Source organism: Oceanirhabdus seepicola (assembly GCF_023684385.1).
GTDB lineage: Bacteria > Bacillota > Clostridia > Clostridiales > Clostridiaceae > Oceanirhabdus > Oceanirhabdus seepicola.
In genome coordinates this window covers 519,043-634,385 of the sequence record NZ_JAGSOJ010000003.1, presented here as the reverse complement: position 1 = coordinate 634,385, position 115,343 = coordinate 519,043, and the positions used below count along the sequence as shown (strand labels likewise).

At 30.1% G+C, this 115,343-nt stretch carries 116 protein-coding genes and 3 pseudogenes (2 of these 119 only partly in view); 16 read left to right on the top strand and 103 right to left on the bottom strand.

Going from position 1 to position 115,343, the window contains the following annotated elements; genetic code table 11:
- The 11 genes and pseudogenes from KDK92_RS16735 to KDK92_RS16685 form a co-directional block, all read right to left on the bottom strand.
- Window positions 1-1,093 carry the 5' portion of a MalY/PatB family protein gene (locus tag KDK92_RS16735; RefSeq protein WP_250860486.1) on the bottom strand. It extends 98 nt beyond the left edge of the window, so only the first 1,093 of its 1,191 coding nucleotides appear in the window; it begins with the start codon at window positions 1,091-1,093; its stop codon lies beyond the left edge, outside the window.
- A 139-nt stretch (window positions 1,094-1,232) separates the two neighbouring features.
- Window positions 1,233-1,691, bottom strand: coding sequence for a MarR family transcriptional regulator (locus tag KDK92_RS16730; protein ID WP_250860485.1), 459 nt, complete (start codon window positions 1,689-1,691; stop codon window positions 1,233-1,235).
- Between the two features lie 170 nt (window positions 1,692-1,861).
- Window positions 1,862-2,800: a TRM11 family SAM-dependent methyltransferase gene (locus tag KDK92_RS16725; RefSeq protein WP_250860484.1), complete on the bottom strand. Its 939-nt coding sequence runs from the start codon at window positions 2,798-2,800 to the stop codon at window positions 1,862-1,864.
- 313 nt (window positions 2,801-3,113) lie between these two features.
- The gene (locus KDK92_RS16720; RefSeq protein ID WP_250860483.1) at window positions 3,114-3,566 is read right to left on the bottom strand and encodes a hypothetical protein; all 453 of its coding nucleotides are present in this window, start codon (window positions 3,564-3,566) and stop codon (window positions 3,114-3,116) included.
- A gap of 245 nt (window positions 3,567-3,811) precedes the next feature.
- Window positions 3,812-3,991: pseudogene (locus tag KDK92_RS16715) on the bottom strand (IS1595 family transposase); the annotation flags it as partial.
- A gap of 374 nt (window positions 3,992-4,365) precedes the next feature.
- Window positions 4,366-4,923, bottom strand: a complete 558-nt coding sequence (locus tag KDK92_RS16710) for a GNAT family N-acetyltransferase (protein WP_250860482.1) — start codon at window positions 4,921-4,923, stop codon at window positions 4,366-4,368.
- 21 nt (window positions 4,924-4,944) lie between these two features.
- A complete protein-coding gene (locus KDK92_RS16705) occupies window positions 4,945-5,091 on the bottom strand; it encodes a hypothetical protein (RefSeq protein ID WP_250860481.1) in 147 nt (48 codons plus the stop codon).
- 1,117 nt (window positions 5,092-6,208) lie between these two features.
- Window positions 6,209-7,123 carry a DMT family transporter gene (locus tag KDK92_RS16700; RefSeq protein WP_250860554.1) on the bottom strand — a complete coding sequence of 305 codons (915 nt, stop codon included), beginning with the start codon at window positions 7,121-7,123 and terminating at the stop codon, window positions 6,209-6,211.
- A gap of 146 nt (window positions 7,124-7,269) precedes the next feature.
- Window positions 7,270-7,509, bottom strand: a pseudogene (locus tag KDK92_RS16695) (phenylalanine--tRNA ligase beta subunit-related protein); the annotation flags it as partial.
- A gap of 107 nt (window positions 7,510-7,616) precedes the next feature.
- A complete protein-coding gene (locus KDK92_RS16690; protein WP_250860480.1) occupies window positions 7,617-8,228 on the bottom strand; it encodes a LysE/ArgO family amino acid transporter in 612 nt (203 codons plus the stop codon).
- A 99-nt stretch (window positions 8,229-8,327) separates the two neighbouring features.
- Complete coding sequence (locus tag KDK92_RS16685) at window positions 8,328-9,812, bottom strand: aminotransferase-like domain-containing protein (RefSeq protein ID WP_250860479.1); 1,485 nt, start codon at window positions 9,810-9,812, stop codon at window positions 8,328-8,330.
- A 234-nt stretch (window positions 9,813-10,046) separates the two neighbouring features.
- On the opposite strand from KDK92_RS16685, the gene KDK92_RS16680 reads away from it, so the two are divergent.
- The gene (locus KDK92_RS16680) at window positions 10,047-10,904 is read left to right on the top strand and encodes an IS110 family transposase (RefSeq protein ID WP_250860478.1); all 858 of its coding nucleotides are present in this window, start codon (window positions 10,047-10,049) and stop codon (window positions 10,902-10,904) included.
- 306 nt (window positions 10,905-11,210) lie between these two features.
- Here KDK92_RS16680 and KDK92_RS16675 read toward each other — a convergent pair whose 3' ends face one another.
- The 5 genes from KDK92_RS16675 to KDK92_RS16655 form a co-directional block, all read right to left on the bottom strand.
- Window positions 11,211-11,450: a hypothetical protein gene (locus KDK92_RS16675; RefSeq protein WP_250860477.1), complete on the bottom strand. Its 240-nt coding sequence runs from the start codon at window positions 11,448-11,450 to the stop codon at window positions 11,211-11,213.
- Window positions 11,451-12,252: 802 nt separating this feature from the next.
- Complete coding sequence (locus KDK92_RS16670; RefSeq protein WP_250860552.1) at window positions 12,253-13,152, bottom strand: ABC transporter substrate-binding protein; 900 nt, start codon at window positions 13,150-13,152, stop codon at window positions 12,253-12,255.
- Between the two features lie 40 nt (window positions 13,153-13,192).
- Window positions 13,193-13,849, bottom strand: coding sequence for an ABC transporter permease (locus tag KDK92_RS16665; RefSeq protein ID WP_276576013.1), 657 nt, complete (start codon window positions 13,847-13,849; stop codon window positions 13,193-13,195).
- Window positions 13,850-13,868: 19 nt separating this feature from the next.
- Window positions 13,869-14,981 carry a betaine/proline/choline family ABC transporter ATP-binding protein gene (locus KDK92_RS16660; protein ID WP_250860476.1) on the bottom strand — a complete coding sequence of 371 codons (1,113 nt, stop codon included), beginning with the start codon at window positions 14,979-14,981 and terminating at the stop codon, window positions 13,869-13,871.
- A 359-nt stretch (window positions 14,982-15,340) separates the two neighbouring features.
- The gene (locus KDK92_RS16655; protein ID WP_250860475.1) at window positions 15,341-15,967 is read right to left on the bottom strand and encodes a GntR family transcriptional regulator; all 627 of its coding nucleotides are present in this window, start codon (window positions 15,965-15,967) and stop codon (window positions 15,341-15,343) included.
- Window positions 15,968-16,252: 285 nt separating this feature from the next.
- On the opposite strand from KDK92_RS16655, the gene KDK92_RS16650 reads away from it, so the two are divergent.
- The 3 genes from KDK92_RS16650 to KDK92_RS16640 all read left to right on the top strand — a co-directional run bounded on the left by KDK92_RS16650 (window position 16,253) and on the right by KDK92_RS16640 (window position 18,372).
- A complete protein-coding gene (locus tag KDK92_RS16650; protein ID WP_250860474.1) occupies window positions 16,253-17,605 on the top strand; it encodes a pyridoxal-phosphate dependent enzyme in 1,353 nt (450 codons plus the stop codon).
- 243 nt (window positions 17,606-17,848) lie between these two features.
- Complete coding sequence (locus KDK92_RS16645) at window positions 17,849-18,097, top strand: hypothetical protein (protein ID WP_250860473.1); 249 nt, start codon at window positions 17,849-17,851, stop codon at window positions 18,095-18,097.
- A gap of 80 nt (window positions 18,098-18,177) precedes the next feature.
- Window positions 18,178-18,372, top strand: a complete 195-nt coding sequence (locus KDK92_RS16640; protein WP_250860472.1) for a hypothetical protein — start codon at window positions 18,178-18,180, stop codon at window positions 18,370-18,372.
- A gap of 1,289 nt (window positions 18,373-19,661) precedes the next feature.
- On the opposite strand, the gene KDK92_RS16635 is transcribed toward KDK92_RS16640, so the two are convergent.
- Entirely contained in the window at window positions 19,662-19,895 is a 234-nt protein-coding gene (locus KDK92_RS16635) for a hypothetical protein (protein ID WP_250860471.1), read from the bottom strand.
- Between the two features lie 199 nt (window positions 19,896-20,094).
- Window positions 20,095-21,276 (bottom strand): MalY/PatB family protein, encoded by a 1,182-nt coding sequence (locus KDK92_RS16630; RefSeq protein WP_250860470.1) that lies wholly within the window; start codon window positions 21,274-21,276, stop codon window positions 20,095-20,097.
- A 331-nt stretch (window positions 21,277-21,607) separates the two neighbouring features.
- Between KDK92_RS16630 and KDK92_RS16625 the strand changes: the two genes are divergently transcribed.
- The 3 genes from KDK92_RS16625 to KDK92_RS16615 all read left to right on the top strand — a co-directional run bounded on the left by KDK92_RS16625 (window position 21,608) and on the right by KDK92_RS16615 (window position 25,303).
- Window positions 21,608-22,372, top strand: a complete 765-nt coding sequence (locus tag KDK92_RS16625; RefSeq protein ID WP_250860469.1) for a gamma-glutamyl-gamma-aminobutyrate hydrolase family protein — start codon at window positions 21,608-21,610, stop codon at window positions 22,370-22,372.
- Between the two features lie 611 nt (window positions 22,373-22,983).
- On the top strand, window positions 22,984-23,928 hold the full coding sequence (locus KDK92_RS16620; RefSeq protein ID WP_250860468.1) for a sulfurtransferase: 945 nt from the start codon (window positions 22,984-22,986) through the stop codon (window positions 23,926-23,928).
- Between the two features lie 190 nt (window positions 23,929-24,118).
- Window positions 24,119-25,303 (top strand): MFS transporter, encoded by a 1,185-nt coding sequence (locus KDK92_RS16615; protein ID WP_250860467.1) that lies wholly within the window; start codon window positions 24,119-24,121, stop codon window positions 25,301-25,303.
- A gap of 121 nt (window positions 25,304-25,424) precedes the next feature.
- On the opposite strand, the gene KDK92_RS16610 is transcribed toward KDK92_RS16615, so the two are convergent.
- The 4 genes from KDK92_RS16610 to KDK92_RS16595 form a co-directional block, all read right to left on the bottom strand.
- On the bottom strand, window positions 25,425-25,580 hold the full coding sequence (locus tag KDK92_RS16610) for a hypothetical protein (RefSeq protein ID WP_250860466.1): 156 nt from the start codon (window positions 25,578-25,580) through the stop codon (window positions 25,425-25,427).
- Between the two features lie 1,039 nt (window positions 25,581-26,619).
- The gene (locus KDK92_RS16605; RefSeq protein WP_250860465.1) at window positions 26,620-26,844 is read right to left on the bottom strand and encodes a DUF2798 domain-containing protein; all 225 of its coding nucleotides are present in this window, start codon (window positions 26,842-26,844) and stop codon (window positions 26,620-26,622) included.
- Window positions 26,845-26,865: 21 nt separating this feature from the next.
- The gene (locus KDK92_RS16600) at window positions 26,866-27,297 is read right to left on the bottom strand and encodes a MarR family winged helix-turn-helix transcriptional regulator (protein ID WP_250860464.1); all 432 of its coding nucleotides are present in this window, start codon (window positions 27,295-27,297) and stop codon (window positions 26,866-26,868) included.
- A 292-nt stretch (window positions 27,298-27,589) separates the two neighbouring features.
- Window positions 27,590-29,551, bottom strand: coding sequence for an oxidoreductase (locus KDK92_RS16595; protein ID WP_250860463.1), 1,962 nt, complete (start codon window positions 29,549-29,551; stop codon window positions 27,590-27,592).
- A gap of 397 nt (window positions 29,552-29,948) precedes the next feature.
- On the opposite strand from KDK92_RS16595, the gene KDK92_RS16590 reads away from it, so the two are divergent.
- Window positions 29,949-30,176 carry a hypothetical protein gene (locus KDK92_RS16590; RefSeq protein WP_250860462.1) on the top strand — a complete coding sequence of 76 codons (228 nt, stop codon included), beginning with the start codon at window positions 29,949-29,951 and terminating at the stop codon, window positions 30,174-30,176.
- 711 nt (window positions 30,177-30,887) lie between these two features.
- Here KDK92_RS16590 and KDK92_RS24630 read toward each other — a convergent pair.
- From KDK92_RS24630 to KDK92_RS16470, 27 genes and pseudogenes are all read right to left on the bottom strand, one after another.
- Complete coding sequence (locus KDK92_RS24630; RefSeq protein ID WP_276576012.1) at window positions 30,888-31,013, bottom strand: hypothetical protein; 126 nt, start codon at window positions 31,011-31,013, stop codon at window positions 30,888-30,890.
- 246 nt (window positions 31,014-31,259) lie between these two features.
- Window positions 31,260-31,676 carry a hypothetical protein gene (locus tag KDK92_RS16585; RefSeq protein WP_250860461.1) on the bottom strand — a complete coding sequence of 139 codons (417 nt, stop codon included), beginning with the start codon at window positions 31,674-31,676 and terminating at the stop codon, window positions 31,260-31,262.
- 24 nt (window positions 31,677-31,700) lie between these two features.
- Window positions 31,701-31,823 carry a hypothetical protein gene (locus KDK92_RS24625; RefSeq protein ID WP_276576011.1) on the bottom strand — a complete coding sequence of 41 codons (123 nt, stop codon included), beginning with the start codon at window positions 31,821-31,823 and terminating at the stop codon, window positions 31,701-31,703.
- Between the two features lie 41 nt (window positions 31,824-31,864).
- Window positions 31,865-32,146: a hypothetical protein gene (locus KDK92_RS16580; RefSeq protein WP_250860460.1), complete on the bottom strand. Its 282-nt coding sequence runs from the start codon at window positions 32,144-32,146 to the stop codon at window positions 31,865-31,867.
- Between the two features lie 157 nt (window positions 32,147-32,303).
- Window positions 32,304-33,425 carry a hypothetical protein gene (locus KDK92_RS16575; RefSeq protein WP_250860459.1) on the bottom strand — a complete coding sequence of 374 codons (1,122 nt, stop codon included), beginning with the start codon at window positions 33,423-33,425 and terminating at the stop codon, window positions 32,304-32,306.
- A gap of 60 nt (window positions 33,426-33,485) precedes the next feature.
- Window positions 33,486-33,962 carry a pyridoxamine 5'-phosphate oxidase family protein gene (locus KDK92_RS16570; protein WP_250860458.1) on the bottom strand — a complete coding sequence of 159 codons (477 nt, stop codon included), beginning with the start codon at window positions 33,960-33,962 and terminating at the stop codon, window positions 33,486-33,488.
- A gap of 79 nt (window positions 33,963-34,041) precedes the next feature.
- Window positions 34,042-35,022, bottom strand: a complete 981-nt coding sequence (locus KDK92_RS16565; protein WP_250860457.1) for a helix-turn-helix domain-containing protein — start codon at window positions 35,020-35,022, stop codon at window positions 34,042-34,044.
- A gap of 772 nt (window positions 35,023-35,794) precedes the next feature.
- Window positions 35,795-37,252 (bottom strand): annotated as a pseudogene (locus KDK92_RS16560) (IS1182 family transposase).
- Between the two features lie 101 nt (window positions 37,253-37,353).
- Window positions 37,354-37,536 (bottom strand): hypothetical protein, encoded by a 183-nt coding sequence (locus KDK92_RS16555; protein ID WP_250860456.1) that lies wholly within the window; start codon window positions 37,534-37,536, stop codon window positions 37,354-37,356.
- A gap of 262 nt (window positions 37,537-37,798) precedes the next feature.
- A complete protein-coding gene (locus KDK92_RS16550) occupies window positions 37,799-38,335 on the bottom strand; it encodes a transcription elongation factor GreAB (RefSeq protein ID WP_250860455.1) in 537 nt (178 codons plus the stop codon).
- Between the two features lie 270 nt (window positions 38,336-38,605).
- The gene (locus KDK92_RS16545) at window positions 38,606-39,154 is read right to left on the bottom strand and encodes a ribonuclease FAU-1 family protein (RefSeq protein ID WP_250860454.1); all 549 of its coding nucleotides are present in this window, start codon (window positions 39,152-39,154) and stop codon (window positions 38,606-38,608) included.
- 249 nt (window positions 39,155-39,403) lie between these two features.
- The gene (locus KDK92_RS16540) at window positions 39,404-39,613 is read right to left on the bottom strand and encodes a mercury transporter (protein WP_250860453.1); all 210 of its coding nucleotides are present in this window, start codon (window positions 39,611-39,613) and stop codon (window positions 39,404-39,406) included.
- The gene (locus KDK92_RS16535) at window positions 39,613-40,449 is read right to left on the bottom strand and encodes a conjugal transfer protein TrbL family protein (protein ID WP_250860452.1); all 837 of its coding nucleotides are present in this window, start codon (window positions 40,447-40,449) and stop codon (window positions 39,613-39,615) included. Before KDK92_RS16535 ends, KDK92_RS16540 begins: the two co-directional genes overlap by 1 nt.
- Window positions 40,450-40,511: 62 nt before the next feature.
- Window positions 40,512-40,742 carry a DUF6133 family protein gene (locus tag KDK92_RS16530; RefSeq protein WP_250860451.1) on the bottom strand — a complete coding sequence of 77 codons (231 nt, stop codon included), beginning with the start codon at window positions 40,740-40,742 and terminating at the stop codon, window positions 40,512-40,514.
- Between the two features lie 162 nt (window positions 40,743-40,904).
- On the bottom strand, window positions 40,905-41,261 hold the full coding sequence (locus tag KDK92_RS16525) for an Mbov_0395 family pilin-like conjugal transfer protein (RefSeq protein WP_250860450.1): 357 nt from the start codon (window positions 41,259-41,261) through the stop codon (window positions 40,905-40,907).
- Window positions 41,245-43,404, bottom strand: coding sequence for a VirD4-like conjugal transfer protein, CD1115 family (locus KDK92_RS16520; protein ID WP_420852345.1), 2,160 nt, complete (start codon window positions 43,402-43,404; stop codon window positions 41,245-41,247). Before KDK92_RS16520 ends, KDK92_RS16525 begins: the two co-directional genes overlap by 17 nt.
- Window positions 43,405-43,509: 105 nt before the next feature.
- A complete protein-coding gene (locus KDK92_RS16515) occupies window positions 43,510-43,959 on the bottom strand; it encodes a GNAT family N-acetyltransferase (RefSeq protein ID WP_250860448.1) in 450 nt (149 codons plus the stop codon).
- Between the two features lie 109 nt (window positions 43,960-44,068).
- A complete protein-coding gene (locus KDK92_RS16510) occupies window positions 44,069-44,971 on the bottom strand; it encodes a relaxase/mobilization nuclease domain-containing protein (protein ID WP_250860447.1) in 903 nt (300 codons plus the stop codon).
- A 308-nt stretch (window positions 44,972-45,279) separates the two neighbouring features.
- A complete protein-coding gene (locus tag KDK92_RS16505) occupies window positions 45,280-45,945 on the bottom strand; it encodes an acyltransferase (protein ID WP_250860446.1) in 666 nt (221 codons plus the stop codon).
- Between the two features lie 101 nt (window positions 45,946-46,046).
- Window positions 46,047-46,349, bottom strand: coding sequence for a plasmid mobilization protein (locus tag KDK92_RS16500; protein ID WP_250860445.1), 303 nt, complete (start codon window positions 46,347-46,349; stop codon window positions 46,047-46,049).
- 999 nt (window positions 46,350-47,348) lie between these two features.
- Complete coding sequence (locus tag KDK92_RS16495; protein ID WP_250860444.1) at window positions 47,349-48,830, bottom strand: recombinase family protein; 1,482 nt, start codon at window positions 48,828-48,830, stop codon at window positions 47,349-47,351.
- A 44-nt stretch (window positions 48,831-48,874) separates the two neighbouring features.
- The gene (locus KDK92_RS16490) at window positions 48,875-49,048 is read right to left on the bottom strand and encodes a hypothetical protein (protein ID WP_250860443.1); all 174 of its coding nucleotides are present in this window, start codon (window positions 49,046-49,048) and stop codon (window positions 48,875-48,877) included.
- Window positions 49,049-49,070: 22 nt separating this feature from the next.
- The gene (locus KDK92_RS16485; protein ID WP_250860442.1) at window positions 49,071-49,583 is read right to left on the bottom strand and encodes a helix-turn-helix domain-containing protein; all 513 of its coding nucleotides are present in this window, start codon (window positions 49,581-49,583) and stop codon (window positions 49,071-49,073) included.
- 137 nt (window positions 49,584-49,720) lie between these two features.
- The gene (locus KDK92_RS16480; protein ID WP_250860441.1) at window positions 49,721-49,873 is read right to left on the bottom strand and encodes a hypothetical protein; all 153 of its coding nucleotides are present in this window, start codon (window positions 49,871-49,873) and stop codon (window positions 49,721-49,723) included.
- Between the two features lie 99 nt (window positions 49,874-49,972).
- Window positions 49,973-52,567, bottom strand: coding sequence for a YfjI family protein (locus KDK92_RS16475; protein WP_250860440.1), 2,595 nt, complete (start codon window positions 52,565-52,567; stop codon window positions 49,973-49,975).
- A complete protein-coding gene (locus tag KDK92_RS24620; protein WP_276576010.1) occupies window positions 52,560-52,682 on the bottom strand; it encodes a hypothetical protein in 123 nt (40 codons plus the stop codon). Before KDK92_RS24620 ends, KDK92_RS16475 begins: the two co-directional genes overlap by 8 nt.
- Before the next feature lie 171 nt (window positions 52,683-52,853).
- Entirely contained in the window at window positions 52,854-53,036 is a 183-nt protein-coding gene (locus KDK92_RS16470; RefSeq protein ID WP_250860439.1) for a hypothetical protein, read from the bottom strand.
- A 129-nt stretch (window positions 53,037-53,165) separates the two neighbouring features.
- Between KDK92_RS16470 and KDK92_RS16465 the strand changes: the two genes are divergently transcribed.
- Window positions 53,166-54,212 (top strand): hypothetical protein, encoded by a 1,047-nt coding sequence (locus KDK92_RS16465; protein WP_250860438.1) that lies wholly within the window; start codon window positions 53,166-53,168, stop codon window positions 54,210-54,212.
- 385 nt (window positions 54,213-54,597) lie between these two features.
- Here the strand turns inward: KDK92_RS16465 and KDK92_RS16460 are convergent, their stop codons facing one another.
- The 6 genes from KDK92_RS16460 to KDK92_RS16440 all read right to left on the bottom strand — a co-directional run bounded on the left by KDK92_RS16460 (window position 54,598) and on the right by KDK92_RS16440 (window position 60,671).
- Window positions 54,598-56,397: an ABC transporter ATP-binding protein/permease gene (locus tag KDK92_RS16460; protein WP_250860437.1), complete on the bottom strand. Its 1,800-nt coding sequence runs from the start codon at window positions 56,395-56,397 to the stop codon at window positions 54,598-54,600.
- Complete coding sequence (locus KDK92_RS16455; protein WP_250860436.1) at window positions 56,397-58,334, bottom strand: ABC transporter ATP-binding protein/permease; 1,938 nt, start codon at window positions 58,332-58,334, stop codon at window positions 56,397-56,399. Before KDK92_RS16455 ends, KDK92_RS16460 begins: the two co-directional genes overlap by 1 nt.
- A 156-nt stretch (window positions 58,335-58,490) precedes the next feature.
- Window positions 58,491-59,027 carry a TlpA family protein disulfide reductase gene (locus KDK92_RS16450; protein ID WP_250860435.1) on the bottom strand — a complete coding sequence of 179 codons (537 nt, stop codon included), beginning with the start codon at window positions 59,025-59,027 and terminating at the stop codon, window positions 58,491-58,493.
- On the bottom strand, window positions 59,008-59,886 hold the full coding sequence (locus KDK92_RS16445; RefSeq protein WP_250860434.1) for a 4Fe-4S binding protein: 879 nt from the start codon (window positions 59,884-59,886) through the stop codon (window positions 59,008-59,010). Before KDK92_RS16445 ends, KDK92_RS16450 begins: the two co-directional genes overlap by 20 nt.
- Window positions 59,879-60,013 carry a CD1871A family CXXC motif-containing protein gene (locus KDK92_RS24615; protein WP_276576009.1) on the bottom strand — a complete coding sequence of 45 codons (135 nt, stop codon included), beginning with the start codon at window positions 60,011-60,013 and terminating at the stop codon, window positions 59,879-59,881. The genes KDK92_RS16445 and KDK92_RS24615 overlap by 8 nt, the downstream gene beginning before the upstream one ends.
- Before the next feature lies 1 nt (window position 60,014).
- Window positions 60,015-60,671 (bottom strand): peroxiredoxin family protein, encoded by a 657-nt coding sequence (locus KDK92_RS16440; protein ID WP_250860433.1) that lies wholly within the window; start codon window positions 60,669-60,671, stop codon window positions 60,015-60,017.
- A gap of 138 nt (window positions 60,672-60,809) precedes the next feature.
- On the opposite strand from KDK92_RS16440, the gene KDK92_RS16435 reads away from it, so the two are divergent.
- Both KDK92_RS16435 and KDK92_RS16430 read left to right on the top strand, forming a co-directional pair.
- On the top strand, window positions 60,810-61,490 hold the full coding sequence (locus tag KDK92_RS16435) for a response regulator transcription factor (RefSeq protein WP_250860432.1): 681 nt from the start codon (window positions 60,810-60,812) through the stop codon (window positions 61,488-61,490).
- Between the two features lie 110 nt (window positions 61,491-61,600).
- A complete protein-coding gene (locus KDK92_RS16430; protein WP_250860431.1) occupies window positions 61,601-62,605 on the top strand; it encodes a HAMP domain-containing sensor histidine kinase in 1,005 nt (334 codons plus the stop codon).
- 1,458 nt (window positions 62,606-64,063) lie between these two features.
- Here the strand turns inward: KDK92_RS16430 and KDK92_RS16425 are convergent.
- From KDK92_RS16425 to KDK92_RS16400, 6 genes are all read right to left on the bottom strand, one after another.
- Entirely contained in the window at window positions 64,064-64,474 is a 411-nt protein-coding gene (locus tag KDK92_RS16425; protein WP_250860430.1) for an SMI1/KNR4 family protein, read from the bottom strand.
- Window positions 64,475-64,488: 14 nt separating this feature from the next.
- Window positions 64,489-65,223, bottom strand: coding sequence for an HNH/ENDO VII family nuclease (locus tag KDK92_RS16420; protein WP_250860429.1), 735 nt, complete (start codon window positions 65,221-65,223; stop codon window positions 64,489-64,491).
- Window positions 65,201-68,542 carry an ATP-binding protein gene (locus KDK92_RS16415; protein WP_250860428.1) on the bottom strand — a complete coding sequence of 1,114 codons (3,342 nt, stop codon included), beginning with the start codon at window positions 68,540-68,542 and terminating at the stop codon, window positions 65,201-65,203. Before KDK92_RS16415 ends, KDK92_RS16420 begins: the two co-directional genes overlap by 23 nt.
- Before the next feature lie 13 nt (window positions 68,543-68,555).
- Complete coding sequence (locus KDK92_RS16410) at window positions 68,556-69,161, bottom strand: hypothetical protein (RefSeq protein ID WP_250860427.1); 606 nt, start codon at window positions 69,159-69,161, stop codon at window positions 68,556-68,558.
- A complete protein-coding gene (locus tag KDK92_RS16405; RefSeq protein WP_250860426.1) occupies window positions 69,151-71,187 on the bottom strand; it encodes a dynamin family protein in 2,037 nt (678 codons plus the stop codon). The genes KDK92_RS16410 and KDK92_RS16405 overlap by 11 nt, the downstream gene beginning before the upstream one ends.
- Window positions 71,188-72,181: 994 nt before the next feature.
- Entirely contained in the window at window positions 72,182-72,364 is a 183-nt protein-coding gene (locus KDK92_RS16400) for a hypothetical protein (protein WP_250860425.1), read from the bottom strand.
- A gap of 1,367 nt (window positions 72,365-73,731) precedes the next feature.
- Between KDK92_RS16400 and KDK92_RS16395 the strand changes: the two genes are divergently transcribed.
- The gene (locus KDK92_RS16395; protein WP_250860424.1) at window positions 73,732-74,697 is read left to right on the top strand and encodes a hypothetical protein; all 966 of its coding nucleotides are present in this window, start codon (window positions 73,732-73,734) and stop codon (window positions 74,695-74,697) included.
- Between the two features lie 219 nt (window positions 74,698-74,916).
- Here KDK92_RS16395 and KDK92_RS16390 read toward each other — a convergent pair whose 3' ends face one another.
- From KDK92_RS16390 to KDK92_RS16285, 22 genes are all read right to left on the bottom strand, one after another.
- Entirely contained in the window at window positions 74,917-75,132 is a 216-nt protein-coding gene (locus KDK92_RS16390; protein WP_250860423.1) for a DUF2922 domain-containing protein, read from the bottom strand.
- An 82-nt stretch (window positions 75,133-75,214) separates the two neighbouring features.
- Complete coding sequence (locus tag KDK92_RS16385; RefSeq protein ID WP_250860422.1) at window positions 75,215-75,439, bottom strand: DUF1659 domain-containing protein; 225 nt, start codon at window positions 75,437-75,439, stop codon at window positions 75,215-75,217.
- Between the two features lie 96 nt (window positions 75,440-75,535).
- The gene (locus KDK92_RS16380; RefSeq protein WP_250860421.1) at window positions 75,536-75,697 is read right to left on the bottom strand and encodes a YvrJ family protein; all 162 of its coding nucleotides are present in this window, start codon (window positions 75,695-75,697) and stop codon (window positions 75,536-75,538) included.
- A gap of 45 nt (window positions 75,698-75,742) precedes the next feature.
- Complete coding sequence (locus KDK92_RS16375; RefSeq protein ID WP_250860420.1) at window positions 75,743-76,330, bottom strand: sigma-70 family RNA polymerase sigma factor; 588 nt, start codon at window positions 76,328-76,330, stop codon at window positions 75,743-75,745.
- Between the two features lie 1,605 nt (window positions 76,331-77,935).
- Window positions 77,936-78,637 (bottom strand): hypothetical protein, encoded by a 702-nt coding sequence (locus KDK92_RS16370; RefSeq protein WP_250860419.1) that lies wholly within the window; start codon window positions 78,635-78,637, stop codon window positions 77,936-77,938.
- Between the two features lie 190 nt (window positions 78,638-78,827).
- Entirely contained in the window at window positions 78,828-79,355 is a 528-nt protein-coding gene (locus KDK92_RS16365) for a hypothetical protein (protein ID WP_250860418.1), read from the bottom strand.
- Between the two features lie 162 nt (window positions 79,356-79,517).
- The gene (locus tag KDK92_RS16360) at window positions 79,518-80,519 is read right to left on the bottom strand and encodes an ATP-binding protein (protein ID WP_250860417.1); all 1,002 of its coding nucleotides are present in this window, start codon (window positions 80,517-80,519) and stop codon (window positions 79,518-79,520) included.
- A gap of 65 nt (window positions 80,520-80,584) precedes the next feature.
- Window positions 80,585-81,517, bottom strand: coding sequence for a DUF5655 domain-containing protein (locus KDK92_RS24835; RefSeq protein ID WP_250860416.1), 933 nt, complete (start codon window positions 81,515-81,517; stop codon window positions 80,585-80,587).
- A 697-nt stretch (window positions 81,518-82,214) separates the two neighbouring features.
- On the bottom strand, window positions 82,215-84,935 hold the full coding sequence (locus KDK92_RS16350) for a class I SAM-dependent DNA methyltransferase (protein ID WP_250860415.1): 2,721 nt from the start codon (window positions 84,933-84,935) through the stop codon (window positions 82,215-82,217).
- Between the two features lie 665 nt (window positions 84,936-85,600).
- Window positions 85,601-86,557 (bottom strand): DUF2971 domain-containing protein, encoded by a 957-nt coding sequence (locus KDK92_RS24830; protein ID WP_250860414.1) that lies wholly within the window; start codon window positions 86,555-86,557, stop codon window positions 85,601-85,603.
- Window positions 86,558-86,943: 386 nt separating this feature from the next.
- Complete coding sequence (locus tag KDK92_RS16340; RefSeq protein WP_250860413.1) at window positions 86,944-87,108, bottom strand: hypothetical protein; 165 nt, start codon at window positions 87,106-87,108, stop codon at window positions 86,944-86,946.
- Between the two features lie 11 nt (window positions 87,109-87,119).
- On the bottom strand, window positions 87,120-88,406 hold the full coding sequence (locus KDK92_RS16335; protein WP_250860412.1) for a hypothetical protein: 1,287 nt from the start codon (window positions 88,404-88,406) through the stop codon (window positions 87,120-87,122).
- Between the two features lie 618 nt (window positions 88,407-89,024).
- Window positions 89,025-90,092, bottom strand: a complete 1,068-nt coding sequence (locus KDK92_RS16330; protein ID WP_250860411.1) for a hypothetical protein — start codon at window positions 90,090-90,092, stop codon at window positions 89,025-89,027.
- Between the two features lie 824 nt (window positions 90,093-90,916).
- Window positions 90,917-94,243 (bottom strand): DEAD/DEAH box helicase family protein, encoded by a 3,327-nt coding sequence (locus tag KDK92_RS16325; RefSeq protein WP_250860410.1) that lies wholly within the window; start codon window positions 94,241-94,243, stop codon window positions 90,917-90,919.
- A gap of 31 nt (window positions 94,244-94,274) precedes the next feature.
- Window positions 94,275-95,423, bottom strand: a complete 1,149-nt coding sequence (locus KDK92_RS16320; RefSeq protein WP_250860409.1) for a restriction endonuclease subunit S — start codon at window positions 95,421-95,423, stop codon at window positions 94,275-94,277.
- On the bottom strand, window positions 95,423-96,874 hold the full coding sequence (locus KDK92_RS16315; protein ID WP_250860408.1) for a type I restriction-modification system subunit M: 1,452 nt from the start codon (window positions 96,872-96,874) through the stop codon (window positions 95,423-95,425). The genes KDK92_RS16320 and KDK92_RS16315 overlap by 1 nt, the downstream gene beginning before the upstream one ends.
- A gap of 37 nt (window positions 96,875-96,911) precedes the next feature.
- Window positions 96,912-97,142: a TIGR04540 family protein gene (locus tag KDK92_RS16310; RefSeq protein ID WP_250860407.1), complete on the bottom strand. Its 231-nt coding sequence runs from the start codon at window positions 97,140-97,142 to the stop codon at window positions 96,912-96,914.
- Window positions 97,143-97,337: 195 nt separating this feature from the next.
- Complete coding sequence (locus tag KDK92_RS16305; RefSeq protein WP_250860550.1) at window positions 97,338-98,018, bottom strand: ATP-binding protein; 681 nt, start codon at window positions 98,016-98,018, stop codon at window positions 97,338-97,340.
- Complete coding sequence (locus tag KDK92_RS16300; protein WP_250860406.1) at window positions 97,999-98,658, bottom strand: helix-turn-helix domain-containing protein; 660 nt, start codon at window positions 98,656-98,658, stop codon at window positions 97,999-98,001. The genes KDK92_RS16305 and KDK92_RS16300 overlap by 20 nt, the downstream gene beginning before the upstream one ends.
- 24 nt (window positions 98,659-98,682) lie before the next feature.
- Window positions 98,683-99,453 carry an antA/AntB antirepressor family protein gene (locus KDK92_RS16295; protein WP_250860405.1) on the bottom strand — a complete coding sequence of 257 codons (771 nt, stop codon included), beginning with the start codon at window positions 99,451-99,453 and terminating at the stop codon, window positions 98,683-98,685.
- A gap of 79 nt (window positions 99,454-99,532) precedes the next feature.
- On the bottom strand, window positions 99,533-99,748 hold the full coding sequence (locus KDK92_RS16290; protein WP_250860404.1) for a helix-turn-helix domain-containing protein: 216 nt from the start codon (window positions 99,746-99,748) through the stop codon (window positions 99,533-99,535).
- 177 nt (window positions 99,749-99,925) lie between these two features.
- The gene (locus tag KDK92_RS16285) at window positions 99,926-100,123 is read right to left on the bottom strand and encodes a helix-turn-helix transcriptional regulator (RefSeq protein WP_250860403.1); all 198 of its coding nucleotides are present in this window, start codon (window positions 100,121-100,123) and stop codon (window positions 99,926-99,928) included.
- A 175-nt stretch (window positions 100,124-100,298) separates the two neighbouring features.
- Here KDK92_RS16285 and KDK92_RS16280 point away from each other — a divergent pair, with 175 nt between their 5' ends.
- The 3 genes from KDK92_RS16280 to KDK92_RS16270 all read left to right on the top strand — a co-directional run bounded on the left by KDK92_RS16280 (window position 100,299) and on the right by KDK92_RS16270 (window position 102,698).
- Complete coding sequence (locus KDK92_RS16280; protein WP_250860402.1) at window positions 100,299-100,781, top strand: helix-turn-helix domain-containing protein; 483 nt, start codon at window positions 100,299-100,301, stop codon at window positions 100,779-100,781.
- A 32-nt stretch (window positions 100,782-100,813) separates the two neighbouring features.
- Window positions 100,814-101,110: an ImmA/IrrE family metallo-endopeptidase gene (locus tag KDK92_RS16275; protein ID WP_250860401.1), complete on the top strand. Its 297-nt coding sequence runs from the start codon at window positions 100,814-100,816 to the stop codon at window positions 101,108-101,110.
- Between the two features lie 448 nt (window positions 101,111-101,558).
- Window positions 101,559-102,698: a tyrosine-type recombinase/integrase gene (locus KDK92_RS16270; protein ID WP_250860400.1), complete on the top strand. Its 1,140-nt coding sequence runs from the start codon at window positions 101,559-101,561 to the stop codon at window positions 102,696-102,698.
- Window positions 102,699-103,051: 353 nt separating this feature from the next.
- On the opposite strand, the gene KDK92_RS16265 is transcribed toward KDK92_RS16270, so the two are convergent.
- The 9 genes from KDK92_RS16265 to KDK92_RS16225 are packed head-to-tail and all read right to left on the bottom strand — an operon-like array spanning window position 103,052 to window position 107,648.
- The gene (locus tag KDK92_RS16265) at window positions 103,052-104,644 is read right to left on the bottom strand and encodes a complex I subunit 5 family protein (RefSeq protein WP_250860399.1); all 1,593 of its coding nucleotides are present in this window, start codon (window positions 104,642-104,644) and stop codon (window positions 103,052-103,054) included.
- 1 nt (window position 104,645) lies between these two features.
- The gene (locus KDK92_RS16260) at window positions 104,646-104,981 is read right to left on the bottom strand and encodes a sodium:proton antiporter (RefSeq protein ID WP_250860398.1); all 336 of its coding nucleotides are present in this window, start codon (window positions 104,979-104,981) and stop codon (window positions 104,646-104,648) included.
- Entirely contained in the window at window positions 104,981-105,385 is a 405-nt protein-coding gene (locus tag KDK92_RS16255) for an MnhB domain-containing protein (protein ID WP_276576008.1), read from the bottom strand. The genes KDK92_RS16260 and KDK92_RS16255 overlap by 1 nt, the downstream gene beginning before the upstream one ends.
- 30 nt (window positions 105,386-105,415) lie before the next feature.
- Window positions 105,416-105,712, bottom strand: coding sequence for a Na(+)/H(+) antiporter subunit B (locus KDK92_RS16250; RefSeq protein WP_250860396.1), 297 nt, complete (start codon window positions 105,710-105,712; stop codon window positions 105,416-105,418).
- Window positions 105,696-106,241, bottom strand: coding sequence for a Na(+)/H(+) antiporter subunit B (locus tag KDK92_RS16245; RefSeq protein WP_250860395.1), 546 nt, complete (start codon window positions 106,239-106,241; stop codon window positions 105,696-105,698). The genes KDK92_RS16250 and KDK92_RS16245 overlap by 17 nt, the downstream gene beginning before the upstream one ends.
- Entirely contained in the window at window positions 106,238-106,531 is a 294-nt protein-coding gene (gene mnhG / locus KDK92_RS16240; RefSeq protein WP_250860394.1) for a monovalent cation/H(+) antiporter subunit G, read from the bottom strand. Before mnhG ends, KDK92_RS16245 begins: the two co-directional genes overlap by 4 nt.
- Window positions 106,528-106,788 carry an MrpF/PhaF family protein gene (locus tag KDK92_RS16235; protein ID WP_250860393.1) on the bottom strand — a complete coding sequence of 87 codons (261 nt, stop codon included), beginning with the start codon at window positions 106,786-106,788 and terminating at the stop codon, window positions 106,528-106,530. Before KDK92_RS16235 ends, mnhG begins: the two co-directional genes overlap by 4 nt.
- Window positions 106,789-106,794: 6 nt before the next feature.
- A complete protein-coding gene (locus tag KDK92_RS16230; RefSeq protein ID WP_250860392.1) occupies window positions 106,795-107,283 on the bottom strand; it encodes a Na+/H+ antiporter subunit E in 489 nt (162 codons plus the stop codon).
- 23 nt (window positions 107,284-107,306) lie between these two features.
- Window positions 107,307-107,648, bottom strand: coding sequence for a hypothetical protein (locus KDK92_RS16225; RefSeq protein WP_250860391.1), 342 nt, complete (start codon window positions 107,646-107,648; stop codon window positions 107,307-107,309).
- Window positions 107,649-107,960: 312 nt separating this feature from the next.
- On the opposite strand from KDK92_RS16225, the gene KDK92_RS16220 reads away from it, so the two are divergent.
- The gene (locus KDK92_RS16220) at window positions 107,961-108,584 is read left to right on the top strand and encodes a hypothetical protein (protein ID WP_250860390.1); all 624 of its coding nucleotides are present in this window, start codon (window positions 107,961-107,963) and stop codon (window positions 108,582-108,584) included.
- Between the two features lie 504 nt (window positions 108,585-109,088).
- On the opposite strand, the gene KDK92_RS16215 is transcribed toward KDK92_RS16220, so the two are convergent.
- From KDK92_RS16215 to KDK92_RS16165, 11 genes are all read right to left on the bottom strand, one after another.
- Window positions 109,089-109,661, bottom strand: a complete 573-nt coding sequence (locus tag KDK92_RS16215) for a 2-phosphoglycerate kinase (protein ID WP_250860389.1) — start codon at window positions 109,659-109,661, stop codon at window positions 109,089-109,091.
- Between the two features lie 29 nt (window positions 109,662-109,690).
- Window positions 109,691-110,353: a 4Fe-4S dicluster domain-containing protein gene (locus tag KDK92_RS16210; RefSeq protein WP_250860388.1), complete on the bottom strand. Its 663-nt coding sequence runs from the start codon at window positions 110,351-110,353 to the stop codon at window positions 109,691-109,693.
- Window positions 110,354-110,385: 32 nt separating this feature from the next.
- Window positions 110,386-110,895, bottom strand: coding sequence for an NUDIX domain-containing protein (locus KDK92_RS16205; RefSeq protein ID WP_250860387.1), 510 nt, complete (start codon window positions 110,893-110,895; stop codon window positions 110,386-110,388).
- A 178-nt stretch (window positions 110,896-111,073) separates the two neighbouring features.
- Window positions 111,074-111,763 (bottom strand): hypothetical protein, encoded by a 690-nt coding sequence (locus KDK92_RS16200; protein ID WP_250860386.1) that lies wholly within the window; start codon window positions 111,761-111,763, stop codon window positions 111,074-111,076.
- Window positions 111,764-111,881: 118 nt separating this feature from the next.
- The gene (locus tag KDK92_RS16195) at window positions 111,882-112,451 is read right to left on the bottom strand and encodes a hypothetical protein (protein WP_250860385.1); all 570 of its coding nucleotides are present in this window, start codon (window positions 112,449-112,451) and stop codon (window positions 111,882-111,884) included.
- Window positions 112,441-112,866 carry a hypothetical protein gene (locus tag KDK92_RS16190; protein WP_250860384.1) on the bottom strand — a complete coding sequence of 142 codons (426 nt, stop codon included), beginning with the start codon at window positions 112,864-112,866 and terminating at the stop codon, window positions 112,441-112,443. The genes KDK92_RS16195 and KDK92_RS16190 overlap by 11 nt, the downstream gene beginning before the upstream one ends.
- 68 nt (window positions 112,867-112,934) lie before the next feature.
- The gene (locus tag KDK92_RS16185) at window positions 112,935-113,630 is read right to left on the bottom strand and encodes a hypothetical protein (protein ID WP_250860383.1); all 696 of its coding nucleotides are present in this window, start codon (window positions 113,628-113,630) and stop codon (window positions 112,935-112,937) included.
- Between the two features lie 115 nt (window positions 113,631-113,745).
- Window positions 113,746-114,276 (bottom strand): GNAT family N-acetyltransferase, encoded by a 531-nt coding sequence (locus tag KDK92_RS16180; protein WP_250860382.1) that lies wholly within the window; start codon window positions 114,274-114,276, stop codon window positions 113,746-113,748.
- A gap of 99 nt (window positions 114,277-114,375) precedes the next feature.
- Window positions 114,376-114,564 carry a hypothetical protein gene (locus KDK92_RS16175; RefSeq protein WP_250860381.1) on the bottom strand — a complete coding sequence of 63 codons (189 nt, stop codon included), beginning with the start codon at window positions 114,562-114,564 and terminating at the stop codon, window positions 114,376-114,378.
- Window positions 114,565-114,678: 114 nt separating this feature from the next.
- Window positions 114,679-114,930 carry a TIGR04076 family protein gene (locus tag KDK92_RS16170; RefSeq protein ID WP_250860380.1) on the bottom strand — a complete coding sequence of 84 codons (252 nt, stop codon included), beginning with the start codon at window positions 114,928-114,930 and terminating at the stop codon, window positions 114,679-114,681.
- A 245-nt stretch (window positions 114,931-115,175) separates the two neighbouring features.
- Window positions 115,176-115,343, bottom strand: partial view of an aminoglycoside phosphotransferase family protein gene (locus KDK92_RS16165; protein WP_250860379.1) — the end only. Its footprint extends 744 nt past the window's final position; the window shows 168 of its 912 coding nt (coding positions 745-912); the start codon falls outside the window, past its right edge; the stop codon is at window positions 115,176-115,178.

Sequence of the window (115,343 nt, the reverse complement as noted above, 5' to 3'; positions counted from 1 at the left end):
GACCTTCTTCACCGAAGATATAACCTTCGTCCAATGCGAGTTTTGCATCATAAACCATTAAGTTTTCTAGTTCTTCTGCAGACAAGTTGTATTCTCTTAAGTCAATCCACGCGAAGTAGGTTCCTTCTGGAACATGGTATGTTGCCTTGGGCATATTTTCTTTGATAAATTCATCTACATATTCAAGATTACTAGTAACATAATCATTCAAATCTTCTATCCAATACTCACATTTATCGTAAGCTGTCTGTGTTGCAACGATTCCAAATATACTTGCACCAAACATACCACATCTTCCAATAAGCTCTTGATCCCATCTTTCTTTTAAATTTGGGTCATTAAATATTATATTTGAATGTTGAAGACCAGCAAGATTAAAGGATTTACTTGCTGCTGTGCATGTTATAATTCTCTTATCATTGCAAAGCTTTGCAAGTGGGGTATGGACTACATTTTTTCTTATAAGATCACAATGAATTTCATCAGATATAACATATACATCATTTACAATACAAATATCTAAAATTCTATTCAATTCATCTTCAGTCCATACACGACCAACTGGATTATGTGGACTGCACAAGATGAATACTTTGTTATTTGGATCTTTTGCCTTTCTCTCAAAATCTTTAAAATCTATTTCATATTTTCCATTATTGTTAATCAACGCATTATTAACTAATACACGCTCATTTTCTTTGATTACTGCTGAAAATGGATAATATACAGGATTTTGAATAATAACACCCTCGCCTTTTTCCGTCAGTATTTTAATTAAAACAGCTAATGCTGGAACAACACCCGGTGCAGTGACAATTTGAGTTGCATCAATCTTCCAATCAAATCGTCTCTGAAACCATGATGTAACTGAATTCAAATATACTTCTGTATTGGAAAGACTATATCCAAATATTTTTCTATCTACACGTTTTTTTAAACCTTCTAAAATTTCAGGTGCACAAGCGAAATCCATGTCTGCGATAGATAAAGGTAACATTTCATCTCTACATTCTGGATCTCCTACTGATATAAATTCCCATTTGACTGAATTTGTTCCCCTACGATCAATTTTTTCGTCAAAATTGTTTGACATTCTAACCACTCCTTTTATCAATTAAGCTGCTTAATCGAACGCTAAAAAAAAAGACGCTCTACTAAATAATTTCTTTTTCAGTTTAGCACCTTAATTGACGTTTTGCAAATAACTATCTAAATAATTAGAATTATCTGTTTTATTTTATATTTTTCTTTATATCATCTATAACAATACTATACAACTGCGCAAATCTATGAAACTCTTCAACAGTAAAATCATCCATCTTATTCATAACATTTAAATAGTTTTTACGATCAAGCTTACTATGATATTCACAGGCATTTTTACCTTTATTTGTAGTATATAGATTAATTTCTTTATGGTATATTTCATTTCTGATTTTCTTTATAAGCTCTTTTTCCTCTAATTTATTAGTTGTCTGGGTAATAGCACTTTTCGTTATATTTGCATACTCAGCAAGTTCAGTCACTGTTAACCCTTCTTTTTCTTTAATTATTGCCAATAAGTGCATTTCTGCCATATATAATTTCATATTTGATCCGTAAGTACGAGGCTTGCTCTGATATTTATTTATAACTCTAGATCCCTCAAATAATACGTCCATTAATTTCGAAAACTCATCATATCTGTCCATATTTCCTCCCATACTTTATGACCTTTTAATTATTATACATATTTTTAATTACAATAGCTACCCTGCTTCAGCCATATCTCTCTTCACAGTCTTTTTCTATTATATTGAATTGTTCTTTCATACAGGCTATACGCCCTGGAGGTCATTATCTGCCTCTTTTGTGCGCCTTGCTATTCACATACCCAGATATGCCTAAAAAAACTCCCATTTTTATTTTTACTTATTTTACAACAATCAGTTATTTTAAGTTTTTCTCTTAAAATATCATAAGTAATGTCCTCAGAAGAAACTAACACTAATTTTTTTGAGATTCTTTTAGCATTTTTAATGATTTTTACCTGATCATCTTCAGTTGTGTGACAGTAAATTCCATATGGAAGATCTATAATTGAAGCATCAAAGCTTTCACTAATATCTTTGATATCACCCGTAGTAACTTTAGGTAGATAGTTAAAGTGAAGTAGATTTAATCGTGCATTTTCTGCAACCTTGCTCACAATCTCCCATCCTTTTATATCATAACCAGCAAAAAATCCTTCTAAGAGAACCGTTCCAACACCACAACAGGGGTCTACTAATCTTTTTGAAAAATTCCCATTCCCTGCGATATTAAGAAGCACTTTCGCTATATTTATTCCAATAGAGCTAGAATAGGAGTAAGGTTTCGTGTTGTGAGCTTTCCATTTAGAATTATTTGCAACTAAAATCCCAAAATACCAGCTCCCTTTATAAAAAGAGATTCCAAAAGTAGTTTTAGGAGAGGTAAAGGAAGGAAATCCTTGAACAATAAGACCTATCTCCTTGCAAAGCTCTCTCCTTTTCTTATTATATGGATCTCCACTGAACAACTCTAAGTATTTAACTACAAAGTCCTGTGCCGTTACTTTGTCTTTTTTTATCAACTCAATTATTTCGGAAAAAGTTGAAGTCTTATAAATAATCTCTAGCCTCGTTTTCAAAAAAGGGCTAATAGAAGGATCAAATTCTTTACTTGAGAAAAAGACTTTGCCTTCCAATTGACAGTTAAAAAGCGATCTTATCTCAAGGGCACAAAGATCTTCTTCATAATCTTGATAATTGACATTATAAATATATTGATTGAGTTTCATTAGTAAACCTCCATCTTTCTTTCATTTTATAACACAATTAACGGTCACTTCACAATATGTTACCATTATATCCTTATTCAATTGTACAGAACATTGGTATAAATTTCAAATATTAGTTTATTGATATAGAAACTTATAAATTATCTTTAACCTATGAACATCGTAAATCCCTTGGAATTCATAAGAGAACTTGCCATTCCTCACGCCATAATAGTGTTGATAATATCACAATTTTTTAAGGGAAGCCGAAAACGACTTCCCTTAATTCGCATTTAAAGAATATTATTACACAAATAAAAGAAATAAACAAAAATCATTGAACATTCTTTAACTCAATTGTTTGTGCCTTTCCATCAATGGTTATATTAACTTTTATTATTTCATCTTTATTCTCTATTGCTCCTGTACCACCTGATTTAAGTGTATATGTTTTTTCATTTGGAGGATTATCATTAAAATCAAGATTTGATTTACCACCTCCAGCACTACTTTCGTAAGATATTTCTAAATGTTTTACTGAAGATAATTCAGATAGGTCTTTCTTATAGTTTACTGTCAATATTTTATTAGAATTACTTTCGCATTCAGTCTTACCATTCTTTTCAGTAAATGTGACTGTACCATTCACTTTATATTCAACAGTCCAAAGTTCATTTTCTCCTTTATAAGTATAATTGTGCTTGATAACTTCTTTGTTTGAGCAACCTGTAACTATTAATAGGATTATCACAATCAGAATACTGGCTGTTTTTCTCAACTTAACCACCCCATAAAATTTGTAACAGTATCATAATAAAATAATTTTGTGTCGTTATTCAATTATATAACATAGCAATAGGATTATTCAAATATTTAACATAATTAAATATAAATTGCTTCCCTAATTTTAAAATCCTTTAACTTTGTATCAGAATGAGAAGTATGTGACTGGACTAATTCTATTCTTACTGCCTTTAACTCCACGTTTATAAGGTTCCCGTGCATTATAAAATTAGTGCTTTTCTTATGATTTCCTTTAAAAGATTCTCTGAAAAACACTTCGTCAACTTCGATAACTCCACCAACATTCCCAATACCCATATACGCTCTGATAGCGTCTAAAAACTTATGTCTCCAATAAAAAGATGTAGGTACACTAATCTCCACTATCTCGGCACATTTTCTTATGGAATAACCATTTATCATACATTTGAATATAATATCCAATTTTTAATCGTAATTGTATGGAAGTCACCCATCTTCTATAAGTGGGTGATGGATAATATTATTTTCAGAAGGGTTAGATATCCTTCTGAAGATACTATAGCTTACAAGTGTAAAATCATCAAAAAATGTATATACTATAAGTATAAATGTTCTTTGATAACTAGATATATAAGGTTGTGATGGGTATCCGAATATAGCGAAAACCAAGCTTAGCCTCCATCACGTAAAATACCTAAGGCAACTTAGAATACCGCAAAACGGTAACTACCCTAGGTCCTAGGGAAAGTCAAGCCTGCGGAGAACGCATAAGCCCTATATGGCGATGTTCTAGGAAACAGGAAAAATTCTAGTACATGATACTAGAAGCCCCCAGTTCTGCGTGAGCAACTGGTGGGAGGGTTCACCAAGCTTTCAAATAATCCAATAAGTACTTCACTTCCATAGCCTTTTTCTCTATAGCTTGGATTTGTAACCACCCCAACAACTATAGCACTTCTGTCATGTTCTGCCACAGTTGCAGCCGAAGATACCATTTTATCGTCCACCAGAAGATAAGCAGTTCTAGATTGAGATTTAATATTAGAGGCTTGCTGAAGTATATAATTTTTTTTTATTGGCAAAACCCCATGGTATTCTTCAGTAGACATAAGCAAATCATATTGCAAACTAAATTCTTCCTCTGTTTCAATGAATTCTAATGGCAATTCATTGTATTGCCTCTTTAAAATTAACTTGCTAACATACCCCATGTAAGATAAAGTATCACTTTTCACATCTACAAATGGAATAAGCTTATCAACCAGGTGACTAGGCCCTGATATCTTATGAAAGTTTAAATCTTTTATAATATTTTCATATACATGAATGCTTCTATCTTCTTTACAATAATAAGTTAGATTATTAAAATTATTTAGCATAATGGACTTTAATTCATTATTTTAATATTCTCCATATAATTTAAAATTATCTTTACAATAATCATTTTTGAGCAAGTCAGATATAATAAAATAATATTTTTCAACGTCTTGTCCAAAAAACTTCAAAACTTCTTCATGATATGTTTTATCCATTTTTACTATTCTCATAAAACTGTTCCCCCAAAAATTTGCTGTTAATTATACAAATTTTAACATGAGTTTTATGACTGTAGCAACCTCAAACATTTTTCGGAATAGAAAAAGCGCAAAAAAAATTTTATGACGACTCATTTTAATTTGATCCAACTGTAACAATCAAATCTATCAAATATTCTATAACTTTAACTTCGTTATTTAATGCTGAAGAAACAATCAAGAATAAAAATTCAGAAAATTTAGAATATTGCATAGATTTTTTAAATCTTTTATGATATAATTAATTTAAGAAAAGATAAATCTTTTCTACAAATTCTAATTCATAATCAATTTTAAAAAAGTTAATCTACAAGTAACAGTGTTGTCAAAGTAATACCTTTTAAAGCTTTAAATAAAGATATATTTAATTAGAAATGTAAAAAGAATTAAGGATTTAAAGATTTATTTAATTCTCAATCTTTAGAGATGATTTGATTTTTAGAAGTAAAAAAGTAAAATTAGTAAGAAGGGAATGTTTTTAATGGAAGAAAATGTATTTATGATTAAATTAGAATTTGGTAAATAATCAATTCCTCGAAATTAAACTTAAAGGAATTGATTATTTATTTTTTTGCTAATATTAGGCACACGAAAAACAACCTCAATTTCAAATCATACAAGTTACAAAATACAAAAATACCACGAAGTGTTACAGCTAATGCTCTCTCCATGGTCTTTATCTAACTAATATTAAATTCTAAAAAACGTATCCCCTTACCCCTAGCAAATACCAACTCTTACCTTAATACCATTAATTTGCTCTTTATTCTTAAAATCATCACCTTTTGTGCTAAAGTTAAAAAAGCTCGTAAAGTGCATGAATTCAAGGATTACAAGGTATCTTTGCGTTGTATTCCTATTACACATTCCACATGGGTAGAGTAGTCTTTAAAGATTCGACTAGAAAAATATCTTATCTCACAATTCTTGCCTTGTACTTTGTTCAATATTAAATCCACAATTCTATCAATGAGGATGATTATCTTGAGTGACTACATCAAAAAAAATAAGCAATAAACACAAGTTAGATTTTCAATCAATCCATTAATACGCGAGTTTATTGTATGTTATACTAAGTCCTTTAAATCTACTAATCAACATCCTTTATAGATGCATCTTCAGATTTTCGAATTCCAAATGGTTTAATATCCAATTCAATAACGAGAACAGCAATGAATATCAAACAGCATCCTATTATTATATTTCTCGTCATAATCTCCCCTAGTAACATTACACCAAGAATTGCAGCAAACACAGATTCCATGGACATGATAATAGACGCATGAGTAGATGATGTGTATTTTTGAGCAACAGTTTGAATTGTAAAACAAACAAAGGTTGAGAATATTCCCAAAAACAATAGCGAATACCAAACTCTACCGCTCATTATAACCGGAATTGGCTCCGTTATAAAAGCAGTAAGCAGCGACCATACCAATGCTACTATAATCTGCACAAAGGCTAATTTGAACACATTCATATGTTTCGTAAAATACTCAATGGATAAAATATGTACACCGAATAAGAAAGCACCGAGAAGTGATAGAGCATCACCCAACTCTAAAGATAATGAGCCTTGCAAAGAGATCAAATAAATTGCAATAATAGTGATTACACTCCCTACAAAAACTTTTAATTGAGGACGTTTCTTATGAACAAACCAGTATAGAAACGGTACCATCACAACATATGTAGCTAATAAAAATCCTTGCTTCGAAGCGGTTGTAAATAACAAACCATATGTTTGTGCAGTAAAAGCAGAAAAAAGTACAGTCCCAACAATCACTCCTTTAACAACATCTTCCTTGGTTAATTTTCCAATCCACTTAAAGAGGAATCCATACAAGAAAAGTGCTGCAATCCCAAATCGATAAGCCAACAGAAACATTGGGGTTATTGAATCCAACGCATCTTTACCTACAACGAAAGCAGCACCTTGTAAAATTGCAAACACAACAAGACTTATGTCTGCTAAATATTGCTTCTTACTATAATTTAAACGCATCCTTATCACCCTTTCACTAGTATATGATTTACAATATCAAAACTACTACAGCTTGTACCCATCCAAAACAACGCTTTTTTATCCAGCCAAACCCTAAGATACCCAAAATTCCATTTAAACAATTCTAATGTGTTATATCTAGGAAGTCAATATTCAAAAGGAAGATTCGCTTTGCTTCTAGTCTCGAAGTGTAAGTATACATCTTCGTTCATTTCGGGTGGTTCATTTACATCTGAACCGATTTGTCTGAATTCTTCATTTCCTTCTGCAAAGGTAAGTATGATATCACCTTTTGTTTCGTCAAGATCCTCACCACCACAAGGGAATACGTGTTTAAGTGATATGGAATTGTATAAATCAACAAGTGGATTGATTGATGGGATTTTGTTCTCAAAGAGTTGTCAAATCCTTTGATGGTAATTATACCTATATGTGTTTCTGGAAAGGTTTCAAATATCTTATCATCAATGATTATTTTTTCATTTTAGTCTCCTTAAAGAAAAGTCCCGATAAATGATAAGCCAAGTTTTAGTCCGAAGAAAACCAGTATCGAACCACATAATACATTTATAGTTTTTAGTATTTTTATATTAAATACATTTTTGAACTTCGAAACAAGAGTGGATATACTTAAAAACCACATTGTTGAAGCTATCGCAACTCCAAATATGAAAAGTGAAGCATTGGCATTTTCAAGTGTTGCTCTGAAACCACCGAGTAAAAGTGTTCCATCTATTATAGCTTGTGGATTCAACCAAGTAACCACAAAACAGGATACTATTATTTGCATAATAGGTTTTTCAAAATCATTGTTTGATTCCATGCTTGGCTTAGCAACAATCAGTGAATAACCAATATACATGACAGCTATACTACCGATTCCCATGACTATGACTCTTAAAATTGCAACATGTTCGAATACTAAACCAATACCCATAAAACAAGCTAATGCTAATGTAATATCAAAAAAAATCATTATAAGTGCTACTTGCAGTGCTCTTGCTCTGCTTTTTTCTATAGCTGTATTTATCAGATACATATTTTGCATCCCTATAGGTGCGACATATGCTATTCCTAGAAGCCATCCTTGTATAAATGTACTCATTTAATCACCTCTTATTTAATATAACAGAATTGATCAATCTAGAAACCATCCAAGCTATAAAATTCTCACCCATCCAAGATTTAACTTCTTAAAGATGGCTCAGTAATATTTTCTTATTATTTCAGATAATTTTCTTATTCCATATTCAAGCTCTGATCCAGTTGCGTATGCTATAGAGAGTCTTATTGAGTTGTTTTCGTTGAAGTCGTAGATATATCCTGGATTTATAAGAAGTTTTGATTTTAGAGCATCTTCAAAAAGTTTAAACATGTTAATATCTTTCTTTAATGTGACCCATATATAAAATCCCCCATTGGGTTTCTGCCATTTGGCGATGTCACTAAAATGAGTTGACAACAGCTCCAAAACTAGTTTACATTTGGATTTCAATGATGATTTCAAACCAATCTGATATCTCTCATGGTATCCTTTGTCAAACCATTCAAATGCAATCAATTGAGATATAGAGCTCGAACCATAATCAGTTTGCATTTTTATATCACCAAGCCTCTCAATGACAGACTCTGAACCAGCTATCCAACCAATTCTAAGACCGGGAGAAAATGATTTTGATAGAGTTCCTGTGTATAAGACACTCCCAGAATCATCCATTGATTTAAGTGGTTTTGGTGGAGCCTTTGAAAACCACAAGTCTGCATATGCATCATCTTCTATAACAGGTAACTGAAATTCTTTAATTATTTCCATCAATTGTTTGCGTTTTGATTCGTTCATAACAATTCCTGTAGGATTGTGAAAAGTAGGGATTGTATATAACATATTGGTCCCGGATTTATTTAGTTTCTTTCTTAAATCATTTAAGTCAATACCATCTTCATCCATCAAGATTTCCTTCAACTTCATGCCTGCAGACTGGAAGATATGGAGTGATTTCAGATAGGAAGGTTTTTCTACAAATACTGTCGATCCTGGTTGCAGTAAACCAATTGAAATAAGACTCAGAGCCTGTAATGAACCGGATACTATCAGTACCTGCTCAGGTTTCAACTCAATATCAAACTTGCTCAAATACTTACATATTGCTTCCCTTAGTGGCTTGTAACCAAGGGGTTCTTCGTAATTAAGCGAGTTTAAGGTTATATTTGACATTATTTCATTTACATATTCAGTAGGAAACAAGTCTGTAGATATTTCTCCTGTACCAAGTCTGATCATACCATCTTCAAACTCGTATTTGTTTATCATTTGTATTGTAGTTTGATTTGGTTTATGAATACCCTGGTCAAGATACTTTTTCCAGTTAGGCTGTGATGTCGAAGCTAAGATTGACCAAGTGTTGTTTGCTACAAAAGTACCCTTGCTTCCTCTAGATATAAGTACTCCTTCAGATTTTAATTCATCCAATACGTTACTTATTGTGCTACGATTTACTTCCATAGCTTCAGCAAGTTTTCTTTCTGAAGGGAGTCTTGAATCAATGTACCAGTCACCATTTGATATCTGATTTATTATGTAGTTGTATATTTGATCGTAAAGAGATTTATCTGAATCTCTATTGGGTTTCCAGTTTATTATCATGTTTACACCTTGTATAATGAAAACATAGGGAAATTCATTATACATTTTCCTTTCTGATTATTTTTCTATATAATCATATCTAGACGCTGTGGATTAGTAATTACACCTATAGCACGCTGCCCTATGCAGCAAGACTATTTATTTGAGAATCTAACCACAGCTCTATGTTTAATTGTTAATTAGTTAGATAACGCATGACGTTTTATATATAGCAAGGATACATTCGACATAGAGTTCGTGGATAATCATAGCGTACTAAAATATAAGGAGCTGATTTATATGCTTTTTATTGGCATTGATGTTGCCAAAACCAAACACGACTGTTATATTGTTGATTCTGATGGTGTAATTCTTTGCCATTCTTTACGTATTACAAATTCTTTGGATGGATTTGAAATGCTTTACTCTAGAATCATTTCTTTTCTTTCTGATAAAAATCTGAATAACGTAAAAATAGGACTCGAATCAACAGGTCATTACAGCACTAATATCACAAACTATCTGCATTCCAAAGGGTTTTGTATTAAAATCCTAAACCCATTAGCTACTAATCTTTTCCGTAAGTCCCATACTCTTAGGAAAACAAAAACAGATAAAACCGATGCTAAGGTTATTGCGACTATGCTCTTTACTGATGAATCAAAATCCTATTCACCAGTATCATACCAGATTCAGGAGCTAAAGTCACTAGCAAGACACCGTTACCGTATGATTGGATATCGCTCTAAACTTAAATTATCTCTTACAAGTCTTATTGACATTACATTTCCTGAGTTGCCTAGCTTAGTTTGGTCTATTCATCAAAATTCTTCTTATATGCTGTTTCTAGAATATCCAACGCCTGAAGAAATTAAAAAATGCCATCTTACAAAGCTGACTAATCTTTTGAAGAAAGCCTCAAAAGGTAAATATGGAAAAGAAAAAGCAATTACCTTAAAAGCGCTAGCTTCCAGTTCTATAGGCTCCAGTAATCGTGCAGTATCTTTTGAACTTCAACAAACTATTCGTTTAATTCAATCAGTTCAAAATGAAATTTCTGAACTTGATAAGCAAATCAAACTAATTATTGATGAATTAGATTCTCCAATCATGGCTAATAACAAGAACTATCTTCCCTGCCTGTTTCATTTCAGGTAAAAGAGTTTGATAAAAGAATTTTCCAAATGCTGGATTTTGATCAGCAGCCAATTCATCAAACAAATAAACCGGTCTATCTTCCATTGTAGTATTCTACAAAATTCCAAATATTCCTTTTAAACCCGCATAAACATTCCAATATACCTATATTTTTTATCAACATCAATATATAATAATCAACATCTACTTTAAAAATACAATTTATAAAACACAAAAAGACCATGAAGTTTTCAAGCTATAATAGCTCTCTTCATAGTCTTTCTCTACTTTATATTAAATTTGATTAACGTATCCCCTTATCCCCTATCAAATACCAATTCTTACCTTAACACCATTAATTTGCTCTTTATTCTTAAAATTATCACCTTTTGTGCTAAAGTTAAAAAAGCTCGTAAAGTGCGTGAATTCAAGGATTACAAGGTATCTTTCCGTTGTATTCCTATTACACATTCTGCATGTGTCGTATTCATTATAGGAACACATTTCTTTGTCTTTTTTACTTGTATTAAATGCCTTCACATCTTTACCTTTTAGTGAATGGCTCATACCTGAATTTAATCGTCAAGAATGGCTCTTTATACCCTCCAAGAAAATCCATATTTATAAGATAACTTTTTCCACACCAGTACCACTAATATAAGAATATTAGGCTTTATTAAGTTACTTGTTTCCTCTTCCCATTCTTATTTTAAGTCTGTTTCAAATTGAACTAATGTTTTGCACCTATATTTCTTTCTCTTTCAACTACTACATTTTTATAATTAAAATCATATTTATTAAGAACTTCATCAATAATTATTCTTTAAAATAACTCTCCTCAGAAATGACATCCTTTAGGATTTAATAATTGGCTACTAATTGCTGAATGTATTCTAACCTCCATTCACAAAATCATACTTTATATTTAACCTATATAATACTTACCTTCCAATAACCTATAATTATTAAACTGTATAATTCAAGAGGAGTACAAAACATCACTCTCCCCATGGCATTTATGTATTACCATTTTTATCTTATTAAACAAATATCAACATTCCATTCTCTATATTAAGGGTTTCATAAATGGGCGTGTGGATTCCCACACTTTACAATCTATTGGCTATACAAATAGGAAGCTTGCCCTATTCAAACCAATAAGCTTTGCTCTTGGTCATTTGGTTATTGATAATTTTCAGATATATTTTTAAAATAACTCTTTAAATCATTTACTATGATTTCAATAAAACATTAGTAACTAAATTTATCTTAAATATGAGAACAAAAAGTATCCCCCGTAGTGTTTTTATTACTACGGGGAATGTACTATGCTTACTATTCAAGTTAAATAAAGTATGTTGTATTCATTTTAATCAATTAACCCGTTAGCTTTAAGCCACTCTTTAGCAACTGTCTTAGGATCTTTATGATCTATATCTACACTTGCATTTAACTTAGCCATTTCACTATCAGTTAACTTACCAGCTAATAAATTAATCACTTCTTCTAATTCAGGATATTTTTCTAAAGTATCCTGTCTAATGATTGGTGCAGCATAATATGGTGGGAAGAAGCTTTTATCATCTTCTAAAATAAATAATTCAAAAGCTGGAATTCTTCCATCTGTAGCAAAAGATACATTAACATCTGCTTTATCATCTTTTACTGCAGCATAGCATAAACCTGGATCCATACCTTTAGCTTCTTTAAATTCAATTCCATAAACTTTCTGCATTGACTTGTATCCATCTTTTCTCTCTAAAAATTCCTGTGTTGAAGCAAAAATAAGATTTGGTGCATGCTCAGCTAGATCAGATAATGTTTTTATTCCTAGTTCTTCAGCTTTTGATTTCTTCATTGTTATTGCAAAAGTATTATTAAATCCTAATGATTTTAACCAATCAATTTGCTTTTCATCTGAATACCTTTTCTTAACTAAATTATATACCTCATCAGGATCATTAATAACTGATTCACCTAATACACTTATTAGAGCTGTTCCTGTATATTCTACGTACATATCTAAATCACCAGTTTCAATAGATTTAGCTACAATACTAGAACCACCTAAGTATGATTTTCTTTCTACCTCTATGTCTGTTTTATTCTCAATTAACTCTGATACCAAGTGTACTAAAATATCCTGTTCCGTAAAATCTTTTCCACCTACTATAACTTTTTTATCTGATACTGATTTTCCACAGCCTATAAAGGCCATTAATACTGTCATTATAATTAATAAAATTGATAACTTTTTCAAACAATTCACCTTCCTAATAAAATTTATTTTCAAATAGCCTAATAAAAACTTACTGTTTTAGTCCTTTTGGAGTCACTATTTTTTCAAACCACTTCAAGATATTCTCGAATAATATTGCTAATAGAGCAGCAGGAACAGCCCCTGCTAATATTAAGCCTGAATTAACAGAAGATATACCTCTGAAAATCAAATCTCCTAATCCTCCAGCTCCAACTAAGGAAGCTAAAGTTGTTACTCCAATAATTAATACTGTAGCAGTTCTTATACCTGCCATTATTATGTTTAATGCTGATGGTATTTCAACCATAAATAATATTTGAAGAGAAGTCATTCCCATCCCCTTACCTGCTTCTATTTGAGCACTATCAACCCCTACTATTCCAGTATAGGTATTACGCAATATTGGTAATAAACCATATATAGTTAATGCAACAATGGCTGGAGTAGTTCCAATTCCTAAGAAAGGAATTAAAAATCCTAACAATGCTAAACTTGGAATAGTTTGAAAAACTGCAGTTATACCTATTACCGTATCTGCAAACCTTTTATGTCTAGTTAAAAATATTCCAAGAGGTACTGAGATTAATATTGCTAACCCCAATGAAATTAATGTCAACTGCAAGTGTTGACTTAAAGCCTTTAAAATATCTGGCCATCTTCCTTTTACTGTTTCTATAAACATATTAAATAAATTATTTGAATCCATAAAAAACTCCTTTCTCAAATTATGATATTTTATCTGCTAAGCTTCCAATTAAAACCTCATTAGTTATAACCCCTCTTAACTCGTTTGAGGAATCAGTTACAGGTAAAAAACCAAAATCTGCTTTACTAATAGTATTCAACACTTCTTCAAAACTTTGATTAATGTCTATTTTTACTGAATCATCACTCATAATTTCCTGTATTTCACAATCATTATTTTTATGACTTTTATAGATATCCCACGATGCAACTGCACCTAAATATTTATTATCTTCATCTACAACTACCAGGTTATTGATTTTATTTTTATGCAGTAATCGTATACACTCACTTAATTTATCAGTAGGGTTAACTGTAATCCCTTTGACTATAACATCTTCAAGTTCTGGATATTCTTTTGCTTGGCTTAACCTATCTTCTCCAATAAAACTTTTAACAAACTCATCCGCTGGATTACTTAATATTCTATTTGGAACATCTAATTGAACTATTTCTCCATCCCTCATTATACAAATTCTATCAGCTATTTTAAGAGCCTCGTCCATATCGTGTGTAACAAAAACGATAGTCTTATTTATTTCCTTTTGTAGTTTTACAAGTTCTTCTTGTAATTGTTCACGACTTATTGGATCTAATGCACTAAACGGCTCGTCCATAAGTATTATTGATGGTTCTGCTGCTAGCGCTCTTATAACTCCAATTCTTTGTTGCTGCCCACCACTTAATTCCCCAGGATATCTATCTCTATAGATTTCAGGGTCTAATCCTACCATATTTAATAAATCATTTACTTTATTCTTATACTGCTCTTCATTTTCTTTTTTTAACTTAGGTACTAATGCAACATTTTCTGCAATAGTCATATGTGGAAATAGTCCTATTTGTTGTATGACATAACCTATATCCCTTCTAAGTTTTACTGGATCTTGTTCATTTATTAATTTACCATTTACATATATTTTTCCATCTGTAGGATCATTAAGTCTATTGATCATCTTCATAGTTGTTGTCTTACCACAACCACTTGGTCCAATTAATACAAGTAATTCACCTTTTTTTATATGCAGATTTATATTTTTTAAAGCTTGAAATCCATCTTCATAGATTTTAGATACATTTTCAAATTTTATCATTTACATCCTCCTTACTGAAATAAGATAAACTTGGAATATATTTAACCATTAACTCAAAGTTAGATTAAATTTCCCCAAAAACTAACTGCTACTTATAAATTTGTAAATTCAAAGCAGCAGTTACTTAAAAAATCGCACTCATTTATTAAATTCTATTTCGATTTTTGTCATTAAATTCAATTTTATAACAAACAACTTTTTTTGTAAAACAGGTTGTCTCTTACTCTATATAGCCTAACATATGATTTTTACCTTGTCAAACCTTGTCAAACGTTGTCAAACTAAAGAATAGGCTATCTTAAAAGTAAAATTCATACATAATCTTACTTTTAAGATAGCCTATTCTTTGATCAATTAAGTTAATTATCGTTTTCTAAATACTTTTTTATTCTATCTAAAACCCCTTCATCACCTACTACTAAAAGAATGTCTTTTTCTTTAAATTCCCAATAAGGACCAGGTGAAATATAGACTTTATCCTCTCTTTTAACACCTAAAATTGTGGAACCTGTATTGTGCCAAAATTTACTTTGACCTATACTCATATCTATTATATGACATGAATCAGGTATTTCAATTTGTACAGGATCGATTAAATCTGCGTTTTTGAATCTATATGAATAATCTATAATTTTTTCATTCAATTCATTAAGTTGTCTTTCTACTTCTTTTCTTTGTTGAAGTAGACTTTTAATATTACCTCTAATCATTCCAAGGGTTTCTTTATCTTTAAAACTATTTATAAAGTCTAAGGCTTTTTCTTTTGACTTTACAATAACTCCACTTCCCTTACATACTTCTACAACACCTGTATCATCAAGTAGTTTCATTGATTTTCGTATAGTTTCTGGTGAAACATTATATTCACTTGCTAAAATTGATCTACCTCTCAATTTAACACCTTCTGGTAAATTACCTTTATGTATTCGCACCGCCACATCTACTGCAATTTTTATATATCTAGGGATTTCAATTCGTTGGCCCATGCATTACTCCTCCATATTATTAAATTATATTTTATTATAACACGATTACAGATATTTTTATCAAAAATTATGATAAAAATTTTTTATCTACAAATTAAAATTCTGCCTCATACTTATCATTTGGTAATTTATATATTAAAATTTAACAAACATTTCTTTACAATTAATGAGTTGTTATTTGCAGGTTTGTTTTAAGTTTCTATATTTATATATTTTGCATAAAACTTAAGTTTGAGTATAAATTATAAATATTAATCATTAAAAGCAAAAATAGGAGTGTGATGTATGAACATAAAAAATCGAATAGGTAAAACCCCTTTAATAAGAGCTAAAGAGTTAGAGAAAATGTTAGGAATATCTAAGATATTTCTAAAACTAGAAGGAAATAATCCAAGTGGACACAAGATTGATAGACTTAGCATAATGTTGTTAAAAGATGCATTAGCAGTAAAAAAAGATACTATATGTTTAAGTGGGCATACTGAATTGGCAAAATCAATAGCTAGTGTATCTCAATTTTACGATATTGAGTGCGCATTTATATTTAGAAAAAACAGTAAATTGATTAACAGTAAATCTTTTAATAAAGAAAATATAAAAAAAATAGAATATGATACAACAAAAAAGCAAGACTGTATTGAATATAGCAAAAAAATATCTAAAGAAAAAGGATGGTATAACGCGAATCAAGGCTTTGAGAATGGGATGGTTAATATGACCGCCTTATCTACAATTGTTGATGAAATTAATCAACAACTTAAAGAACCTATTTCTACTGTATTTACTCAAACAAGTTTAGGATATGGTATATCAGGATTACATTTAGGATTCAGAAAATTGTGGATGGAAGATAAGATTAAAAATATACCTAATCTATATAGTTGTACAACTGATTATGGAAATATAATTTATGAAGAATATAAAAAAAATAATTTAGAGATAGACAAGGAGCATTTAGAAAATGAACCTGTTTCTAAGTACAACAGAATGGTTATGACTTCAGAAACAAGAATGCTTAAAAGTGTATTAGACGCTATTTACGATACAGGTGGAAGAGTAACCGGTGTGAGAGATGAAGAATTAGAGAAGTATGTTAGCGAGATTAAAAAGCTTGAAAAGATTAAGATGACTATCCATAATGGGTATTCTATAGCCGGATTTATGAAAGAAGCTGAATCAGGAAATTTGATTAATGGTAATCATGTTATCATTTTAAATGATGGTAGGATTAGTTTAGAAATAGAAGAAATCACTGATATAGATATAGCTCCTAATAAAATTGTTGATTTATTAGATACTTGGCTTATGGAGTATACAGATCCTAAAGAAGAAATTTTAGATGCTGTTCAACATGCTATGAAAACAGGTCACATACTAGCCGCTTATCAAAATAATGACATAAAAGGCCTTACAGTAATTGTAAACTTAGGATTTGAAAACTTCATTCCAAAATATCATTTAGGATATATAGCTACAAAAAAAGGTGGCAAAGGTATAGCCACACAACTTTTGAATAAAGCAATAGAAATAACTGATGGGAATCTTTCTTTGCATGTTGATAGAGATAATAAAAGGGCTATTAAAGTATATGAAAAAATGGGATTTAACCAATCATATATTCGAATGATTCATAAATAAAAGTTTAAAGAGCTTTATTCAACTCCTTTATTCTATATATCCCCAATTATGTAAATTTTTAAAAATTATTTTACAATTAACAATAAATATGCTACAATTAAATAAGAAACAACTTTTAATTTTAAATAAATTGTTTCTTATTAATACTAAATGTGTTCTAATTGTTTGATTACAATCTTAAAAAAGTAATTCAAACTTAAGATACATTGTATTAGCACAGTATTACTAAAGGGGTTGAATATATTGCTAACAATTGTTAAACAAATAGCAAATGATAAAAATTTCATATTAATAGGAACAGGTTTTGGAGCATTCAAAACTTCAAATCCATCAACTTTTAGGGTGAATAGACCACCTAAAGCTGACGAGGGAGTAATTCCAATGGTTGCGGTTTGTGATGAAAACGGCCAGATAAAATGGATGAAAACAAATGAAATAAAAATAGTTAACATAGATGGAAATTTACCTATAAACATTTTAAATGATAATTAAATTATTCTTTTTTAATATAATTCTTTTTTAACCAAAAGCTAACAAATTAAATTATTAATAAATCTAAAGGAGGACAAAAGATGAGTTCAGTAGATTTTAAATTACAACAACCGATTGAGATTTTAATTAAAAAGTCAAAGGTATCTCGTAAAACTTTAAAAGGAAAAATAGTATACATTTCAGAACATTTTATAACAGTACAAAATGAGGATCATATTAGAGAGAGTTTTAACTTTATAGATTTTTCCTTAGGAAAAATACAATTAAAACATTAATTTCATTTTAGATTTTTCCTTGTTGAGTTATCAGATCAATAATCACTTTACTTTTGGTCACTTCCATAAGCCTTTTTTCAAATAGTGTACGTATTTTTTGAAGATTCTCAATAGATACATTCCTATCACTCAAATCATTATCTAAACACACTTATAAAGATTTTTTCTACCTCTTCAACATTTCTTTTATACTACATTTTACACTGTGCCTTTGCTTTATTATCTTCACTAATATAGAACTAAACGGTATATAGATATTCATAAAATTATACTGACATTCTGTCGGTATGAAAGAACCCTCTCAAATTAATTTATCATTATTTTTTTTCACTTTTATCATTTAAACAGTTAGTCTTACTACCAATATTATTATCAATAATTTCTTATTTTTTATGATCTTAAATTCTTATCCCCCCCATATCTTGAAAATTTATTCTAAAATATCAAATTTTCATAAAATAAATTTTCAAGATATGGGCATCAAATGAATCAAATCTCACCGCTATTTTATGTAATATAATAAAACCACAAAAAGACCATGAAGTTTTCAAGCTATAATAATAGCTCTCTTCATAGTCTTTCTCTACTTTATATTATATTTGATTAACGTATCCCCTTATCCCCTATCAAATACCAATTCTTACCTTAACACCATTAATTTGATCTTTATTCTTAAAATCATCACCTTTTATATGATATTGTATAATTATATTTCTGTAATACATGATGCTGAGGAAACAAGCAAGAATAAAAATTCAGAAAATTTAGAATATTGCATAGTTTTTTTTAATCATTTATGTTATAATATATCTAAGAAAAGATAAATCTTTTCTACAAATTCTAATTCATAATGTATTTTAAGAAAGTTTATCTACAAGTAACAGTGTTTTCAAAGTAATACCTTTTAAAGCTTTAAATAAAGATATATTTAATTAGAAATGTAAAAGAATTAAGGATTTAAAGATTTTATTTAATTCTCAATCTTTAGAGATGATTTGATTTTTAGAAGTAAAAAAGAAAAATAGTAAGAAAGGAATGTTTTTAATAGAAGAAAATGTATTTACGATTGAATTAGAATTTGGTAAATAATCAATTCCTAGAAATTTAACTTAATGGAATTGATTATTTATTTTTTTGCTAATATTAGGCACATGAAAAAACAACCTGACTTTCTAACATACAATTTATAAAACACAAAAAGATCAAGAAGTTTTCAAGGCATAATAGCTATCTTCATGATCTTTCTCTACTTTATATTAATTTTGATTAACGTATCCCCTAACCCCCTATCAAATACCCGCTCTTACCTTAACACCATTAATTTGCTCTTTATTTTTAAAATCATCACCATTTGTGCTGAAGTTAAAAAAGCTAGTAAAGTGCATGAATTCAAGGATTACAAGGTATCTTAGTGTTGTATTCCTATTACACATTCCACATGTGTCATATTCGTTATAGGAACACGTTTCTTTTTTACTTGTATTAAATGCCATCATATCTTTACTATTTAGGGAATGGCTCATACCTGAATTAAATGGTAACGAATGGCTTTTCTAAAATTCATAAAAAATAAAAAACCGCATTTACACATGTACACATGAAATGCGGTTAAATTGAAATAGTTTCAATAGAAGGAATATGCTTAATCAATAGATCTGATATTTCTTTTAGGCTTCTGCACTTAATACAAACTCATATCTAGTTTCAGTCATTTTTTAGTACTTACTTACTTTCAATGGCCTCCTTCAGTTGATTCAATGCCTTTTTCAAAATCATTCTCGGACAAGCCATGTTTACTCTAACAAAACCAGCTCCTTCTCTTCCAAACCAATGACCAAAATCAAATGCTAATTTAGCTTCTTCAATAATAAATCGCTGTAACTCTTTAGCATCAAGATTTAAATATCTTAAATCTATCCATGCCAAATATGTTCCCTCAGTTTTTATCACCTTCGCATTCGGAAGTTTTATTTCAAAGTATTTTTCTAAGAAGTAATAGTTTTCTTCTAAATAAATCATTAACTCATTAAACCATGCTTCACCATTTTTATATACGGACTCAAAAGCAACTGCTGAAAAAGCATTTGTATGATTTAGATGATACTTGTTTATTAAGTCCTGATATTTCTCAGCTACCATCTTGTTACTAATTATTACAGCAGCAGTACTTAAACTGGATATATTGAAAGTCTTTCCAGGAGATAAACAAGTTATTGTTCTATCCATAATTTCATTTGATACAGTAGACATCGGAGTATAATTATAACCATTAAAAACAATATCTCCATGAATCTCATCCGATATGATCATTAAACCATACTTAATACTGATTTCACCAATCCGCCTTAATTCATCTCTTGACCACACTCTACCTACAGGATTATGCGGATTTGATAATAAGATCAATTTTGTTTTGGGATCCTTAGCTTTTTCTTCTAAATCATCAAAATCAATACTATACTTTTTCCCCACTAATCTTAACGAGTTTTTCACAACCTTTCTGTTGTGTGACTTAATAATCTTTGAAAAAGGATAATAAACAGGAGGCTGAATAATAATTTGATCTCCTTCATTGGTCAATGTCTCTATAAGTATTGAAATTGCAGTTAACACGCTAGGCGCATAATGAATATGGTGAATGTTAATTTTCCAATTATGACGTTTCTCATACCATTCGATGAGTGCCTGATGATGTCGATTAGATTTATACTCATAACCAAACACACCATGCTCTGCCCTTTCTTTTAAATCTTCGACTAAAGTATTAGATACTTCAAAATCCATATCAGCAACCCACAATGGTAACACCTCACTAGACCCAAAATATTCATTCAACTTTTCCTTACTCCATTTTTCAGTTGGAACTATACGCCTATCTATCAATCTATCAAAACTATTTTTCATTTAAGTCCCTCCTATTTATTTGACTTGTAATCTTCACAAAATAGATTCGTTTTCTTGTGTTCATTATAATACATTTATGTAATAATGAAAGAATGCACTTTTTTGTAACTAGTTACCGAAATGTTACCGCAATTATATAGATATCATCTCTATCTCCCTATTTTTCAGGCCACTACACGTGTTTGAGTATCATATATGATACTAGTTACCAAAAAGTGCATACTTCAATAAGTATACAATTATAAACTATAATGAGTTCATAGTAAATCGTTTAGAAACTTATCTATTTACATAATTTTACTTTCGTTGACTTTGAAAAGGAGGATTGAGAATGAAAAAAGTTGGAATCACAACAATAAATTATGTGTCAAATCTTGGTTTCTACAGTAACGGCGTAAACAAACAATATCAAGACAAAATCATTGAAGCAGGTGGAATTCCCATTTTAATCCCTCTACACGAAAACAATGATTATGATCAACTAGAGAAATTTGCTGAATTTTATTCTAATGATCTCGATATGCTTTTACTCGTAGGTGGAACCGATATCACCCCAACTCTTTATAATGCACTAATTGATAAAGAATGTGGTGACTTTGATATTGATCGCGATACTTGGGAAATGCTGCTTATTCAAAAATTCATGTCAAAATCAAAACCAATTATGGGAATCTGTCGAGGATTTCAATTGATAAACGTCGCATTAGGTGGAACCCTGATTCAACATATGGATAATTATAATTATTCGAAACACTGGCATAACATTAATAGAACTCATCAAAAGGCACATGATGTAAGTATTTTAGGTAACACTTTGCTAAAAACACTCGGTGAAAAAGTAAATGTAAATTCATTTCACCATCAGTGTATTGAGCATTTAGCTGCTCCATTGAAGGAGAATAGTGAAATCGGAATTTCTTCGGATGATGTTATTGAAATCATCTTTAATGAGAGTCTGAGAATCCTCGGTGTGCAATGGCATCCAGAAATGCTTCACCGTTCAAGTGAAACGGACTCAATATTCCAACTCTTCATGTCCTTAGCCACAAATAATAATGTATTAAATAATCAACTTGGGAACAAAAGAATATCCTAACAAAGATGCGAAGTATATTTTGTAATAATGGGTCGTGTTGACCTGATTGTGGTTCTCTCAGTGGATTCCAAGGATGAAGTAGTTTGCAAAATAAACGAGTATACTGACTTGTTATATTTTTAGTATTTATTTTCGCATTTCATATTTAAATTGGTTAAGAGAATCATGCTAAATCATGGATTAAGTGTGATTCTTATACTTTATAATGAACGATTATTGTAATCATACCATAATCGTATTTTCATTGTTTCTTCAGTTCTGTTCCTCATGCGTTTCGCAATGCTTTTACCTCTTTTTTCTAACCTCTCTCGGCATCTTGCAAAGAGCCAAATCCATAATATTTTACCGTTTAAGTAAGTCTCAACTGAGGTAGGATGATATTTTCAAATTTTAAATGCCTTTTCAAGAAAATTGAAAATGGATTACTCTAACATTCAATATTTTCCGTAGTTTTGTCGTTTAAAGCCACTCATTTTTATAAAATAACTATTTAGCTAGTACACACTTTAAAGTAACTAGTTACTTCAAAGTGCATACTTTATTTAATATCTCTATGCCTTTATAATAACCTAAGAAAAGAAAAACTCAAATGAAAAAGGTGGAAAACATGTATGAAAAAAATATCATTGTTGTTATTAGCTACAGCTGTAATATTAATGGCAGTAGGGTGCAGTAATTCAGATGTAGCATCAGAAAAACAATTGCAAAAGGAGGAAACAAAAGTGCTTATAAGTGCTGTGGATGCAAAAAAAATGATTGACGAAGGTGGGAAAATAACAGTTTTAGATATTAGAGAAACACCAGACTATATGTCGGAACATATTCCTAGTTCTATTAATATTTGGAGATCCGATTACGGAAGTACAAACTATGAAATTGCTGGAATGAGAGCAGAAAAAGAAAAAATGGAAGCACTCCTAGGAAGTCTAGGGATAGATAATGATACGATGATCCTACTTTATGATAATAAAGGTGGTATTGACGGTGCTAGACTATTTTGGCTTTTAGAAATGTACGGTCATGAAAAAATGGCACTAATCGATGGGGGTATTCAGGGATGGAAGGCTTCTGGATTAGATACAACTACTGAAAAAACAAAAATTACTCCTGCTGAATACAAATTCAAAGTTGATATAGATGAAAGTAAATTAGCCACTTTAGAAGATGTAATGGCAGCAATAGATGATCCAAACGTAATCATACTAGATGTACGTTCATTAGAAGAAGCTACTGGAGAGCGTTTAATGCCAGGTGCTTTCAGAAAAGGCAGAATCCCAACAAGTATTCATTTAGAATATAAAGAAGCAATTAATACAGGTGAAGGACAAGATACCACATTTAAGACAGTAGAAGAACTAAAGGCAATATATGAAGCAAAAGGAATTACAACTGATAAAACAATCATTCCTTACTGTCAATCAGCAGTACGTTCTGCGCATACTACATTCGTATTAACTGAATTATTAGGTTATGAAAATGTTAAAAATTATGATGGTTCATGGGTTGAGTGGAGTTATAATAAAGAACTACCCATTGAAACAGGAGAAATCAAATAATAAATTAGTATAAAATAGGAAATATCTCATAACCATCAAGCTAATCTATACTAAAGTTTGATGGTTATTTTAAAAGTATTTTAAAAGTTTCTACTATTCTAAGTATAGTTTAATTATACCACGATATCGGAATTAATAACCAAATAATGTATATAATATGCATTAGAAACATGAGTGAGGAGGAAATTCTTTGGAAGAGATTGTAGAAATACAAACAAAAAGTAAATCAACAAGATTATTAGCAGTATCGGTAGGACATTTTATGAATGATTTTTATGTAGCCATTGTTCCTCCAATATTATTTTTGTTTGCTACGGCTTTGTCACTTAACATGACGGAGCAGGCTGTTGTTGCTGCGGTAATAACTTGCAGCGGTTCTTTTGCTCAACCCATCGTAGGTTACATAGTTGATGAACGTGGAAAACCATGGTTATTAATATTATCAGTTGTTTGGATAGCAGTATTGATGAGTATATCTGGCTTAGTTACTAACTTTTATTTACTAGTATTCATTACAGGACTAGGTGCATTAGCTTCTTCTTTATATCATCCATTAGGCTCAGCTTTAGCAGTTAGCTTAGGAAACAGTTCTAGGGGTAAAAGCTTAGCTATATTTATGACAATAGGAGGATTTGCAGCTTCTGTTTCACCTATTATTACTATACCCATTGTACAAAAATATGGTCTAGCAAAATTAGCTTATCTTATGATCCCAGGATTTATTGTTGCTGGTATGATGTATATGGCACAAATACAGAAAACTGAATTTCAGCATAAGACAGTAAAAAAAGAAGGAGAACATGGTAAATTAAATTTTTATACTTTAAAATGGTTGTCTGCATTAGTATTTATAGCGACAACGAGAATTATGATTGCAAGGGTACTTATAAGTTTTGGAGTGCAATTGTTATCATTGAAGAATATTGATTTAAAGAGTGCTAGTATTGTTTTGTTTTTGTATTTACTTATAAACTCAGTAGGTACTTTAGTTGGAGGACATGCAAGCGATAAATTTGGTTATAAAAAAACATTTATTATATCCAATTTCGTATTATCATTATCATTAGTAATGCTAGTGTTTGATACAGGAATCTCAGTAGTTATTTGGTTTGTACTTATAGCATTTAGTTCGAGCAGCGCAAACACATCAAATATTGTAATCACACAGGAACTAATACCACAAAATCTAAATTTAGCTACAGGTTTAATTATGGGCCTAGCTGGAGGTATTGGAGGATTAGGAATCATATTGTATGGAAGAATAGCAGACTCCCAAGGTTTAATATTTGCAACTACATTGTGCTTGATTCCTGCTGTTTTAGCAAGTATTTTCACTATGTTATTACCAGACAGACAAAATAATGGGCATAGTTGATATGTAAACGGTTAATAACTGTCAATGTCATTAGTTATTAACCACTTGCCTAACTTGCAAGGTAATTAAGTCTTTCTGCATTTAATCAATCTACAAATATAGGATAAATACTCGTAATCTGTTATTTTTTCTTAATTAAGAGTAACATCTTTATCATAAAGCAGAAAATTGCGGTACTTATATTAGCTATAAATTCATCCATTACCTCTTTACCTTTTTCCCCCAGTAATAACATTGCCCTTCCTTTAGCCGCTTTAATAAAAAGAATTTTTTTCACTCAAAAACTTTCTTTTACTATTGACGTACAATTGCATTTTTGAAACTATTGAGTCTCGTATTCATTTTGCTTTGTTTTGGCTTTCTTACTTTCTTCTTTAATGGCTTGCACACTATATAAAGCTATCAATATGTCCCTCTCACCTTTCAATAATTTTGTATTTGTTACAAACTCTAATTATTATATAATCATATTCTTGAAATGACATCCTTTAGGATTTACTCCTTCACAAATAATTGTTGAATGTGTTCTAAACTCTATTCATAAAAACTTCTTAATATTTAATCTATATAATACTTACCTTCCAATATCCTATAATTCTTAAACTGTATAGTTCAAGGAAGGTACAAAACGTCATCCTCCCCATGACATCTATGATATGAGCTTTTTGCTAAATACTAATCTTTAATTCGTCAAATCAATGTATTAACGATTAGATTATTTCTTCAGTAAGTTTATAAGTTCTAAAGCACATTCTTTCAAACTGAATCTTTTGACTTGGTTGTTCTTTAATCTCTCTTAGCTTAGTTCCTTATGTATCAATTTGATAATACTTCTTTCCACCATCAGAAGAAATAAATTGAGTACATTCAACCTAATCATGTACTCAATTTATTTCTTCTGAATATTCAACTTTCTTACCCTTGCCATCTAAATACTCCTTTCTAATTTAATAGTACACAGAGTCATCTCATTGTGCCATACTACTTTTGATACGGTTCATCGCTATTTATCCTAAAAAAATATAAATAAAAAAACCACAAAGTTGTGGTTTTTAATGGTGGAGGTGAATCGCACTAGGCGAAATCTACTATTTATTATTTAGTATTCTAATATACTTATCATAGATACCTTTCTCTATTTCTTCATTCTTCGTTGTATTAAAATCAAACTTTATTACATTTCTTCCTTTAAGATTCCTTCTTTAATATAAATCTAATATGCTAATTTTATTATTTTGATTATTCTCTTTATAAAAGTCGTAAAATATTCCACATTTTTATAAGTATAGAGTCTTTATCCTCCTCTTTACAATTAACTAATCAACTATATAGGCAACAAATTTTGATATTATTGGTACTATAACTAATGCCACTGGAAATGATACAACAATGCCTATAACACTTCCACTTAAAAAAGCTTTTAGAAAGCCTGCGCTAAATCCAACATTTATAATTGCCATCGCAAGACTCATTGATAAACTCATAAAAAATGACGTTAGAAATGCAAATAAAATCTTTTCATATTTTTTATTTATCTTCATAAGTTGTGCTCCCTTCGTTTTTTAATCTTTCTTTAATACTTTTATTGACATCTTTTGTAAAGTTTTTGTAGTAATATTAACAGATGATTCGTCAATATTAGCTTTTATGATACTATCCCAATTTTCAAGTGCTTTAAACAATTTTTCTTCAATTTCTCTTGATTTTTCTGTCAAATAAACTCTCTTTATCCTTTTGTCATACTTGTCAGTTCTCCTTAATACATAATTTTTCTTTTCAAGTGAACTTATGCTCCTTGCAACTGCACTTTTATTTATAAAAAGCTGTTTCGACAAATCATCTTGACTCACACCATCATCCATAAATAACTCAATAATGTAAATGTATTCAGAAGAACTAATATTCAATTCTTTTAATTCTTTATTAATATAAACTTGGAATTGTCTATAAAGAACTGATATCCATCTCCCCATTAAATTTTTACTATCATCCATTTCACCACTCCTTTAGTTGACTTAACAACTAAATCATACTCAATAATAGTTGATATGTCAACTATTATTGAGTATATGTCATGATCGCATAAAAATTACTATAGTATATCTATTAATTTATGCTACAGTTCACAGCAATTATCTTAAAATATCAAATATAAAACCACGACATCAAGTCTCGGTTTTATATGGTGGAGGCGAATCACACTAGGCAAAATCCGCTAAGTCTATAATTTAATTTTTATTCTACTAGTACAAATATTCCAAACATACAATAGCTCTAAAAATCCAACTAAATTTCGCGAGCAAAATAATTTGCTTCATGGATTGCTTCCCATGCTCTACGAGCACGTCTTGCATCTCCGATGCAATATATTTCAGATATTCTTTCTTCTAAATCTTTAAATATCTTATTAGTAGAAGTATAGCCTAATGCTAAAACAACTGTATCTGCTTCAATTTCATATCTATCCCAGCTATTACCAGCAACTATCACTCCATTTTCTGTAATCTCTTCAATTTTAGTATCAGTCTTAATCTGTAAACCATTTTTGAAATGTGTTGGGAAAATTTCTTCATTAGCAAAAAGCATTGCTAAATCTATACCAGACATATCTGCTCCAACTTTTGACTGCATTTCAACTATAGTAAGCTCTTTTGCCATACCTTTTTGCATTATCAAATCAGCAGTTTCTATTCCAACTTCACCAGCTCCAGCTACAACAACTTTTTCACCAACAGTTACTTTACCAAGTAAAACATCTTCAGCAGTAACAACGTGTGGTTGTTTAATACCTGGAATCCCAGGTACAAGTGGTCTAGAACCTGTTGCAACTATAATAGCGTCTGGCTTCATCTCTTCAACCATCTCAACTGTACCTTCAGTATTAAGACGGATATCCACTCCAAGCTTAGTACATTGTCTTTCAGCCCAACCACAGAATGATCCTAGAGTTTCTTTACCTATTGGAAGAGAAGCTATGTAAAGATTTCCACCAACGCTAGAATTCTTTTCAAGTAGTGTTACTGAATGTCCTCTAAGTGCAGCTACTCTTGCAGCTTCAAGTCCAGCAGGGCCTCCACCAATAACTAAAACTTTTTTAGGAACATAAGCTGGAATTAAAGGATTTTTATTCTTACCAACATTAGGATTTACTGTACAAGATAACTGCCAGTCCATCATTTCTCCACTTACGATACAGTTTCCACACTTGATACATGGACGGATATCTTCAACATTTCCTTTTATAGCTTTAGCACATGCATTTTCATCTGCAATTATTTGTTTTCCTAGTCTGATAACATCAGCTTTACCATTTCCAATAGCTTCATTCCATATTTCAGGGTCATACTCTCCTGCTGTACGACAAGTTACCGGAATATTAAGAATTTTCTTGTAATTAACAGCCTTCTCGAACATACCTTTAGGTTGTCTTCTGTACCCACCATGACATTTAGTAGAGTGTAATGTTTCATATGCTCCATCTGCTTGTAAATCAAGATATGTAAGACCAGCTTTTTCAAGAGCTTTAGCTAATACAAGTACATCTTCTCTAGTTATCCCACCAGGTATTAAATCTGACTCTCCTACAGTATAACCTATAACATAATCAGGGCCGCATTTTTCACGAATTCCTCTTACGATTTCTAATGCTAATTGAATACGTCTTTCTCTAGTTCCACCATACTTATCTGTACGCTTGTTATTATATCCTGAGAAGAACTGTTGAAGCAGGTATGATGTAGCACCATGGATTTCTACTCCATCAAATCCACAAGCTTTAGCTAAAGCAGCAGCATTGATGAATTTATCTCTTATGTCCTCGATTTCATTAACTGTTAGTACCTTAGGCTGTATAAAGTGACCTAATTTACCTAAATCTTGACATGGAACTCCAGAAGGAGATACAGGATCTGTTCCAAACATCCCTGGATGTTGTAATTGACCAACAATAAGTGAGTCATGCATATGTACTGATTCAACTAAACGACGAAGGCCTGGACCGAAATTTTCATCCCAAATAGCAATCTGTGGCTTAGTCCATACATGATTACCGTCAACAGCTAAAGCTTCAGTTGTAATTACACCTGCTCCACCTTTTGCACGAGATGCGTAGTGTTCAATAGTTTTTTCAGTTACTTCACCTTGAACAGATGCAGTACGAGTCCATAAAGGTGACTCCCAAACTCTATTTTTTGCAGTAACACGGCCTAAGCGTAATGGTTGTTTTAAAGCACTTAGATTTTTACTCATATAAATCTCCTCCTCTAATGTAACATTTTGTATTTTGAATTACTTTGACAATAATATAACACAACATAAACAACTATGTCAACTCCATATTTGGAGTATAGATTCTTTTTACAATTTTTATATTTTTGTTCTTTTTACATATTTCCCATGATAATTTCATAGTTATCGCCATAATTTGAAACTATAAAACCCACAAATTTTGAGTTAAAAAAGATTATTAATAAGATGAAATATTTATCTAGATAGTGACTTTAGCTATTTAATAAGGTATGATAGATACAGGTATATTGGGCTTAGATGGTATTAATATGATTAAATATTTAAGTTTGTAAGTAGTATAATTACTTTAATCATTTAATTAAGTACACATATGAAATCTAAAAGGAGGTAATTTAATATGGCAAAAGATAAGAATCCACGATTACAGGCTAGAGTTACACCTGAGTTAAAAGAAATAATAGATAAAATGTTAGAACATTTTAATATGACTCAAGCTGAATTTATTGAAAAATATTTACCAACATTATTTCTTGCCTTAGATAAAGAAAAATATTTAAGTTTAGTTAATGAAGTGTATTCAAATAATAAACTTAATGATATTATAAATGTTGTAGATAATGGTTAATTTTCTACCCTTATTTTTATTTATTAAAGTTTTTTAACCTATTTTTTATCAATTTTAATTAATATCTTATTAAGATATTAATTAAAATTTTTTTAGGTAATATATAACGATCTTCTATAGTTAAAATGTACCCTATGGAGTAGACTTTTTTTAAGTGTCTACTCCATAGGGTACATTTTATTTAAAGCCATAACTCTCTTCAAAGTCTTTTTCTATTTTAATATTGAGTTTATAACGACGTATCCCCTAACACCCTATCAAATACCAACTCTTACCTTAACACCATTAATTTGCTCTTTATTCTTAAAATCATCACCATTTGAGCTAAAATTAAAAAAGCTTGTAAAGTGCATGAATTCAAGGATTACAAGGTATCTTTTCGTTGTATTCCTATTACACACTCCACATGGGTAGAGTAGTCATTAAAGATACTAACAATAAAAGTTTTAACATCAATGAATTGGGTGGTTGTGTTTTGTTTTTTATACTTTATGTAACATTCAGTGCTAGACAATAATATAGTAATTCACAATAAGAACCTTAAAGGTTCACTTAATTAGTATTTGTAATTAATGAGTCAGAAAGTTTATTACATATGACATATAGCTCATTTTATTATGTAACTTTTAAATTTATATTTAATATATTAAAGAATACGGCACAGCCTTGTTATTATGAATATGATACTATTTTGATGATATCAATGACTTATTAATTCTTGAAATCCCATTTAATATTAGTCTTCCAATCATTCCATATACTCTTTAGATTCTTTACTAACCACTCACCACCAAAAGTTGTTATGACTTCATGTGATACATATATTATCCAGTCCATATTTTCATCAAACCATAGGCACTCGTTATTCAGAAATATTCATCACTACGCCAAAAATCATAGTCCATAAAATCTATAATTTCACCTTTTAGAATTATTATTTCTAACTATTTTACCAATAACTCTATATTCATACAATCACGCAGATATCTATACTTTTACGTAATTACCACCTTTTTTATAGATGAGAACTTTTGTGACACACTGAAAATGTTATTAAAATGGCTGAAGCCCATTGATATCAAGCTATTTGCATTCTGTCCTCACGATACACTCAACATGTGGTGTATTCGTTAAGGAACACATTTCTTTGTCTTTTTTACTTGTCTTAAATGCCTTCACATCTTTACCTTTTAGTGAATGGCTCATACCTGATTTAAATATGAAAGTTAGCATGTAAGGATCTGTATTACCTTCTTCATCAATTCCACTTAATATAATTTTATTAACTGCACTTTCAAAAACTACTCTGTCAAATTCTTTAATTGGTTTATTACTATCAAATACTTTTCTGAAACTATTTATTCTTTTTTTAATATCAACAGTTTTCTCCTTAGAAGCATTCAAATCAACTTTTTCAGCTTTTAGTCTTTCTAATACTATTGAAAACTCTAAATATTTATTTTCATAAGTAACTTTATCAATTATACCTTCAATTTTCATATCAACTAGCTTGTCTATCTTATTTTAATAAGAAGTAATTTCTCTTTGAACTCTTTTTAACTCTTTAGCAACATTAGTATTATTAAGACTTTTTTCTACTGTTTCCATGAAATGTGAAACTATATCTTTATTTTGTAAGCAAAACATATTAACAGCTTCTGGGAAAGCACTTTCAATAATCTTTTCATCTATTCCTTTACTTTCAGGGCAATATTTCTTACCTTTCTTAGTAGATGTTCGACAATGCCAAACGACCTTTTCGTTTTTATTTTACTATCCCATCCACGTCTATTTACTGTACCACCGCAGAAGCCACATTCTATTTTACTACTAAAAGCATACTTTCTGCTGTATTTTTCTCTTATTCCTTTATTTCCTCCTTTTACGCTCTCACTAATTCTCTCCTTTGATCTGTTAAAACTGAAAGCAAGCCTTAAATGGCTAAAAATAAAAGCAGACGTATTCATCATTGCTGCTAGACAAAAGCTTGCTTTCAGTTGGCGAATATCTTTTTGCGTTGTTTTTGTTGAGGATGATTCAAGTTAAAAACCCCGCAGCAAGCTACGAGATTAGACCTTTGGTTTTTTACAGATATACTGATATTTTTAGAACCAATTAGGTTACTATTCACACCTTAGTACCGTGAGGTGTTTTCTGACCTTTCTTATTTTTTTGCATACTTGCCAGCTCGCTATCTAGCCATATTTCTAATTCCTGACTTATATCAAGTAATGATTCATTCAAAGAAAAACGAAACCCTTCACAACCTTTTTGGCAATTGCCGTGACCGGTGCCATTTTTTCTATCGCATCCATATCCTTTAAAGATCTTTTCCCGTACAGACTCCGGGAACTTCTCGATCACATCAGCATATTTTGAGGTATTTTTTGTTTTAAGGATCATACGGTAACCGTTGTGCAAGGATGTAGAAAACCTCCATATTGCTTTACCTTTATATGAGTAGATAAAATGAATACACATGAACCCTAATTCTACATTACATTTCATTCCCGATTCCAGATAATGTCCATGAAATTTTAAAACGAATTCTTGCAAAGGAACAGAAAAGGGATAGACAAAGTCTTTCATAATAGAGTCGACTTGTGTATCCTCATTTTTCAGCATCCTGTAATCGCATCTCATTAAAATATCGTCATTTTTGCGGGATGATAGTTCATTCTGAGCAATCCCCAAAACCTTCAACCCAGTAAGCATAATGTGATTATCAGGATAAGTAATTCTTATTGCCTCAATTTTTGATACATCAGGTTTTTTCACACTCAAGTCAATACCATCAAAATCAATACCGCATTCAGTGAGAAATCGCATACTTTTAATCATTTGCGGAACAGAAATTTTTGTAGTTGAATTTTTATTGAGTGATCTTTTGAGGCTAAGCATTTCCCAGCCATTAACCAACAGAGAATCACATTTCTCGGATAATATACCATGCTGACCTATATTCAATAGTATACTTTTAATGTTATTTAAGAACGGAAACTCCACTGTCAAAGTTGTTTCATCTGAAAACTTGTTCTTGCCTTTCTTAGGTATGTCACATAAACTGTTGTCAGCGATTAAACGATCACAAAATCCATATAAAAACTCTCTGAAAGCAAGTACACCTTTTCGTATGTCCTCTTCCTCTGAAATGTCTTTAAACATAGATTTGATTGTATATGTTTCAGGAATATTCACTGGTATTAGTTGTTTCAGACATTTTGCCATATCCCCCATTGTTTTTTCCATGTGAAATTCTCCTTTCATTTTGTTTTTCCCTTAAATTGGACTACATCAGGATTAAGCACTTTATTTTACTGCTTTATTAATAAAATCGATGTCATACATCTGTTCACCGTATTTTCTTTCATTGTCAATGATGGTACCTTCTGTGAGGGTGATACGAAGAACGATTGAGTTAGGATTGTCCTCATCGCCAACCTCATCGAACCAGTTGAAAACTTTTTTGAACTTCGCTCTGATTTCCGCATTCTTCTCGTCCTTGACCCAACCGAGATTTTCAGCAATGCCGTGAAGAGCATAATCCTCCATCCCGCAGACAGAAACTCCGTTGTTCTTTTCAATTTGCAAGGTTTTGTTTTTTCTCGCGTCCGTGGAAACATAAAAAACACCGTCTTCATAATAAGCACAAACCATACGTGCAGCAGGACGGGGATTCCCAGCAGCGTTCGCAGATAATGATATTGTGGCAAGGGCAATAACCACCTCTTTACCGTTTCCGCAACGTTCCTCCATAAGTTTGATTGCATTTTCGTATTTACTCATTTTTAACTCCCTCCAATAATATTAATTCTCTTTTTAACTACTCTAATGTTGTAATTTTCATTATAGTTTATCAAAGTGCTTAAATATCATCTTTCAGCTTTATAGGAAAATATCTTTGCATCTGTTTATAGCCAAGTCCTTTTTCTATGTCTTTATAGACAGTATCTCTTCCATCTTCATATAAGTAAGGCATATTGAACATAACATCGCGGTCTTTGTCAAGCTCAAAATTTGTGGTTTCAATCCATCGGCGAACTTTATCTTCCACTTTATGTATGCTCTCGTTATCTTCGTCTATACTCACTGCCATAGCGTATAACCCTCCCGAAAAATCGAACAGTTTAAAAGGAGTTACATCCGCATCGGTAACACAATCTTTAACGGCACATATCCATTCTGCTTTGTCATTTCTAGAAATCAAAAAATCAAAACAATCGAAAATTATACTTTTATACAAATGACAGTACTGCCACAATTGATACATATATCCGCCTTCTTTGAACATTTCCCCCCACGGTTGTTCCCCGCACGTTACCGCTTTGAATTCCGGTATCCTAACGACCATTATATCAGGAATTTTTTTATCTAATTCTTCAGTTATTTTAATCAATCGGTTTACATTGGAGGGCTTGCCAATATAATCAACGCTTATTAAATTTGTTTCAATCTCTTTAGCCTTGTTATACAGCAGTTTTATGTCAGAGTTGTCTGCAAAGTTCACTTCTTCGATTTCGTGTATAAAATCTAGGACGATCCCCTTCAACTCATGCAAAAGTGCAACCTCGTCGTCTATTCTCTCCACTTTTTTCCCCAGCACTTCTAAAACTACATCAGTACCGGAAGTGTTGAAAACACGTTGAATGTCTTTTATACTGATATTCAACTTGCGTAAAATTAGTATTTGTTCAAGCCGCCTAACAGCGTTTTCGTCGTACATTCTATATTTGTAGTCATCACTTCTAGTGCTGGACAGTAATCCCATGTCCTCATAATAACGCAGTGTTCGGGCTGTTATGTCATACTTGCTTGACACATCTCTGATTTTGATTAGGTTGTTCATTTGTTTTGACCTCTTTTCTTAATTGTAATGATAAACTTAGTATAAAGGATTACCCAAAGGAAGAGTCAAGAGGGTAATGCTATTTTCTGGCGAAAATATAAATACCGTTAATGCTAACTTCTGATTATTGATATAATTAACCTAAATACGTAACTACGCAATTAACTAAAACTAAAATTTTTACATTTTAATTGTTATCATCAAAATAACATTATATAGTAATATTCTACAATAACTTAGATACACTTTCTAAATAATCATTAATTTTACAATTAATTTATTATTTAAATTAATATACAAAAAACAACAACAATTTCAAATAAACAATTTACAAAACACAAAAAGACCATGAAATTTCAGCCATAATAGCTATCTTCATGATCTTTCTTTACTTTATATTTAATTTTGAATAACATATCCCCTTATCCCCTATCACATACCAACTCTTACCTTAACACCATTAAATTGCTCTTTATTCTTAAAATCATCACCTTTTGTGCTAAAGTTAAAAAAGCTCGTAAAGTGCCTGAATTCAAGGATTACAAGGTATCTTTGCGTTGTATTCCTATTACACATTCCACATGGGTAGAATAGTCTTTAAAGATACTAACAATAAATGTTTTAAAATCAATGGTTCGGGAGGGAGACCACTGAAAAACCGTATTGTATTGTTTTAATCTAAAATTAAAAATAAAAATCCACAATCCTTCGAATAATTTTAACCGATAGGTTGTGGATTTTTATCTATATATGTACTTTTATTATCTCTATCTTAGTCCATTAACTTGATTATTCTTTTCATGTTTACTGCAAATATAGTTAATGCTCCTTGCATCTGCATGCCGATTAGGCCTGACGATGATGCAACATCATAACCATGCCTTTGCTTTAATTCACTATTTTTTGCTTCAATTTTATATCTTTCTTTTGACTTATTTTTAAAATAATCACTTTCTTGAAATTCCATATGTTCCTTGTGGCTATTGTTTTTAATTGAAACAGAATAAGATTTTGTTTTTGCACCTTCTTTATAACAACCATCTTTAAATGGGCAAACCTTACACTTTTCAACATCAAAAAAGTATGATAACACCGTTCCACTTCCGTCTTCTGCATGTTTTTTTGGACGGGTACTAGTTTTTTTGATACTCATATGCCCGGCTTGACATATATACATATCAGCATCTTTATTATATTCAAAAATATTGCTGTTTCTTCTATTTCCATGAGTAACAGATTTATTTAATTTTGCGATAAGTTTAATATTATTTTCTTTAGCAAAATCAATATTTTTTTTCTCTGAATAAGCGGCATCACCAATTATATTTTCAACTTCAATTCTAGCTTCAGAACTTTTTTCAACAAGTGCTTTAAGTTCTTTACCATCATGTTTTTCGCCTGAAGTGACTGTTGCTGCTGTTATAATTCTTTCTTCTGTCATAGCTATGTGAGTTTTATATCAAAAAAAAGAAGTATCATATGTTTTGTGTCCAACCTTTGCATCGTCATCCTTGGATAACTTAAGTTTTTCAATATCATCATCAACTGTTTCTTCTAATAAATTTAATTTTTCTCTAACTACAGGATAGCTTGATATTAGTTCATTTTTATTGATTATTTCTATCAGCTTTTTACAGTATTCAATCTCATCTTCCAAAATTCCATTGTCCACTTTCTTTGGAAAAGACTCTTTTAGACTTTCGTCTATAGAGTATACTGCTTTACGAAGCTCTTTTGAGTATTCCATTAAAATCTCTCTAGGAGTTTTCTGATTGTATCTTGATTTTGAATGAGTTGCATCAACTATGATAGATTTACTTTTGATAATTTTATTTTCAATTGCTATATATACAGTTTTGCTTATTAATAAATCCAGCAAGTTCATATCTTTTAAGCGAAGCTTTCTAAATTTAGTTAGTGAACTTGGCTCTATCACACACTCCTCCGGAGTCATACCTAAGAAGTATTTAAAAGACATATCATATCTTGATCTTTCAACAACATCAACATCTGATAGCTTATAGATAACTTTCAGTAATAGATATTTGAACATACGTATCGGATCAATGGCATTTCTTCCATTATCATGACAGTACTTATTTTTGAGCTCATCATATACAAATGAAAAATCAACTAATTCGTTCATTTTTCTTAACATGTTATTCTTTGGAACAATCATATCGTAAAGTTTTGTATATTCGCTAAAAGCTAACTGCTGATGTTGAATCATTATAATCACCTATCCTTATTTGATGGAATAATTATAACACAAAAGCTTGATTATCATGAATTCTTTCATGATAATCAAGCTTTTAATTTATGACCACTTTTTCAGTGGCCTCCACAAAATGTGGTGCTCTTAGTAAACATATATACAATTGCATCAATTACTCCTGCTACCACAGTGGCAAGAATAGCTTGAAATAATTCTTCTTTTCCAAATCCATCAAAGATTTCTGTTTTTGCTTTTATACCTTGTGGAATGTATAGGGTTTGTTTTTCTAATTGTTCCATAGGTTAACCTCCATACCTTATTACTAAAAAATATAGACCAGCAATTAGCAAATCTATGTTTTTTACTATGTTTTTATTTTTAATTTAGGTTGTGTTAGCGATAATGGTTTATATATAAATATTAAACAACTATATTTTTTCTTCAAAATGAACACTACTCTTTTGTTGTGAACAATTGATTTCTTTATTTAGTTCATTAAATTAAAGAATATGCGAGCTAGTTCGTATATTTTTTTGCAATTATATTCTGGGTCAGGTTATATTACTTTGGCATTTTATTCTGTGAAATAGTCTCAAAGATTCTAGAATAAACATCTTTAATATTTTCTTGATTTTTAATATCATTGTATAAACCGTATCCCCAATACTTTAACTTATTATCACGATACATAATACCTGTTGCATATGTTTGGTCAGATATATCTTCTGCCTCCTCATATGAAAGGTCTTCCTCTGTAAATGGAACATAACTCTTTTCAGTCTGAATAAAAAACAACGGAATTTTAGACTCCTTGTAAATAGATGCGTATTTTCCTTGTGCAGCTTCAAATAAGTTATCTTTAGTAATGAAAATTGCATCATACTGAGAATTAAATGCCTCTTTTTCTAAATCAGAAAATTGTATTTTCAAGAATGTAACTTGTTCTTCCAATATCTTAGGGGACTCACCAATAATTCCAATACTTAATACCCTACCATCATACGGATTTGCTTCTACTGATTGTCGTTGTACATTGCTACAAGCTGCTAGTATACCAAGTATTGTGACTAATAAAAAACAGCTCGAAATTCTTTTCATAATTAAAAGTACCCCCTTTATTTATTTGATAGATTTATGGTTGCACTATCTATGAACTTAATTTACTTTGCCACAATATACCGCAATACTTTTTAAATATTAGTTCATCTAATAATACGATTATGTCTTAATACATTATATCTTCTTACGACTCATTTCAAACATATTATTAAATAAAACCATTAAGACATAGTACTCTGTTATTATGTGACAAGTAATTTCTATATCTAGTAAATTAGAATATTTCGTATAAAACATTGTACTATAAAATTATTCTCTATTTGAAGAATTTATCACTTTTAGATACTTATTAGTAAAGTCTGATAGAGTATTTATATCTATTGCAATATTTTCAATAATTTGTTTTGCTTCTTGGTAGGCCGTGTTGTATTCTTGTTCTGTGATTTCACATTTATCAAGAGCATCTTTGAGTTCATCTTCATCAAGGAGTAATATTTCAGAATTGGGTAATACAACTACATCTAAAAATAAATCATCAAAAAATGGTATTCCATCTTCACTAACACCCTTTTGTTTAGTAATATCAAAATACCATTGTACTATTTGCGTATTATTATTATACATTGCTGTTAGATGATAATTACCATATATTGGCAACAGTTCAAGCCATATATAGCCATCATCAACAAGACAATAGTCCTTTCCCAGCATATTTTTTATCAAAGGTTGCTTAACTTTCTCAATATAAATCATAGAAACATATCCATTAAAATCAATGTTTTTAATATATTTTGTACTGAACTTTTTTTGTAAAACCCTTGTCCAATTAGGTCTATCAGCATACATTCTTTCAATCAAAAAACTCAACCCCCCGTTAGTTTAAATTTTTTTTCTTTATTTGTAATTCAAGTTAGGTGATAATATATTACTATTATCCCTTAAAAATTATTATTTTGTTGCAACACAATGCAAACATTTTATCCAACAATTATTACTTCTATATTATACATTATTTTCCTCTATTTAATCAAAATTTTCACAAAATCATGGTGCTCTAAATAAATATCAACCTTATTCCCTATCACAACCTATTTTTTATATACATATTCATGAGTAATACCCCAACACCAAATCCTTAATCCCCCATATACTTTCCGCCAGCACATAAAACATCACTGAATTCTTAAGCCTTTTCTTAAACATAGCACTTTCATCCTCTGAAACTCCCATTCTTATAAAACAATAAACTACTCTTAACACTACTCCTACTCTAATGAGCATTACAAAAGCATTTGCCATTTCTTTTACTAATTCCATTACTTTTTAAACGCTCCTTTTGCCATTTGTACTAACCGTACAGATTGATATACATTGCCCATAACTCCTGCACCATGTCCACCTGATACAATAATAAATTCTTGTAAGAACCTTGGAGTTTTTATAGCTAGCATTAAGGCTGCAACACCCCAAAATACATGAGTATTAAGCATTAAAGCTACTCCTACTTTTGCTAGAACAATCTGTACTAATACTGCTAAGGTAGATTGAAAGAACTTCTGAATATATGTCCTGAATGCGCCCTTATCTGCATCTAATAATCCAACACAAGCTACTGGAAGACCTATACGAAGTATTAATATTTCCATTCCTCTCATTAAAAATTGAAGATACAAGAGAAAGAAACATATAAAAAATATCAGTGAAATAATAGCTGTAAATAGTCCTGCACTTGATATTCCATTAATTATTGCTGTGAAATCTGTTACCATACCTTTACTTACTGCCATTATCAATTTATCTGTTAAATCTTCAATAATTTCACCTAACCAACTATATAAGGTTGGAAAACATACTGCTATTGCTAGTGATTTAAAGAATCCTGTAAGCATAAGTATAGGATCTGCATCAGCATCTCCTTCTGACCAAAGAATGTACTGTTCAAAGCCTTTCTTTAAAAACTTAAGTACTATTAGTGAAACTCCAAATCCAAAGAAAATATTGAATATCTCAGTTAAACCATTAGTTCCAAGCATTGTATCCATATATCTCTCTGCATATAAAGCGATAGGTACTAAATCATTTAATATTGAATTTACATAAGTAAGACAACCACTTAATATTCCTGCAATTAATAGCACTAATAAATATTCCATAGATCACCTTCCAATATTTAAAGGGCTTAAGTTTTATAAGCAAAAGCCCTTTAAATGAATAATTAACCCTTAAAGTTAAACATCTCTTTAATTCTTTGAGTTAAAGTAGGAAGAATAGTATCTTGAAATAGAATATATAATCCTCCAAGAAGTAATGCTCCAATCACAACGGAGATTAAGATTTTTACCGCTGTATCAACAAAGCCCTCACCGCTTTTACTTGTGAGAGCTTTCTTTACCTTTCCTACCATATTCATAGTCTTTATTTGTGTTGTTAATATTAAATTTCTCATATTATCATTCCTCTTTTTATTATTATAATTTTTTTATTTATTACTTCTATAGATATGCCTCATCAAAATTAAATTCAAGATATTCTGAAGCATGAAGAATACTTCAACATTTATTCTTTGTTCTCTATTCTTTATTCTTTATAGATAAATCTACGAAGTAGTTTATCTATAGTAACCTATAATAAGGTTTAATGTTGCTGAACCTAGTACTGCTCCAATACATGAAATAATCGCTGTAACTATTCTGTTATTCCATTTCTTTTGGTCCATCTCGTCTGCTGCACTTCTTCTAATACAGAAATATATAATTAAAAGTCCTGCTAATACAGGAGCAAGTATCATTAGCCAAGTTGTAGTATCATTAATTAGCTTTTCTGTACCTGTTACAATTTTGCTATTACTGACACCCTCTACAGCATATACTGGTGTTGACATCATACTAGCTGTATAAATTGCTACTAATGTTATTACTATTTTTTCTTTTATCTTCTCTAAAAAATTTTTAATCTTTTTCAGCATAATCATTTCCTCTCTCATTCCCTGTTTTATATCTGGTTTTTTGAGCTTTTGTAATCTTCTCTTGTAATCCTGTTATTGAATTTTTTGTAATGTTTAATTGGTCATTAGCCGTGTAATAAAGCCACACTCCCCATAAATCCATATCATCCATACTCGCACTTCTTACTTCCCTACTGTTTTCTCTTAATTGTCTAACCTTTCGATTATGTTCCTGATCTCCTAGCCCAAAGATTTTATTGAATTGCCATTTTGATAAGTCTGGTGAATACATAATTGCAGGATTATTTCTTGATGTTATCAAGCTATAAGGTCTTGAAATAAGTCTTATTTCATCAACTGTAAGTAAAGCTCTATGGGTAAGATTTATACTATGTGAACTTGATGGAGTACTATATTTCCCGTGGGAAGCACTTAATGAATAAGTAGCTACTGTATAATTTCCTAGTTTCTTTGATATTTCTTCTAAGGTTTCAAGATCATCCGCCTGAAGATAAATCCAGTTTTCACAGTTTCCCTTTATGGTCTTCGCCACCTCCTTTCCATACTTATCATCAAGCTGTGCAAAACTCTGTAAAAATAAATTAAACCTAATTCCTCTACCCCCACCAACGGTAAGTTTATTTGAGAAATCAGGTATTTGTGCAAAGTTTCCAAATTCATCAAGCAAGAAGTTTACTCTATTTTTTAATCTACCACCTCTTTCATCTGCACTTTTTACAAGGTCTATATAATGCTGTGTTATAAATAAACTAGCTAAGGAGTAATAAGTTGTTTTTTCATCAGGAAGAATAATAAATATAGCTCTTTTTTTATTTCCTGTTTCCTTAGGCTTATAATCACTTACATTCGTCATAGAATTTATAAGTGGATTAGTAAAAAGTCTTAAAGTAGTAAGTGCAGCTGTAAAAAAGCTTCCTCTTGTTTTACTTGGTGCAATTTCTGATATAGCAAGTAACGCTTTAGCAGGATGTGTAGGACTCAGTTTTTTCATATACTCAACAATAGGCATTGAGTTCCCCACAGCCTTGCACATTTCACTTATGAAATAATAAACGTTAGTCATATTTTGATATTTTCGATTTTTTCCTTCCCTATTGTCATAAACTACACTCATAATGGCACTGGCAATAATACTTGCTTCACCATCTGTCCATATTCTTTCACCTTTTGACTCACCTACAAGCTGAGAAGTTAAATCCCATGTAGCATCAATAGCCATTGCTATATCATTGTTGTCCACTGCTTCAATTACAGGCTCTAAAAAATTATATCTATCACTCTTTAATGGATTCTTGAAATCTATAGCAATAACTTCGTATCCTAACCTTTCTAAAAAAGGATAGGTATATTGATATAACTCACCCTTAGGATCACTTAAAATCATACTTTCACCTGCAAGAGCTAAGCTTCCTATGCTTTGAAGTACCACTGTTCTTGTTTTTCCTGAACGTGTTGCACCAATGCATAGACTGTGAACATCATCACCAATAAAAGATATTTTTTCTTTACCACCTTCCTTCCTACAACCGAGTACTATACCACCCTGCGGTAAAATACCTTTGGAGCATTCACAAATACTTTTGGTTGTTTCATTTGTATTTTCAGCATTTTTCTCTTGTTTTTCCAATATTGATTTTTCTTGAACTTCTTCTTGCTTTTGTTTATTTTCTTCCTTCTCATTTTCACATTCCCTTCCTTCCATGATTTCTTGTACATCATCATATCCTTGCTCTATTAATATTTTAACTTTGCTATCATTGGGGTTTAAACTAAAACTCTCAAAAGCTATATCCTTCTCTTTTTCTGCAAGCCACTTTGCTGAACCAAACTGTTTTTGTCCTGCTGATACTGGTGTAGAAATATTAGGAGTTATTTGCCTTAATTCACTTTGATAAGGTTTGTTATTTGCTACAAAGAAAAATATTGCAAATAAAACTGCAAATCCATTTAGGCATAATAAAAGCAGTAAGTGCTCTTTACTTACCGCCATGCTATGAATACAAATTATTAAATTGGGAATTTTAAAAACTGTCATTTGCTTTGAAAGCAGCTGATGAATTATTGTTGAAAAATAGAGATTAAATAGTATGCCACTCACTAATATGAGCAGGCTTATTAAAAGTTTCTTATTTTGGAGTTTAATAGGAAGTTCTCCTTTCTAAATTGAGTTTTGGGGATAAAAATAAGACCTACCAATGATAAGTCTTAAAATTTTATCTACTCTATTAATTGGAATTTATCAACATATTTATATATTTAAATGATATCTCAATGCATCTTCAGTAGGGTTATCATAATACCCTTTAAAAGTTTCTACATTTCTGAAACCAAAATCACTAAATACTTTTTGCATTGGATAGTTTGTAACTCTTGTCTCTCCTCTAAAATCTTTCATTCCTTCTTTTTTCATCTCATTTATCATTGTTTCAAATAATTTATGAGCTAATTTTTGTCCTCTAAAACAACTTTTAGTTCCTATATTAGTAATTTTAACGTAATTTTTTTCTTTTCCCCAATTGAATATCGTTAAGTATGCAATTAATTCATTATTTTGTTTCACTAAATAAATAATATTATGTTCTAAATCACCTAAAATTTCTTGCCATAATTCATTATCCCAGTGATTTACTCCAAAACATTCTTTATCTAACTCTAATAATTCATTTTTATCTTTTAAATTAAACTTAACTATTTCCATAAATTGTTCCCCCTTCAAATTACTATTTATCGCTTAAATATATCTCATTTTTTTACCAATTCATACAAACTTATCTTATCATAATAAAATATCTAAATCCATAATTTTTCTACATACTTTTTCCATTTTTCCAATCTAATCCTCTTCCCTTAGATTCCTCAATTGCTCTTTCCTTCTTTGCTCGTCCCTCAAGAGCAGTCAAAGGTAAATGAGATTTATAATTATTACTTTTATCATTAGAAATCATTTCAATTACTGTTAATAAAATTTCCATTCTTGCTTGAAGTTGTTTATTAGTTGCTTGCTGCTCATTTAATTCAAAAGCTTTAATGAGTGCTTCTTTAGTAAATTGTTTTGGAGGATATAACTTTCTGTTTCTGCATTTCTTACCGTTAGGTGTTGTAAAAGTGATATATTTTCTTTTATCACTCCAATCTACCTTATAGCCTAGCTTCTCCATATTAGAAATAAATTCTTCCTTGCTTCTGCTGCACCATTTACATTGCCTTACGGCTAAGAAAAGCTCATATTTCCAGCTTTGTTCTTTATCTTTAGCCCTATATTCTCCTCTATTTTTGTGATTTCCTTTAGCTCCATCAACAACGATAAGACCATAATCTCTACACAGCTCATCAGAGTATTCTTTTAATTTCTCTAACTTCTTTTTAGATAGCTGCCATTTTTGACCTGTTGTAAAACTTACAGAATTAATTATAAAGTGGTTATGCAAATGTTCTTTATCAGTATGAGTAACATATACAACTTGAAACCCTTTAAATGCTTCATACTCTAAGAGCTTCTTCCCTATTTCGTTTATTACTTCTGGCGTAGCTTTATCATGTGGTGAAAAAGATTGTACAAAATGTATAATCTGCCTTCCTGTTTCTTTCTTAAAATTTTGCTTAGTCATTACAAACTCATTAAGAGCAGTATCTGGACTACAGTCTTTTCCACCAACTAAGTGTAGTTCAGTTTTATCAGGATTTTTTATATAATTGATGGCTCTTTTCATTCCTTTATATGTGTTATTTGAAGCATTAATAAACTCTATTACAGCTATTTTACCATCACCTTACTTTGCTTTATCGTAGAGATTGAAAAATAAAAAATCACCTGCAATTTTATTAATAAATTACAGATGATTTTTAAATAAGTATTATTTAGTTTTTTCACGTTAACATAATTGGTATTACTAAAAATTCAAATAAGTTATCTTATATTTTCAGTTATAAACTTGATGAACAAAATAAGAATGTGGTGAAGTAAAATACTGTAAAACTTACTTCTGAATACGAAATTCTGGACAAATATTCTGGTTACTTATCTTTGTTTTCTCTCTACAATTTCACCTCTATTTTTCAAAATACTATTCTCTGGAACATAACCCCTTACAGAACATAATGGATAAACAATACTACCTTTTCCTAAAATTGTACCTGGGTTTAAAACTGTATTACATCCTACTTCTGCTGAATCACCTAAGATTGCACCAAATTTCCTTAAACCAGTTTCAATAATATCTGTACCATATCTTACTTTTACTAACGTTCCATTGGACTTTAAATTAGAGGTTATTACACCTGCTCCCAAATGTGCTTTATACCCTAATATTGAATCACTAACATAATTAAAATGCGGAACCTGCACTTTATTAAATAGAATTGAATTTTTAACTTCAGTTGAGTTTCCAACGACAACATCATTACCAATAATAACATTTTCTCTAATGTAGGCAGAATGCCTGATTTCGCAATTATAACCGATAATCGCTGGCCCTTTTATCAGAACATTTTTTTCAATAGTAGTTCCTTTGCCAACCCATACAAATTCATCTATTCTTTCAAAATCATTTGGCAGAGTTTTTGCGTACTCAAAAATGAAAGTTTTAATTCTTGTAAGAACTTCCCAAGGATGCTTAACCCCTCCAAATATTGCTTGTGCGTCTAATTCTCTCACTGTAAAAAGTTCATCAACGGATATGCCCATCATAATCCTCCTTAATGTATTTCGTAATAATTTACTATTGTACATTAAATAAATTATATACCACATATTAACAAACATCAAATTATTAGTAACCTTCCATTTTACTTTCTAATGCAAATTAATTCTTCCCATATTTCTTTTAAAATCTTATTCACAGATGCTATATCCACACAATTTATTTTTCCTTGATGACAGAGCATTGTAATTTGATTAAGATTTATACCTACCTTTGAAAGCTGATGAGTAAAATCTTTTATTGCATCAATAACTATGACTTCATTATTTAATGCTGAAGAAATAACATAATTACTAAAAGTCATCTTAGCTCTTTTGGCTTTTTTCCTTATTCTTTCAATTTCTTTTTCTGTCATTCTAATATTAGTCTGTATATTTCTTTTTCTCATCTATTCCTCCTTGCTGTAAGAATTTTTTAAAAAGGGGCGTGGGGATTTCCCACACTTTACAAGCTATTGGCTATACCAATAGGAAGCTTGCCCTCACTAAAGCAACAGCTTTGTTCTTGGTCTTATGGGAATTGAAAATAAATTTCGTCAAAATAAATAAACCCTCATCATGATATATTTTTCCTATTTCATCTACACTCGTCAACTTCTCGTCTACTTGGCGAGAAGTTTCATCATCCTTGATTTCATCAACTTTTAGCAGACTTTCTATTTTTTTAATATCTGTTTTTTACCTTGATCAAGTAATTCTAAGTTACATGGAATAAAATTATTGCAAGAAAATTACTATATCTGAGCTTTTTTCTAAATACTAATCTTTAATTCGTCAAATCAATGTATTAACGATCAGATTCTTTCTTCAGTAAGTTTATAAGTTCTAAAGCACATTCTTTCAAACTGAATCTTTTGACTTGGTTGTTCTTTGATCTCTCATAGCTTAGTTCCTTATGTATCAATTTGATAATACTTCTTTCCACCATCAGAAAAAATAAATTGAGTACATTCAACCTAATCATGTACTCAATTTATTTCTTCTGAATATTCAACCTTATTACCCTTGCCATATAAATACTCCTTTCTTATTTAATAGTACACAGAGTCATCTCATTGTGCCATACTACTTTTGATACGGTTCATCGCTATTTATCCTAAAAATATATAATTAAAAAACCACAAAGTTGTGGTTTTTAATGGTGGAGGTGAACCGCACCTAGCACCCATTATGTCTTTATTCTAAATTTTAAATAACGTATCCCCTTACCCCATATTAAATACCACCTCTTACCTTAACACCATTAATTTGCTCTTTGTTTTTAAAATCATCACCTTTTGTGCTAAAGTTAAAAAAGCTGGTAAAGTGCATGAATTCAAGGATTACGAGGTGTCTGTGCGTTGTATTCCTATTACACATTCCACATGTGTGGACTGTTGTTCGCTACATTATACTGTAAAAGAAAAGGGATTATCAAATGTATAATTAATTACTACCCTCTGATTTTCCCCTACTTCAATTCTGTCTACTAAACGATGAAGCATTTCTTCATCTAAATCATTGAATGCCAAGATTTTTTCTAATTGCTTATACAATCTTTGAAACGTCTCTTTATTCTTTGATTGGTTTTTCAAGCTCTCTTCAATGCGAATTATATCATTCTGAATTTTTGCTATTTGTTCACGGTTATATGTTGTAATATCCCTATACTCTTCTTGAGCAATAATCTCTTGTCCTAATAATTTAAGATATTTTCTATTTTCATCCTTTAGCTTTTCAATTTCCCGGTTCTTTTGCATTAATTTCTTATTATTTTCTTCTTTATGCTTACTTATTTTTAAATGTAAATCTTTAAGCATAGGTTCTTTATTAAATGAAGCATCAGCCATAGCTTTTAAATCTTGGAGTATAATTTTCTTAAGATATTCTTCCTTAATAACATGACTATCACATGCAGCTTTCCCATGTTTCCTATATTTTCCACAAACATAACCTTTACGACTTTGCATATACCATAGAGAAGTTCCACAATCAGAACGATTGGTAAAAAGATGTTTTTTAGCTTTAGGTCGTTTAATATAACGCCTTTTCATCATCCTTTGAACAGCTTCAAAATCTTCTCGTAATATAAGTGCTTCATGAGTATTAGGAACATTAATCCAATCTTCTTCTGGAACTTGTACCCTTGTTTTATCTGTGATACTTCGCATTTTACTTCTACATTGAACTAAATCTCCAACATAATGAGGATTTGTAAGTATTAACTTAATAGAAGAAGCATGCCAATATAACCCCGCATTCCTTTTACCAGCTACTTGAGCAGGTGTAGGATACCCTCTTCTGTCTAATTCTCTTGCTATACCATCAAAACCTTTACCACTTAAATATAGTTGATACATCAATTTTACTGCTTCAACAGTACTATCCTCTCGAAGTATAAGCTTCTTATTTTCTACCTTATATCCATATGGGGCATGAGAACCTTTGAATTCTCCTGATTTTGCTTTTTGCTCCAATGCTGTTTTAATACGTCTTGAAATCCTCTGACTTTCTTCTTCATAAAGCCAAGCATATAAACCAAACTTATCTGTATTATCCTCTAAAGTATTTATTGCTCCATCTAAAGTAATAAGATGAATTTGATTGGTTAGTAGCACTCTACGAATCTGGTAGGATAATTCTCCATTCCTTGCTAAACGGGATAATTCTTTAGCTAGTATGCAATCAAATTTTTTATTTTCTGCATCTTCAATCATTTTTATAAAATTCTCTCTTTTATCTGTTGTACCACTTTCAACATCTACGTAGAAATCATTTAATTCCCATCCTTCTTGACCAATAAGGTTATAAAATAATTTCTTTTGATTATCAAGGCTAGTTTTCTGTTCTTCTCTATCTGTTGAAACTCGTACGTAAACAGCACATCTCATATTAAAAACCTCCTACATGAGATGCAAGAATGTGCATAACCCCATTATACACGCTCTTCCATACATTTACCTAGTTTATTTCTAATATAACTAGTAAGAATATCATTGAAATTTTTCCCATTTGAATATTTTCTTTGAACACCTAATGTAGAATCTTTATCTATTAAGTCTTCTAATTTTTTTTCTTTGGTAGTTGATAATTTGGGGTTGTTTTTCATTTTATCACCACCATAATATCTTTTATAAAATCTTACGTAACTTTTTCATACGCTTATGAGTTAATTCAACTATATCTTGTTGCTTAAATTCATAATTATCTAGTAACACATTACTAGGACCTTTTTTAGCTACCTCAATTTCCGCCCATACCCTAGCTTGCTGCCATAATATTAATTCTGGATCTTCTTCTCCACTTGGAGCTTTTACATTACCATAGAAATCAACAACTTTAAGCAATTCAATAGCAGCCTTAACATTACCTTCATCAATAGCTTTTTCTAAAGTATCTACAGCCTTACTAACAAGTCCTCTCAATCTCTCATGTTGTCCTTCCCATATTTGTTTTCTTTGTCTATTCATCTCTGCTGCAAAGTATGGATTTTCATTCCTCCATCGAGTAACAGTTTCTCTTGCTACTCCAACGATATCAGCAGTTTCTTGGTCTGTCTTTCCTTGTATGAGTAAATCTATTGCATTTAATTGATTTACAGAAAGCTTATTTTGTGATGAAATGTGATTTTTTGTAATAGTCATAGTAAAATCTCCTTCCTTTTATTATGACAGTCGCCTAATACCACTAGTATAGAACCTAATTGTCGACTATCAATTTGTTTTAAGATGAATCATTACTCTCCTATGGGTACCTCTTCTATATATACACATCCGCAATCTTATTGTTCTTTATAATGTTCATTAAGCCACTTTATCCAATCTTTCTTTCCTTCATAGCTAAAAGATACGTTAAAGTCCGTATATAGAACGCTATAAACCCACATGAATACTAGAATTATAGACATCTTAAAAAATGTACTTTTTTTACTCATAAAATTTCAGTTAATGATTCCTTAATCTCGTATCCATGTTTTTCAATCTCTCTAATGTGTACATTAAATCCATTAAATTCATTTTATTATCTTATGTTTCTAATTTATTTTATTGGATAAAATGGATTTAATGTACTCTGGATTTACTTCAAAACTAATTAACGGCCTCCCCGCCTCCTGTCTTTTTTCATTCATCTTCTGTCTGATATACCCATATTCAGTTAATAATTTCAATCCAGGTTCTAACTCTTTTATCTTTCTAAAGCTTCCTCTTAATTCTTTGTGGCAATCTGTCTTTTTAAATTCTTCACACCCTTTACGTTCAATCCATGAAAGTACTCTGCGTGCAGCTTCTAGATCATTATTAGCACCCATTAGGTCAAATGCTGGCAATGCATGTTGAATCAAGAATCTTCCTATCTCAACAGCAGCGTGAATAGTTTTTTCGCTAACAGGAATTTCCCATAGCCTTTTACTATTAACATGATCAGCAATATGTAAAATCCCTGCTAATCTTACTACTGCCCCAGCTAATTTTCCTCCCCAATCTTGTATAGATTCTAAATCCCCACCAGGACCTAATCTTGGTTCAATATCTTCCTCAAATGCTATTAATACCTGACTTGCATCAAACGTCAATTTTAAGCTATATATTTCATCTCCAGTTATCCTTCCAATATCAAGTAAGTTGATCATGTTTTGATAATATATTCTTTTTGCATTATCAGAAAATGGTGGTGTATTAATTTTCCTGCGACCTATATTATTCTCAGGTATAACATACAGAAAACGTGCCAATAATCCTTTCCCCCTAAATCCCGGCTTATTAATCAAACCCGTTAATACCGCTGGTTGTATTGCTAATCCTACCGTTAAAGCAGGTTTTTTTACAGATTCCGGCGGTCTCCCTCCCCGGTCTACCTTTAATGAATCTCCAGCATGGGCCTTTAAAAAAACATCAAGATTGCTCACACCATTAGAATAGCGACCTGCTAATATATCAATAATTCCACCTTCAGCTGAAAATAACGCCATTTTGCCTCCTTGCTCTGCTAATAGTCCCGCCAACCGTTCTGGTGTTACGTCATCCACCATTAGTTGAGGTACATTCGGTATTTCCATCGCCTCTAGTTCACGTGTTATCTCTAGAGCTTCTAATTCTTTCTCTCTATTTTTAACAGCGTCTTTTTTTACTTTCTCTAAACGTTGGACTATAATTTCTTTTTTTGTTACCGATTCCTTTATTCCCAACTTTATACCATCTGCTAGTTTCTGTTCATAATCAAATAACGGAGCTGTCAATAGGGTAATAACAGCTGATTTTCGACTTGCAGGTGGTAATGCTACAATTGTGTAAATATTTAATGGTTCAATCCATCCAGGCCGCGCTTTAATATTTATCTTTTTTGCAATAGCAGCACTAACTGCAGCTATTCCAATCATTCCTGCTAGTTCAAGCGGTGTTTGCAACGCTTTTGATAGTGTAATAATTGTATCTTTCAACCATCCAGGTAATAACTGAACCGGAAAAGCTGGTAGTTTATAAGTACTTAATGGAATTATTTCTCTCCATTCTTCGAATATATTACTACTTATTTCTATCTTTTTATCTCCCTGCTTTTTTAACTTCTCATTCTGCTTGTCATAAAAGCCTGGATAATAATACTCAACAAATTGCCGTGTTGTCATATCGCTACATGAATTGTGAAAACACTTAAATCTAATATTACCGTCATTAAATTGTGTAATACTAGCCTCTCGTTTGTGATCTGAATTAAAAGGGCAATCTATTTCATACAATATACCATCATCTACATTCTTTTTTTTATATACCTTTAATCCCTTCTCATTTATAATCTGTTCAACTGTCAATGAACGCTCTGAAAATTTAGTAATTGATACAGTCTTACTTACCTGCTGCGGTTTTGTTACAAGGGCTATAGCTGTATGCTTTAATTTTTCAATCGTTAATACCTGCCTTTCATTAATTTGTACTCCATTTGGCATATCAGGTATCTGTAATATTCTACTTTTCCTGTGCGGTCTGTCTTCTGTATTATCACCTTTGCATGCTACTGTTCCAATTAATTTACTAATTCGTGCCGCATTATAAACGCAGGTATCAATACTTGCATAGGGAGTATTAAATTTATCTGACAACCCTTCTAGTATCTTTTTTATCAATTCTGTTGAAGTGGCATTGTTCGGCATATCTACTGGATAAAGAGCATGGTATCCGTTACCACTGTCAAATACCATCGGATCCGGCCACTCTTGCTGTCTTAAATGCTTGATAACACATCTTATAACCTTTTCTCCTTCAGCTTTTTCAGCATCTGTTGCCGATATTCCAGTAGGTCTTACCGGATCAACATCTATCAATATCCACTTGCGGGCACATATATCCTTATCACCTGTTGTTTTTTCTGAATAAGCCTTAATTCTATTTTTAGCCCTTGCTAATAATGCAGGGTTAACTTGGTTTAAAGTAATATAAATATTATACTTACCGTTATAGGTCATAATATCTTTTATTGCTTTGTTAATATGTTCTACATCATAATACCCACTTACCGTTCGTTCACGTCCTGCTTTGAGTATTCGTATCTCAAATACTGATTTAGTATCATTACCAATTATAACCCTTAGAAACTTCTCTATCTGTGCTAGTTGAGGTTCGATTTGATTAGCCAATGTTATCCCCACCTAACATCTTTATAAATCCTTTTAAATGCTTTTGAAATTTATTCAGTTTATGCCATGCTAATATTCCTACAACAAGACACATAATTGCAAACGTAAATAGCATTATTTTTCACCTCATTTTCATCGCTGGTAATACCCAGCAGTACTTTTTTGCTCATGAATTAATCTCTGTTTTACTTTTTCATATAGTGTATATATTAAACCATTTGTGAATAGCTGTTCATAAACCTCTTATACAGTCAATACTTATTTCCCTTCTCCTATATTTTTTTACCTACTTCTTCGCTGCAAGTTCTTCGATAATCGTAAGTATAAGCATTCGAGTTTCACCTTCTAATTCATGCCTCATCATTCGTGAAAATTTACCTTCATCCATACCATAAGCTTCTGCTACTTGCCATTGTCTCACATTCTTCTCATCCATTCTTTGTCTAATTTCCTTATTGCGCTTTTTCATTTTTAGCCTCCTTCTATAAACATAATTTTTTATTGAATATTATTGTTTTTGTTGTTATAATTATTGTATAAAATTTTTGTAACGTTTTACATAACTATTTAGCGTTACATTTAAAAGAGGTGAAATTTTTTGCTTTCAGAAGTATCTATTAATCCATTTAAGTTCTCATGGACCAAACCAGATAAAGGGTTTTATTGGGATTTTGAAAACTGTAATATGAATATTCATGGAAATTGCACGACATTAAAAAAAAGGTCTATCAATAATCCTATATTAGCTGAGAATACTCAATCTTCAGATTACCTTGATTTCAATCCATTAGAAGAAACACCTACATTATTTATAAAATTTTCAGAATTACAAGGCACCCCAGAAGATATCATTAATTTTGCTAATTCTTATGGTAGACTTATCTCTCATCCAATACTTCTAGGAGAAAAAGAAATACCTTATTTAACCCACAAAAACAATAATAATCATTTTTATAATTTATATGGTGAATCTTTAATATTCTGGCAGCGGGAAATTGAACATATGAAAAGGACTTTTCAAATATGGGAATGGATTTTAAATGAAGACAAAGAAAAGTTAAAAATGGTTATTAACTGGCTTGTTGATGATAGTGGAGAAAAACATATTTTTTACAACTTAGGCAATGAAAAATATCTAAGAAATATAAAGAGCATTAATTCAAATAGAGAATTGCTTAAAGTTGTTTCCAATACCAATATTCCATTTAGTTTTGATTTTTATGAAAATGAACTGAATATCCATTGCGAGACTTTACTTAAAGAAAGACAAAACAAGGAACTGCTTACCCATTTTCGCTGTGGAGATGTTTTTTTGCCGGCTCAATTTTTAATTCAACAAATTATAAATACTAAGATTGAAAAATACATTCCAAATCCTAAGATTCTTATGGGAGAGAAAAACGAGCCTATACTATGTCTTATACCAGATTGCCTTATTGGAGCTCTATGGACACAATTCATTATGGCTTTTACAGGTAAGAAAAGATATAAAAGATGTGCTGTTTGTGGGGAATGGGAGCATGTAACAGAAAAAAATAAAAATTGGTCAAAGCACCCCTCTTGTGCTACAAAGGTACGAGTAGCAAAACATAGACGTAACAAAAAACACAAAGAGGGTACTGATAATAAGAAAGAAACTCAATAGCAATAGGAATTTACATATCTGGTATTTCAGCTTTAATGTCTGAATTTAGTAAACTATAATTTATTCCACAAACTCCCCCATCATAGTCATCACAATATATTCAAAGTCTTTTGCAAAACAACATTAATAATTTATTGGATTAAAGGCATTTAATGTACATCCTCCAACCTCTATTCTGTTTATTGAAAAATATAGGGCTGAGTAGGTGCGAAAAAACAGACTTCTCCACCAAGGGGAAAGTCTGTCTATTTTGAAAGCTTTTCTACGGTTCACTGTGAACCATATACTGAAGTACCCACTCTAAGAAATAATTTAGCATCAAAAAAAAGAACAAATAGATAGACTAAGATTAAATTAAAAATAAACCATACAAAAAAGCAAAATATTATTTCCTTAACGCTTCTGCTGGCTCGGTTTTGATAAGCTTTAGACTTGCAACAGTACTTACTAAAACTACGGTAGAGAATGTCAAGATAATCGTTAAAACTACTTGAGAGGGTTTTATCATCATTGTTTTACCAAGTACAAAACTGTAAACATAGTTTATTCCAAACAGCATTCCAGTGCTAAAAATTATGGCTGTACAGGATAAAAGTATATTTTCAGCAAACAATATTTCTCTAATCCTTCCCTTGCTATAGCCTAGAGCAGCTAAAAGACCTACTTCACGGAATCTGGCATTTGTTAACTTAGTAAGCAATACGATACATATAAAAAGACCTATAGCTAAAACAAGGATAGATAAAATAAGAAATAGTCTATTTAAGTTATGAAAAGTATTTTCCAGTGCAGCTACCTGCTCTACTGCTGTTTTTGCAATTATATTTTGTTCTTTCAGCCAGTTACTTACAGATACAATATCTGAAAAGTTCTTTACGTCATAAGAAATAGAAAAGGGGGGTTCCTCCTCCATACTATCATATAGGGATTGTTCGATGTCAGAGCTTATAAAGAAGTCGTCATAGCCTGCATCATAAATTCCGCTAATTGTTAGATTTATATTTTGATCTCTATATTTCATCACTATATTATTACCAATTAAAGTTTGTATATTATTGCTTAGCTTTTTTGCAACACTTGGATTAATAGCAATTTCATTTTGACCATATCGTGGCATTACTCCATATGACATATTTCCAGTAGCTTTAGGCATCGGAATTTTTTCTATAAAATCAACTTTAGTATTTTCAAAAGCAATGGATATATCTTTTAGTATATATTGGTAATATACATTTTCAATCCTCTCATCACCACTTAATATATCAAATGGATTTTGTTTTTCATCTACCTTCACATATCCATTGTTAAAAGCTGTGTGTTTTTCTTTAAAGTCTTCAATTGATTGTTCCATCATATTTCTTGACGAAAAGGAAACAGCAAAAGAGGAAATACCAATTGCAACTGCAAGACTAACCGCAATATAACGGAGAATATGAATCTTGAAATTTTTAACAGCACGTTTCCATATCGAAACTTTGGACTTATTAGTTATTTTATCTTTCTGCTCTTGTTTTTTTGCTGTTGTTTGTTTTGATGAAATTACTTCTATTTTACCATCAACAATAGAGATTACTTCATCAGCCCAGTCGCATATTTTTTTATCATGTGTAATCACAATTACTAATCTGTCCATAGCTATTTCTTTTAAGATATCCATAATTTGCGAGGATGTTCCTCTGTCAAGAGCTCCAGTTGGTTCATCTGCAAGCAAAATCTGTGGATCGTTTATTAAGGCTCTTGCAATTGCCACACGCTGTTTTTGTCCTCCAGAAAGATTTTCTGTTTTATCGTTAGTTTTCGACTCAATCCCAAGTTTTGTCAGTAATTCTAAAGCTTTTTGGGTGTTTTCTTTTTGTGATTTACCGTTAATTTCTGCAGCCAGGAGAATATTTTCCAAAACGGTATACCCGTTGATTAAATGATAGTTTTGGAAAACAAACCCTATATGATTTTTTCTGTATTTATACAAATCTACCCCACTCATTGAAGTGATATTCTCGTTGCATACTGTAATATTGCCGTTATAATCTGTATCAAAACCTGCTAGGAGATTTAATAATGTGGTTTTACCACATCCTGATGCACCGAGGATACATGTTATCCCTCTATCCCTAAACTGGTAACTCATATTTTTCAGTATGGTAGTCCTACCGTATTTTTTTGTAATATTATCTATGTTAATCATTATCTATCTCCTGTTTTTAAACATTTTGATTCTTTTACTGTAGCACTAACCAATGACGTAATAGTTGCGCATAAAACAGAAATCAGAATAATCAATACTATACTTGTGGCAAATGATTTGCCATTAAGAATATTAGCACTAAAAAGCGATTCTGTTGCCTTATTTATCATAGGATAAGCACCAAAGAATAATACTATTGTTGATACCCCTATAATAAGATATTCTGTAAACGTAACTTCCGTCATTTTACTATTGCTGTAACCATTAATTTTATAAATTGCATATTCCCTTTTACGCATAACGGCAGTAATTAGAGAAATAGCAAGGGAAACCATAAGTGCTAGAATACCAATTAAAATATAGGCAGAACTAGATTGTTCTTCTGATTGACTATTCAGTCTTACAATATCTTCTATCAGTTCAAATCTACCAAGAGGAACGATTCCATTTGCAGTTAATTCATCTTTAATGGAAATCATGTCTGCAGGGGTTTTTGCTCGTATTGTAAAATTAACATTACCTGTTTTCATTTCTGCCTGTTTTCTCATTTCAGTCAGAGCATTTTTACTAAAGAAGAAAGAGTCATCCACAGTGACTTTACGTTTCTCACCGCCTATGTCATACGTTACTGTTGTATCGGCTACACCTACTATTTTCACAGTAGTTTTTACTAGTTTTTCTATGGGTTTACCTGTAGTCCAATTAATCAAGGTTCCACTAAATTCTATTGTTCTTCCTATTGCTTCCTCATTTGTAAGACCTAAGTTTTTTACAAAGATTTCTGATACTACAACTTCATTTCCATTTCCCATAGGTTTTTCACCTGACAAAAGTTTATTAAATTCAGGTACATTACCTGAGCTTTCAACTGTATACTCTTTACCCTCAACCACAACTTGGATATTCCTAAAGGCCTGTGAAAACATCATATGCTCAACACGTTCATCATCAAAATATTTATCATATATGCCGCTAATATCCTGTGTAATATTGACGTTTGGCTTTTGTTCTTGTTCTGAACCAGAAGCACTCATAAAACCCTTTGTAACACTGATGTCAAGCACTCCTTCACCATAAGTGTTAATCAAATCATCAAATATACGCTGACTGCTGCTTTGTATACTTCCACTGATGTTAATTAACAAAAAGCTAGTTGATACCATTATGGCAAGCATCAAAACTGCATACCTTCCCATTTTGCTTTTTATATTTGTCATTGATAAAGATATAGCATGTGAAAATGATAGCTGTGGTTTTTTTGTTGATTTTTTAAACTGGACTTTACCATGTTCTTTCTCTGTAACTGATACAAGTTCACCTTTATCCAGCTCAAAAACAGTGTTATTATTGTTAATAAGTGAAGTATCATGGGTTACTATAATTACGGTTCTTGTTTTTGCTATTTGATTTAGTATATCCATAATCATAGCTGAGGATTTAGGATCTAGCGCAGCGGTAGGCTCATCAGCTATGATAACCTCAGGGTTTTTTACCAGTTCTCTTGCAATGGCAACTCTCTGTTTTTGTCCTCCAGAAAGATTTTTCACCTTTTGCTTTCGAAGTTTATCAATCTTGAGATCCTTCATTGTTTTGTTTACAAGCTTCTCGGATACTTTTTTATTCAAATAAAGTGGTAGTTTAATATTATCAAATACAGTCAGCTCCTCAATCAGATTAAAATTCTGCCAAATAAATCCAAACGTATTTGCATAATACTCACTTTTTTCCTTATCACTAAGCTCTTTAAGATTTTTCCCTTTATAATAGGCCTGTCCATCAAAATCCCTGTCCATGCCACAAAGTATTTTAAGAAGTGTTGTCTTACCACTTCCTGAAGCACCTATAATAAAATTCATTCCGCTTTTTATTTCAAGAGATACATTGTTTAACGCAAACTCATTGCCAAATACTCTTGATACATTTTTAATTTCAAACATAATTTATTTTCCTCTCTCTTTTGTGATGCTTTCATTTTACAATACAGAGTATAAACTCCCTGTTAAGAAAAAAAACCTATAAAAATAGACTTTTTTCATTGTCCATTTTATAAGTTCCATTTTATTTTGAAACATCCCCTTTACTTTTAAGAATATTTAATTATTTGTTAACATGTTTTCAATTCTGCTTAGAATGTTTTCTTCTTGTTTTTCCACTACTCCTGTTAAACCTGCACCTCTAATATTACCTTCTTTATCTACCAAAACAGTATATGGGTATCCTGTTATTGTCGTAATAAAGTCATCTTTAAAACTACTTTCAAATTTTGGAGAAATATTCATATATGTAACACCTTTTTTAGAGATTACTTCTTTGGCAAAAACAAAATTATCTTCAGTATCTCTTGAATCAACACCAACACCAATGAAATTTACATTTTTATCCTTCAAACTCTGATAAAGTTCTTCAAGATATGGCATTTCTTCAATACAAGAGCCACAACCATTTGACCAAAAGTTTACTACAGTAACGTCATATTTCTCAAATATGCTGTTATTTACTTCATTCCCCTCAAAATCTGTTGCTTCAAATTCCGGAAAAGCTTTTAATGTTTCTTCTATTTCTCCACCCCCACAAGCTGTGAATGTAAATACCATACTTAATATAAGTAGACTAATAACTAATTTTTTCACTTTGATTTTCCTCACTTTCTTTAAGACCAAACTTTACTTTTAGTGCTTTTGTAGGACAGGATTTTACACATTCATTACATCTTATACATTCGCTATGATTTTGATTTTTAATTACATCAATATCCATCGAACATGCATTACTACATTTGTTGCAATTTATACATTTATTCTTATTTAAAGCTATATGGTACACACTATACTTATTAAACAGCCCATAAATAGCACCTAAGGGACAAATCCATTTACAAAATGGGCGATATAAAAACATCGATAATGATATAATCCCTATAAGAACTATAAATTTCCATGTGAATAGCCAACCTAAAGCACCTCTTATACTTGGGTTTGCAATAGCTAAGGGAATTGCACCTTCTAGGATTCCAACTGGACATATTAGTTCACAAAAATAAGGATTCCCCATTCCTAACTCATTCACAATAGTTATAGGTAAAACAATTACGAATAGGACCAGTATTATATATTTTATATAAGTTAGTTTATATAGTTTTTTAGTACTAAATTTCTTTGAAGGTATTTTATGTATAAGTTCTTGAAACCAACCAAAAGGACATAACCAACCACATACAAACCTACCTATAGCTGTACTAATTAGCAGTAATATTCCTACTATATAAAAAGAAAACTTTTTATTTGGGGAACCAATAACCGATTGTAAAGAACCAATGGGACAAGAGCCAATTGCACCAGGACAAGAATAACAGTTAAGACCTGGAACACATACAGATTTAAGTTTTCCTCTGTACAATGTACCGTTTATGAAGCCTTTTAAATTCAAATTAGTAATAAGTGTTGTAAAAGACTGTACTATCCATCGAGGCAACTTTTTAATTTTAACCAATACCTACACACTCCAAACATAGATTTATTGACTTTTTTAATACTATAATCATTTCTTCATCGTATATTCCTATGATGACAAAAATTACCCCTATTGTCATCAGAAAAACAGGTATATAGTTTTTCATACTACTTACCAATCTCATTTAAGCTAGAAGACTTTTCCCAGGATTTTATTACTTTTTCTTTGTCTGTAACTCCAATATACCATGCTGTTATCAAATCACCGTTTGAATTTGAATATACGGCTATGGGAAGATTCTCTAACATTTCAAGCCCCTTACCTAAAGTTTCTTTCATTTCATCATTAAGTAAAATATTTTTGAACTTAATGTTTTTTGCTATTTCTTTTGCACTTTCTGCTTTATCGCTATCTACAACAACACCTACAATTTCAAATTCATTTTCCACTGCTTTTTCATAAATTTTATTTAACTCATTAATTTCTGTAATAGAATCCTCATTACTTGTATTCCAAAATATCACATAAACACCGTTTTCACCATTTTTAAATACTTCTTGTGTAACTTCTTCACCATTAATATCAGTTGTTGTAAAGTTATTTAGTTTTGGAGCTGAAGCAATTTTATCTCCTGCTTCTTGCATGTACCCATTTTCTTCTAAGTATTCTTTTGTTATATATCCTTTTTCTATAGCATCATTATATGTAAGCTTGCCTTCTGATACAGCCTGTAAGGTTTCCTGGGTAGTTGGCTTTGATTGACAGCCCACAAAAACGGTAGATACAATTCCTATTAATAATATTACTGATAAACTTCTTTTCATAAAAAACTCCTCCTGTGTTTTATTTATTGCTTACAGTTTACATGATAGAATATAAAATCTCTGTTAAGAAAACAATATATTTTATTAACAGGAATTTTATACTCTGTATGCTATACTACTATTTGAGGTGATAAAACAATGCGTATACTTGTAGTAGAAGATGAAAAAGATCTTCTTGAATCCATTGCAGAGGGGCTTAGAATAGATGGTTATGCAGTAGATACCTGCGATAATGGAGAAGATGCTTATGAGCTTGCTTTTACAGAAAATTATGATTTAATTGTATTAGATTTAAACCTTCCTAAAATGGATGGTATCGATGTACTAAAAGAAATTCGTAAGACCAATCAAGATGTTAAAGTGTTAATATTAACTGCTCGTACTCATATTAGGGATAAAGTAAAAGGCCTTGATTTAGGAGCAAATGACTACCTTACAAAACCATTTCATTTTGAAGAATTGGAGGCACGCATCCGCTCACTTTTAAGAAGAAAATTTGCACAAGTAGACACAGTTTTAAACTGTGACAAATTGAGAATGGATTTAGTTTCTCGCATTGCTTATGCAGATGAAAAAGAAATTAGTTTAACTCGCAAGGAATTAGGATTATTAGAATATTTTTTACTAAACACTAATAGAGTTATCAGTCAAGAGGAATTAATAGAACATGTTTGGGATGGGAGTGCTGACAGTTTTAGTAATGTGGTACGTGTGCATATTGCATCTCTGAGAAAAAAGATAAAAGCCGCTTTAAATTATGACCCTATTCAAACTCGAATTGGTGAGGGGTATATCCTAAGCGAAAGGGGCAAAAAATAACAATGATAAAAAATCTGTCGATTCGTATGCGTTTAACGCTAATGACTACGATACTTTTGATATTTTCCTGTATAGTGCTTACTTTAATACTTAATCTTTCTGCCATACAAATGGCTGATATGATTAAACCGGTTCCTCTTGTACCAGCAATACCCAACAACACTAAAATCAATATCCCTATGGAATCTTACCATGTAGAAAATGCTAAAAAGAACTTTCAAGTACAAAGCATAATCTATATGCTGTCAGTCATTATCGGAGGAGGACTTTTAACCTACTACATCTCAGGTAAATCGTTAAAGCCCATAAAAAATCTTAGTAGTCAAATAAAAAATATCACTACTCATAATTTATCTAAAAAAATTGATGTGCCAAATGCAAAAGATGAAATTGCAGAGCTGACCACTTCATTTAATGAAATGACTGACAAACTAAGTAATGCTTTTACTTCCCAAAAGCAGTTTTCTGCAAATGCAGCACATGAACTTAGAACCCCACTCGCCGTATTACAAACAAAGGTAGATGTATTTAAAAAGAAGAAAGATCATACAACCGTGGAGTATGATTCGCTGATTGATGTGCTTGAAACTCATACTCATAGGCTATCCGATATAGTAAAAAATCTTCTGGACATGACAAATATGCAGGAGATAGAATTAAATGAAAGTATAAATCTCTACTCATTGCTTGAGGATATTCTCTATGATTTAGAAGATATTGCAATAAAAAAACACGTAACTCTTGATTTATCTGATGATAATGCTTTTGTTTACGGTAACTACAATTTACTACATCGTGCATTCTACAATCTTGTAGAAAACAGTATTAAATACAATAGAAAAAATGGTAATGTATCGGTTAATATTAAGTCAACTAAAAATGATGTAACGGTTGTTGTATGTGATACAGGCATAGGAATACCAAGCGAGATGCAATCACAAATTTTTAATCCTTTTTTCAAAGTGGATAAGTCTCGTTCACGTGAAATGGGTGGAGTTGGTTTAGGACTTTCTATTGTAAAAAATATTATTGAGAATCATGGTGGCAGCATTATTGTAAAGGATAATAAGCCAAGGGGAACCTGCTTTGTGGTCACCTTAAAAAATATAAAGTAAAACTTCATTCAGGTGAAGTTTTAGAGCGGCTACCCATCAGATAAATATTTATTATACGAAAATACTGTTTTGATAAGAGGAAATCATCACACTTATCGAAACAGTACTTTTTCTTAGCACAAATTTTATATCCTATTTATTATGATGGAAGTACAACTTCCCTTTAAAATTTATAATAATCAACACTATTCTTAAACATAGCCTTAATCTTTTAGCATATTACTTTAATTATTGTTGTTCTATGCTATTTGAATGTGATCTTTTTCTAAATCAATATTCTAATATCACTTCAAAAATACTATTTCTGCATCAGGAATTTTACCTTCATCATATACTTAAATTTAATTTTTGCTTTTCCAATATCTTTATCATCATATATAATACTAGGTATAAATTTATCTAAAAAAACACATGTTACTAGTTAATCTGTTTATTATTTTATACTATTTACATTAGATAAAAACACACCATATTTTACCATCAATTCTTTTTTGTAACTATTTAATTGTTTAAACTAATTTGAAATAAACATAAACTGTTTTTATTTTATAAAAGCATTATTAACACCTATATTATTTCTTATATATAAATTTCACCTTTTAATTACATTAAATTCAAATAAAACTCAAGACTATAACTTCAGTTTACTAATATATTTTATAAATATTAAAACCTTAGGTTTAGTAAACTATATCAAAAGCCTCTCTGAATTACAGAGAGGCTTTTATGCACACTTCTACATCTCTTATTCTATTTATCTACTTTCACAAGTCGTGAACATGTCTCCACATGTGTCGTTTGTTTACTAAGATTATTTTTTATTAGTTAAATATAACTAATTGTATCTATATGTATTGATAATAATACACTTTTAAAGATTGATAAACTCCTAGTCTATTCCATTTTATTGAGATTTATTTTATTATATTGGGTGATACGGTGGCAAATGGGTGGCTAATTTTGATTTGCCACCATGATTGGTTCTATATATTTTTTACTTTCTAAACATCACTACAGTTTCACAATGAACGAATCCCCATGTACACTTATTTTAATGAATTTTAGTACAGCCTACAATATTCTATAATCAAGTTGTATCAATTGTTTTTATAGAAACTATTTATCTTCTTATATCCATATTTATTCTATCAAATTTCATAATAATTTTTCTATGAGTGACAGAATTGCGATAATCACATTTACGATACCATTTTATTACATACACTAATTATGCAATCAACATATATGGTTTATTCATACTCCTTTATCTTTTCTATAAATTGAGTTTATTTATTTAAATACTACTTCTGGAAAACTTTACACTCAAGAGGTACTTGGTGAACCTTTAGATAAGGACTGCTACGTTAGTGATTACTTACCATCAATCATTGATAACTCTCTTTCTATATAAATGGGATTATTGGAACTTTAAGTTCCAATAATCCCTTAAAATTTTATTTAGCAGTTCGTGAATCTATCATAGATATAATCAAACAAATTACAATCCATTGTCCTCATTTCATTATTCATAGATGGAATAAACTCATATACACTATCATTACTATCTATCAATATATAATCACCATCACCTCTATTTTCTAATGCTATAAAAGGTTTTGTGCATGGAAAATTTTCATGTAGATATTTTGTCTGTTTAATCATATCTGACTCCATACCCTGTCGAGCATTCACTCCATAAAATTCTACGTAATCATATGCTAAATACCCATAGTGTAGTATATACTCTGAAAGTAGGTTACCAATTTTAACTCCAATTTCCTTTTGAGTATCACCCAACATCTTTTTATCAATTAAACTAGCACAAAATTCTACCTCGTTTTCTTTAATAAACTTTTTTAAATCAGCCATAGTTAACATCCTCCTTAAACTCTCGATTTCCAATGAGCTGCCCTTTCTCTATTATATTGCTTAACTAGTTCTGGATCATTCCTGAAACTACCTTCACGATTTGGATGTAGGATTGAGTGTTTACTTCCTCCATGCTCACTATTCTCAGCAAGTTCAACAAAAGGTCCATCAAATTGTTGTCCCATATGATGCAGTTCAATTTTCTCACCTGTTTTAGAGTCAATAGGCGATCTACCTTGCTCCATAAGTTCAAGATTAGTTTTTCCTGTTTTTTCATCAACATAATCTAAGTCAATATCTTTTAATAAACACTTTCTCCCATTTATTTCCCCTTCTTGAAGTTCTGCATCCTTATATATTTCATATTGTTCCCACGAATCAATATTGTTAACTATTTCATCAGACCATCCAGTTTCTTCCTTGATTTTTTTACGTTCCTTTTCCGTGAGACCTTCTCTTGATTTATCAACTACTTCTGTTGCTTCTTGAACTGATTCAGATAAATCATTGACTAACTTTTGTAATAAATCATTATTTAGCAAACGTATCTCAGATAAGGACTTATTCTTAATAACATCTATATTTTCTAACAAACTTCCTGAGCCTTTTACTACTCCGTCTAATCCTTTTTTTCCTAGCTCTACACACTTTTCACTTGTTTTTGCTACTACTTCAACTGTATTTTTCGTAACCTCAGCTGCTTTTTCAATAGCTCCTACTGTAACTTTAGCTATTTCCATAATCGCCATATTCACACCTCCTCTGATATAGCTTCTTCAATACTCGCTCATATACATTATTATCTGGTTTCACTAAGTAGGAGTTGACTGATTGTTCTACATTTTCTCCTTTTATAAATGCTTCTAACACCATCTCTACAATTAAATCTTCAACAACATCAGAAGATGACTTTTTAAATAATTCTTCAAGTTTCTTTTTTAAATTCTCGAAAGACTGTACTCTACTTTGCCTTAATACATGCTGAATTTCTTCTCTAAAAATATTATCTACCAACACATTTTTTCCATATGCACCGTTTGTCATTACTGCTATTATCTCATCTGTCAAAAGAGAAACTATTGTTTCATCAAAATCAACTACTGGAATTATTGACGTATGAGCCTGTCGCAACTTCTGCTTTATTTCTTTGCCCATTACTTCAATACAAGCACTAAGAATTAACTCATCTGAGTACAGAAGAATTGAATTGAATAACTTAACTGCAATCGCAGTTATATCCTTTGGTATACTCGAACTGATTATACTTTTATTAATTCTCAACACTTTTGCCTCTAAGTTTTCTCTATAAAGAACCTCATCAGAAATATTCCCCTTTCCAACTTCCGGTATTTTAACCTGCACAGGTAAATTCATCCCTTCCTTGTGGCATAATGCATATCCAGTCAAGCTGTTCCCTATATAAATAGCATCTTCACTTGAAATTCCAATCATATTTGCAATTAGTTCTTGGTCATCTTTTGCTATTACTCTATGTATTATTTTATTTGAGGAATTTTTTATGACATCTGGAGAAAGTTTGCTAGGTATCTGTTCTGCGACTATTACACCCTGCCCATAAGATCTCATTTCAGCAACCATGTTAGTGAAATGCTCAACTGCCTTACCTTTTGGATTCCCTAGTGTCTCACTATTTCTTTCAGTTGCAATATTTTTAAGAAGCCTGTGTGCCTCTTCTATTACCAACAAATGCTTTAATTCTAATTTATTCTCGTTAGATATTTCTTTAAAAATTTGCCTATGTTCTGTAATTACAATAATTAATAGACCTAAAGCAAATGCCTTGTCAGCATCATCTGCTAAACCTTCCAATTCCATTACACAATTAGTATTAAGAATTTTTTCAAAGTCTACTGTTTCATAGGTATTAAACATATAGCCTTTTGCACCAACACATAAGCTATCAATTCTTGCTTTAATTGCACTTTTAATATTCCCTCTAATTTCACCATCATATTCCATCTCATATTGGATATAATGGTCTACCTCGTCTTTGAGATCCTGCATTGTAGGAAAGAGATATCTATGAGCATCTTTTTCATACTGAGCCATAATCTTATCAGAATTAAAAAATTCAGATAAACTTTTTCTATTTACCAAATATGGATGATATCCCAAAGTTAAATTCCATCCCTTTTTGATATAAATATTATGCAAACACTTTTCAACAATATAAGGCATAGGCCCATAAAATGAAAATGATGCATTAAATAGGTCTTTTAAAAAATCTATATGCTGTTGTGGACTAACTCCTGGCAGAATATAAAATGGATTTATCCTCAAACTATTTAGCTCTGGTTTACCAAGTGTATACACAGTTGGTGCTACCCCATTAACTTCAATATTTCTGTATTCTTTTTTTACTGGTTCGATAACAAGGAAAGGTTTATTGCTATTTCTTAAAATGTGTTTTACTGTGTTAGTCTTTCCACTTCCAGTTATACCACACACGAAAGTGTGCTTATTCAGTTCACTTGCCGAAAGCATAAATTGAAGATTTTCTAATTCTCTCTCATATTCACATACATTACCTAATTGAACTGTATTCGACTCTGTTGCTATGCTACTTACTAATGGATATGATTTTGACTTCTTAATTTCAAAACCTGGAACATTCTCAATTGGTATTGTACATACTCCACTTAACTCTTCTGTATTTATAAAACTACTTAATGGGCTATTTATATAATCTGATGTTTCAAAAAAACCTTTAGGAATAATTAAATGTTGAATTCCCTGTACATTATTCTCTCCCTTAACCATACTCAATTCACTTGATGTCGTAGCAATACAAGAAGGAGGTAATACTTCTTTTTGTGCCGATGCAATTTCACTATACATACACCCTTGTATTATATCTCTTGCTATACTTGAATCAGCTGAGTAACTGATAGTAGTTTCCCACAAGCCTATATTACTACCAATTTTCAATCTATCTTTTGCATTCTCAGCTAACTGCATAAGCTCTAGCGCATATCCATTTTGAATATCTAACGCTACCGATCCACCATTAGTTATAGATTTTGATATTGCTTTACTATAACTTTCAGTAATAGCTTTTCCTGTTGTATTACTTGTGTTTTTAGAATGTGTTTTGCTATGATTTGAATTCAATTGCATACCAACAATCAATCCAACAATTCCTCCACCAACTGCACCTATAATATTTCCTGCAATTGGAATTCCAGACCCTGCAATCGTACCCATTTTTGCTCCAATTAACATCCCTGGAATTCCTAAGTTGACATTAAATCCATTAGTTCTAGACGTACCTTTTCCTTGAGTATTGCTTGTTGAATTAGTATTAGAATTTCCATGGGTTTCTGTCTCAGAATTACTTTCGCTATATTGCCTAATAACATTTCTTTTAGAAATTGCTGCACAACGATCCCTAATATCAATAGCTGTACCAATACGATTTTGAATGTCGTTTTGTGAAACTGGTTTACTCATTATTAATAGTGTATAGTTCTCACCATTTAAACTCTTCATTATCGTTGATAAATTTTTTTTGAGAGCTTGCCCATCAATTTTATGTGCTGGAGTCCCGTTTATTATGCCTAAATATTTATCATTAAGATTTGGACTGTTTTCAAAACTACCACTAAAATTATTTAATTTCATCCCTGGTAAAAGACCCTCAATAATTTTTTTAGTTACATTGTCATCATTTACTGATTTAACTCCTATCACCAATGAGTTCTTTCCCTTATAGCCAACTATTCCATAACAAACAATTGCATTAATTGAATATATCGTCATCAATAATTTTTGCATCTTATCTGTAAAATACTCCATCAAATCCTCAACATTATCAATTGTACACTCTGCAATTCTATAAAATGTTATAGTATTTAAAACTGCTAAAGAATTTGATTCCATTGCACATTTTAAAGTTGTATCTCTATCATATGAATAGCAGGGATAAAATTGATTTACTAATCTATTTGTCTCTGTACAAATAATATTTACATCTTCAGAAAAAGAGGTCATTGGATCTGGTGCTTTTAAGGCTTCAATATCTACAATTTCATTTTGGCTGTTCTCCATTAATAAAGACCTCCTATAAATTCTTCTTTACTTCTTCAACGCAGTTATCGTAGTATTTAACAATGTCATCAATCCATACCATCATCTGTCGCTTTACTTCTATTAAATACTTATCAATGACCTCTGAACATTTTTCTTTGCTTCCAATTGATGATTTATTACTAATAACAAATCCCATTATCCCTGCTATTATTACAGAAATCGCTACTGGTATAATCATTTTCATATTAAAAGACACAACTGAACCTACTATAATAATTGCTCCTGACACTTCAAGTGCTTTGATTGTATCTTTTGCTTCTTTATAATTAATTTCCTTTGGCACTTCAAAGGTAAACTTTTTACTTAACTCAGATCTGATATCTCTACTATAAAAAGCTGATGCATTCTTCGAATTTTGAAATATATCTACTTTCAATGTCTGCTGTGATAAATTGGTATAGATACTAGCCAAAATTGTTTTACTCTCTATTGTCAATTTCTGTGCTGTATAATTACATATCTTGTCAAGAACTACTTTACAATCACTTTCCTCTAATGAAATTGTATTAGCTTTCTCTTGAATACCATTAATTGCTTTATCTATACTCTTTTCCAGTGCATCTCTATTAGTTAACATGATTTTCCACTCCTTTTTTTAGTAGTTTTAAACTATCTAAGTTTTCCTTTATATCTTTACTTCTTGATTCATACTCCTTAATAGTTTCCAGAATTGACTCAGCAGTGGCCTTTTTTTCAAGTAATGAATTATAGTCTGATTCAAGCTCCACCTTATTTTCTTCTAACTTTTCCCTGTATTTTTGAAAACAACATGCTGTGTAATTTAGTAAATTCATTTTCAATGTATCAGTAATCGCCTCAAATCTGTTTGAAATACTATTAGCAACTAGTCTTAAATGTTTTGATCTGGAGTGAACAGAAACCTTTCTAGTTGTTTTAAAAGTTATACCTTCTTCAATATCCCTTGTTTCATCTGCATTATTATAGGTTTCATTTTTAATGTCTTCAAAATCACCCTGTGTAAAATTAGGACTAAAAGCTTCAACTGGGATATCTTCCATACCATTGGCCATCTGTATTAATTTTTCATTACACTCTGCAATAATCTGTTCTCCTAATTTTTTTCGTAAATCTTTAACTTCTTCAATCATATTAAATGTTAACAATTCTAATTGTTTAAAATCATTATCAGTAACTTCTTCATCTGACATCTGCAAAAAACTTTCAAGTTTCCTCTCATACTCTTTTCTTTTTTCTTCAACTGTATTTACAATTATGCCCTCACAATTCAAATTATCCTCATATTTTGACTGAATGTCCTGAATACCTTCTGAGATTTTGACATGAATATTTTCAATTTCTTCTATCTTTTCTGAAATCTTTTTTTTAAGTTCTTTTGGATCATCCACTGATTCTTTAAGTAACTGTATTTGACTTTCAAGGAAACCGAGGTATTTCTTATATTCTGCTTTTAAATTATCTAAAAATGATAATAAGAGTAAATAATTAGCCTTACGTGCAAATTTTTCAATTGCCTCATGCACTTTTACGAAATCTGATAATTTTTCCATTTCATTTTCAAATTCTTCAAAATCTTTTCCTGTCTCAAGCCAACATAGTCTTGCTGGTGCAAATGATTTATCTTGTTTTTTTAAATCTACAAAATAACGATCAACTAAATCCTCTCTACCTAATTCCTTACATTTATTCAGAAATAATTGCACTTTACTATCAACACATATTATTTTATTCTCTGATATTGTCTTACCATACATATCAACGGCTTGGGCTTTTAGATTTGCTACCCCCACCTTAGTAATATTAGATGTCCCAGTAAGCACCAAAAACATAGTCTCCTTATGCCTATTTGCACTCTGTGATTTCAGAAAGTTTGTAAAAGATGATGATTCGATAGCTTGTCCATATAAGGACTTAACAAAAATAACAGCATTTGCATTTTCCATATATTCTTCTGCTACGACCCCTACATTACCATCAGCATTTACCCCTGGACTATCTATGAGAACAATGCCTTTCATATCTTCTGATAAAGGATACTTGATTTCTATTTCTGTTATTATTTTTTTCCAATTTTCACTATTTTCCCGGATATACTTTTTAATCAATTCATCATATTCTTCTGTTGTCAAATTATAAATATTATCCTTAGCTACGGCACTTATAAACTCCTTAATTGTTCTGTTTTGGGGTTTACCTTTATATTTTATTAATAATTCATTATTAATTGAGGTAACTGGAATACATCTATATTCTTCTTTTAATGCAGCATGATTCTTTAAAAATTCCTTAATCGCTTTATCCCCACGTATTGTTGTTCTTCCCTTCCCTGCATTAGTTGCAACTAACTCATACTTTTCATCACAATAAATTTTAATAATTGAACTAGTACACTGCTGTTCATGCATCGGAAGTATTTTTTTCCCTAAGTAAGCATTAATAAAAGTAGACTTACCACTTTTCGCCTCACCTACAATCATCAATTTGAATTGTTCATTCTTTATATCTTTTACTTGCTTTACAATACTTTTATTTACTTGTTTATTATTCTTTGCAACAACTTTTTCAAACTCATTGTATAAACCTAAAACTGCTTGCTTAATTTTCTTATAATCATTCGTTATCATCTTTATTATCCTCCATTGCATATATTTTTTCATCTTAATAATAACATTCAATAAAAATAAACAAATATAACTTAAGTTGCTTTTTAAGCTCCAACCATAAAGCTCTACCTTTAGGGAAAATAGCTTTAATAGCCCTTTTTCAAGTTATTTGTAACATCATATATATAATAAACTAAAGGTAATAGTTTGTACCATTCTCTATTTTACAAAAATAAGCTCTAACGTCTTCTAAATTTCTCTAAATAGTTTTGTCATTAACCATAAATAATTTTACAAAATCCTTTTTATTAACAACTTCTCTTTGAAGTAATCTTGAATATATTGTCTATCTAATACAAAATCTGAAAATTTTTATAAATTTATTATATAATAATATATATAATACTGTAATTATACATAAAAATACGTTATTTTACCATATTATTCTTGAAATTTCCATTGTATTCCGTTATACTACATACCTACTAATATTAGATAATTTTTCGATATAAGTACTATCGACTGGAATCACATGTAGCAAACTCAATTAATTCAAACTGTCCTTGATTATGCCTACTTTTTAATTCATTATGTCATATGCTAACAAGTACTATCATTAACATTTCTCTTTAAAGTACCTAATCTGAATTTTTTATCTCACGCCATTGATGAAGAAACTGCTAGCTATGCCTGAATGATTTCTAAAATAAATATTAATCTTCTTTTCTACAATAAATACTTTTCTGAAATTCATAAGTAAGATTAATCTCATCATATATCAAGTAATTAAACACCTACTCACAACATAATATTCACCTCACCAAAAACTTTAATCTTCCCAATCAATTTCACAATAAGGAAAATTTGAACAAACTCAACAGCTGCGTAATTTCTCATTCGAATATCCTAATAAAGAAAACCTCATAACCACTCTTCACCAACATATAATTCTGCAGCAGATGAACTTGTCCAAACCCAAACTCCTCCTCATCCCCTAACAATAATCACTCCACTTTCATCTTTTTATCACCTGTTCCACCCAATATACTTTTATAATTCCACCAATAAAACCAAATCCCCCATCCACAAATCCACCCACAACAAAACTCCACCCCACCCATGCCCTTCTTAAAAGTAGAAAACCTCTACCTTTAAGACTGCAAATCTTATAAGGAAATTTGGGACAACCTTTAACCATGTTCGTTCCTCACACCCTTAAAACGAGTCCAAAGTAATTTATATGGGGAGTGGTAAAAGCATGTCTATTGAAAAGTAGACATGCTTTTACCACTCCCCACCCCTAATATTTTTACAGTTAAATATTTCTTTCAAATTCAATAAATATTTCTATAAAGTCTCCCCTAATTCATTTTCATTTAAAAACATAACAACTTCATAACTCATTATTATTTATTACAAAATTTCATTCCCCTCTTATTATTCATAGATACTATGTTCCTCTTATCCCTATTGCGATACCTATATCTTTAAATTCATCTTCAGAAAATCAATATCGCACCCTATGTACAGGCAGATTGCAAGAAGAGGTTCTACCATAGGATAGTTTTCCGTTTCTCTACAACCTATCCTATGGTAGAATCTCTAGCTTTCATCAAAGCCTTTCCACTGGATACCCGCTTGACTAGCCCTGGAGATGATAATTTAAGCTACAAAAAAACACCATTATATGAATTACTTCTAAAACAATAAATTGAAAGAGCTAGTCCATTGATTTCATTTGGGTCACTTCTTTTATGTCTTTTATATACAAATTTTCCATTTCATAATTATTAATGATATATAGTGAAATAACTACTGAAAGAATATGAGCTTTTGACTTTAGCAATAAAACATAGCATAGACTACTTAAGGATATCTAAAATCGAGCAAATTATTAAGATTTAGAATATAATACGGTAAACCGTACCAAAAATGACGGTGTTTTTTTGTATGAAAGCATTGAAAAACTTGGAGTTCAATACAATATTAATATTGCTATTACTATCTGAATGACTTTATTAGTATAATTAGAAAAAACGAGCTAATCCTGGTAAGAAAATGAACGCGAGCGAGCGCTAAACCTGAACAGATGATTAGAAAATAAAGAAATATCCAAATCGGAATACATTGTATTAAAAAACGGTGGTATAACAACTATGGTATGAGAAGATTGGCTATCACAAAAAAATATAAAAACGCTAGGAAGGTATGGTGTGGAAGTATCAAATTTCCGAGGTATGGAGCTAACAGAAAAGATTTTGAGGAAGACTACGTACTGAACCACTGAGCACATCAGTACCTGGGCAAATCCGTGAGGTAGTAAAAGGCAGTAAGTACCTTTATGATATTCACAGTCTTTTGTTACATGTATATTCTAATTGTGGTTATAATAATCGAATGTAATACATTTACCTTCTAATGAATAAGTGGCAAATGTAAAAAACACAATAAAATATTCTAATAATACTTGAACTTATTGAAAACACGTAATATAATAGAATTACATTAGAATATATGGGAAGTATAATTCATATATTAATAACTCTAAGAAGGAGGAAATAAAATATGCTTACAGTAGAACAAATTAAGACTATGAACTCACAAAACATTTCACATGACAAAGACCAGACTAGAAAGGTGTTAAATTCGGTGTGGAAAACTGCTAGTAATAAACAGAAGAATAAGGCTGTCGCGCTCGGCGGATATACGGATACAAAGGCATTTTCAGCTGCAAGGAGTACAGGGTCAATAAGCGTTAGGATGACAATAGCTACGAGCTTGGTGTTTTCGATATCACCTATGTATTTATCGGCCATGTCAAAGGTGGATGAAGGATTTACAGTGGACACCGCAAATAGCTTCCTACATGCTACAGGGTATGATGAATACATTATTGAAGACGAAGATGTAAATGAGCTGAATGGTAGCAGTGATTCATCTGAAGATGATGAGGCTTATGGTGATCGTGTTGAAATAAAGATACATCTTGATAGAAATTTATTAAAGACATTAAAGGGATTTGCAGAATACTGGGATATGCCCGCTGAAAATCTAATTGAACAACTGATAATAGAGGGTACTGAGGGAACAAGTCCCTTTGATAAAGATGAGATGGACGTAATAAAAAAGCTCCTTAAGATTTATGACGTAAACACTTTTGGTGTAAAGGATATCAGAGATAGTGATAAAATAGATACAATAGTTGTACCAATGTCTGACATAAATCATGCCGCTGTATTTATGGGGCAAAACTGTTGGTATTCAGTAAGTATCGCAGATGATAAAATTAACAATATTCGCTATATTGCGAGCTATCAGAACTCTCCAATAAAGGCAATAACACACTACGCAGAAGTTAAGGACATCGTTAGGTATAACGATACTAATAAATATAAGATAAATTTCAAATCTGCACCAGTAGAACTACCAGAGCATATACCTTACAAAAATAGAAGTGTTACAATGCGTGGAAGAAAGTATACTAATTTTGAAAAATTATCTAGTGCTAAAAGTTTAAACGACCTGTGGTAGTAATAAAAAATAAAGAGCATTGTCAAATGCTCTTTTTTTGGGACTGCTCGCATGCAAATCTCACTCCAAGTACAATATTAATATGACACTTTAAACTTCTGAATTGGACACATAATTGACATGACTCCAGTTCCTTCTATATTATAATCATTAATGCACAATAATCATTTTACAACATAAATCAATCCAGCAGTTCACAAAACTACTGGATTGTTATCATTACAGTACCTCTACTTCTGTTTCAGTTACATCTATAATCTTAGCTCCCTTTTTCTTCTTCAAAGATCCGCTGCTAGAATAAAGTGCATCCTGAGTTATGATCTCATCCATAAGAGAGTTTACTTCTGCATCGCTAATATCTTCCCTGACTTCATTGACAGTTAAAGTAGCTACTTCATCACCAGATGTTACAAACTTCATACTTAACTTTTTCATATCTTTTCTCTCCTTCCATAATTTTTATTAGGTATATTAAATATACCTTTCATTAGCGTTCACTTTACCATTATCTTTTGTATTACTCGCTGATTAACATGTTATCATTTACTCTCTGTACTGCCTTTAATTGATAAGGTAATACAGATGCTATTTTAGCACCTACTGCATAAACTGCTTCATCGGTTGCATCAATTTTAAGCTTTGCAAACTTAAAGTTTCTTAAGTCATCAGCTCCTGATGGCTTTGTACCTACCTTAACAGTTACTATTAAATCACTATCTACTCTTGTGTTTGTTACTGCCATGATTATCACTCCTTTCATGTGTTTTCATATGTATATATGTAATATCTATACCTTTTGGATAAAAAAATTCAAATAAATAGACAGCCATATGGCTGCCTACTTACTTTGGTTTCCTACAACGGTAGTTATAACTACTGTCAGGTCTGATATGGATTTATTGAGCGCTTCAATTTTTCTCTCAAATCGAACGAGTAAATATATACATACTGCTATTGGGAATCCCACTGTACTAGTTAGTTTAACAAGTTCTTCGTACATAGTGGTACCTCCTAACCGTTATAGTAATTGGATAAATACATTCAATTATATATATGTAATCTTGTTTGATTTTTCATTAGTATTTAGAATTTGTTCTAGTTTTCTTAAGGTTTTTCTCTTTCTTTGCATTAAAGTATGGTATTTAATATTGTTGGTATCCGCATATTCTCTCATGTTTCTTTCATTGAAATAAAATTCTTTAATTATATCTCTCTCCTCTTCTGATAGTTTATCCAGTGCTTCATATAGCTTTTTTGCTTCATCATATGCAATTATCTGATCTTCTATTGTAAAACTATAATCACCTGAGTCCTTCTGTGCTATTGATTCATCTGGTATTTCTCGGTAGTGTTTGATATTGCCTCTTAGCAGATCTCCTATGTTGTTTTTTATAGCATTAATAACGTATCCATGAAATGAGCTCGAATTAGATTTATATATTTTTATACTTTTTATAACAGTTAAATACCCATGCTGCACTAGATCCTCAAATTCATATGATGGAATTCTGTATTTAGATGCTTCTTTAATAATAAATCCTGTATATTTATCGATAATTATCTTTGTAGCTTCTTCTTCCCCTTCTTTTGCTCTTAACACTAATTCCTCAATAGTTTGTTTATTGTTTTTCAATTTAAGTTCTATAATAAACCCCCCCCAATTTATTAAAATAATTGACTCTTTAGAAACTATCAATTTATGTAATTTCAATTATTTTATTATAAAATTTAACTTCATTTATTTCATTGTATTATACCAATTTAAGGAAAACAAGCATTCTCATTTTATTGGTATATAAATTAAAACAATTGTTAACTGAAATTACTATTGGAATGAAAACACCTAGGGTGGACCTGCTTGCAGTGCCCAAATATGGAACAGATATAGTAATAGCTAGTCCATGATTGGTTGTACTGGAAGCAAGTCCACCCAGAACTGACCCTAAAGAAGCGACCCCAGCAGTGTGCGGCGGGTGGGATATGAAATACATTGGGCTTTGGACAAGCGATTGTCCAAAACTTCAATATAGTAAAAAGATCCTCAAAGCCCTACCCTAGCTGACCTCAGAGGAAGTGACCCTAATGAAATCAATGGACTAGCCCTACAAATACTAAAGTTAAAGCAATAACATCTATTTATTGAAAAGTTAATTCATCCAGGGCTTGTCAAGCGGGTACCCATGGGAAAAGCTGGGATGAATTATAGAAATTCTTAGCTTTTAGAGGTTGGAGAGTATCGGAAAACTCTTAAAGCTTAGAATTACATAATGAATCTGCTTGTCCTCAGGGTGCGATATTGATTTCCATAGGTTTAAATATCAGGTATAACACTATTACCTATACTAATACAAGAAATACTAATAGAACTATATAAATTAAATGATAACTAAACTATTACTGATAATTTAATTAACTTCTCTTCATAAAATGAATTACTCCATAATGATTCAAAAGATAAATAAGAAAGAGAACAACGAACTCCAACTGAAATAAATATGGCAGTAAAAGGAGCTTCTCTGCTGAAAGCAGAAAAGCTCCTTTTTGCCCTTCCCCTCGAGGGGCTGGGGTGATTAATTTCTTTGCTTTGGACAAGTTTTAAAGTTGCGAAGCTCTTTTAAAGATTGTCCAAAGCGTCCTTTTAGGATTTTCTTTAGCAGCTTCAGTTGAAATGATAATTCAAATGAATGTTTAATGAAAATAACAAATCAATGTTGTGTTAAAATTCTACTGATGCTGCTGCCCTTTGGACTAGTTTACCTTCTGCGTATGTAATAAAGTTCTCTTTGGTATTAAGCACTATCTATGAATTAAGAGGTATCTCTTGATTAAAAATAGAAGCAGGTGGTAAGGTTGTCCAAAGTATCCTTATAAGTTTTCAGACACAGCTTTTCACACCTGGAATGTTAATGGATAGGGTGAAGTGCTGTGTCTCTTGGTTTTAATGAATACATTATAATATTTTCAATAATCTCATCGATCTAAATAATTAGTTCTTATTACTTTTATAACCTCATATATGGCAAATTTTACACCCCTGTCATCGTTCCAGAAAATGGGTGACGTTAGGAATTCATTTTCTGGTTGCTAATGTTCAAACTTATGAGGTAATTTGACGGTGGAATCTTTTACCTGACTGAGTTTGCTCTTCAGATTCACTCATTGTTGAACCTCTTGATTACACTTGATTGAATTTCTGTATTAAAATAAATAATGTTATCCATTATTTATTTTTTTAACATTAATTTTTATTTTCCTCACTCTTCCTTAAACCTACATAATATCTAACACATAAATCATTCAATCGATTCTTTAACAACCTAAATTTTTCACTTTTGAACTCAAATATAATCTGAAATACTGGCTTTACTATGCATACAACACCAAAACTTGTAAGCACTAATACCACTATCACCACCATTGAACCCAGTAGCTGTTCACTGTTAAATTTTCCTTTTGATAAAATTAAACCACCTATAAAAGTTATTACAGGAAATATGAACTTATTAATCACTTTGTCCATTTTATTTGTTAATTTAAGTTCTCCACTATAATACTCACAATATCCAATTAACTTCTCCAATTGTTCTAGAGTCTTTATATTGTACTTGGTCTCTAAAATATCTTTAAATTTTTTCTGTGATTTTTCATATTCTTCATAATATAATTTATCGTCTCTCATCTCTCTCTTATCTATTAATTTATTAATAACGACCATTAAAATCACTAACACAATTGAAGTGTATAACATATGGCGTTCGTTAATTTTGGTTACTACAATAACCCATTGATAACTTAATAATAATAAAAATAATATAAATAAAATAACAATAAATTTTTCACTTTTTAATTTTCGCCACATCTGCTTAATATTTACTTTGTTTTCTTTCTCCCTAATAATCCCTTGATATTCACTTAATATGTAAAAAATTAAATTACTCATCTTCCCCCTCCAAATTTATACCTTATATAAGATTAATTCTATTTAAATATTATTTTAAAACATCTCTAAAATATAACTTTCTCTCCCTACTGTTCATAATTGCTAAACTCAAAAGATAATTCACTTCATCTTAAGTATTTTATAAAATAACTATACGATAGCTCCCTTAAATTTCTTATTTGTTCTTATATCATATACTTAATGAACTTAAAGTAATTATTTCTATGTCTTTATATTTACTCCTTATATTATCAACATGCTTTTCTTTAGGTATTTCAGCATAATATATAACATATTTTTTAGTTGCTGATTGATTATTAAATAATCTTTCTACATCTTTATTAAGTTTTTGATTACTATCTGGTGCTGTTGCTGAAAAACATTCACATATAATACTTCCATCCTCTGATTCTATATCATAGCCTGAACTTGTCCCAAAATCAACTCTAAAAGAGCTATTTGGGTAAAGTTCAAATAATCTCTCTAGTGCTAACAATGATACTAAATATGTGAAAGTTTGATTAGTTTGTTCTATAAAATTTAAAGGTTTTTCAAATAATGGGTCATAGCCATTTTGAGTGAACTTTACTTGCCTAAGGAACTCTATTCCAGTTCCTTTACTTATTAATTCTTCTACTTTTTCATTTGTTATCCTTATTATCTTTTCTCTACAACTCTTTACTTGTTCTATATTGCTAAACATCATCTGCTTATTCATTTATTTCAAACCCCTTTTAAAATAGTCACCATTTATTTGTCTAAAATCACGTAGTGCCTTATTTAAAGCTAATCCTGTTGCTAATCTCTCTTTTACTACCTGATGTTCCTTTTTATTGTTAGTTTCTATTTGAAAGTACTGTTTAATTGCTTCTTCTAAATATTAATCTACTATGTTCTGATTATTTTTTATGTAGGATTCAAATTCTAGTCTTTCTTCTTCATTATCAAAGTATAGAATAACTTCATCAAAGTTGTTTTTTGCATATAATTCTTCTTCATTTGATATATCAAAGAAAAATTGTTGTAGTTTATACTCAATGCTATTCTTTAGATAATATTTATAGGTATATTTGTAACATCCAACTCTTCTCTCCTTTACTACATAGCCCCATTCCGGTACCGGTGTCTCAAATCTACCACTATCTAGTACTACTAGTTGAAAATCTTTTAAGATTGTTTGATTATACATTATGCTTAAATCTTTATAACTGAAGCTTGAATTTTCTTGAGAGTACACATAAAATTGGCCTCTTCCTCTCTCATCATCATATTCTTCTACTAACCTAAATTCAGGCTTATAGATATTGTAATACGTTCCCTCATTTCTAATCCACTCTGTCTTATTTTCTAATCTATTTACTATCTGTACCAACGGTGCTTGAGTTAATCCAAACCTCTTCTTCCAAAGCATTTCTATCTGATGTATAGTTGCATTTTGCTTTATAGGAGTATTTCTATCTCCAACTCTTGTGTAAATAAACCCCTCTCTTAAATTTTGATACTTTTTACTTTTTTTCTTTAAGTAATATGGTACAGTATATGAGTTGAATATTATTAGAATATCTATTTCTTTATCTTCAATTTCTATTGTATCTACCATAACTTCTGGTGTAAAATCGCCAGCAAATACTGTATTAGAGAGTAAGTCCAGTATTCCTGCTTGCTTTAGTCTTCCCTCTTCATTTACACCAACTACTTCCCCTTTATCAGATACACCAATAATTAAATAACAATCTCTGTCATGTACTGTGTTTGTAAAGCAAAGTATATCATGTATAAGTCTTTCATTGTCTTTATGCCATTCTTGTTTAAAATCCCAATAGTCACCTTCTGATTTACTCTCTATTAAATGTATTATTTTTCTCTTTAATCTCTCTTTCATCATTTACCCCTTTAAATCAAAGTCTATTTTAAAATCTTGAAAATACTATTGAAATATCACATAATTTATATTTTTTTACCACTCATCTTATTAATTTTATAACTTTGCTTAATCAAACTTATTATGTATTCTAAATCATCGTCATCGCTAATCTGAATTTCATAATCTCCATTTCCCCAGTGTCCCGTATTTGAAACGTTTCTTGTTATTCCCTTTGCATCTTCCAGTTTTCCCTCTTTTAAATTAATCCAAATCTTAATAGCTTTTTTCTGTATACAAATATCGGTAATATTCTTCTTTGTTATAAATGCAATATACCTCTTAGCAGGTTTCATCTTGATATCTTCTGCAATATTCAATATATTAAATTTCAACTTATCGTATAATTCTATAATTTCATCTGGTATATTATTTAAATGAGCATCTTCTGTATAAACCTTTATTTCTTTATTAACCTTTTCAATTTCTTCATTATTTTTTGATATTGTTCTTATTGATTCATTCGCACCTGCTGTTGTAATAGCATTAAAGCTGACCATATTATTAGCATATTTTTTTATTTCATATAATTCTATAGGTAGATCTTTAAAATTTATAGCTTCTCTTTGATAAGTTGTAAATGATGGGGCTATAAAAATCACTTTTGATTGTGACCAATCTATATCTTTTCTTTTTAAATCATTATTACAATTTTCATTGTACTCTAAAATAAAATCTGCTTTATTATTTAACATTGTTGATAAATATGCATACCCTTGATCTATAACACTAAAGTTTTTATCTCTTTTATATTCTATAATTACAAATGCATTTGACTTAGTATCAAATGCTAAGGTATCTATTCTAAAATTACCTATAGCAAATTCTGTTGATACAAATTTCAAATCAAAAACTTCTTCTAAATTATTCTCACAAATATCCTGGATGTCTTTTTCTAGTTTAAAACTTTTCTCTTCTACATACTCTAGTTTTTTATTAGATAAATTAAATAATGACACTAAACCGCCACCTTCCTAATGAATAATTATATGCAAACTGAATAAATTTCATCTCAATTCTATGTTTTTGTTATACCCATATTTTACATTAGATGTATTAAATACACAACCTATTACATTTTTATATAACTCATCACATTTGAATTTATTTGAATCTATTATTCTAAGAATATACATTATTAATTTATAATAAATAGACCACACTATACAGCATAGCCTACTATACATTATTCCATTTTTAATTATTTTTTTCTGATGCCATCATTATAGTTTTATTGGTTAGCAGCTTCAGTTAGAATAAACATTAAAATAGAGATATCCCTAATGTTAGCAAATACATATTGTAATAAATTTACTTACTGGTGTTGCTGTCCTTTGGACTAGTTTACCTTCTACGTACGAAATTAATTGTACTTTGATGTTGAATACATTTACCTTTTCTTGGTTAATAAATGAAAGTAGGTGGTAATGTTGTCCAAAGTATCCTTTTAGATAAAAAGACACAGCTTTTCACACCAGGAATGAACATCTGAGTGTATGGTGTGAAGTGCTGTGTCTAATATTTTGTTAGATGGCTATTATGAGTGATACGAGTAAGTTATTGTGTTTGAAAAATTTCACACCACAGGAGCCTAGGAGACACAGGAAGTTATTTCCTTGCTATTGTTATCTTATATCTATCTTGATTTGAGATTTATTAATCCTCTGAAGTATACTTTTTATACAAATCAAATAACAACTGTAGTCGTTTAAAGTCATTTAGAAACTTATGCTGTCTATAACATCTATCAACTGCAATATCTAGTTCTTTATGAACTTGGCTAAGTTTATAAGGTATTATAAGTGGATCATATAATTGTGCCAAAGATTGTTTTTTATATTCTTTTCTAACTAAAAACAATTTCTTCACTAACCTTTCAACTTCAAGTACTTTTTCGTCACTAGGATTTTCTGGCCATGGAAAATTATTATATACTAGTTTATTAGAATATCTAAAATCACTTTTTATTCTTCCACATATTTGTCGTACCCATGCCATATGCATTTCAGACATTAATACCCCAAAATTAAATAAAGTAGCATTTTGAATAATACAACATGAATCTCCTGCGATATATTCATCAGTAAAAAAATCCATAGGAATATATTTTCTCATTTCTGAAGAATGTCTTGGTATTAATATATAACTTCCAATACTTTGTCTAATTTCACCAAACAAATATGGATACTCTGCTAATTTTCTTGTAGCTACTCTCTTACTAGCTAATCTGATTTCTTTAACGTTCTTTATCCTATTATAAACTTCAGCCATCTTCTTAATTTCTGAAGGTTTAACATCTTTTAACCACAAACACCATCGTTTTTCATTATGCAAAAATTCTCTTGCACTGATAAATGGTTTAAAAAACTTTTTTGCCCTAGGCTCTTTTAAAAGAAATTCTTTTTTCTCTTCATCTGTAAAAAGAAAATTCCCCTTGTCATTAGGCATATTACCAAATGTAATACTAGGAACGTTACAAATAGGCTTAGTTCTATTTGTAATTATTAAATTTTCTTGTTCTAGAAGATATGGATTAATATTTTTTACCTTTATCTTCATTGGATTTGAAATTGGTGTTTCATAATCATATATTAATTTATTAGAACTATTACCACATGAGCATCCAATTATTACAACATATACTTGAGCATCTTTGCCTGCTCCATTGCTCCATTTAAATGTTCTATGTGCGAAATCTATTGTAACACCTTTCTCTAATAAATACTTCCATAATATACTTACCTGCTCACCTTGAGTAATTGAATTTGTTGAAATAAGAGCTACCTTTATATTTGTATTTTGTATAAACTCTGCAGTCTTAATATACCAACAACAAACATAGTCAAGTAATTTATAGTTCTTTATTCCATTACATACAATATCCATTTCTATGTTTTGTTTCATAGTTCTATTCTTCTTTGCAATAAAAGGTGGATTTCCGACTATATATGTTAACTCCGTCTTAGATACAATCTTATCCCAGTCTATATTTAAAGCATTTTCATTTATTATATTAGGCGCTTTTTTCAAAGGAAGTCTTACAAAATACTCACCAAATTCTTGTGATAATTCCATATTCATCTGATGGTCTACTAGCCATATTGCAACTTGTGCAACATTGGCTGGAAACTCTTCTACTTCAATGCCATACATAGAATCTACATCAATACATTCATATAGTAACTTTATATCTAATGACATTTGAACATACTTTTTATTATTTATGTATAGTTCCTTATATATTTCCAGTTCTAATCGTCTTAATTCTCTATAGGCAATAACTAGAAAATTCCCACACCCACAAGCTGGGTCTAAGATTTTTATTTCCCTAATCTTTTTTAACATTCTTTTTAAATTATTATGATTATTTTTGTTTCTTTTGAACTCATTAAAAAGATCATCAAGAAATAAATCCTTTATACTTTTAAGTATGTTCTTTTCTGATGTATAAAACGCACCTATATTTTTTCTTTTTTCTTCATCCATAACTAGCTGAAACATAGATCCAAATATAGCTGGGGAGACCTTACTCCAATTAAAATAACAGCATTTTAATAATAAATTTCTCATTTCGCTATTAAATGAAGCAATAGGGAGTTTTTGATTAAATAGTTTACCATTAACATATGGTAATTCTTTTAATTCATAACCTAAATTTATTTGCCTCTTTTCAGTTGATGTATCCAGTATTTGAAATATCATTGTTAAATGCAACCCTAAATCTTCTCCATCTTTCTTTGTATTTCTTTCTATATAATCTTTGAAAAAATTTTTATTGAAAATTCCAGTGTCATCAGCAAATAAACAAAACATTATTCTTACTAATAATCGCTCTAATGCTTGTCCAGTATAACCACTTTCTTTTAATCTATCATGTAAATCTCTCATTAATTCAGCAGCTTTAATATTAACTGGATCTTCATCTATATACCTTTGAGTAATATATCCTGTCATAAAACTGAACAAGTGAATATTTTTAAAAAAGTCTTGAAGAAGAAATTCTTGTATAATATTTTCTTCTAAATCATATAGTCTGAATTTATTAAAATCAGAAACTAATACATATCTAGGTAATTCTTCTTCTTTTAATCCATAAAAATAATCTAAAGCTTGTGAATATGCTTTATCTAGATTTTTTCCTCTTGATTTATGTTCAACAATTAATACCCCTTTCCAGAATAAATCAATAAAACCTTTTTTATTCCCTAACTTTTTTACTGGCTTTTCAAAAGAAGCAATTCTTCTTCTAGTTATTCCAAAAACATTAAAAAAATCATTCCAAAATGTCTTAGCTTCTGCATTTTCACTAGTTTCATCTTTCCATTCCGTTGAAAATCTTATGGCTCTTTTTCTTATTTCATTCCACCCTAAATTCATTAAATTATCCTTAAATAGATTGCTTTATAATATTTATACTTTAATAAATTAAACAATATTATAATTATTTAAGTAATTTTAATACATTTATAAATTGATAAATATACTGAATGATTATTAATGTATAATGTATGGTTTTCCAAAGTACCCTTTTAGATAAATAGACACAGCTTTTCACATTAGGAATGAACTTGAGAATGGATTATGTGAAGTGCTGTGTCTTAGTTTTTTTATTAGGTAATTATTATACGTGCTATTTGGATATCGTCGTATTTGAAAAATTTCACACCCCATATATCACTTAGCGAAAAAGGATCTTGTCAGGAATTGATTTTCTGATTTTATCATATTTATTCCCATAGATATCCTCTGTTCAGATGGATTAATTTGATATATACTATTATATAAACATACTAAAATAGAATAGAGGTGAAATTCATGAATTTATTTTTAATACTAAAAGCTCTAGGATTTGAGCTACGTATTTCTTTTACTTACAAAAAGTAAAAGAAATAGATCCCTGATTCATTCAGGGAGGCTAAATAGAAAATTAAAATAAATACTCATGGATTTCACATTCAAGATATATAGTGTCATATTTATGGCACTATTTTTATTTCAATTTTATATAATTTCTCATCAATCATATATATAACTTGAAATAATTATCTAATAGAACATTCTGAAAATACAACTTTTATTTGATTCAACTTATTAATTTTATTAACAGAATCTACAAATGAATTTAATCCTTTTATTGCCATAACATCATTTTTCAATCTTGGACTTATTGCAATAGATTCTATAACATTATTATCGAATCCTAATTCTATATATGGGATAATTATATCATTTCTTACTCGGTGTCTTACAATTCCTAATTCGTTACAATTAGAAATATTATATGCTATACGGTACTCTTTTTCATATGAAAAATATTCATCCTTATATAACATCATGCAATTAATAATCTCACTTAATATTCTAGATTTCATCTCGCTAATAATATGGTACTCTATTTCGCCTGGATATTTATCCATAAATTCTATTGAATAATCCAGTCCCATTAAAAGTTCATTAATTCTATTTTTTTGTGATTGCTTGTCATATAAAACGTAATCCGATACCCCACAAAATTGCTTAGTGTCATTTTTTCTGTCTAAATATATCTTCTCATTATTTTTATTAACAGAAGATACATATGCTTTTTGATTCCATAATTCATTAAAATATTTATCGTAATAGATCTCTAAATTATATCCTCTTCCATTTGCATACATCTCCCATAAAGGTAATGAATCCTTATTTACTGTAAAACTAAGAATAAAAGTATTTTCTAATGTTTCATTACCAACCTCCTGTAGCCACTTAATAAAATCAAAGTTTATATTACTAAAATTATTTTCTTCCAATACCTCTTTTAAAATATCATAAAAATAAACAAGTTCTTTCTCATCATTTAAAAAATCACTCTTCGTAAGCCAAAAACTCTTGCTTTTAATAATATTATATATGCCATAAACACTTGTATAATGGTATAACTTATTTGGTCGTTTAGGCAACGCTGTGCAGCTACCGTAAATTTTAACAACCTCATCAAGCAAATTCAACTTATTAATCACTTTTCCCATCCCCCTTTTACTTGAAGTGACTGTCACCCTTGCAGGGTGAATACCAGTACGCCTTTATTGCTCTTATTAGATATTTATTATGAGTGATACTTGTAAATCATTGTGTTTGGAAAATTTTACACTCCAGGTCTCCTAGGAGATAACTGGAAGTTAGCTCCTTGCTAAAACATCCCCTAGTGCAGTAGAAATGGCTGTAATCAATTACATCATCGTAATATTTAAAATCACGTTTCCCATAGTGAGAAACGTGATTTTTCTTCAATTTACTACCCTATTTTCCAAAGACAACTTCTCTTAATTCATCATAATGCGAGATGCGACTGTCACCCTTGCAGGGTGAATGCCAATGTGCCCTTCTTACTAAATAGTTCTAAATATTAATTATTTTTTTCTTTCAAAATCTCTTTAAAGATTTTATCTTTCATATAATGGTCTGTATAAATCTTTTCTTTCTTAAAAAGTTCATATGAGTGTTCTGAATTTGTTTCAAAAAAACATTGTTCATTTTTACTTTCATTCTTGTAGTCTTGCATATTAAACATTATATCTCCCCCTAGTGATTTTTAAAAAATCTATAATTTAAATCTTTATTGAAATAATGCTTTCTTTTAATCCATACAAAACCATCATTCTTAGATATAACTGCCACATCAATTGGTCCTCCAACTGTTTCAGCATCTAAAGTGAATTTTCTTTTGAATGATGTTATGTTAACCAATGATTCAGCCATAGACGCGAGTTCATCTTTAGGTAACATTGATACCATCTGAATTATTGGTTGAATGAATTTCTCATTTTGTACATCTTGAATTGTTTTAAGAATAGATTGTAATATATCTTTTCCAGTATTATTAAGGTTATCTTTTACTGAAGCATCTAACTCGCAGGTAACATTATTTTCTTTTAAGAGTCTTTCTATTAAATTCGAAAAATCACCAAATACATTTAGTAAATTATTTGCAATAAATTGATATACATCAGGATTTATCCCAGTTAGTAAACTATGAACCATTTCCTTTTGAGCAAATGGCATAATAGAAGCAGTTGAACTATCATTACCACCTAAAGCTTGTATGTGGTTCTCCTCGTTTAATTTATATTTTAATTTCTTATCAATTATACCTTCAACATGGTACTCATATAGTGATGGGAAGATTTCATTCTCTCCATAACCAGCTATTACAACTCCACTAAAATTGTTAAATATATCTTTTGTAATTAAGAATACAATCGTCTGCTTAATATTTCCAATTGAATCAGCATTAATTTCAAAATCAAAGTTACTTTTTATTACCTTTTCTATTATATAATTGTATTTATCTAAAAATGGTATTGAATAGTTAAAATCGAATCCTTGCAAAAATGGAATACGATCTATTTCAATTAATTCTTGTTTAGTGACACTATCTAATATTTTGCATATTTCTTCTGTGTTTGGTGTAGTTTCATAATTACTATTAATATGCTCATAAACTCTTCTTTCTAAATGTTTTATAAAGTTATTAACTGTAACATATATATATTTTTCCTCACTAATCTTATTACTAAACCTATTATCATTAATTATGAAATCAAAAAAATCATCACAATATTCTTTTAAAGTATTATATGTTTTTTCTCCCAATTTAGTTCTATATAATTTGATTATTATTTCCCAAGGTACATCCATAAAATCTCCATTACCATACACCATAAGACCAATTGGTTGATTTTCAGATAAAGAAAATAATTTATTGGCAGTATTTAAGATTTTCATTTGACCTCCTGAGTTTATCGTTACGGCACTATCAGCTGCTAAAGCAACCCCTTGTCTATTTAAAATTCCTATTTCAGCAGTCATTTGTATCCCCCTTTATGATAGCTCTTAGTTGAATTATTGTATACAATTTAATATACTACAAAAATATTCTTTATCCTTCAAGTTTTTCAAAATTTGTCTATTATATTAATATACTTTCTTACAATAACTATCTTTTGAAATTTCCAACTGGTTCTGCTGCCCTTTGGACTAGGTTACCGGCTGCGTATGATTTGGATTTTATTTTGGTATATGAATTTGTTATATCTTTTTGATTAAGAAATGAAAGTAGGTGGTAAGGTTGTCCAAAGTATCCTCTTAGTAATGAAGACACAGCTTTTCTCACCAAGAATGAACTTGTGAGTGTATGGTGTGAAGTGCTTTGTCTGATATTTTTAATAGATATCTAATATGAATATGGTTTAAATATCCTTTAATTTAGAAAATGCGTGTAAATCTTTAGTCCATATGGCCATTCCTCGTTTCACAAATTAGAGAAACGAGATTTTCCTTCATTTTACTACTCTATTTTTCAAAGGCACCTTCTCTTAATTCATCATAATGAGAGTTATGACTGTCACCCTTGCAGGGTGAATGCCATTGTTCCCTGCTTGCTCAAAAAAAAGAATAGTCACATACTACTCTGCCATACCTACTTCCTTAAAATATTTTTATTTTCTCATTTCCCTTTCTTTTTTCAGTAAATTCACTTTTCCACCATGGACCAAACTCATTAAATACTGTATTACCTAAAACACTCGATACCCTACTTTCACAGAGTTTTTTTCTGACAGTTCGTTTTGCTCTAACATATTTACAAGAATTACTTAAAACCCAAACTCCTATAGAATCTCTGACATCTAATCCACTTTTACTAACTAAATCATCCCATTCTTCAAGAAATCTTGCCATACTATAATAAGCATTTGATAGTTCATCATCTGAATATATTTTATCTAAATTATCTTTTATAGCATGTGAAAGAATATATAAACTGTTATTATCAAATTCAAATTTCATTTGTGAAAAAGCAAGTCCTACACATGCTACACTAAGGAAAAACTCATATGATTCTTTCATATCTAATTCTCTTAGTATATCAAATTCTATTGGAAAATTTTCGAGAATATTTGTTGATGTGTATGCAAACGCACGAGCAACCATTATCAAGTTATATGCTTCATTTTTTAACTTTTCCTCTTTAGTAAGTTCTTTAGTTAACTCTAAATTACTCTCTTCTTTTAACTGTATCTGATTTACTTCTTGAGTATCTATTTGAGTTTTAATCGCCTCTTCATAAAGAGAATATAAGTTTGTTAATTTTGCTTTTAAAGTAAGACGACACACATCAAACTGCACTAAGCACTTCTCATATTCATCCCTATCATACTTTTCACCATGTGCTTTGTGGTCTAAACTAGTATTAATTTTAACTTGGCTTTCTAGCATCATAATGTATATGGCAAGACAATCTTTTAATTTAACTGCCATTGAGTATATTTCAGAGTCACCTTTTATATCGTCACTAATTGATAAGTTATCTCTTAACTCAACAGCCCTTTCCATTAGAGAATTAAAATCAGTTGCTCTATCCAAGAAGTTTATTTTCTTAAACAATGATAATAGTCCTGACTTTTTATGTATATTATTTTCCACAGCTAAGAATTGCTTGATAAGCACTTCAAAAAAATAAGCACAAAGCTCAATCACATCTTTTCTCAAATTCATTAATACTCACCCTTTCTGTAATAATATAGCAAATACTCAAATAAATCCCTCGATAGTTTTTACGAAAATTAATGTAACTATTTTCTCTATTGATTGTATCAAAATCTCTATTTTGGATTATTTAATGCAATGCATAAAAACTAAAATATTACATTATCGAAATATATCTCATCTTATAAACTACTTACATTTAACAAAAATAAACTGATTACATTATCTTATAAAGCTACCTCCATCCATTGCTTGTACATAAACATTTTTGCAAATATAGGTCACGTAATTGAACATTTTATGGAATGGTTAAGTTATTTTGATAAATTATTGACCCACCGAACTTAAATTATTACCCAACTAGATAGTATCAAATCATAGATTGATCAAATGACAATATTTCTAAAGCTATTTAATTTCCACAAATTGAATATATCTATTAAAATTTTCATGTTCACCTCTTACTTATTCTAATATTTATTACCTATTATAACATATTTTCACTCAAATTATATCAATTTTTTATATGCTCCTTCCTTTTTGATTAAAATCTATAATTCTTGTAGAATCATTTGAAACACACTATAGACTTAGCGTTTATTCAGCTATGAAAAGACATGTTTTAGTTTATAAAACAACCTCTGACATTATTGTGTAAATTTGAAATAAAAAGCATCCCTACTCTCTAATATTATACTCCTATTATGTAATTAGCTTGCCAGTACATGCTTTTATTTAATATTCCACTTTTATATGTAAAAAAATACACCTGTGCGTTCACACAGATGCATTAAGAAGTAATTTCAGTTCTGATAAAAACTTAATTAATAATATTAACCTACTTCAATCCTAGCGTTCAACTCATCAATCTTTTTAATTATGCTCTTAGCAACATCTATCTTACCTTCAAAAAGATTAACTACATTACCAAATTTATTAAATGGTTGTTCATTAAGAACTTTTTTATCAATTATCCCATTAGAAACAACAAAGTTAACTATAAGCTTAACAAACTCCATTTGATTAGAGTTAAGAGTCTCATCTGATAAGAAGTCTGAAAAAGCTTCATTTGCTGCAGCTGGATCAAGTCCTACAATTTTTGATGTTAGTTTTAATAAAGGTTCTTCACCATATTCATTAACATAATCCTCTTTTGTCCCTATCTCTTGCCATAGAATTCCCTCTAAATGCTTAATATCATCTTCTGATATTTTTTTATTATTTCTAAGCTTATACACAACTATATCTTCTTGGTGTTCTTTAAGGTATTGATTTACTTTCTTACGATAGCTTTTCAAATCATTAACTGTATACTCACCAACGTTTTCGTTAACTTCCATCACTTCATCAGTGAAGTTAGTGTAATAAATTGCTCCAATATTCTTATCAAGAAACTTAATTAAATCTCTAAAGGCTTTTCTTACTATCTCATATTCAAATATATCTGCATCTTCCCAGAATTCATCAGTTTGAACTTTTGTAATAAGATGTTCTTGGCGTTTTACCATTTCAATACTGCCTTTATATGATAATTTCTCAGCAGTTGTTACAACCCTAACTTTAGGTTTAGATGCGGATATTCCTTTTAAATCTGCATATTCAATAGTAAGCATTAGATAATCAAATCTCTTTGCTAATTCATCATCATCTATTGCTGGTATTAGAGGAGCAATATGCTCTTCTAAGTCACGGATATCATTGTCATTAATATTGTTCCATGCTTCCTTTGTGTTGTATTTATGAATATACTTTATATTCATCCTGCTATTAAATTTAGATTCATCAATTTGTACTATTGAGTTAAGCAATTCCACAACCAGGCTTTCTCTATGTGAAGTATATTCTTCTGTTTGATAATCAAGTCTTTGAAGTTCTTTAACAACCTCTGTTTTAATATTAAATAAATTCTCAGTTAAAGATTTAGTAATCTTAGCCTCTTTTCCATTCTTATTTTGTCTAAAATATTCAAAGTTTGAACAGTAGTCAAATATTCTAAATCCATCCTTATCTATCCCTACACCAAATAAATCTTCACAAAGTCTTGTTCCTCTTCCAATCATTTGCCAGAACTTTGACTTTGAACGTACTTTCTTAAAGAATACCAAATTTACTAACTCAGGTATATCAATTCCAGTATCAAGCATATCAACAGATACAGCAATTTGTGGCATTTTCTCTTTTGTTGAGAAATCTTCAATTAAAGTATCTACATATTTTATATCTGTATAAATAGGTTTAGCAAATTTACTTCTATACTCGGGATACAAAATATCGAATCTCTTCATTATAAACTCAGCGTGTTTTTTATTTTTAGCAAAAATAATTGTTTTACCAAGTTTATCTCCACCTTCAACTTTAATCCCTTTTTCCATTAAAGTCTGCAATACTGTATCTACTGTGTTGTTATTGAATAGAAAAGAATTCAATGCTTCTCCACTAATGTCTTTTACATCTTCGTCAAAGGTTTCTTCAAACTGCTCTTTTTCTTCATCACTTAAATCATCGTAATGAATACCTTCCTCCATGAACTTCATCTTAGTTTCAATGGTATGGTAAGGTACAAGATATCCTTCATCAATGGCTTCCCCTAATTCATAAGCGTACGTTGGAACATTATTTTCAAGGTCAAATATCTCATAAGTATTTTTATCAATATCGCTCTTTGGTGTTGCTGTAAGTCCTAATAAAATACCATCAAAGTAATCAAATATAGCTTGATATTTCTTATATATACTTCTATGAGATTCATCAATAATAATTAAGTCAAAATGACCTGGACTAAATAGCTTTGAACCATCTTTGCTTTTAGTATCATCAATGGCATTCATCATAGTTGGATAAGTTGAGAATACCATACGACTTTCTGGATTATCTTTATTATCAAGTAAGTTGCATAATGACAACTCAGGTAAAAGGTTTTTAAAATTCTTCTTGGCTTGTCTCACTAGAGCTGTTCTATCTGCTAAGAAAAGAACATTCTTTACCCACCCTTTATTTATTAAAACATCTACAATAGAAATAGCTGTACGTGTCTTACCTGAACCTGTTGCCATAACAAGCAAAGCTTTTCTATGACCTTTTTCTAAAGTATCACAAACTGCTTGAATAGCCATCTTTTGATATGGTCTATTTGTAATTTCATCTTTAATATAAGGAGTTTTCAATGAACTCTTATTTTTACGTTTAAATATCATCCACTCTAATTCACTTTTACTTTGAATACCTGAAACTGGACGCTCTGGATAACTAACATCATCCCATAAATAATATTCAAACCCATTTGTATAAAATATTATTGGTCTTACATTATGTTCTTTTTCTAAGCAATCAGCATAAAGTTTTGCTTGTTGCTTTCCTAACTTCGGATTAACACTAGTTTTCTTTGCTTCTACAACTGCTAGTGGCTTTCCATCATCTCCATATAGAACATAATCAACAAAACCTACACCCGTATTATTAGGCATTCCTTGAACTTCAACCTCTTCTCTGCAGTCTACCCCAATAGTCCATCCTGCAAGTTGAAGCTCTAAATCTATATACATCTTTCGAGTTTTAAATTCACTAATTTCATCTACATTGAAATTACGTTGCTGCTCATTTTCAATTCTTTTAGCAGTAATATTCTTTCTTAGCTCTTCATTTTGCTTAATAAGCTCCTCAAGCTTTTTATCTTTAGAACCTAATCGCTCATAAAGGTCATTAAGCTCTTTTCTTGTTTTCTTTTCCCCTTCATTATCCTGAAGTATATCCTCATTAAATTCAACTTCATTTAACTCATCAGAATAACAATAATCAACCCATGAAATAAACTCAAACAGATTTCTAAGAGCAAGTACAGCTTGATCTCTAGTTATAGGAGAACTTGTATGAACTGCTTTATTACCTAACTGCTGAATATATTTAAGCATAGGTACCAACTTCACATCAATAATACCTCTAAAGGAGTAATCATGTATCAATGTTGCTAAATTATCTTGATATGGGGCGCTTAGTTCTTCATCGTAACTAAACACCCACTTAACTGCTAATTCTAAAGCTCTACGAGTTAATATTGCCGTAGTCGCATAAGAAACTACCAAACTTTTTTCAGCTTCTATGCACGCCCCCGCGAAGCTATCATACAATTTATGTTTCTTTAGAAAGCTAAAATTATATTCCATATTACACCCCCATCTTTAATTTTCCTTTAAATTAATTAAACAGCTCCCCTTTGAATGCTTTTTGCATTAAGCTATTAAAGTTGTTTTCCATTTCAGTTAGTGATTGTTGCATTAGTTCTTTTTGTGCTTCGATTTTTTGAACCTTTTGCGAAAATTGATTTTGCAACTCAACAGGTGGTAATATACATTCAAATGTCATTAGTTGTGATTTATTCACTTTGGGAATATTGGTTCTGTTACTATGCTTCAATATTTCATTTAAAAAGTACTCAGAACGTAATATTTGAACTACATAGAATCTATTGGCTTTAGATTTATTAACTAAAAGCGGATACGAATCAGCACTACAAAGACCTTTAAAATTTGGTAATGCAACTTTATTTAGATTTGGTCTAATCTTGCTATAAATAATATGTTCAGGACCAAAATAATACTTCCCACTAATAACATTGTCTTCTTTAATAGTTTTATAATTAATAAGTTTACCAGTGTTTTTTTCAATATTGCTTATTCCTATATGTGGATAATCTAGATAATCACTAAATTCACTAATCATATTAGTATCAATTTTAACAAAATCCTTTAAACTTTTAACTTCCCACCCCTTAGGATTTGTAACAGGATCACCAAACATATCATAAAACACACTTTGAATTAACTCATCAAACAATTCGATTTGCTTCTTTCTTAAATCAATAAGTTCTTGTGCTTTTTTTAAGACTTCAACGATTTTCTTTTGTGTTTGAAGTGGTGGAAGAGGTATCATTAATTGCGCTAATTTTTTCTTATTTAAAGTCAATCCCATTACTGCTCTATCTGTATTCTCATTAAGTCTTAAAGTTTGTAACGCATAATATAAGTATTCAAAACTAAGCTCTTCAGGTGATTTTATATGAAATGCTGCAATAGCTTCATTTGTATACATATTTTCACCTGTAATTGCTACTTTCCCAACTGAAAGTTTAAAGCTCATGATTACTGTATTTTGAGGTACTAACTTGATTTTAGATTCTTGGATAGCTTTATTTGTTATTTCTTCCTTAGTATTATTTATATATTTTGTCTTCATATCAGAAATTGAAATCCATTTAGCTCCTTTTCCCCAATATGAATTTTCTTTTCTTGCAGGAGTCTTTCCAATTTCAATATCACAAACTTTAGTAATATTAACGGTCTTCATTATAACAACTCCTTAATTTCATTTAAACTGTTGATTATTTGTTCCTCATTAGTAATAATTTTATCTAAAATCACTTGTGGATCTTCATACTCAACTTCATCATATTCAATCTCTTTATATCTATTAATAGACAAATCATAATCATTATCTTTAATTTCATCTTTTGAAACAAAGAATGACTGTTCTGTTCTCTTTCTATCAACCTCATTCTCAAGTGTGTGATATCTTTTAATAATATCCTCAATATCATTATCCTCAATAAGTTGACGTTTATCATCTAAAGAGAAACCATCTGCTTTCATATCATAGAACCAAACTTTATCAGTACCACCTGCTCCTGTTTTAGTAAATATTAATATTGCTGTTGATACTCCTGCATATGGTTTAAAAACTCCACTTGGCATTGATATAACTCCATGTAGATGATGATTTTCTACAATCTCTTCTCTAATTGTTTTATGTGCTTTTGAACTTCCAAATAAAACTCCATCTGGTACTATAGTTGCAGATCTTCCACCTTTTTTAAGCATTCTTAGTATCAGTGATAAGAAAAGTAATTCGGTTTTCTTTGTCTTTGTAACTTTTAATAAATCAGCTGATACCGATTCGTAATCAAGTGAACCCTTAAATGGTGGATTTGCAAGTACCAGTGTATATTTTTCTGTGTCTTTATTTTGCTCTGACAATGAATCTCTATATTCAATATTTGGACTTTCTACTCCATGAAGCATCATATTCATTGCACCAATACGAAGCATAGTTCTATCCATATCAAAGCCAAAGAACATATCTTCATTATAGTGTCTTTTTAGTTCTTGAACAGTAAACAAATCTTCATTGTTTTTCTGTAAATACTCACCTGCCGCGACTAAGAAACCAGCTGAACCAGCTGCAGGATCAATAATAATATCCGTTGGTGTTGGTTTCATAAGTTCAACCATCATCTTAATAATGTGTCTTGGTGTTCTAAATTGACCATTAGTACCTGCTGAACCTATTTTTGATAACAAGTACTCATATAAATCTCCTTTAGCATCTCTATCTCCCATAGGTAGTGTATCTACATTTGTTACTATCTTTTCAAGCATCTGAGGTGTTGGAATCATAAAAATAGCATCATCCATATATTTTGAGAAAGCTGAATCTTTATCCGCATGCATATTCTTTATGAAAGGAAACACCTTTTTTGAAACTACCTCATACATTTCTGTTGCACCAAGTTGTTTGAAATTCTTCCAACGAAGATTTTGCTGGTCCTCCTTAAATATCTTTTCTGCTTCAATACCTAATAATTCTGCATTTTGATCTAAATCATTTTGCTTATCATCTAGTCCTTTTATAAAAAGAAGATACGTGAACTGTTCAATTACAGATAGAGGGTTCGTGATACCTCCTGTCCAAAATATCTCCCAAATTTTATCAATCTTGCTTTTCAATTCGCCTGTTATCATTTCGTATTCCTCCCATTAGTCTTTATCTATCTAATACTTATGCCAATATTTTTCCTACTACTTCTAATCTTCTCTTTCCACATTGTTGTTTAAGAATAGTTGTAAAGTCATCATTTTTTAAAACTTTGGATGGATTATTTGTGTATAAGTCAGTTATCTTTTGAATAATTAGTTCATCACTTATCTCATCATTCCAATAAGCATCAATCAGCTTGTTAATTGCATAAGCAAGTTCTCTCTGTGTTCTATAAAACTTTTTAACTTCCACAAATTCACCTCTTTTATATAAACCTTTTATTTACTCTATTCTTATTTTAGTCTTACTTTTTGGGAATTTCAACAAGTAAATTGTAGCTATTTGAAAAAGTCACTTTTAATAAATTTAGGATTGACATAATTATTAACTATATCAATCCTATAATTGTTCTACTCTTCTTTACTTATTAGCATTTTTCAAACCTTTTTACCCTCTCACCCTATAATTATTCCCTTTCCCCCTAATCTCCACCAAATATCCCTTACACATCTCATATATTCTGCTACCAATACCTTCATCTATTCTAAGTATTTCATCAATACTTCTCTCTGAACTTACTATTATTGCTTTATTATTCAGATATCTATAATTAATTATTTCGAAGAGGATATTAATATCACTTTCTGTTATCTTGCCTTTATAAAGATCATCAATTAAAAGGATCTCTGCCTTTTGGTATCTTTCAATGGTTTTTCTGTAGTAAATGGAATCCAGTATATTTTGCTTTATATTCATAATTACATCTCTATAGGGCATATATATAACAGGAATTTCTTTGTTTATGAAGTTAATTGCCAGGGCAATACTCAAATGAGTTTTGCCACTGCCAACTTGTCCTAAAAATACAATTGAGTTATTTCTTGAATCTTTAATGACTTTATAGTTTATATAGTACTTTGTAGCTGTATCTTTTGCATTCTTAATTTCTTTACTATATGCATTGAAGCTTTTAAATGTCATCTCTTTCTGCTCTAGGCTTATTCCTGACTTCTCCCATATTCTCTTTAACCGTTTTATCTCATAACAACCACATCTTCTTGCTTTTCCATCAATCAATAACCAGGATGTATCTCTGCATTTAGAGCAACTATATAAGGTCCTCTTCATTGAATAAGGCTTGTCCATCCCCACTCCTTCCCTCTTCTCTATCTCTTTCCTCCTCTGTTCTCTTAATTGAACTTGATCTTTTATTCTCTCTACTGTCTCCTCTATCCCCATGATTAACCCCTCTTTCTTTCTCCTCCACTTCTTTAAGCTTCTTTATTTCATTATTTACTATAAATCTATTATTATTTAAATCATTATTATTAAATTCATTATTTATTATTGGCGGGTTTACCACCGTCGATTTTCCCGTTGTCGGATTTTCCAACGTCGGCTTTCCCATTATGGGCTCAACACTCTTATGTTTATTTTTGCACTCATCACCAGTTGTTTTTGTCTCTTCAAAAGGTACTTCGTATACTTCATACATCCATCCTCTAAATTTGCCATTATTATATCTTGTTCTGGTTCTTCTTATGTAGTTATTATTTATGAGCTCTTTTATTCCTGATTTAATACCATCTTTTCCATCTCTAGCATGTTTTTTAATCTCTACTTCATGAAAATCCCAGTTATCCGGTCTACTCATGAAATACATCAATAGTCCTTTAGCTTTCCAACTTAAATTACTATCATAAATACCATGTTTATTAATCATTACAAACGGATTATCTTTGTCCTTAATAACTCTGTAAGTAGCCATAACACCCTCTCCATCACTCTCTTATCAAACTTTATATTTAATAGCAAACTCTTTAACAATAGCTATATAAATTTCTTTTAACCTTGCATCATTAGCTATAACATCCAATATATTTAATTTCTTAACTTTACTAGCTGCTGTTCCATTGGAAAGAGCTCTTACTTTTAAGTTATTGAGCCTTAGATTTAGATTACATCTTCCTCTTTCCTCAAGTGCTGAGTATATTTTATCCTTTGGTTTTTTATAATCATTCATAGTTGTACATATTTTAGCTATGAGTTGATTGGTTTTCTTTCTCCAATCAGCTTTAGGATTAATAATTATAGTATCCTTCATTTCTTGAAGTTCTGATTTAACCTCCATGGTTTCTTTTTTCACACTATTAACATTTTCCTCTATTCTCTTTTGTTCCGTTTCTATTTTTATTAATAGCTGAAGTTGAGGACTTAGATTTTTAGTATTGAGAACTTGTTGATTATATTTCTTTTCTACTTCAATGAAATATCTTCTATATTTTTTCCCTTTTTCATTTCTTTCCATCATAGCAACTTCTTTCGCTGCATCTAGTTTCAATAAATAATCCTTACTTGGTCTACCTCCTGAACTTTCGCTCAAAAATGAGCTAAAGTCATCCCCTTCTATCAAATCACACTCTGTTAATCTTCTATTTATCCAATCCTTAAATGCTGTTTTTACTTCAAGTCCTTTATGAAGTTCCCTTGCCATCACTACCTTAATCCCTTCATGAATTTCATAGATACTAATCATTCCTTGACCTTTTAAAAAAAGCTCCATTAATTCATCCCCTTAATCAATATTTTTTATAGCATATCCCATTACATGAACCCCTATTCTCAATACCCTAGCTAATCAACTAAAATACCAGTTCCTTAACATCATTTACATCTGAAAAATCTTTTCCATTGCTTTCTTCTAAAAATCTTAAAAGCTCAAGTCTTGTTATTTTATATCTTCCCAATTTTAATGCTATTATATGACCTGCTTTAATAAGATCATAAACAAAGTTCTTATTTACTTTCAGAATCTGAGAAATCTCGTCAACTGTGTAAAGATAATCATTACTGCTCATAGCTCCTATACCCCTTTTTATTAAATTTTAAAACCTATCATGATGCTATTTATAAATTATTTTCCCCATATTCAATCCTATAAACTTTTTATTATAAATACTTCAATTACTGCTTTAATTCCACGAAACCCACTATTATATTTTATTTATGTTACTGACAGTTTTATTCTTGTTAACTTAGTCTACAAAAAAAATTTCATCCATTGTTTTATTAAAATGTCTAGCTAATATTTTGCATTCCCTTAAAGTGAAATCCCTCTTCCCAAGTTCCTTTTGATTATAAGTTTGCTCAGATACTTTTAAAATTCTAGCAACATCAGATTGAAGTTCACCTTTCTCCACTCTTGTTGCTTTAAGTTTAAGATTTGGTTTCAACAATATCCCCTCCTTCTTCAATTATTTTGGCGTTAACTTTAATACTATTTTAATTAACGCAAACGAAATCGTCAAGAAATTTTTGGAAATTTATTTAAATTTTTATTTTATTATCGTTAATTATGTTTATATTTCTGTTAATTTAGTATAAAATATATTCATGGAGGTGTTAACTTTGGATACTTTTGGAAAACGTTTTAAGGATCTTAGACTAGAAAAAAGAATGAATCAAGAAGAACTTATAAGTGATTTTAATAAAAAGTATAACTACACGTTCACAAAATCAGCTGTTTCTCAATATGAAAATGATAAAAGAATACCAGAAATAAATGCTTTAACTGATTTCGCTGATTATTTTGAGGTATCATTAGATTATTTAATAGGCAGATCTGATATAAAAACAGTTCTTAAAAATAAAGAAGATGGTCATAGTAATAATCTATCTTTAAACAAAAAAGATATGAGAGATATACTAAATGTTTTAGACCAAACAAAAAATATGCTTTCAAATGCAGATGGTTTAATGTTTGATGGAGAACCTGCCTGCCCTGAAGCAATCGAGAGCATATTAACAGCTATGGAAATGGGAATGGCTCACGCAAAAATGAAAAATAAAGAGAAATATACTCCTAAGAAATACTTAAAAGATAAAGAATAAATAGTTGATTGGCATCTTTGTGAGGGATTAATATGGAATATATCAAGGAAATGGTGGATAAATACAAAAGACTATTTAAAAGTACTGATCCTTTTTATATAGCAGAAGAACTTAATTGCATTATTATCGAAACACCAATGCATAAGGATACACGCGGCTTCTATCAGTACTTTCAACGAAATAAAATTATCTACATAAATAAAAACATGTTAGATGAAGAAAAACGAGTTGTATGTGCTCATGAATTAGGACATGCAATACTCCATACCCATGATAACTTATATTTTATTAAAAATTATACACTCTTTGAAAAAACAAATATGAAATAGCAGCGAATTATTTTGCTGCTGGACTCTTAATTACTGATGATACACTATTATCTTATAAGGACTACACAATAGATGAAATCTCCAAGATAGAAAAAGTACCAACAAAATTGATTGAGCTTAAATTCAGGAATTTTAATAAAGATGTTAATATATAACTTATTATTTTTCTTGGAATAATTCTTTTATTCATGAAATTATTTCAAGAAGATTTTAAATATTTTCAAATTTATGTATTGACCTTATGTTCTTTTTGTGTTAATTTTAAGTCATGAACCCATTGCTTTGAAAAATCAAAGTAATTCCACGGAACCCATAAGTAATCTGATAAAGTCAGATTACTTATGGGTTTTCTTATGTTATTTTCATGATTTCTTATAATATTTACGGTTTTTTTTATGTTAATTTACACAAACTAATATTAAATAACATATAAAGGTGGTTATGAAAAATGAAGGGTGCAGTACGAAAAAGAGGTACCTCATGGTCTTACTATTTTGATTTAGGTGTTGTTGATGGCAAGCGAAAAAAAAAAGAGAAAGGAGGCTTTAGAACTAAAAAAGAAGCTGATAAAGCTTTAAGAAATGCTATTAAAGACTATGAAAATGCAGGTGCTGTTGTTATGGAAAGTAACATAACAGTCTCTGATTACTTTGATTATTGGTACAAAGAATATGTCTTAATTAATTGCAAATATAATACTCAACAAGCTTATAGGATAGTTATTGATAAACATATAAAACCTGCTTTAGGAGTTTTTAAACTAAAATCAATCTCACCAAGTAAGCTTCAAGAATTCTTTAATTTAAAATATAGGAATGGATACACTAAAAGTTCACTTTCAAATTTTTATGGAGTACTATCAGGAGCTTTTAAAACGGCAATTTTCCCTTACAAACTTATTAAAGAAAACCCTATGACTTATATTAAATTACCCAAATACAATAGTACGCCAAAAACTGTAGATGACTTAAAAATAGTAACTGTAGAACAGTTCAAACAAATTATTAAAAGATTTCCAGAAGGAAGCTCTTTCTACATCCCTTTACAAATCGCATTTAATACTGGAATGAGAGCTGCTGAAGTTTGTGGCCTTACATGGGATTGTGTAGACTTTAATAAAAGAACTATTACTGTTAATAAGATACTCATCTATAAAGATAAAAAATGGGTCTTTGGTACCCCGAAAACTAAAAGCTCAAATAGAACAATTTTAATTGGAGCTACTCTATTTAATATATTATATAAACATAACATTAAGCAAAAAGAAAACAGACTGAAATATGGCGAGTATTATACACTAAATAACTTTGTGTGCACAAAAGAAAATGGTGAACTGGTTACCAACGATAGCTTAAAATACTTAAGTCGTATAGTTAATTACGAATTAGGCATACGATATAATTTCCATTCATTGAGGCACACACATGCAACCATGCTTCTTGAGTCTGGAGCAAATATAAAAGATATTCAAAATCGCCTTGGACATAGTAAAATATCAACAACCATGGACACCTATTCTCATGTGACACAGAAGATGAAAAAAGATAGTGTAGATATCTTTGAAAAAATACTTGCCACCCAAAAATAAATTAGGGTGGCAAATGGGTGGCAAATAGCTATTTTCTCACCTATTCAATTCTCTAACTCCGCTCATATCAACGATAATTTAGCTATAGTTTCAATATGTGTCGTGTGCGGGAACATATCCTTAAACATACCTTTTCAACTCTTCTTTTGATTTATTGTTTAATACTATTCTCTACCAGTATATTTTATTACTATTGTCTTATTGTTCTGTATCATCTTTTTACTTACCTCTCGTTAGCAAACCAGAATAATAGGAATCAAATAAGTTCTTTGTTTCATTTTTAGAATCAACAGTTTAAATATTTAGACATTATGCAGTAAAGGAACCCTATGAAATAGTAGAGTCCCTTTACTTTATATAATTACACAACTAATAATTAAAATGAAAATAAACATTACTAACATTATATTAGCAGTATCAAAAGAAAAAGATGTATGTCTAATCTTTTTTATAAAACTTAAATCCTTAGAAATTACTTTTTTATAAATTAAATAACCTATTATTAGAGTGAAAAAGTATTGAATCCAACTATTAATATTTAAAACTTTTATAAATGAAACATCAATATCTACTAGCATTTTTGTAACAGGATTATAAGGGTTTCCCATAAAAATACACATTATTGCGAGTATGAGCATTGAAAAATCACACCATTCAACTTTCCTTTTTTTCACATCTGAGTTTCCAATGAAAATTTGTGAGAATTTTATAAAGGATATAATAGTACCTAAGTTAACAATATTAAACAGAAGAAGTTTTAAAGAATTCCCCTTCAATGAATATTTAATAAGACTTTTACTGATATATCCATTAAAAAACGGAGCACCTGTAATAGAAAATATTGCTATAATCAAAAGTATAGATGTAAATGGAAGGACTTTTAACACTCCTCTAAGTTTTGATATATTTCGAGTATTATACCTATTAATAATGATTCCAGTCCCTAAGAATAATAGTGATTTAAAAATGGCGTGATTAAAAAGATGAAGAAGTCCGCCGTAATATTGAGTTCCTTTCATAGAGCTCAACCCCATAAGTATAATTCCAATTTGTGATATGGTATGAAACGCTAAAATTTGTTTTAAATCTTTTTGACTTAGGGCAAAAACAACTCCCGATAAAGCAGTTAAAAACCCTAATAAGAAGAATAATTCACTATAAGTATTAATACTAAAAATTTCATTAATTCTAATAAAGCCATAAAGTCCACTCTTTACTAATAGGCCAGAAAGTAGTGCAGAAATTGAAGAAGGTGCTGCACCATGTGCTTTAGGAAGCCAATTGTATACAGGGAAAAAAGCAGATTTTACTCCTAAGGACGCAATGAAAAGTATATACGAAAATTTTATAGTATAAGAGTTATTAATTAAAGTTAGTTTTTGATGAAGTATATCCATATTCAATGTTCCCGTCGACATATAAAGGATTATTAAGCCGATTAGAAAGAAGAGCATTCCGCTACTATTAAAAAGCAGATAGTACAATCCTGCTCTAACTGAATATCCATCTTTCTTATAAATTATTAAAATTGAAGAAATTATTGTTGTTATCTCTAAAAATATAAAAAAATTAAACAGATCATTTGTCTGTATAAGACCTAAAAATGCCCCCTCTAAAAACAATAGGAAAAACCAAAACTTATAATCTCCTCTTTTCTTATTCCAACTATATATTAGAATTATCCACCAAATAAATATTGTAAGAAATAGAAAGGAAGTAGACAATTTATCATTTTTCAAAGCTATACCTACGTTTTTAATCCAACCACCTATTAAAACTTCATGAATACCATTAATTTTAATAAAATTATAGTACATAGCCATTACAATTGTGATAATTACCTGAGAGACAAATACTAAGCAATTAATATATTTATTATTTAAAAGGTAAATAATCATTGCAAAGATTATAGGAATAAATATTAATAGGATGGGTATTAAGTTCATATTAGCATTCCCTCTCTAATAGTTCCTTCCAGTTTAAAGTACCATAATAATGAAAAATTTTAATGCTTAACATTAGGGCTAATGCCGTTATAGCTGCACCTATAACAATGGTTGTTAACATTAATGCTTGTGGAAGTGGATCAACCATTAATTGTATATTCCCAGGTAATAGTGGTGGTTGAAAATTCTGCTGGTTTGAAAAGTTTAGAAAAAGAAGTATTATAGCAGTTTGAGTTACATTCAAGAGAATGATTGACTTTATTACAAATTTGCTTGTAGTTAAGCCATAAACACCAATAAGTATAACTATAAAAGATAAAGTAGTATCTAACAACATTATTTTCCCTCCTCAATAAATGTTGAAAAAATAGTTATGAGACCTGATGCTACCTTTAACCCTATGAAAAAATTTAATAAGAGTAAAAATATCCTTTTTATTTGTACGGAGCTATTTAAAGTAACGAAATTAGTAAATAATTCACCCTTTGTAAAAAAGCTTATAGAGGCTATAATTAGAATGGTAACAAAATAGAGTTTTTCTAATTTTAATAGTACATTAACATTGAAATTTTTTTTGCTTTGAATAAAATATGTTAAAATAAACGTTGTTGCAATTATAGCGCCTCCTTGAAAGCCACCACCTGGAGAACTATCCCCATATAAAATTATATAAAATCCAAATAATAACATAACAGGAAATAATAATTTACTAATGATAATTAGAATGTATGAAAACTTCAATATATCAACTCCGCTAAATAATTTATAACTCTAATCTAGTGTCTCATCCTTTTTCGATATAAATATGATTCCAGTTGCAGTTATTAATAGAATACCTGCCTCAAAAATCGAATCAAATAATCTATATTCTAAATAAATGCCTGTTACTATATTTTGGGAACCAGTTTCCTTCAAAGTATTTTTTAGATAGTACCTTTTACTTTCAGAAGTATTTATATTCGAATGCCCATTGGTTAATTTTTTTATTTCATTTGAGGAAATAGTAAATGTAACTAATATTGTGGATAGCATTATTACTATAAATATTTCTTTAATCAACAGTTTCATTTTCACCTTCCTTGATAATGATAATATTATCTATGTCTTTTGTCATTTGTTCAAGTTTATTCATTAATATACTTGATTCTTTGCCCTTTAATATATAATTATTTGTGTATGAACATTTATCTATGATTAAGTCTATATTCTTTTCTCTGAAAATACCATGTATGTGACTTTCCTTACTATCAATAATTTTTAACTTTAAATCATAATGATTACAGAAATTTTTTAAAATTTCATAGCCTCTGCCTGCAATTTCATTCTCATTGTCTTTTAAAAAATCGTCTTTCAAATGATTTATAACTACAAATTCTTTTTGCTTTGATATAGCTATAATAAAAATCAAGGGAATTATAGCACTACCAATAGATATTTCTGATAAAGCAACATCTGGAGAATTATACATAAAGTATAAACCTGCTGCGATTAATGAGAAGGCAGAAAATAATATAATTAAATTTAAGTTGTTTTCAGTTTTAATCATTGATATAGCAATTATTATCATAATTACTTGTAATATGATTTCAATACTCATTTTTTACCTTCTTTCATTGACTCAATACCATTTAAATAGGCGGAACGAGCAATAATGTGATTAGCAACAGGGCCAGTAATGATTATGAATAATAATATCAAGAATAGCTTAATAGACATTGTACTAAAGCCACATTTTATTATTAAAGCAAAAAAGATTGTTAATAGAGCTGCTGTATCTATTTTACTGCTGGTGAGAAGTCTAGAATAGATATCATTAAAGCTAAAGATTCCAATTATTCCAAAGATGATATATATCCAGGATAAGATGAAAAGTAATTTGTATATCACTTATGCCTTCCTCCTCTTAATATAAATCTACTTAATAGGGTTATCCCTAAGAAACCTATAATTCCATAAGTCATAGAAACATCTAATAAAGCCATATTATTTTTATAAACTCCATATAATGTTATGAGCATTACTGTTTTTGCAGACATAAGGTTAAGAGCCAATAATCTATCCCATAGAGTTGGGCCTTTAATCATTCTGAATAATGTTAGTGCCATAGCAATAGTTAATAATATCATTGTAATTAACAGGAACATTATATTTTATCCTTTCTTAATAAAATATTTTTCAAATCTATTTTTAATATTCTGCTTTAATTGTTCTCCATCTTCACCATCGTCTTTAATAGATAGAACAAATAAAATATTATCATCTGTATCAACTGTAATTGTACCCGGGGTTAGAGTGATTGAATTGGCAATTATTGTTATCAAGAGAGGATCTGTTACATCTAGTTGTACTTCAACTATAACAGAATGGTTATCTTGTTTTATTATCCTTAAGATTTGTATAAATGAAGCTCTGTAAATTTCATATATTAGTCTAAAAGAGTATTGCATTAATGTGAAAAAGTTAGGAATTCGAATTGTAAAATCTGAATGATCATAAATAACATTAATGGAGAATAGGGTTATTAGAAGGCTAATAAAGGCTCCAAGGATAATTCCCTGCAAGCTAAAATCTAAAGTGAATAACATCCAAAAAAAAATCAGTGTTGGAAAAATTTCTAATAGGAGTTTGAACTTCTTCATATAAATCTCTCCTCAGTGGAATATTAATCTGTGAATCGATATAAAACTATCTTAAGTTCTTTATTTTCCATGTAATTTATTTCACAATGATCTATCATGGTACCTAATAAAAATAGCTCGTCACTTTGGCTGTTTTCTCCTAAAAGGGCCCAATAAAGTTCTTCTAACTCTACCATTCGAGAAGTATTCAGTTTATTCTTTAGGTTATCAATTACACTTTTATCTAAATTAGATACATTGCTGGTTAGTTCAATTTTGACATAGTTATCAATTTCATCCAATTTAATGTTTATTTCAGATGCTTTTAAATTTACCGAAAAAGACACTAACTCATTGATTAGCTTTTTAACTTTTTCAAGATTCATATAAACCTCTCCTCAGAAAAAATTAGGTTAAAATGGGTGATTTATGATTATATTAATACATTATGAACTTAAAATTGGTTTTATGATGATTAATTAATATTACTCTACACATTTATTAATTAATATGTTTACTCCCACCTCTTTTGATTCCAATATTTCCCAGGAAATTTTGAAATTCATTTCCTATTACCCCATCATTTCAATAGTGGCTTTTCAAATTTATATAAGGTAGAGCCATTTATTGATTATTAATTTTTTTAAGGTAATAATATAGGTAAAGTTGTGATCTAGAATCTTATAATGAGGTGCAAGATGAAAAATAGATTTTTTGTAATTTTAAGAGATAACAAAATGCTAATTAATATAAATGATCAAAGTAATATTGTTGAATATTCATTTACTGATTTAGAAACTTATCCTAATATCCCCTTCTATATTAATATTTTCGAGACAGAAAATGTAAGAAAGAAAATAAAACCTATTGTATATGAAAACTTGAACACTCTAAGTGAAAAGATTTTCAAGCCTGAAGTATTTGTATTGGTCGATGATGATACAATGGGTACTGAAAAACGTGCTATAGAAGAATTCATCCTTCTTTCATTAGCACCTAAAAAAGTTGCTATTGTACCACAATGTCTTTTATTAGCCCCAAAGGATATTGAAAAGTATATTGCTGTTTCAAAATCCTGTAGACTGATTATTTTAAGCTATATAAAAAACAGGAAAGTATTAGCACAGAAATTTATAGATAATAAGGAGTATTCAGTGGAAGAACTTAAAGAGTTAATTAGAAACTTACATGATGAATGTAAATTAAATAAGTTAAACATATATTTAAATGGAACACATCTTAAAAAGTACGCTGAAATTGGCAAAGTAATTGATATATATGAATTGCTTAATAATACTCAAAACCTATTGTTAAATTCGTGACTATACTTTAATAATCTAAGTAACCCTGTGTTCCCTCCCATTTTTATAAAAGTAACCTAATCCGCCACTCAACATAAGCATATTTATTATGATTAATTTCTAATTTCTTCTCAACATTATCAATCTTTTTTTATTTGATAGAACGTTATAATTATCTATATCTTGAGTAGAGAATAGTTATAATCAATAAATACACTGTTTCTTCTCACAAAGTAGCATCATTACTATTTACAATGATGCTACTGATTCTGATGCAATTAAACCAAGTCTAGTTTCGCTGATACTAGAGTACAATAGTGGAGATAATCTGCAAGTGCAATATTCTCTTTATTTCATCCTTCAAGTTGAATCTAGTTCTTGTCCATCATTTTACTTAGGCATGTGAAAATAAATACCAAGTCAAGGATGCGAAGTATATTTGGCAAGAATGGGTCGTGTTGGACTGATAGTGGTTCTCTCAGTGGGTTCCAAGGATGAAGTAGTTTACCAAATAGACGAGTATACTTACTTGTTATTTATTTGAACTTGCCTTATGCTATTTCCTATGAAATCATAAACTTTTTGTATCTCTTTTTCATAATCATTGTCAATCTCAAAATATTCAACACCATTTTCTATACATTCTTTTCTTAACTCATCATGTTCATTAATAAATTGAGTGATAGGCCTGTCTTCTTCATAGTCTCGAGTCTCTATAGCACTTCTGTGTTTGATAATATTTGAAGTAAAATTCTCTTTTATATAATCAGTTGAAAAACCTATAAATACTGATATGATTTGATCTAAATATTCTCTTTCAAAGTCCTTAACAAAGTTAGGTAATAGATAACAACCTTCTATGATTATGTTTTGGTTATTTTCAATATTTGTCATTATTATACCTTTAATTATTGGCCATAATTTTTCCCCTATCACTTCGTTACTATCCATTGGAGTAAAACCACAATTACTATCGCTTCTATACAATCCCATTTTTAAATGATCAATTGAAAAATAGGGTATTTTATATCTTTCAAGTAATTTTTGAGACATTAATGTTTTTCCAGTACAACTAATACCACCAACTAATATAATCATAATCTAATTCTCCTTTGTTTATATTCATTTTATTTAAAAATATTATCTTTCATATACTTCTGTGTCCATGGACAATTAGATAGGCATTTTAAGCAACCATCACAGTGATATACATCTATTATTAAATCTCTATTCATATCCATTTCCCATATAGCGCCGTTGATAGCCCCTGTAGGACAAATGTTCTTACAAGTAGTACATTCCCCGCATTTAGGCATTATTATTGGCCTATTTTCAGTAAGGAATGGTGCATTTGTCAAGACACTACACATGCACAATGCACTTCCGTATTCCTGGGTAACTAACAAATTGCTTTTCCCAATCCAACCCAATCCAGCCAATATGGCAATTTTTTTATGTGGAAGTGGAGTAGTTTTCGTTGTTTCTTCATAAAAACCATGCAAACCAAGATTTCTTTCCGATTGTGCAAAGGCTTTGTATCCCTTTGTAACGATAAAATCAGCCGACCATTCTGCAAGTTTATCAGCATCATTTTCCTTTTCGCTAAACTCACAAGAGTCTATTATGTTTTCTTTAGACAGACGAAAAATATAACTCGGGCCTAAAACTATTCCTATCAAGAGAGCAACACTATAACCACGATTTTCCTCTGCTGAAAGCATGGATATATCAACTATCTTGACAAAATTTGCACCAAAATTAGTTAACTGGGAAATCAACTCGTTCAACATATATGACACCCCCTATTGCCTTTTAGTGTGGCTTAATATTCAGCAGAAAAATCCCTTAATGCTACCCAATTCATATTGGGTTTTTCATTAACAACACTAACTGCTCCAGAATAGATAGTATCATCCTTAAATCCCTCTTCAAAATAATGCTTTAAACATTCTGAATTTGTAAAGGACATTTTCCTATTGAATAAATCTTGAGTATTTATCCAAGATATTTCCCCTTCATCACAAGCTATTATATTTTTATTTATATTTTTCATATGAGCAAAGAATATATATTGTTGACGTATTTCTTTATCAGCTTTTCGTGATGTAATATATCTAAGCTTCAAATTTGATATGTCTTCATTTTTTATACCTGTCTCTTCATACAATTCTCTTAAAATACATTTAGTCGGATCATTGATCTCATCACTTTCAAAATGACCTCCTATTCCTGACCAAAGTGTACCTTTAAAAACTCTTGAGCCTGTACGCTCTATTAATAATACACTATCCTCCTTAAAAAGGTATATTGTTGCTAAATTTCTTAATTCCATTCTTCAACCTCCCAAAATTTAAAACTTATATATGTTTAGTTCATTAATGTCTTGTAACCTTTTAATTTAAATATATCTATATTTTACCATATTGTTAATAAAAAAACATACACTCCCTTTAATTGAATGGGAATGTATTGTGGTTTCAATCTGTTATCCTAGTCAGTATCATTTATTTTTATTCAACTATATCTTTAAATAGCTTTTGAAATTCCTCTGAAGTATTAAATATATATGTCTTATTCTCGTAATCAAGCTGAAGTTCTTTAGCCTCTACACCTACTTTAAACTCTAATCTTCCAAATCTAGGGTCTTCAATATCTTGATTAAAGTGAAAAAAATACTCATATTCAATCATTCTTCTATTATTGCTTACTTCGCAGTTTATTAATTCATTATAAAGCATATCAGCAGTCTCAATCTCATTATCAAGTATATCTGCAGTAAAAGTTGTTAAACTTATTCCATTCTTAGTATAAAATATTGTAGCTATTCCACCATGTCTTCTTTCACCTACAAGGTATGTTCTAATATTATTCCTAGGATATAAAGACTGTTCAATCTTATTTAATACAAATTCAGATGGATAAAAAATCAGAAAAATTCCTAGAATTATTGCTAATGATTTTGCTTTTTTATTCTTCAATGATTTTTTCATTAATACATATGCAATTATGGGACCTAAGGGTAAATAAGTGGAATTTATTTTCACTTTAAATGCTGTAAGCATTGTATACCCAAATAATTTTGCAACTAGTTTTTCTTCTTTACTAGTATCAGCCAATCTATTAATGGCAAATACTCCCATAATACTAAAACAAATGACTATAATTTGTCCAATAATTATAGTCTTAGATGAGTAGTTCATATAACCTCCTTATTAATTATTTCTTGAGATTCAAATAAAGGTACTCTATACTTTATATGTTTTCATCATCAAAAAAAGAGGTACATATTTAGACAATTTCTCTTATACTACCGAAAATCTAATGATACAACTTTTCTTCAAAAATCAAATTTCCACCTTCATCATACCCTTTTAAAAACTCAATTATATATCCATGCTTTTTGAAATCATAATGATAAATAAACATATTATTTTCATCTCTAGGTAACATTATTTCTATAATTTCATCTTGTTCATTCCTTACTTCTAAATAAAGCTTATCAATTTCCTTATCATGAATTACACCATATACACAAATAATCTCTTTTGTAGCCTTAGCATTATATGAATAAAAATAACTAAAAGATACCATCTCATTCTCATCTGTCAAATTAGCTATTCCACCACTTCTAGGACTCCAAAAAAACATTTTTCTTCGAATAGCATCTGCTGAAACCCAATTTTTATATTTTGCGAAGAAAATCTTAATATCACCATAATCTATTACTTCGACTATTTCCGATGGCCCATAAAGCCTCCCTTTTTCTGAATCTCTAAAGGACCCCTCAGGAGTGAGATGCAACCAAGAGAATGGAGAATACTTTATACATAAGAAAACCAATACCAACGTCGAAATCCATTTTATTCCTTCTTTATATTTATAACTCATTTACTTGACCTCTTTTTAAATTCACTTTAATATTTTCTTTGCGATCATATAATTCAAAATTAAATCTCAATGTTTCATCATTATCATTCAATTTGGGAATTCTCATAATTCCTTCATTAGACCACAAAGTTCCTCTCATTAAACCATGTCTACTCCTGTATTCATTTCCTTTATCATCGTATATTTTGAACACGTCAACTGGAAAATTCCAAGTCCTTGATCTTGTTTTAATAGAGTATCTTATATAACAATAATTTTCATCATTAATTATCCTCCTAATGATAAAAATATTTCCATCAATATTTCCCTTTTGGTTTATTTCAATAACACTAGCCTTGCCTAATTTAACTGCTTCTTTAAGGTCACTTCTATAATACTTCCCTCCAGTATATAAGAGAGGTATTCCTGGTATCATTGATAATATACATAGAATAATAATTACTTTTCTAATATTTTTTATCTAACTCACTCCTATTCATATTCTTAATTTTGTCCCTCAACAACGTCTTCAACATAATGCCACTTATAATCTTCATCTCTTAAAATATTAGTACCTCTAGGATACCCATAATAAAAAATCTCTTGATTATTTTCATCTAACGCCACAACATCACAATCATTTAAATTTAGAAACTTATCAAATATTATTATTTGTGGACTATCCACATTAATTTTAGTTTCTATACTTTCATGTTCATCTCTAATTATTATTGACTCAATATTCTTATCATCTGTATCAACCATCAATAACTTAGCAAACTTCCCTTTTCCATTATTATAATTCATACTTCCAATAGTTCTTATAGGATCTTCATTATTACTATAATGCCATACGGAGCAACGACTTACATACATAAATAATTTCTTTTCAGAGATAGCTGTATAATACTTATCATTCTCTTTATCATGATAAAAATGGATATATGCCCAATCTAAATCTAAATCATTTATCAATTCAAAATCTTCCTTGATAAAACCATTTGCTCTTGATGCAGCTAAGGGGCTAATCCTATACCCTGAGATAAAAACTGAAATCATACTTATAATAATTAAAACACCAATAATAATTAACACTTGTTTTCTATTAAAATTTTTAGTTCTACTTCGTTTTTTATTAATGATTACAATAACACAAATAATAAGCAAACATGTTATTGTTAATAATACTGTTTTGGACATATCAACTCGTCCCCTTTCTCATAAAATAACACATTATTTTTCTATTTTGAACCAAAGAAATTCAAGACGTTTTTTAACCATTTCACTCTCCATTTCATTAGCTAATAAAATCAATTCACTCTATTTTATAAATTAAATTTATAGTTTCATCAGAACCATAATCACCTTCTCCATATAATGCAACTTCTTCATCTGAATAATAATCTGAAGCATTAAATTCTTCAATTTCTTTAAATCCAACCTTTTTATATGCTTTAATGGCATTAGAATTTTTCACCCATGGTCTAATAATAAATATCTTAATGTTATAATGTGAATTAACAAATTCTATTACAGATTTTATTGCCTCTGTACCATACCCTTTGCCTATATTTTTAGTTGAAGAAATCCATATATCTAATTCAGCTGAGTTTAACTTTCCATTATTAAATGCATAACTAATGGCTCCAATAACTTCTCCATTTACTTTTATAAGTAGATAGTTACCTTCATCATGTGGTTCACCTGAAAAAAGGCTATCTGGTTCTTCAGCAAACTCTTCCCATGAAGGAGCTGGATGTACCTCATCAAACATGACATTTTTCACCTCAGGCGAGACTAGCATATCATATATCAACTTTTTATCTTCTAGTTGAGCAAATCCCAATGTTATGCGTTCCCCATATACACAATTTTCTATTTACTCTGAATCCTTTTTTTGTGCTTTAATAACTTGTACCATAATTATCCCCTCTATCTTATTTCTTTATTTTTTTATAATCCAATTTACTGCCTCTAACAAGTTTTCAGCTATATAGCCTGCATTAACATCTTTCCACAAATATCTAAACTCACCAATGGTTCCTTGTCCCCATCCCGTTTTCACTAATATTTTTTTAGCTCTAACTTTATCTGCAGCAACCAAATCTGCTCCAAATCTCCGATTACTACGCAATTTTTGAGATTTAATTGATTTTCTCTTCAGCTGGTTTTAAAAGCATTCCTGGTTCTGGTTTATGACACTCCCAATTACCATCTATAGCATGAGGGCAAATATACATTTTATAAATTATTCATCAACCACTTCACCCTGAATTAAAACCCTACCATTATCTGGACACCTCATTTGAAATTTCTTAGCTCTTATGTTTCCATAATCTAAATCCCCATTATTCAATAACGTATATATACTAGGGTATATACTTTGCCATAATTCATGACATATAGAAGGACATACATCCTCAACAATGTAGCTGTCTCCTGTTTTGTGGTAATTACCTCGACATTTACTTTCTAAAATTGTTAATTTTACTTTTGGCATAAAGCTTTTCCCCCTAAACTAGATTAATAAAATATAATGATGATGTACTTAATATGATATTTACTTATAAAGAATCTTAATTAATTTACTTTTTAATTTGCTATTTTAGAAATCTGTGCAGCTTTAATTTCTTCATGAGCATTTGATAATTCATTCTGTATCAGCTGTTCTATTTCATTTATCTTCTTGTTAATCTTCCAAAAGTAGTTTAATAACTATATAATGACTATTTACTATATTTTGTATTAAGGTGCCCTATACCAAGAAGGTATCACTTTTTCAAAACCATCATAACTTTCTATAGTTTTTTTACCGTTTTCTATGGCCACCTTAATATCTTCTTCACCATAAGGAATACTCCACGGTATGCTTGCTAATACATCTCTAGCACAATATAAGGCAAGTAATTTAAA

Bases quoted from the DNA above. Each gene is read 5' to 3' on its own strand.
- KDK92_RS16730 (WP_250860485.1), bottom strand. From the start codon at position 1,691: ATGGACAGATATGATGAGTTTTCGAAATTAATGGACGTATTATTTGAG.
- KDK92_RS16725 (WP_250860484.1), bottom strand. From the start codon at position 2,800: ATGAAACTCAATCAATATATTTATAATGTCAATTATCAAGATTATGAA.
- KDK92_RS16710 (WP_250860482.1), bottom strand. From the start codon at position 4,923: ATGCTAAATAATTTTAATAATCTAACTTATTATTGTAAAGAAGATAGA.
- KDK92_RS16705 (WP_250860481.1), bottom strand. From the start codon at position 5,091: ATGAGAATAGTAAAAATGGATAAAACATATCATGAAGAAGTTTTGAAG.
- KDK92_RS16700 (WP_250860554.1), bottom strand. From the start codon at position 7,123: ATGCGTTTAAATTATAGTAAGAAGCAATATTTAGCAGACATAAGTCTT.
- KDK92_RS16690 (WP_250860480.1), bottom strand. From the start codon at position 8,228: ATGAGTACATTTATACAAGGATGGCTTCTAGGAATAGCATATGTCGCA.
- KDK92_RS16685 (WP_250860479.1), bottom strand. From the start codon at position 9,812: ATGTATAATGAATTTCCCTATGTTTTCATTATACAAGGTGTAAACATG.
- KDK92_RS16680 (WP_250860478.1), top strand. From the start codon at position 10,047: ATGCTTTTTATTGGCATTGATGTTGCCAAAACCAAACACGACTGTTAT.
- KDK92_RS16675 (WP_250860477.1), bottom strand. From the start codon at position 11,450: ATGAGCCATTCACTAAAAGGTAAAGATGTGAAGGCATTTAATACAAGT.
- KDK92_RS16665 (WP_276576013.1), bottom strand. From the start codon at position 13,849: ATGGATTCAAATAATTTATTTAATATGTTTATAGAAACAGTAAAAGGA.
- KDK92_RS16660 (WP_250860476.1), bottom strand. From the start codon at position 14,981: ATGATAAAATTTGAAAATGTATCTAAAATCTATGAAGATGGATTTCAA.
- KDK92_RS16655 (WP_250860475.1), bottom strand. From the start codon at position 15,967: ATGGGCCAACGAATTGAAATCCCTAGATATATAAAAATTGCAGTAGAT.
- KDK92_RS16650 (WP_250860474.1), top strand. From the start codon at position 16,253: ATGAACATAAAAAATCGAATAGGTAAAACCCCTTTAATAAGAGCTAAA.
- KDK92_RS16640 (WP_250860472.1), top strand. From the start codon at position 18,178: ATGAGTTCAGTAGATTTTAAATTACAACAACCGATTGAGATTTTAATT.
- KDK92_RS16635 (WP_250860471.1), bottom strand. From the start codon at position 19,895: ATGAGCCATTCCCTAAATAGTAAAGATATGATGGCATTTAATACAAGT.
- KDK92_RS16630 (WP_250860470.1), bottom strand. From the start codon at position 21,276: ATGAAAAATAGTTTTGATAGATTGATAGATAGGCGTATAGTTCCAACT.
- KDK92_RS16625 (WP_250860469.1), top strand. From the start codon at position 21,608: ATGAAAAAAGTTGGAATCACAACAATAAATTATGTGTCAAATCTTGGT.
- KDK92_RS16620 (WP_250860468.1), top strand. From the start codon at position 22,984: ATGAAAAAAATATCATTGTTGTTATTAGCTACAGCTGTAATATTAATG.
- KDK92_RS16605 (WP_250860465.1), bottom strand. From the start codon at position 26,844: ATGAAGATAAATAAAAAATATGAAAAGATTTTATTTGCATTTCTAACG.
- KDK92_RS16600 (WP_250860464.1), bottom strand. From the start codon at position 27,297: ATGGATGATAGTAAAAATTTAATGGGGAGATGGATATCAGTTCTTTAT.
- KDK92_RS16595 (WP_250860463.1), bottom strand. From the start codon at position 29,551: ATGAGTAAAAATCTAAGTGCTTTAAAACAACCATTACGCTTAGGCCGT.
- KDK92_RS16590 (WP_250860462.1), top strand. From the start codon at position 29,949: ATGGCAAAAGATAAGAATCCACGATTACAGGCTAGAGTTACACCTGAG.
- KDK92_RS24630 (WP_276576012.1), bottom strand. From the start codon at position 31,013: ATGGACTGGATAATATATGTATCACATGAAGTCATAACAACTTTTGGT.
- KDK92_RS16585 (WP_250860461.1), bottom strand. From the start codon at position 31,676: ATGAAAATTGAAGGTATAATTGATAAAGTTACTTATGAAAATAAATAT.
- KDK92_RS24625 (WP_276576011.1), bottom strand. From the start codon at position 31,823: ATGTTTTGCTTACAAAATAAAGATATAGTTTCACATTTCATGGAAACA.
- KDK92_RS16580 (WP_250860460.1), bottom strand. From the start codon at position 32,146: ATGATGAATACGTCTGCTTTTATTTTTAGCCATTTAAGGCTTGCTTTC.
- KDK92_RS16575 (WP_250860459.1), bottom strand. From the start codon at position 33,425: ATGGAAAAAACAATGGGGGATATGGCAAAATGTCTGAAACAACTAATA.
- KDK92_RS16570 (WP_250860458.1), bottom strand. From the start codon at position 33,962: ATGAGTAAATACGAAAATGCAATCAAACTTATGGAGGAACGTTGCGGA.
- KDK92_RS16565 (WP_250860457.1), bottom strand. From the start codon at position 35,022: ATGAACAACCTAATCAAAATCAGAGATGTGTCAAGCAAGTATGACATA.
- KDK92_RS16555 (WP_250860456.1), bottom strand. From the start codon at position 37,536: ATGGAACAATTAGAAAAACAAACCCTATACATTCCACAAGGTATAAAA.
- KDK92_RS16550 (WP_250860455.1), bottom strand. From the start codon at position 38,335: ATGAAAAGAATTTCGAGCTGTTTTTTATTAGTCACAATACTTGGTATA.
- KDK92_RS16540 (WP_250860453.1), bottom strand. From the start codon at position 39,613: ATGGAATTAGTAAAAGAAATGGCAAATGCTTTTGTAATGCTCATTAGA.
- KDK92_RS16535 (WP_250860452.1), bottom strand. From the start codon at position 40,449: ATGGAATATTTATTAGTGCTATTAATTGCAGGAATATTAAGTGGTTGT.
- KDK92_RS16530 (WP_250860451.1), bottom strand. From the start codon at position 40,742: ATGAGAAATTTAATATTAACAACACAAATAAAGACTATGAATATGGTA.
- KDK92_RS16525 (WP_250860450.1), bottom strand. From the start codon at position 41,261: ATGCTGAAAAAGATTAAAAATTTTTTAGAGAAGATAAAAGAAAAAATA.
- KDK92_RS16515 (WP_250860448.1), bottom strand. From the start codon at position 43,959: ATGGAAATAGTTAAGTTTAATTTAAAAGATAAAAATGAATTATTAGAG.
- KDK92_RS16510 (WP_250860447.1), bottom strand. From the start codon at position 44,971: ATGAAAAGAGCCATCAATTATATAAAAAATCCTGATAAAACTGAACTA.
- KDK92_RS16505 (WP_250860446.1), bottom strand. From the start codon at position 45,945: ATGGGCATATCCGTTGATGAACTTTTTACAGTGAGAGAATTAGACGCA.
- KDK92_RS16500 (WP_250860445.1), bottom strand. From the start codon at position 46,349: ATGAGAAAAAGAAATATACAGACTAATATTAGAATGACAGAAAAAGAA.
- KDK92_RS16495 (WP_250860444.1), bottom strand. From the start codon at position 48,830: ATGAGATGTGCTGTTTACGTACGAGTTTCAACAGATAGAGAAGAACAG.
- KDK92_RS16490 (WP_250860443.1), bottom strand. From the start codon at position 49,048: ATGAAAAACAACCCCAAATTATCAACTACCAAAGAAAAAAAATTAGAA.
- KDK92_RS16485 (WP_250860442.1), bottom strand. From the start codon at position 49,583: ATGACTATTACAAAAAATCACATTTCATCACAAAATAAGCTTTCTGTA.
- KDK92_RS16480 (WP_250860441.1), bottom strand. From the start codon at position 49,873: ATGAGTAAAAAAAGTACATTTTTTAAGATGTCTATAATTCTAGTATTC.
- KDK92_RS24620 (WP_276576010.1), bottom strand. From the start codon at position 52,682: ATGCTATTTACGTTTGCAATTATGTGTCTTGTTGTAGGAATATTAGCA.
- KDK92_RS16470 (WP_250860439.1), bottom strand. From the start codon at position 53,036: ATGAAAAAGCGCAATAAGGAAATTAGACAAAGAATGGATGAGAAGAAT.
- KDK92_RS16460 (WP_250860437.1), bottom strand. From the start codon at position 56,397: ATGATTAACATAGATAATATTACAAAAAAATACGGTAGGACTACCATA.
- KDK92_RS16455 (WP_250860436.1), bottom strand. From the start codon at position 58,334: ATGTTTGAAATTAAAAATGTATCAAGAGTATTTGGCAATGAGTTTGCG.
- KDK92_RS24615 (WP_276576009.1), bottom strand. From the start codon at position 60,013: ATGAAAAACTATATACCTGTTTTTCTGATGACAATAGGGGTAATTTTT.
- KDK92_RS16440 (WP_250860433.1), bottom strand. From the start codon at position 60,671: ATGAAAAGAAGTTTATCAGTAATATTATTAATAGGAATTGTATCTACC.
- KDK92_RS16435 (WP_250860432.1), top strand. From the start codon at position 60,810: ATGCGTATACTTGTAGTAGAAGATGAAAAAGATCTTCTTGAATCCATT.
- KDK92_RS16430 (WP_250860431.1), top strand. From the start codon at position 61,601: ATGGCTGATATGATTAAACCGGTTCCTCTTGTACCAGCAATACCCAAC.
- KDK92_RS16425 (WP_250860430.1), bottom strand. From the start codon at position 64,474: ATGGCTGATTTAAAAAAGTTTATTAAAGAAAACGAGGTAGAATTTTGT.
- KDK92_RS16420 (WP_250860429.1), bottom strand. From the start codon at position 65,223: ATGGCGATTATGGAAATAGCTAAAGTTACAGTAGGAGCTATTGAAAAA.
- KDK92_RS16415 (WP_250860428.1), bottom strand. From the start codon at position 68,542: ATGGAGAACAGCCAAAATGAAATTGTAGATATTGAAGCCTTAAAAGCA.
- KDK92_RS16410 (WP_250860427.1), bottom strand. From the start codon at position 69,161: ATGTTAACTAATAGAGATGCACTGGAAAAGAGTATAGATAAAGCAATT.
- KDK92_RS16405 (WP_250860426.1), bottom strand. From the start codon at position 71,187: ATGATAACGAATGATTATAAGAAAATTAAGCAAGCAGTTTTAGGTTTA.
- KDK92_RS16400 (WP_250860425.1), bottom strand. From the start codon at position 72,364: ATGGTTAAAGGTTGTCCCAAATTTCCTTATAAGATTTGCAGTCTTAAA.
- KDK92_RS16395 (WP_250860424.1), top strand. From the start codon at position 73,732: ATGCTTACAGTAGAACAAATTAAGACTATGAACTCACAAAACATTTCA.
- KDK92_RS16390 (WP_250860423.1), bottom strand. From the start codon at position 75,132: ATGAAAAAGTTAAGTATGAAGTTTGTAACATCTGGTGATGAAGTAGCT.
- KDK92_RS16385 (WP_250860422.1), bottom strand. From the start codon at position 75,439: ATGGCAGTAACAAACACAAGAGTAGATAGTGATTTAATAGTAACTGTT.
- KDK92_RS16380 (WP_250860421.1), bottom strand. From the start codon at position 75,697: ATGTACGAAGAACTTGTTAAACTAACTAGTACAGTGGGATTCCCAATA.
- KDK92_RS16370 (WP_250860419.1), bottom strand. From the start codon at position 78,637: ATGAGTAATTTAATTTTTTACATATTAAGTGAATATCAAGGGATTATT.
- KDK92_RS16365 (WP_250860418.1), bottom strand. From the start codon at position 79,355: ATGAATAAGCAGATGATGTTTAGCAATATAGAACAAGTAAAGAGTTGT.
- KDK92_RS16360 (WP_250860417.1), bottom strand. From the start codon at position 80,519: ATGAAAGAGAGATTAAAGAGAAAAATAATACATTTAATAGAGAGTAAA.
- KDK92_RS16350 (WP_250860415.1), bottom strand. From the start codon at position 84,935: ATGAATTTAGGGTGGAATGAAATAAGAAAAAGAGCCATAAGATTTTCA.
- KDK92_RS16340 (WP_250860413.1), bottom strand. From the start codon at position 87,108: ATGTTTAATATGCAAGACTACAAGAATGAAAGTAAAAATGAACAATGT.
- KDK92_RS16335 (WP_250860412.1), bottom strand. From the start codon at position 88,406: ATGACTGCTGAAATAGGAATTTTAAATAGACAAGGGGTTGCTTTAGCA.
- KDK92_RS16330 (WP_250860411.1), bottom strand. From the start codon at position 90,092: ATGAATTTGAGAAAAGATGTGATTGAGCTTTGTGCTTATTTTTTTGAA.
- KDK92_RS16325 (WP_250860410.1), bottom strand. From the start codon at position 94,243: ATGGAATATAATTTTAGCTTTCTAAAGAAACATAAATTGTATGATAGC.
- KDK92_RS16320 (WP_250860409.1), bottom strand. From the start codon at position 95,423: ATGAAGACCGTTAATATTACTAAAGTTTGTGATATTGAAATTGGAAAG.
- KDK92_RS16315 (WP_250860408.1), bottom strand. From the start codon at position 96,874: ATGATAACAGGCGAATTGAAAAGCAAGATTGATAAAATTTGGGAGATA.
- KDK92_RS16305 (WP_250860550.1), bottom strand. From the start codon at position 98,018: ATGAAGAGGACCTTATATAGTTGCTCTAAATGCAGAGATACATCCTGG.
- KDK92_RS16300 (WP_250860406.1), bottom strand. From the start codon at position 98,658: ATGGCTACTTACAGAGTTATTAAGGACAAAGATAATCCGTTTGTAATG.
- KDK92_RS16295 (WP_250860405.1), bottom strand. From the start codon at position 99,453: ATGGAGCTTTTTTTAAAAGGTCAAGGAATGATTAGTATCTATGAAATT.
- KDK92_RS16290 (WP_250860404.1), bottom strand. From the start codon at position 99,748: ATGAGCAGTAATGATTATCTTTACACAGTTGACGAGATTTCTCAGATT.
- KDK92_RS16275 (WP_250860401.1), top strand. From the start codon at position 100,814: ATGGAATATATCAAGGAAATGGTGGATAAATACAAAAGACTATTTAAA.
- KDK92_RS16270 (WP_250860400.1), top strand. From the start codon at position 101,559: ATGAAGGGTGCAGTACGAAAAAGAGGTACCTCATGGTCTTACTATTTT.
- KDK92_RS16265 (WP_250860399.1), bottom strand. From the start codon at position 104,644: ATGAACTTAATACCCATCCTATTAATATTTATTCCTATAATCTTTGCA.
- KDK92_RS16260 (WP_250860398.1), bottom strand. From the start codon at position 104,981: ATGTTGTTAGATACTACTTTATCTTTTATAGTTATACTTATTGGTGTT.
- KDK92_RS16250 (WP_250860396.1), bottom strand. From the start codon at position 105,712: ATGAAACTGTTGATTAAAGAAATATTTATAGTAATAATGCTATCCACA.
- KDK92_RS16245 (WP_250860395.1), bottom strand. From the start codon at position 106,241: ATGAGTATTGAAATCATATTACAAGTAATTATGATAATAATTGCTATA.
- KDK92_RS16235 (WP_250860393.1), bottom strand. From the start codon at position 106,788: ATGTTCCTGTTAATTACAATGATATTATTAACTATTGCTATGGCACTA.
- KDK92_RS16230 (WP_250860392.1), bottom strand. From the start codon at position 107,283: ATGAAGAAGTTCAAACTCCTATTAGAAATTTTTCCAACACTGATTTTT.
- KDK92_RS16225 (WP_250860391.1), bottom strand. From the start codon at position 107,648: ATGAATCTTGAAAAAGTTAAAAAGCTAATCAATGAGTTAGTGTCTTTT.
- KDK92_RS16220 (WP_250860390.1), top strand. From the start codon at position 107,961: ATGAAAAATAGATTTTTTGTAATTTTAAGAGATAACAAAATGCTAATT.
- KDK92_RS16215 (WP_250860389.1), bottom strand. From the start codon at position 109,661: ATGATTATATTAGTTGGTGGTATTAGTTGTACTGGAAAAACATTAATG.
- KDK92_RS16210 (WP_250860388.1), bottom strand. From the start codon at position 110,353: ATGTTGAACGAGTTGATTTCCCAGTTAACTAATTTTGGTGCAAATTTT.
- KDK92_RS16205 (WP_250860387.1), bottom strand. From the start codon at position 110,895: ATGGAATTAAGAAATTTAGCAACAATATACCTTTTTAAGGAGGATAGT.
- KDK92_RS16200 (WP_250860386.1), bottom strand. From the start codon at position 111,763: ATGAACTACTCATCTAAGACTATAATTATTGGACAAATTATAGTCATT.
- KDK92_RS16195 (WP_250860385.1), bottom strand. From the start codon at position 112,451: ATGAGTTATAAATATAAAGAAGGAATAAAATGGATTTCGACGTTGGTA.
- KDK92_RS16190 (WP_250860384.1), bottom strand. From the start codon at position 112,866: ATGATACCAGGAATACCTCTCTTATATACTGGAGGGAAGTATTATAGA.
- KDK92_RS16185 (WP_250860383.1), bottom strand. From the start codon at position 113,630: ATGTCCAAAACAGTATTATTAACAATAACATGTTTGCTTATTATTTGT.
- KDK92_RS16170 (WP_250860380.1), bottom strand. From the start codon at position 114,930: ATGCCAAAAGTAAAATTAACAATTTTAGAAAGTAAATGTCGAGGTAAT.